Source organism: Klebsiella michiganensis (assembly GCA_000963575.1).
In the GTDB taxonomy this organism is placed as follows: domain Bacteria; phylum Pseudomonadota; class Gammaproteobacteria; order Enterobacterales; family Enterobacteriaceae; genus Cedecea; species Cedecea michiganensis_A.
Genome location: CP011077.1, coordinates 3,054,782 through 3,170,124, shown reverse-complemented (window position 1 = coordinate 3,170,124; position 115,343 = coordinate 3,054,782). Strand labels below are relative to the sequence as shown.

At 52.4% G+C, this 115,343-nt stretch carries 95 protein-coding genes, 3 tRNA genes and 3 pseudogenes (2 of these 101 running past the window's edge); 64 read left to right on the top strand and 37 right to left on the bottom strand.

Annotated elements, in window-relative coordinates:
- From wcaM to VW41_14595, 18 genes and pseudogenes are all read left to right on the top strand, one after another.
- Positions 1 to 860 carry the 3' portion of a colanic acid biosynthesis protein gene (gene wcaM, locus VW41_14680; protein ID AJZ90170.1) on the top strand. The gene continues 565 nt to the left of window position 1, outside the view, so only the last 860 of its 1,425 coding nucleotides appear in the window; its start codon lies off the left edge, out of view; it ends in the stop codon at positions 858 to 860.
- Positions 861 to 1,034: 174 nt separating this feature from the next.
- Positions 1,035 to 1,934: a UTP--glucose-1-phosphate uridylyltransferase gene (locus tag VW41_14675; GenBank protein AJZ90169.1), complete on the top strand. Its 900-nt coding sequence runs from the start codon at positions 1,035 to 1,037 to the stop codon at positions 1,932 to 1,934.
- 386 nt (positions 1,935 to 2,320) lie between these two features.
- Positions 2,321 to 3,409, top strand: a complete 1,089-nt coding sequence (locus VW41_14670) for a dTDP-glucose 4,6-dehydratase (protein AJZ90168.1) — start codon at positions 2,321 to 2,323, stop codon at positions 3,407 to 3,409.
- A gap of 13 nt (positions 3,410 to 3,422) precedes the next feature.
- Positions 3,423 to 4,292: a glucose-1-phosphate thymidylyltransferase gene (locus tag VW41_14665; protein AJZ90167.1), complete on the top strand. Its 870-nt coding sequence runs from the start codon at positions 3,423 to 3,425 to the stop codon at positions 4,290 to 4,292.
- A 9-nt stretch (positions 4,293 to 4,301) separates the two neighbouring features.
- A complete protein-coding gene (locus VW41_14660; protein AJZ90166.1) occupies positions 4,302 to 5,174 on the top strand; it encodes a dTDP-4-dehydrorhamnose reductase in 873 nt (290 codons plus the stop codon).
- Between the two features lie 3 nt (positions 5,175 to 5,177).
- Entirely contained in the window at positions 5,178 to 5,726 is a 549-nt protein-coding gene (locus tag VW41_14655; GenBank protein ID AJZ90165.1) for a dTDP-4-dehydrorhamnose 3,5-epimerase, read from the top strand.
- A 12-nt stretch (positions 5,727 to 5,738) separates the two neighbouring features.
- Entirely contained in the window at positions 5,739 to 6,539 is an 801-nt protein-coding gene (locus tag VW41_14650; GenBank protein AJZ90164.1) for a hypothetical protein, read from the top strand.
- Complete coding sequence (locus VW41_14645) at positions 6,529 to 7,746, top strand: teichoic acid ABC transporter ATP-binding protein (GenBank protein AJZ90163.1); 1,218 nt, start codon at positions 6,529 to 6,531, stop codon at positions 7,744 to 7,746. The genes VW41_14650 and VW41_14645 overlap by 11 nt, the downstream gene beginning before the upstream one ends.
- Before the next feature lie 1,471 nt (positions 7,747 to 9,217).
- The gene (locus tag VW41_14640; protein ID AJZ91991.1) at positions 9,218 to 10,837 is read left to right on the top strand and encodes a hypothetical protein; all 1,620 of its coding nucleotides are present in this window, start codon (positions 9,218 to 9,220) and stop codon (positions 10,835 to 10,837) included.
- Positions 10,838 to 11,004: 167 nt separating this feature from the next.
- Positions 11,005 to 11,997: pseudogene (locus tag VW41_14635) on the top strand (hypothetical protein).
- Between the two features lie 106 nt (positions 11,998 to 12,103).
- A pseudogene (locus VW41_14630) lies at positions 12,104 to 12,823 on the top strand (hypothetical protein).
- Positions 12,824 to 12,914: 91 nt separating this feature from the next.
- The gene (locus VW41_14625) at positions 12,915 to 13,661 is read left to right on the top strand and encodes a hypothetical protein (GenBank protein ID AJZ90162.1); all 747 of its coding nucleotides are present in this window, start codon (positions 12,915 to 12,917) and stop codon (positions 13,659 to 13,661) included.
- A gap of 3 nt (positions 13,662 to 13,664) precedes the next feature.
- Positions 13,665 to 15,566 (top strand): hypothetical protein, encoded by a 1,902-nt coding sequence (locus VW41_14620; protein ID AJZ90161.1) that lies wholly within the window; start codon positions 13,665 to 13,667, stop codon positions 15,564 to 15,566.
- The gene (locus tag VW41_14615) at positions 15,563 to 16,123 is read left to right on the top strand and encodes a hypothetical protein (protein AJZ90160.1); all 561 of its coding nucleotides are present in this window, start codon (positions 15,563 to 15,565) and stop codon (positions 16,121 to 16,123) included. The genes VW41_14620 and VW41_14615 overlap by 4 nt, the downstream gene beginning before the upstream one ends.
- A complete protein-coding gene (locus VW41_14610; protein AJZ90159.1) occupies positions 16,113 to 16,517 on the top strand; it encodes a hypothetical protein in 405 nt (134 codons plus the stop codon). The genes VW41_14615 and VW41_14610 overlap by 11 nt, the downstream gene beginning before the upstream one ends.
- Positions 16,517 to 18,346 (top strand): hypothetical protein, encoded by a 1,830-nt coding sequence (locus VW41_14605; GenBank protein ID AJZ90158.1) that lies wholly within the window; start codon positions 16,517 to 16,519, stop codon positions 18,344 to 18,346. Before VW41_14610 ends, VW41_14605 begins: the two co-directional genes overlap by 1 nt.
- An 11-nt stretch (positions 18,347 to 18,357) precedes the next feature.
- Positions 18,358 to 19,245 (top strand): hypothetical protein, encoded by an 888-nt coding sequence (locus VW41_14600; protein AJZ90157.1) that lies wholly within the window; start codon positions 18,358 to 18,360, stop codon positions 19,243 to 19,245.
- On the top strand, positions 19,235 to 20,386 hold the full coding sequence (locus VW41_14595) for a hypothetical protein (GenBank protein AJZ91990.1): 1,152 nt from the start codon (positions 19,235 to 19,237) through the stop codon (positions 20,384 to 20,386). Before VW41_14600 ends, VW41_14595 begins: the two co-directional genes overlap by 11 nt.
- A gap of 41 nt (positions 20,387 to 20,427) precedes the next feature.
- Here the strand turns inward: VW41_14595 and VW41_14590 are convergent, their stop codons facing one another.
- Positions 20,428 to 22,353, bottom strand: a complete 1,926-nt coding sequence (locus VW41_14590; GenBank protein ID AJZ90156.1) for a hypothetical protein — start codon at positions 22,351 to 22,353, stop codon at positions 20,428 to 20,430.
- Between the two features lie 235 nt (positions 22,354 to 22,588).
- Here VW41_14590 and VW41_14585 point away from each other — a divergent pair, with 235 nt between their 5' ends.
- Entirely contained in the window at positions 22,589 to 23,998 is a 1,410-nt protein-coding gene (locus VW41_14585) for a 6-phosphogluconate dehydrogenase (protein ID AJZ90155.1), read from the top strand.
- Between the two features lie 61 nt (positions 23,999 to 24,059).
- Here the strand turns inward: VW41_14585 and VW41_14580 are convergent, their stop codons facing one another.
- The 8 genes from VW41_14580 to hisG are packed head-to-tail and all read right to left on the bottom strand — an operon-like array spanning position 24,060 to position 31,108.
- Positions 24,060 to 24,671: a phosphoribosyl-ATP pyrophosphatase gene (locus tag VW41_14580; protein AJZ90154.1), complete on the bottom strand. Its 612-nt coding sequence runs from the start codon at positions 24,669 to 24,671 to the stop codon at positions 24,060 to 24,062.
- Entirely contained in the window at positions 24,665 to 25,441 is a 777-nt protein-coding gene (locus tag VW41_14575; GenBank protein AJZ90153.1) for an imidazole glycerol phosphate synthase, read from the bottom strand. The genes VW41_14580 and VW41_14575 overlap by 7 nt, the downstream gene beginning before the upstream one ends.
- Positions 25,423 to 26,160 (bottom strand): 1-(5-phosphoribosyl)-5-[(5-phosphoribosylamino)methylideneamino] imidazole-4-carboxamide isomerase, encoded by a 738-nt coding sequence (locus tag VW41_14570; GenBank protein AJZ90152.1) that lies wholly within the window; start codon positions 26,158 to 26,160, stop codon positions 25,423 to 25,425. The genes VW41_14575 and VW41_14570 overlap by 19 nt, the downstream gene beginning before the upstream one ends.
- A gap of 3 nt (positions 26,161 to 26,163) precedes the next feature.
- The gene (gene hisH, locus VW41_14565; protein ID AJZ90151.1) at positions 26,164 to 26,754 is read right to left on the bottom strand and encodes an imidazole glycerol phosphate synthase; all 591 of its coding nucleotides are present in this window, start codon (positions 26,752 to 26,754) and stop codon (positions 26,164 to 26,166) included.
- Complete coding sequence (locus VW41_14560) at positions 26,754 to 27,821, bottom strand: imidazoleglycerol-phosphate dehydratase (protein ID AJZ90150.1); 1,068 nt, start codon at positions 27,819 to 27,821, stop codon at positions 26,754 to 26,756. The genes hisH and VW41_14560 overlap by 1 nt, the downstream gene beginning before the upstream one ends.
- Positions 27,818 to 28,900: a histidinol-phosphate aminotransferase gene (locus VW41_14555; protein ID AJZ90149.1), complete on the bottom strand. Its 1,083-nt coding sequence runs from the start codon at positions 28,898 to 28,900 to the stop codon at positions 27,818 to 27,820. Before VW41_14555 ends, VW41_14560 begins: the two co-directional genes overlap by 4 nt.
- Entirely contained in the window at positions 28,897 to 30,204 is a 1,308-nt protein-coding gene (gene hisD / locus VW41_14550; protein ID AJZ90148.1) for a histidinol dehydrogenase, read from the bottom strand. Before hisD ends, VW41_14555 begins: the two co-directional genes overlap by 4 nt.
- 4 nt (positions 30,205 to 30,208) lie before the next feature.
- The gene (hisG, locus tag VW41_14545; GenBank protein AJZ90147.1) at positions 30,209 to 31,108 is read right to left on the bottom strand and encodes an ATP phosphoribosyltransferase; all 900 of its coding nucleotides are present in this window, start codon (positions 31,106 to 31,108) and stop codon (positions 30,209 to 30,211) included.
- Positions 31,109 to 31,494: 386 nt separating this feature from the next.
- On the opposite strand from hisG, the gene VW41_14540 reads away from it, so the two are divergent.
- The 3 genes from VW41_14540 to VW41_14530 all read left to right on the top strand — a co-directional run bounded on the left by VW41_14540 (position 31,495) and on the right by VW41_14530 (position 35,066).
- A complete protein-coding gene (locus VW41_14540) occupies positions 31,495 to 32,322 on the top strand; it encodes a hypothetical protein (protein ID AJZ90146.1) in 828 nt (275 codons plus the stop codon).
- A gap of 38 nt (positions 32,323 to 32,360) precedes the next feature.
- Entirely contained in the window at positions 32,361 to 33,275 is a 915-nt protein-coding gene (locus VW41_14535; GenBank protein ID AJZ90145.1) for a LysR family transcriptional regulator, read from the top strand.
- A 426-nt stretch (positions 33,276 to 33,701) separates the two neighbouring features.
- Complete coding sequence (locus VW41_14530; GenBank protein ID AJZ90144.1) at positions 33,702 to 35,066, top strand: putrescine/spermidine ABC transporter; 1,365 nt, start codon at positions 33,702 to 33,704, stop codon at positions 35,064 to 35,066.
- Between the two features lie 65 nt (positions 35,067 to 35,131).
- On the opposite strand, the gene sbcB is transcribed toward VW41_14530, so the two are convergent.
- Together sbcB and VW41_14520 are read right to left on the bottom strand one after the other, a co-directional pair.
- Positions 35,132 to 36,559, bottom strand: coding sequence for an exonuclease I (gene sbcB / locus VW41_14525; protein ID AJZ91989.1), 1,428 nt, complete (start codon positions 36,557 to 36,559; stop codon positions 35,132 to 35,134).
- A gap of 76 nt (positions 36,560 to 36,635) precedes the next feature.
- Entirely contained in the window at positions 36,636 to 37,787 is a 1,152-nt protein-coding gene (locus tag VW41_14520) for an acyltransferase (GenBank protein ID AJZ90143.1), read from the bottom strand.
- A gap of 253 nt (positions 37,788 to 38,040) precedes the next feature.
- Between VW41_14520 and VW41_14515 the strand changes: the two genes are divergently transcribed.
- The 5 genes from VW41_14515 to VW41_14495 all read left to right on the top strand — a co-directional run bounded on the left by VW41_14515 (position 38,041) and on the right by VW41_14495 (position 41,992).
- On the top strand, positions 38,041 to 39,207 hold the full coding sequence (locus VW41_14515) for a D-alanyl-D-alanine carboxypeptidase (protein ID AJZ91988.1): 1,167 nt from the start codon (positions 38,041 to 38,043) through the stop codon (positions 39,205 to 39,207).
- 151 nt (positions 39,208 to 39,358) lie between these two features.
- Positions 39,359 to 39,823, top strand: coding sequence for a DNA gyrase inhibitor (locus tag VW41_14510; GenBank protein AJZ90142.1), 465 nt, complete (start codon positions 39,359 to 39,361; stop codon positions 39,821 to 39,823).
- Between the two features lie 12 nt (positions 39,824 to 39,835).
- On the top strand, positions 39,836 to 40,270 hold the full coding sequence (locus VW41_14505; GenBank protein AJZ90141.1) for a glyoxalase: 435 nt from the start codon (positions 39,836 to 39,838) through the stop codon (positions 40,268 to 40,270).
- Positions 40,271 to 40,424: 154 nt separating this feature from the next.
- Positions 40,425 to 41,483 carry a membrane protein gene (locus tag VW41_14500; GenBank protein AJZ90140.1) on the top strand — a complete coding sequence of 353 codons (1,059 nt, stop codon included), beginning with the start codon at positions 40,425 to 40,427 and terminating at the stop codon, positions 41,481 to 41,483.
- A 173-nt stretch (positions 41,484 to 41,656) separates the two neighbouring features.
- A complete protein-coding gene (locus tag VW41_14495; GenBank protein AJZ90139.1) occupies positions 41,657 to 41,992 on the top strand; it encodes a hypothetical protein in 336 nt (111 codons plus the stop codon).
- A 38-nt stretch (positions 41,993 to 42,030) separates the two neighbouring features.
- Here the strand turns inward: VW41_14495 and VW41_14490 are convergent, their stop codons facing one another.
- Positions 42,031 to 42,339: an ArsR family transcriptional regulator gene (locus tag VW41_14490; GenBank protein ID AJZ90138.1), complete on the bottom strand. Its 309-nt coding sequence runs from the start codon at positions 42,337 to 42,339 to the stop codon at positions 42,031 to 42,033.
- A 190-nt stretch (positions 42,340 to 42,529) separates the two neighbouring features.
- Here VW41_14490 and fusA point away from each other — a divergent pair, with 190 nt between their 5' ends.
- Both fusA and VW41_14480 read left to right on the top strand, forming a co-directional pair.
- The gene (gene fusA / locus VW41_14485; protein AJZ90137.1) at positions 42,530 to 44,632 is read left to right on the top strand and encodes an elongation factor G; all 2,103 of its coding nucleotides are present in this window, start codon (positions 42,530 to 42,532) and stop codon (positions 44,630 to 44,632) included.
- A 462-nt stretch (positions 44,633 to 45,094) separates the two neighbouring features.
- Positions 45,095 to 45,397 carry a Cro/Cl family transcriptional regulator gene (locus VW41_14480; protein ID AJZ90136.1) on the top strand — a complete coding sequence of 101 codons (303 nt, stop codon included), beginning with the start codon at positions 45,095 to 45,097 and terminating at the stop codon, positions 45,395 to 45,397.
- Positions 45,398 to 45,430: 33 nt separating this feature from the next.
- Here the strand turns inward: VW41_14480 and VW41_14475 are convergent, their stop codons facing one another.
- Entirely contained in the window at positions 45,431 to 45,805 is a 375-nt protein-coding gene (locus VW41_14475) for a cytoplasmic protein (GenBank protein AJZ90135.1), read from the bottom strand.
- Between the two features lie 3 nt (positions 45,806 to 45,808).
- Positions 45,809 to 47,185, bottom strand: coding sequence for a DSBA oxidoreductase (locus VW41_14470; protein ID AJZ90134.1), 1,377 nt, complete (start codon positions 47,183 to 47,185; stop codon positions 45,809 to 45,811).
- Between the two features lie 110 nt (positions 47,186 to 47,295).
- On the opposite strand from VW41_14470, the gene VW41_14465 reads away from it, so the two are divergent.
- Positions 47,296 to 48,195, top strand: a complete 900-nt coding sequence (locus tag VW41_14465; protein AJZ90133.1) for a LysR family transcriptional regulator — start codon at positions 47,296 to 47,298, stop codon at positions 48,193 to 48,195.
- Between the two features lie 17 nt (positions 48,196 to 48,212).
- Here the strand turns inward: VW41_14465 and VW41_14460 are convergent, their stop codons facing one another.
- Together VW41_14460 and deoD are read right to left on the bottom strand one after the other, a co-directional pair.
- The gene (locus VW41_14460; GenBank protein ID AJZ91987.1) at positions 48,213 to 49,637 is read right to left on the bottom strand and encodes a permease; all 1,425 of its coding nucleotides are present in this window, start codon (positions 49,635 to 49,637) and stop codon (positions 48,213 to 48,215) included.
- 124 nt (positions 49,638 to 49,761) lie between these two features.
- Complete coding sequence (gene deoD, locus VW41_14455) at positions 49,762 to 50,472, bottom strand: purine nucleoside phosphorylase (GenBank protein ID AJZ90132.1); 711 nt, start codon at positions 50,470 to 50,472, stop codon at positions 49,762 to 49,764.
- Between the two features lie 295 nt (positions 50,473 to 50,767).
- Here deoD and VW41_14450 point away from each other — a divergent pair, with 295 nt between their 5' ends.
- From VW41_14450 to VW41_14440, 3 genes are all read left to right on the top strand, one after another.
- Positions 50,768 to 51,436, top strand: a complete 669-nt coding sequence (locus tag VW41_14450; protein ID AJZ90131.1) for a cyclic nucleotide-binding protein — start codon at positions 50,768 to 50,770, stop codon at positions 51,434 to 51,436.
- 83 nt (positions 51,437 to 51,519) lie between these two features.
- Positions 51,520 to 52,647 carry a DNA alkylation repair protein gene (locus tag VW41_14445; GenBank protein ID AJZ90130.1) on the top strand — a complete coding sequence of 376 codons (1,128 nt, stop codon included), beginning with the start codon at positions 51,520 to 51,522 and terminating at the stop codon, positions 52,645 to 52,647.
- Between the two features lie 223 nt (positions 52,648 to 52,870).
- A complete protein-coding gene (locus VW41_14440) occupies positions 52,871 to 53,296 on the top strand; it encodes a hypothetical protein (protein ID AJZ90129.1) in 426 nt (141 codons plus the stop codon).
- Between the two features lie 192 nt (positions 53,297 to 53,488).
- On the opposite strand, the gene VW41_14435 is transcribed toward VW41_14440, so the two are convergent.
- Positions 53,489 to 53,564 (bottom strand) — tRNA-Asn (locus VW41_14435).
- Between the two features lie 197 nt (positions 53,565 to 53,761).
- Here VW41_14435 and VW41_14430 point away from each other — a divergent pair.
- Positions 53,762 to 55,216: a multidrug transporter gene (locus VW41_14430; protein AJZ90128.1), complete on the top strand. Its 1,455-nt coding sequence runs from the start codon at positions 53,762 to 53,764 to the stop codon at positions 55,214 to 55,216.
- Here the strand turns inward: VW41_14430 and VW41_14425 are convergent.
- The gene (locus VW41_14425) at positions 55,213 to 56,454 is read right to left on the bottom strand and encodes a miniconductance mechanosensitive channel (protein AJZ90127.1); all 1,242 of its coding nucleotides are present in this window, start codon (positions 56,452 to 56,454) and stop codon (positions 55,213 to 55,215) included. The genes VW41_14430 and VW41_14425 overlap by 4 nt on opposite strands.
- Positions 56,455 to 56,613: 159 nt before the next feature.
- Here VW41_14425 and VW41_14420 point away from each other — a divergent pair, with 159 nt between their 5' ends.
- Positions 56,614 to 57,549: a L,D-transpeptidase gene (locus tag VW41_14420; protein ID AJZ90126.1), complete on the top strand. Its 936-nt coding sequence runs from the start codon at positions 56,614 to 56,616 to the stop codon at positions 57,547 to 57,549.
- A gap of 44 nt (positions 57,550 to 57,593) precedes the next feature.
- Here VW41_14420 and VW41_14415 read toward each other — a convergent pair whose 3' ends face one another.
- Positions 57,594 to 57,851 (bottom strand): multiple stress resistance protein BhsA, encoded by a 258-nt coding sequence (locus VW41_14415; GenBank protein ID AJZ91986.1) that lies wholly within the window; start codon positions 57,849 to 57,851, stop codon positions 57,594 to 57,596.
- Between the two features lie 357 nt (positions 57,852 to 58,208).
- Here VW41_14415 and VW41_14410 point away from each other — a divergent pair, with 357 nt between their 5' ends.
- Entirely contained in the window at positions 58,209 to 58,646 is a 438-nt protein-coding gene (locus tag VW41_14410) for a thioesterase (GenBank protein ID AJZ91985.1), read from the top strand.
- A gap of 93 nt (positions 58,647 to 58,739) precedes the next feature.
- Here VW41_14410 and VW41_14405 read toward each other — a convergent pair whose 3' ends face one another.
- From VW41_14405 to VW41_14390, 4 genes are all read right to left on the bottom strand, one after another.
- Positions 58,740 to 60,020, bottom strand: a complete 1,281-nt coding sequence (locus VW41_14405) for a gamma-glutamylputrescine oxidoreductase (GenBank protein ID AJZ90125.1) — start codon at positions 60,018 to 60,020, stop codon at positions 58,740 to 58,742.
- Positions 60,017 to 61,510, bottom strand: a complete 1,494-nt coding sequence (locus VW41_14400) for an aldehyde dehydrogenase (protein ID AJZ90124.1) — start codon at positions 61,508 to 61,510, stop codon at positions 60,017 to 60,019. The genes VW41_14405 and VW41_14400 overlap by 4 nt, the downstream gene beginning before the upstream one ends.
- Positions 61,511 to 61,791: 281 nt before the next feature.
- Entirely contained in the window at positions 61,792 to 62,349 is a 558-nt protein-coding gene (locus VW41_14395; GenBank protein AJZ90123.1) for a transcriptional regulator, read from the bottom strand.
- Positions 62,350 to 62,374: 25 nt separating this feature from the next.
- Positions 62,375 to 63,139: a gamma-glutamyl-gamma-aminobutyrate hydrolase gene (locus VW41_14390; GenBank protein AJZ90122.1), complete on the bottom strand. Its 765-nt coding sequence runs from the start codon at positions 63,137 to 63,139 to the stop codon at positions 62,375 to 62,377.
- Between the two features lie 212 nt (positions 63,140 to 63,351).
- Here VW41_14390 and VW41_14385 point away from each other — a divergent pair, with 212 nt between their 5' ends.
- Together VW41_14385 and VW41_14380 are read left to right on the top strand one after the other, a co-directional pair.
- Positions 63,352 to 64,770 (top strand): gamma-glutamylputrescine synthetase, encoded by a 1,419-nt coding sequence (locus tag VW41_14385; protein AJZ90121.1) that lies wholly within the window; start codon positions 63,352 to 63,354, stop codon positions 64,768 to 64,770.
- 378 nt (positions 64,771 to 65,148) lie between these two features.
- Entirely contained in the window at positions 65,149 to 66,537 is a 1,389-nt protein-coding gene (locus VW41_14380) for a Putrescine importer PuuP (protein AJZ90120.1), read from the top strand.
- Positions 66,538 to 66,661: 124 nt separating this feature from the next.
- Here VW41_14380 and VW41_14375 read toward each other — a convergent pair.
- The 3 genes from VW41_14375 to VW41_14365 all read right to left on the bottom strand — a co-directional run bounded on the left by VW41_14375 (position 66,662) and on the right by VW41_14365 (position 70,287).
- Positions 66,662 to 66,737, bottom strand: a tRNA-Asn gene (locus VW41_14375).
- Between the two features lie 292 nt (positions 66,738 to 67,029).
- Entirely contained in the window at positions 67,030 to 68,811 is a 1,782-nt protein-coding gene (locus VW41_14370) for an X-Pro aminopeptidase (GenBank protein ID AJZ90119.1), read from the bottom strand.
- A 21-nt stretch (positions 68,812 to 68,832) separates the two neighbouring features.
- Entirely contained in the window at positions 68,833 to 70,287 is a 1,455-nt protein-coding gene (locus VW41_14365) for an AMP nucleosidase (protein AJZ90118.1), read from the bottom strand.
- A gap of 200 nt (positions 70,288 to 70,487) precedes the next feature.
- Here VW41_14365 and VW41_14360 point away from each other — a divergent pair, with 200 nt between their 5' ends.
- Positions 70,488 to 72,125, top strand: a complete 1,638-nt coding sequence (locus tag VW41_14360; protein ID AJZ90117.1) for a chemotaxis protein — start codon at positions 70,488 to 70,490, stop codon at positions 72,123 to 72,125.
- Here VW41_14360 and VW41_14355 read toward each other — a convergent pair.
- Complete coding sequence (locus tag VW41_14355; GenBank protein ID AJZ90116.1) at positions 72,122 to 73,042, bottom strand: LysR family transcriptional regulator; 921 nt, start codon at positions 73,040 to 73,042, stop codon at positions 72,122 to 72,124. The two genes, VW41_14360 and VW41_14355, sit on opposite strands and share 4 nt — an antisense overlap.
- Before the next feature lie 111 nt (positions 73,043 to 73,153).
- Here VW41_14355 and VW41_14350 point away from each other — a divergent pair, with 111 nt between their 5' ends.
- From VW41_14350 to VW41_14335, 4 genes are all read left to right on the top strand, one after another.
- On the top strand, positions 73,154 to 74,161 hold the full coding sequence (locus VW41_14350) for an NADPH:quinone reductase (protein ID AJZ90115.1): 1,008 nt from the start codon (positions 73,154 to 73,156) through the stop codon (positions 74,159 to 74,161).
- Between the two features lies 1 nt (position 74,162).
- Positions 74,163 to 74,468: an antibiotic biosynthesis monooxygenase gene (locus VW41_14345; protein ID AJZ90114.1), complete on the top strand. Its 306-nt coding sequence runs from the start codon at positions 74,163 to 74,165 to the stop codon at positions 74,466 to 74,468.
- Between the two features lie 61 nt (positions 74,469 to 74,529).
- Positions 74,530 to 75,183: a dihydropteridine reductase gene (locus VW41_14340; GenBank protein AJZ90113.1), complete on the top strand. Its 654-nt coding sequence runs from the start codon at positions 74,530 to 74,532 to the stop codon at positions 75,181 to 75,183.
- Positions 75,184 to 75,333: 150 nt separating this feature from the next.
- The gene (locus VW41_14335) at positions 75,334 to 76,032 is read left to right on the top strand and encodes a transcriptional regulator (protein AJZ91984.1); all 699 of its coding nucleotides are present in this window, start codon (positions 75,334 to 75,336) and stop codon (positions 76,030 to 76,032) included.
- Positions 76,033 to 76,043: 11 nt separating this feature from the next.
- Here VW41_14335 and VW41_14330 read toward each other — a convergent pair whose 3' ends face one another.
- Together VW41_14330 and VW41_14325 are read right to left on the bottom strand one after the other, a co-directional pair.
- Positions 76,044 to 76,679, bottom strand: a complete 636-nt coding sequence (locus tag VW41_14330) for an N-acyl homoserine lactone synthase CroI (GenBank protein AJZ90112.1) — start codon at positions 76,677 to 76,679, stop codon at positions 76,044 to 76,046.
- A gap of 557 nt (positions 76,680 to 77,236) precedes the next feature.
- Positions 77,237 to 77,312, bottom strand: a tRNA-Asn gene (locus VW41_14325).
- A 191-nt stretch (positions 77,313 to 77,503) separates the two neighbouring features.
- Here VW41_14325 and VW41_14320 point away from each other — a divergent pair.
- From VW41_14320 to VW41_14285, 8 genes are all read left to right on the top strand, one after another.
- The gene (locus tag VW41_14320; protein AJZ90111.1) at positions 77,504 to 77,869 is read left to right on the top strand and encodes a copper resistance protein; all 366 of its coding nucleotides are present in this window, start codon (positions 77,504 to 77,506) and stop codon (positions 77,867 to 77,869) included.
- Positions 77,870 to 77,917: 48 nt separating this feature from the next.
- Positions 77,918 to 79,804, top strand: a complete 1,887-nt coding sequence (locus VW41_14315; GenBank protein AJZ90110.1) for a protein-disulfide reductase — start codon at positions 77,918 to 77,920, stop codon at positions 79,802 to 79,804.
- Positions 79,801 to 80,430, top strand: coding sequence for a DSBA oxidoreductase (locus tag VW41_14310; GenBank protein ID AJZ90109.1), 630 nt, complete (start codon positions 79,801 to 79,803; stop codon positions 80,428 to 80,430). Before VW41_14315 ends, VW41_14310 begins: the two co-directional genes overlap by 4 nt.
- Positions 80,420 to 80,923 carry an alkyl hydroperoxide reductase gene (locus VW41_14305; GenBank protein ID AJZ90108.1) on the top strand — a complete coding sequence of 168 codons (504 nt, stop codon included), beginning with the start codon at positions 80,420 to 80,422 and terminating at the stop codon, positions 80,921 to 80,923. Before VW41_14310 ends, VW41_14305 begins: the two co-directional genes overlap by 11 nt.
- Before the next feature lie 250 nt (positions 80,924 to 81,173).
- Entirely contained in the window at positions 81,174 to 82,091 is a 918-nt protein-coding gene (locus VW41_14300) for a nitrogen assimilation transcriptional regulator (GenBank protein ID AJZ91983.1), read from the top strand.
- Positions 82,092 to 82,197: 106 nt separating this feature from the next.
- Positions 82,198 to 83,142, top strand: a complete 945-nt coding sequence (cbl, locus tag VW41_14295) for a transcriptional regulator Cbl (GenBank protein ID AJZ90107.1) — start codon at positions 82,198 to 82,200, stop codon at positions 83,140 to 83,142.
- A gap of 385 nt (positions 83,143 to 83,527) precedes the next feature.
- Entirely contained in the window at positions 83,528 to 85,072 is a 1,545-nt protein-coding gene (locus tag VW41_14290; protein ID AJZ90106.1) for a chemotaxis protein, read from the top strand.
- Positions 85,073 to 85,214: 142 nt separating this feature from the next.
- On the top strand, positions 85,215 to 86,435 hold the full coding sequence (locus tag VW41_14285; GenBank protein ID AJZ90105.1) for a hypothetical protein: 1,221 nt from the start codon (positions 85,215 to 85,217) through the stop codon (positions 86,433 to 86,435).
- A 44-nt stretch (positions 86,436 to 86,479) separates the two neighbouring features.
- Here the strand turns inward: VW41_14285 and VW41_14280 are convergent, their stop codons facing one another.
- From VW41_14280 to VW41_14265, 4 genes are read right to left on the bottom strand one after another with little or no spacing between them, the layout of a single operon-like run.
- Positions 86,480 to 87,412 carry a thiamine biosynthesis protein gene (locus VW41_14280; GenBank protein AJZ90104.1) on the bottom strand — a complete coding sequence of 311 codons (933 nt, stop codon included), beginning with the start codon at positions 87,410 to 87,412 and terminating at the stop codon, positions 86,480 to 86,482.
- A 25-nt stretch (positions 87,413 to 87,437) separates the two neighbouring features.
- Positions 87,438 to 88,208, bottom strand: coding sequence for an ABC transporter permease (locus VW41_14275; protein AJZ90103.1), 771 nt, complete (start codon positions 88,206 to 88,208; stop codon positions 87,438 to 87,440).
- Positions 88,205 to 88,945, bottom strand: a complete 741-nt coding sequence (locus tag VW41_14270; protein AJZ90102.1) for an ABC transporter ATPase — start codon at positions 88,943 to 88,945, stop codon at positions 88,205 to 88,207. Before VW41_14270 ends, VW41_14275 begins: the two co-directional genes overlap by 4 nt.
- Positions 88,942 to 89,622: a thiaminase gene (locus VW41_14265; protein AJZ90101.1), complete on the bottom strand. Its 681-nt coding sequence runs from the start codon at positions 89,620 to 89,622 to the stop codon at positions 88,942 to 88,944. Before VW41_14265 ends, VW41_14270 begins: the two co-directional genes overlap by 4 nt.
- Positions 89,623 to 89,946: 324 nt before the next feature.
- Here VW41_14265 and VW41_14260 point away from each other — a divergent pair, with 324 nt between their 5' ends.
- The 4 genes from VW41_14260 to VW41_14245 all read left to right on the top strand — a co-directional run bounded on the left by VW41_14260 (position 89,947) and on the right by VW41_14245 (position 93,758).
- The gene (locus VW41_14260) at positions 89,947 to 90,969 is read left to right on the top strand and encodes an alkane 1-monooxygenase (GenBank protein AJZ90100.1); all 1,023 of its coding nucleotides are present in this window, start codon (positions 89,947 to 89,949) and stop codon (positions 90,967 to 90,969) included.
- A gap of 23 nt (positions 90,970 to 90,992) precedes the next feature.
- A complete protein-coding gene (locus tag VW41_14255) occupies positions 90,993 to 91,568 on the top strand; it encodes a hypothetical protein (GenBank protein AJZ90099.1) in 576 nt (191 codons plus the stop codon).
- Positions 91,569 to 91,747: 179 nt separating this feature from the next.
- A complete protein-coding gene (locus tag VW41_14250; GenBank protein ID AJZ90098.1) occupies positions 91,748 to 92,476 on the top strand; it encodes a MerR family transcriptional regulator in 729 nt (242 codons plus the stop codon).
- 322 nt (positions 92,477 to 92,798) lie between these two features.
- Positions 92,799 to 93,758: a membrane protein gene (locus tag VW41_14245; GenBank protein AJZ90097.1), complete on the top strand. Its 960-nt coding sequence runs from the start codon at positions 92,799 to 92,801 to the stop codon at positions 93,756 to 93,758.
- A 41-nt stretch (positions 93,759 to 93,799) separates the two neighbouring features.
- On the opposite strand, the gene VW41_14240 is transcribed toward VW41_14245, so the two are convergent.
- Positions 93,800 to 94,129 (bottom strand): hypothetical protein, encoded by a 330-nt coding sequence (locus VW41_14240; GenBank protein ID AJZ90096.1) that lies wholly within the window; start codon positions 94,127 to 94,129, stop codon positions 93,800 to 93,802.
- 204 nt (positions 94,130 to 94,333) lie between these two features.
- Between VW41_14240 and VW41_14235 the strand changes: the two are divergent.
- Positions 94,334 to 94,544: pseudogene (locus VW41_14235) on the top strand (transposase).
- Positions 94,545 to 94,753: 209 nt separating this feature from the next.
- Here VW41_14235 and VW41_14230 read toward each other — a convergent pair.
- The gene (locus VW41_14230; GenBank protein AJZ90095.1) at positions 94,754 to 96,157 is read right to left on the bottom strand and encodes a 4-hydroxybenzoate transporter; all 1,404 of its coding nucleotides are present in this window, start codon (positions 96,155 to 96,157) and stop codon (positions 94,754 to 94,756) included.
- Positions 96,158 to 96,396: 239 nt separating this feature from the next.
- Positions 96,397 to 97,623, bottom strand: a complete 1,227-nt coding sequence (locus VW41_14225) for a LysR family transcriptional regulator (GenBank protein ID AJZ91982.1) — start codon at positions 97,621 to 97,623, stop codon at positions 96,397 to 96,399.
- A gap of 129 nt (positions 97,624 to 97,752) precedes the next feature.
- Between VW41_14225 and VW41_14220 the strand changes: the two genes are divergently transcribed.
- From VW41_14220 to VW41_14195, 6 genes are all read left to right on the top strand, one after another.
- Positions 97,753 to 98,490 carry a GlcNAc-PI de-N-acetylase gene (locus tag VW41_14220; protein ID AJZ90094.1) on the top strand — a complete coding sequence of 246 codons (738 nt, stop codon included), beginning with the start codon at positions 97,753 to 97,755 and terminating at the stop codon, positions 98,488 to 98,490.
- On the top strand, positions 98,487 to 99,203 hold the full coding sequence (locus VW41_14215; protein ID AJZ90093.1) for a hypothetical protein: 717 nt from the start codon (positions 98,487 to 98,489) through the stop codon (positions 99,201 to 99,203). The genes VW41_14220 and VW41_14215 overlap by 4 nt, the downstream gene beginning before the upstream one ends.
- 2 nt (positions 99,204 to 99,205) lie before the next feature.
- Positions 99,206 to 100,288 (top strand): 4-oxalomesaconate tautomerase, encoded by a 1,083-nt coding sequence (locus VW41_14210; GenBank protein AJZ90092.1) that lies wholly within the window; start codon positions 99,206 to 99,208, stop codon positions 100,286 to 100,288.
- Positions 100,289 to 100,299: 11 nt separating this feature from the next.
- A complete protein-coding gene (locus VW41_14205) occupies positions 100,300 to 101,175 on the top strand; it encodes a 6-phosphogluconate dehydrogenase (protein AJZ90091.1) in 876 nt (291 codons plus the stop codon).
- A 1,045-nt stretch (positions 101,176 to 102,220) separates the two neighbouring features.
- Positions 102,221 to 103,189, top strand: a complete 969-nt coding sequence (locus tag VW41_14200) for a catechol 1,2-dioxygenase (protein ID AJZ90090.1) — start codon at positions 102,221 to 102,223, stop codon at positions 103,187 to 103,189.
- A gap of 60 nt (positions 103,190 to 103,249) precedes the next feature.
- Positions 103,250 to 103,579, top strand: a complete 330-nt coding sequence (locus VW41_14195; protein ID AJZ91981.1) for a transposase — start codon at positions 103,250 to 103,252, stop codon at positions 103,577 to 103,579.
- A 497-nt stretch (positions 103,580 to 104,076) separates the two neighbouring features.
- Here the strand turns inward: VW41_14195 and VW41_14190 are convergent, their stop codons facing one another.
- Entirely contained in the window at positions 104,077 to 104,751 is a 675-nt protein-coding gene (locus VW41_14190; protein ID AJZ91980.1) for a hypothetical protein, read from the bottom strand.
- A 637-nt stretch (positions 104,752 to 105,388) separates the two neighbouring features.
- On the opposite strand from VW41_14190, the gene VW41_14185 reads away from it, so the two are divergent.
- Both VW41_14185 and VW41_14180 read left to right on the top strand, forming a co-directional pair.
- A complete protein-coding gene (locus VW41_14185; GenBank protein AJZ90089.1) occupies positions 105,389 to 114,967 on the top strand; it encodes a hypothetical protein in 9,579 nt (3,192 codons plus the stop codon).
- Positions 114,964 to 115,343, top strand: the 5' end (the start) of a protein-coding gene (locus VW41_14180; GenBank protein ID AJZ90088.1) for a hypothetical protein. 5,038 nt of this gene lie beyond the right edge of the window; the window shows 380 of its 5,418 coding nt (coding positions 1-380); its start codon is at positions 114,964 to 114,966; the stop codon falls past the right edge of the window. Before VW41_14185 ends, VW41_14180 begins: the two co-directional genes overlap by 4 nt.

Genomic DNA, 115,343 nt, shown 5'->3' with positions numbered 1-115,343 from the left:
TGCGCATCACCAACGGCCACTTCAGCCATCTGCAGGGGGATGCCATTGAGTGGAACGTGGCGATCAATGACCACGATCTGCTGATTTCTGACCACGTTATTGACAATATTAACTGTACGAATGGAAAGATTAACTGGGGGATAGGCATCGGGCTGGCGGGGAGCACGTATGACAATAATTATCCCGAAGACCAGGCGGTAAAAAACTTCGTGGTGGCTAATATTACCGGCAGTAACTGCCGCCAGTTAGTTCATGTTGAGAATGGGAAGCATTTCCTTATTCGTAACGTAAAGGCGCGTAATATTAATCCAACTTTCAGCCGCACCGCCGGGATCGATAACGCAACCGTGGCGATATATGGCTGCGATAACTTTGTCATTGACGATGTGGATATGGTGAACAGCGCAGGGATGCTGATTGGCTATGGCGTGATTAAGGGGAATTATCTGTCTATTCCTCAAAATTTTAAGCTTAGCGATATTAAACTCGATAATAGCGAACTGAGTAGCCCTTTGCGTGGGATTCAGATCTCATCCGGCAATGCAACCTCCTTTGTGGCACTGAACAACGTCACGCTCAAGCGCGCCTCGCTTGAGTTTCACAACAAACCTCAGCATCTTTTCATGCGTGATATCAATGTGATGCAACTCTCCACGACAGGGCCAGCCCTGAAACTAAACTTCGATCTCCGCAAGGACGTGCGCGGCAAGTTCATGGCCAAAGACGGCACGCTGCTGTCGCTGGCGAATATTCGCGCGGTGAACGAAAAGGGCCAAAGCTCGGTCGATATAGACCGGATAGATCAGCTGCACGTCAACGGTGAAAACCTTAATTTTGCACTCTCAAGAGTAAGCAAATAATAATGCAAGCCCTTTTACGACAATTCTGAGTCAACAGGCGCGAAAATAGCGCTGCCGGCATATTTCGTTTGCACTTCTGTGGCGCTAGCATGAATCATTCGTTTAATAAATTCATGCTGGCATCAGAGCACGAAAAGACTATAATCTTCCAACCATTTAGAGGTGGGACTAAGAATGACTAATTTAAAAGCAGTTATCCCGGTAGCCGGTTTAGGCATGCATATGCTGCCTGCAACTAAGGCGATTCCTAAAGAGATGCTGCCTATCGTTGATAAACCGATGATCCAGTACATCGTCGACGAAATTGTTGCCGCTGGTATCAAAGAAATCGTACTGGTAACCCACTCTTCCAAGAATGCCGTTGAAAACCACTTCGATACCTCCTACGAGCTGGAAGCCCTGCTTGAGCAGCGCGTTAAGCGCCAGCTGCTGGCCGAAGTCCAGTCTATTTGTCCTCCTGGCGTTACCATCATGAACGTTCGTCAGGCCCAACCACTTGGGCTGGGGCACTCTATACTTTGCGCGCAGCCAATCGTTGGTAACAATCCATTTGTTGTGGTTCTGCCTGATGTGGTGCTTGATGGCGCCAGCGCCGATCCGCTGCGTTACAACCTGGCGGCTATGGTGGCTCGCTTCAATGAAACCGGCCGTACCCAAGTTCTGGCTAAACATATGCCAAATGAAGACCTGGCGGCGTACTCAGTGATCACCACCAAAGAACCGCTGCAGAATGAAGGGCAGGTAAGCCAGGTTGTTGAGTTTGTTGAAAAACCAGACCAGCCGCAAACGCTGGACTCCGATCTTGCCGCAGTTGGGCGTTATGTATTGTCTGCGGATATCTGGCCGTTGTTGGAAAAAACCGAGCCTGGCGCGTGGGGCCGCATTCAGCTAACCGATGCTATCGCGGTGCTGAACCAAACTCAGCCTGTAGAAGTTATGCAGATGACCGGCGAGAGCTACGATTGCGGTAAGAAAATGGGCTATATGCAGGCGTTCGTCCAGTACGGGCTGCGTAACCATAAGGAAGGCCAGAAGTTTCGCGAGAGCATCCAGAAGCTTCTAGCCAAAGCCTAAGCTTTGTTGTAAGTCGCTGTCATGGAGGAGAGCGCGGTAAACGGTGGCATAACGTTCAGTGTGTGATAGACGTTGAACGATAAGCCGCCGTTTTGCTTTATTAATCGACAGTGAAGCTCAAGATTTTCATAGGGTTATCATTTTTTGGCTACTGTGTATAGACCAAAATTTTCCCTTGAGAATCGTCGTATGAAATATGAAAATTGTGGTGATTTCTTACATGCCGTACCGGAAGGTACGCTATCGCCTATGTTGTACAGTGCACTGGTAGCTGTTGAGCCAGGGGCGGTAGCATGGCTGTAGCTAAGGGCAGTAAATAGGAAGCACCTCCTGGCTTTTCGTTGTTAAGACACAGTTCAAGCAAAATATATCGCGGGAAAACTATTGTGAAAATTCTTGTCACTGGCGGAGCAGGCTTTATCGGTTCTGCTGTTGTTCGTCACATCATTAATAATACTAAAGACTCTGTAATCAATGTTGATAAGTTAACCTATGCAGGTAACCTGGAGTCCCTGGTTGACGTCGAAAACAGCGAACGTTATGTGTTTGAGCGAGCGGATATCTGTGACAGCGAAGCAATTGCTCGTGTTTTCGCAACCCATCAGCCAGATGCGGTGATGCACCTCGCCGCAGAAAGTCATGTTGATCGCTCCATTACCGGGCCTGCTGCTTTCATTGAGACCAACATCATTGGTACTTATGTCTTGCTGGAAGAGGCCAGAAAATATTGGATGTCTCTGAATGAAGCGGGCAAGGCAGCATTCCGCTTCCACCATATCTCAACGGATGAAGTGTACGGCGATTTGCCGCATCCGGATGAAGTGTCTGCGGGGGCTGAGCTTCCTCTGTTCACTGAAGAAACGCCTTACGCCCCAAGTAGTCCATATTCGTCTTCTAAAGCATCGAGCGATCATTTAGTCCGTGCCTGGCGTCGGACTTATAATTTCCCGACAATCGTAACCAACTGCTCTAACAATTATGGTCCTTATCATTTCCCTGAGAAACTGATTCCTCTGATCATATTGAATGCGCTGGCGGGTAAACCGCTGCCGGTATATGGCAACGGGGAGCAAATTCGCGATTGGTTGTATGTAGAGGACCATGCTCGTGCGCTCTATAAAGTCGTAACGGAAGGAGCTGTTGGGGAAACCTATAATATTGGTGGCCACAATGAGCGTAAAAACATAGAAGTCGTCAAGACAATATGTTCCATCCTGGATGAAGTTGTTGCAGCTAAGCCTGGGAATATTGAACACTTTGAAGAGCTTATCACCTACGTTACCGACCGCCCGGGGCACGACCTGCGCTATGCGATTGATGCGAGTAAAATCAAACAAGATTTAGGTTGGGTACCGGTTGAAACATTTGAATCAGGAATAAGAAAAACCGTGAACTGGTATTTAACTAATCAAGAATGGTGGCAGCGCGTAATGGATGGCTCTTATGCGGGTGAACGTTTAGGTTTGGCGGATTAATTAGGAAATAATGATGAAAGGAATTGTGCTCGCTGGAGGGTCTGGAACACGGCTTTATCCAATTACTCTTGGTGTTTCTAAACAGCTGCTGCCTATTTACGATAAACCAATGATTTACTACCCGTTATCGGCTTTGATGCTTGCTGGGATTCGGGATATTTTGGTGATTACCACGCCAGAAGATAACCCTTCCTTTTTAAGGATGTTGGGTGATGGCAGTCATTTAGGTATTAACATTGAGTATGCGATTCAGCCTAGTCCAGATGGTCTGGCCCAAGCATTTATTATTGGTGAAGACTTTATCGGAAACGATTCGTGTTGCCTTGTGCTTGGCGACAACATTTTTTATGGCCAGTCCTTTAGTAATACACTAAAAAAGGTAGTTGCACGTCCGGAAGGGGCTACAGTGTTTGGTTATCAAGTTAAGGATCCTGAACGCTTCGGGGTCGTTGAATTTGATAACAATAATAAAGTCGTTTCTATCGAAGAAAAGCCTACTCAACCTAAATCTAACTATGCGGTGACTGGACTTTATTTTTATGACCATCGCGTCGTCGAATTTGCTAAGCAAGTTAAACCCTCTCATCGTGGCGAGTTGGAAATAACGTCGATAAACCAAATGTATCTTGAGAGTGGGCTATTAAGTGTGGAACTGCTGGGGCGTGGCTTCGCCTGGCTGGATACTGGTACCCATGCCAGTCTGCATCAGGCATCTTCTTTTGTTCAGACCATTGAAGATGTACAAGGGCTGAAAGTAGCTTGCCTTGAGGAAATTGCATGGCGAAATGGTTGGCTCACAAGTGAAGATGTCATCAGGTTGGCTAAGCCAATGATGAAAAATGATTATGGTCAGTATCTGATGTCACTTGTTGGCGAGAAATAAGAGGCAAAAATGCGTGTAATGATTACTGGTTGTAATGGGCAGGTAGGGCACTGTCTGGTTGAACAGCTAAAAGATAAAGCAGAACTCTTAGCTGTTGACCGTCATCAACTGGATATTAGTGATGCTAATCAAGTTAATGAGCAAGTCAGCGCGTTCAAGCCAGATTTTATCCTTAACGCTGCGGCACATACGGCTGTAGATAAAGCTGAAGATGATATTGACGCATCTTATCAAATCAACTCAGACGGCCCAAAATATCTTGCTATCGCAGCGGAGCAAAATGGTGCCGTACTGGTGCATATTTCTACTGATTACGTCTTTGATGGTGAAGGTGAAAGCGAATATGTAGAAGATATGAAAACTGCTCCGCAAAGTGTCTATGGTAAAAGCAAACTTGCTGGTGAGGAAGCGGTTGCCGCAAATGCAAGTAAATACATCATTATGCGCACAGCATGGGTATTCGGAGAACATGGTAATAATTTTGTTAAAACCATGCTTCGTCTTGGAAAGACACGAAATGAGCTAAATGTTGTTGCAGACCAATGGGGTGGCCCTACGTATGCAGGCGATATTGCAAGTGCAATTATTTCGATAATTAATCATATCGCTAGCGGTAAGGTACCTCAGTGGGGAATCTATCATTTCTCTGGCCTTCCGCATACCAACTGGGCTGATTTCGCGAGGGCTATTTTCACCAGCGCTCTACAACATAATTGTTTAGAAGTAGCACCATTGGTGAACAGTATTCCAGGCTCCTCATATCCAACTCGGGCAAAACGACCATCAAACTCGAGGCTGAATTGCCAAAAAATTGACAGCCAGTTCGGTATTAAACCTTCAGACTGGCGCGCAGCACTCAATAATATTGAAGAGTATAAATAAGTTATGAAAGTGATTGATACGGCTATTCCAGACGTCAAAATAATTGAGCCCGCAGTGTTTGGTGATGAGCGGGGGTTCTTTATGGAAACCTGGAATCAGCAAAAGTTTGAAGAATTGGTTGCTCAGCGAAAATGTAATTTTGTGCAAGATAACCACTCAAAATCGAAAAAAGGCATACTGCGCGGATTACATTATCAAACAGAGAATACACAAGGCAAACTAGTCCGTGTTGTCAGCGGAGAGGTATTCGATGTCGCTGTCGATATTCGTGAAAAATCTGCTTCTTTTGGTATGTGGGTTGGGGTACTGCTCTCAGCTGAAAACAAACGCCAATTGTGGGTGCCTGAAGGTTTTGCACATGGCTTCTACGTGACAAGTGAAGAAGCAGAGTTTGTGTATAAGTGTACAGATTACTACAACCCACAGGCTGAGCATTCAATTCTCTGGAATGATCCTGACATTAATATTGCATGGCCAATTAAAGATAATTTGACCATCTTGTCAGCAAAAGACCAGATCGGTAAAAAACTCAAAGATAGCATCTTACTGTAAGTCATAAACTGCATGAAAAAATATCTATTCGAGCTATTCTATAATAGAACATTAATTTATCAGATGACGAAACGTGACATACTGAGCCGCTACAAAGGCTCAGTAATGGGCATGGGATGGTCTTTTTTTACCCCGCTCTTGATGTTAGCTATCTATACGTTTGTGTTTTCTGTCGTTTTTAAAGCTAAATGGGGCGTTAGCGAAGATGGGAATAAGGCTTCTTTTGCCGTGATTCTTTTTTCAGGGATGGTTGTCTTTAATATCTTCGCTGAGTGTTTTAACCGTTCCGTGACCTTAATTACCAGTAATGCAAACTATGTCAATAAGATAGTTTTTCCTCTTTCGATATTACCAGTAACCGTCTTACTGAGTAGTTTGTTTCATGCTTTTGTTAGTTTGATTATCCTGATTGTTGCCAGTATCGTATTAATGAATCAGGTGCATTTGACGTTACTATTGCTACCTGTAGTATGGCTCCCGTATTTTATTGCATTAGTAGGGATGATGTTAATTTTATCCTCTATAGGCGTTTATTTGCGTGACCTTGCGCAGATTACGGGAGTTTTAACAACAATACTGATGTTCACTTCCCCATTGTTTTTCCCTCGCACAGCGTTACCAGAATCTTTACAGCCTATACTGATGCTTAACCCGTTAGCCTATTTTATCGAAGCAACCAGGGATGTCATTATTTGGGGCAAAACACCAGGAATATTAGCGGTGGCTGTATCCTATGGTGGCTCATTAATAGCCCTTGCTGTGGGACATTATTGTTTCGAGAAGCTAAAAAAAGGGTTTGCTGATGTCATCTAATGTAACAGTTGAAGTTAACGGCGTTAGTAAGTGCTATTTTATCTATGATAATCCAAAGTACAGACTCATTGGTCCGATAGTCAATAGATTGAGGAAGATGTGCGGTCTGCAGGTAAAAAAATACCACAAAGAGCACTGGGCACTGAAAGATCTCAATTTCAAAATAGAGCGTGGGGATTCTGTAGGTGTTGTGGGGAAAAATGGTGCCGGAAAATCAACGCTTTTACAGATGCTTACAGGCACGCTTTCACCTACATCCGGAAGTATTCAGGTTAATGGTCGCGTAGCTGCCCTGCTGGAACTTGGTGCAGGATTTAACCCTGAGTTTACTGGACGTGAAAATATTTTCATGAATGCCAGTATTCTTGGGTTAACGAAAGACGAAATCAATGCGACCTATGATGATATCGTCAGTTTTGCCGATATCGGCGACTTTATTAACCAACCAGTCAAAACTTACTCCTCAGGTATGTATGTGCGACTGGCTTTCGCCGTTGCTGCCAATATCCAGCCAGATATCCTTATTATTGATGAGGCTCTGGCAGTAGGGGATATAAGATTTCAATTGAAATGCCTAAAGCATATGAATGCTTTGAAGGATAAAGGAACAACAATACTATTTGTTTCTCATTCACCAGAACAAGTAAAAAGGTTTTGCAATAAGGCTATCTGGATTGATGGCGGCGCGATACGGGCCTCCGGATCAGCAAATGATGTATGCGATCGGTACAATGATTTTATGTATCAGATCCAGCATGCTGACACTGGAAGCAATGACACCCGACAGCAAAAACCTGGAGCACCTGCCAGAATAATTTCTACCAAGATCGATACAAACTATCTGAAGACAGGGGAGCATTTGTCATTAACGATTGAGTATCAGGTCAATGATCAGGTCGTTGATGGTTTAATGGTAGGCGCTGCATTATATTCCTCAGAAAGAAAATATTTGTATGGGGTTAATACGGGGCTCGATAATTACCAAATAGAAAATAAAAAAGGGATTTATACAGTAGAGTATAAAATTCCTGCATTGCCATTGCTGCCAGGATCATACAGCTTTGATGTCGGGCTCATGGGTGATAGAAGTTTGATTGGTTTTGATTATATTACCGACGCAGAGAAATTCACGGTTTACAATGACTATGAAGGTGAAGGTATATTTCGTATCGAGCATGAATGGTTACAATCCCCAATAGATAAATGAGATTGAAATGACTGATAATCATAAATATAGCCGAGAGCAACTAGGAAACAGTGAAGATTCATTATTTGTCGTGTCCTCATTTATCGACAATAATTCAGAAGTTTTGGATGTCGGATGCTATGAAGGTGCATTAGGGAAATTCCTGATTTCTGAAAAAGGCTGTACTGTTGATGGGATTGAATACGAAGACGATGCAGCAGTTATTGCACGAGAGCACTATCGTGATGTCAAAGTAGCAGACCTCAATAACTATAATGTATTTTCTAACATTACGAATAAATACGATTTTATCATCTTTGCTGATGTACTTGAACATTTATACGATCCAGCAACAGTATTAAAAAATTCGCTTGAGTGCTTGAAAGATGAAGGGAAGGTAATAATATCGGTACCGAACGTCGGCTATCAAGGTGTGATTGCAGAGCTTTCGAATGGAGAGTTTAACTATCGACAGACTGGCATTTTAGACAAAACACATCTTCGTTTTTTTACGCGTAAAAGTCTTAAGCACCTGATCACCGAAGCCGGTCTTTCTGCTAATATAATTCGAGATATTAATCTCATCAACAACGATTCAGAATTTTCTAGTAATGTAACAGTCGACAATGCTAAACGACTCAATAAGCTGATCGGTCATTTTCCTGATGTTAATGCGTATCAATTTGTCGCACAATGCTCTTTTTCTAAGGCTAAAAACAAAACAGTTGAAAATAAAAGTGCAGTACAAACCAGCAATCAATTTAAATTTAAAGCTAAGCTTTATTGGCGCGATGAGCTAAGTACATATACTCCAGATGACTGTGTTGTAAAGCTAATTCCATACAATGATCAAAAAATAACAATTAGTTTGGATCTACCTAAAAACAAGCAATTTGATGAGATAAGAATTGATTTGTGTGAAGAGCCAATGTTCTGCTATCTCTACAATGTTACAATTAAATCTCAGAGTGATGAAATTCTTCATATTGTACCGCTAGCAGAACTACATACACTGGATGAAAATAATAAAATATTTTTACTCAATGAAAACAAAGCTGCGGTCTATTGCACCCATAATGATCCAGCATTTATATTTAAATTGGATAGCAAGAAGTTTGAAGCTGTCAGTGGTAAAGTTGATATCAGCATTGATGTTCTTAGCCGATCGTCTGATATATCAAATGTTGTTTATGACCTTATTCAGTCACAACAACAATTACTTTCCTCTACTTCATGGACAGTGACGAAGCCTTTGCGTTTTGGCGTCCGTCAAGTCAGGAAAGTAAAGAATTTAGCAATCAATATACTCGGTCGGCTAAAAGGTAATAACCTCCGTAAAATACCAACTCAACTTTTGCGCTCTATAAAAAATGAAGGTTTCGTAGTTACGTTACGCAAAATTCAGGTCAGGTTGAAGGGGGTTGGAAATAGTAAAAATGAGTTGTCATATGAAGACTTTATTAAAGTAGAGAATAAAAAGAATGAAGTCGAAATAAATAGGATAGCTAAAGCATTGAATAAGGATAATAGTCCGCTTATTTCAATTTTGCTTCCTGTTTATAAAAGTGACTTGAAGTTTCTTCAAGAATGTATTGATTCCGTTTATGCTCAGAGCTACTCGAATTGGGAGTTGTGCATTTGTGACGATGCGTCTAATTCATCAGCATTGACCGAGCTACTGAATAAATATTCGGTTGATAGCAGGGTTAAGGTAGTTTGTAATTCGATAAATAGCCATATTTCCCATACCACGAATGAGGCACTAGCCCTTGCGACGGGAAGCTATATTGTTTTACTCGATCATGATGATTTGTTGCACGTAAATGCTTTACACTATTTGGCCAATGCAATTAATGAAGGGAATCATCCAGACATTATTTACACAGATGAGGATCACGTTACAGTAAATGGTGAGCGCAAGGCACCATTCCTGAAACCTGACTGGTCGCCTGCATTGTTGTATAGTCAAAACTATATCGGACATATAACCTGCATCTCTCGAGAGCTAATGAATCACATTGGTGGTTTCACGCTTGGTCTGGAAGGTGCTCAGGACTATGATCTGGTCTTACGAGCAAGCCTGGTCGCTAAAAATATTGTACACATACCACGTGTTCTCTATCACTGGCGTGAACATCCGCAATCAACTGCCGCCAACGCTGCCGCGAAGCCTTATGCCCACGATGCTGGGAAAATTGCATTAACAAATTATCTTAAATCAGCCTACCCAGATAATTTTGTTGAAGTTCTGGATGGCGAAAATTTATTTACATATGAACCAAAGTTTCATATAAGCCCTGAAACAAAAATATCATTAATTATACCAATTAGAGATAAAATCAGTCTGCTTGCCGATCTCATGGAGAGTATTGATTCTAAATCTAATTGGGAAAACTACGAAATTATTATCATTGATAATGGTTCTGTAGAAGAGCCTACATTACAGTTCCTCGATGGGGTTGCATCTCGACAGAATTGCAAAGTCATACGTGACGATGTGCCTTTCAACTGGTCGAAATTAAATAATCATGGTGCGGCTCATGCTACTGGTGATGTTTTTATTTTCCTGAATAATGATACGCTCGTCATTACCCCTGAATGGATGGAAAACATGGCATCATGGGCGTTGTTACCTGATGTCGCTGTCGTTGGGCCACAATTGTTGTATGAAGATGGTACTATCCAACATGCGGGCGTTGTGGTTGGGCTGTTTGGCTGGGCGGAACACGTGTTTAAAGGTCAAAGCAATGCACATCATGTAGGGCCATTTGTCTCACCAGCTATAAATAGAAATGTGTTAGCGTTAACTGGTGCCTGTCATGCTATTTCGCGTGAAAAATTCAAAAGACTTGGCGAATATGATGAAGAGTTTGAAATTTGCGGTAGTGATATTGAAATCTGCATTAGGGCTCACAAACTAGGCTACCAAAATATTTACCTGGCTGAGACGAAATTGTTCCATTTAGAGTCTAAAAGTCGTAGTAGTTTTGTACCAGAATGTGACTTTGAAAGATCTAAAATAAAATATGAGCCTTACAGAACTGAGTGTACAGATCCATTTTATAATACCAACCTGGATAGATTTAATAATAAGCCAACGTTTAAATTATGATTAATTTTATTTTAAAAAAAATGCTATCTAATCGAGTTATTTATAGCATGGCAAAAAATGCGTATGAATCATGTAAAACTTCGGGAAACAATTCGGTAAATTATGATATTCCAGAAATAACACCGTTTGAATTTGTCAAAAGCAATATTCCTAATAGTCGTATCAATCTGCTCATACCTGCACTGTCGGAAAAGCATGTTTTTGGCGGTATTGCGACTGCACTACGCTTTTTCGATACGATAAGAAAAGATTTCCCACAGTCTCGTATTATTGTGACTGATGAAGTTAACGTGGAACTTAAATCGGGGCAATTTTATTCCGACTGGAAATTATCTGATCTCGCAAGTGATGATTGCGCTGGAAACTGCATTGTCGTAGCTGGTAACAGGGCAGGAGCAACACTGAAGGTTTCTGAGGGCGATTACTTTGTCTCGACTGCATGGTGGACTGCATATAACACTTTCAAAGCGCTTGAGTGGCAACATTCAACATTTGGTGTGATGGACAGAAAATCAATCTACTTTATTCAGGACTATGAACCAGGGTTTTATGCGTGGTCATCACGCTTTGCACTTGCAGACTCTACATATGCACATCCGGACAAAACTATTCCTGTATTTAACACTGAACTGCTAAAGGACTTTTTCGTTAATAACAATTATGACTTTAGTGAATATTATTTCTTTGAGCCACGAATAAACCCAGTATTATCAGCAGCAAGAGAAAATGCAAAAGCGCTCGTAAAAGAAAGAAAAATTCTCGTGTATGGCCGACCGGGTGTTGAACGCAATTTATTTAATATTGTGGTATTGGCTCTACAGGAATGGGCAAAAGGTTACGATAGGGCAGGTCAGTGGAGTGTCGTTTCCGCGGGCGAGAGTCATGCAGATATTCAGCTCACCGAGGGAGTGAAAATGACATCTCTGGGCAAACTAACTCTTGACCAATATATTCATCAGCTCTCTACATCTTCCGTGGGGTTATCGCTGATGTTGTCTCCGCATCCAAGTTATCCTCCATTAGAAATGGCAAGTTTTGGCGTTAAGGTTGTAAGCAACACATATGCCAACAAACGTCTTTCAGACAGAAGTAAGAATATAGTTGAACCAGAAAATTTCACACCAGAATCTATAGCGCAACAGCTGATTTTGCTATGTGAGCAGTATGAAAATGATCTTCCAGTGGTTTTTGAAGATAATTTATTCTCAAACAATACTGAGTTTGCTTTCGCTGACACTATCGTCAAACAAGTACTGGGACACTAGAATGAATCTCAACAATAAAATAATTCTTTTTATCCCCTGCTATAATTGTCAGGAGCAAATTGGAAGGGTCCTGAAGAGTTTAAAAGAAAACAATAATTATGAAAAATTTCATGAAATCTTGGTAATTGATAATAGAAGTACAGATCATACTGTGGCTAAAGCGATCGAAAGCGTTCAGTCCCTGGAATTACACAATGTTTCTGTTTTCACAAACAGTCGTAATGTAGGGCTCGGAGGCACACACAAGATAGCTTTCCGACATGCGCAACATGTGAAAGCAACGCATATTGCAGTTTTACATGGTGATGATCAGGGAAATATTGATGATTTGATTGCCATAATTAATGGTCAATACATAAATGACTATGACTGCTGTTTGGGAAGTCGGTTCAGTCATGATTCACGTCTTAAGGGTTATGCAAAGTTTAGAATCTTTGGGAATTATATTTTTAACTTGATCTATACCCTCTGCTCATTCCATATGGTCAAAGATCTTGGTGCGGGATTGAATATTTAAAAGGTCTCAGCAATATCAGATAAAACAATAGAACAGTTTTCTAATGATCTAACTTTCAACTGTTTTATGTTATTGTATTCTATAAGTAAAAAACAAAAAATTAAATATTTCTCTGTTGAATGGCGAGAAGACGATCAAATATCAAATGTGAAATTATTCTCCCAAGCCACTCGAACTCTAAAAATTGCTCTGAATTATCTTTTTAAAGGTATTAGTGGCCTTGTGGCAATTGGCAATAACAATATCAATTTTGATAATGTTTATTTGGAAGAAAAATTCAAATGGAACAACAAAAATGATTAATTTAGTAATTCCAATGGCTGGGAGAGGGAGTCGTTTTTCCAGGCAAGGGTATACGTTACCTAAACCTTTAGTGGAATTGAATGGCAAACCATTTTTCTGGTGGGCTATAGAGTCAGTAAAAAGAGCGACTGAAGTCAGCGAAATAATCTGTGTTGTCTTAAAAGAACATGTCGTAGAACATAATATTGTTACGCAAATAAGCCATTTTTTCCCCGAAGCAAAGTTTGTGATTTTAGATGATGTAACAGATGGTGCACTCGATACTGCAATGTGTGGTTTACAGCTCATTGATAATGACCTGCCTGTTATCTTTAATGATTGTGACCAAGCTTTTGAAATTAAAAACTTAGGGCATTACATAAAGGATATGGTGCCTAATTCCGATGTGATGGCATATTTATGTAATTTTGAGTCCGATTCGCCGGCGTATTCATATGCTCTTTATAAAAATGAGATATTAATTAAAACTGCCGAAAAAAAGGTTATCAGTAATTTTGCGATCTCTGGAGCATATATTTTTGCAAATAAAAATGTGCTCATTGAGAATTATCAGCTGTACAAAAGATCATGTAATTATAATGAACTTTTTATTAGTGGGATTTATAATATTCTTTGCGACAAAGGGTGCATTGTTAAAGGCATTTTGTTAGATGCTCATCTATCCTTTGGAACGCCTGAAGAATTAAAAGAAGCCGAAAATAAAAAAATATTTGATACGTGGCTCTACAAAAAGGACTAAATAATGATGGCTGTTTCTTATTTCCTTGGTGCCGTATTTTTTCTGATCTTAGGGCATTCTATTCGTGTTAAGCGTTGGAATAATCTATTGCCTGGTCGGGATGACTCTACACGTAGTATACAATTTACATCACTTTCGTTGGGATATGTAGTTAACTTTTTTGTACCATTCCGTCTTGGTGAGGTTGTTAGAGCTGGCGTTTTTTCATACTTGGGTAAACAAAGCTTTGCTCTTTCATTTGCATCTGTAATATTCGAGCGCGTTTTTGACCTCTTGGTTTGGGGCGCAATATTGATTTGGTTTATTTCGAGTGAGAATCCGGAATATAACATTTCCGAATCACTATTTATAATCGTCGGTGTTGTTTTATTTTTTGTACTATGTTCTCTAATCGGTACCAATAAAAGTATAAAAAAGGTGCTTAATAGTATTACAGGTATCTTTAATGATGAAATATCATATTCTTTACGTCATTTTTTCTGGTGCCTCAATGAAGTTTACATTTGTTTTAGGAAGAATTTAAACTGTTATATTATAAACAGTGCTCTGATGTGGGTTTCTTATTTGATTAGTTATAACTTGATAGCTAAATCTACAGGAGCTTCACCGGAAATACTTATTTATTCCTTGTTTGATTCTCCACTTAACTCTACATTTAAATTATTACAAAACACCTTTTCCTCTGAGATGTTTGCAAGCATGACACTGTTTTTCCTTAGCCCAGTGTTATTCATTTTTGCTTACTATTTGATTAAGAACAAATACAGCTTTGAGCCTGTGAAAGTTCTTCGTTGGTTTGAGTTTAATAACGATACTTTACCAAATAAACGAGATTTATTCTCTACTGAAGAACAATATAAGCTTTTCTTAGCCCGTAATTTTAGAAATGATGTTGATCTTATCTCTGAATTTTACAAGAGAGGGATGGGTAACGATGTCATATTGTATCGTATTTTCCATGGTGGTTCTGATGCCTTGACTGCGCTGATCTCTTCGGATAACAGCATGTATGTTCGGAAATTTGCCTCAGATTTAGGTACTAAAAAATTACAAGAACAAAAAAAATGGCTATGTAAATATTCAAGTGAATTAGTATTAGCTAGTGTTGTCAGAGATCATGAGTTGAATGGCAATTATATTTATGACATGCCATACAGTCATACCTCTATCGACTTTTATGAGTTTATACATTCTGCATCCCTGGATGCGTCATGGGCGCATCTTGTCGATGTGCTCAATTCAGTTAAAAACTTCCATGCGCGAATGAGTACAGGTGTTGCAGAGGATTCGATGATTGAGAGTTATCTTTCTACAAAGATGGTTGATAACTTTAATAAGATTAAAACATTGTCTCCTATTTTCTCTGATACAGCTCAAGTTGTTATTAATGGTAAAAAAATAGATCTGGATGAGATTTCTAACTGGATAAATGATCCCTCTAGAACTCAGGATTTTAAATTTAAAGAAGTATCTATAATACATGGTGACCTTACAATTGAGAATATCATTATTGATAAAAACCATGAGAATGGCTGGTTTATTATCGATCCTAATGTAGGTAATTTCTTTGAATCTCCGCTACTTGATTACGCAAAACTTATGCAGTCACTGCATTTGGGGTATGAATCACTAAATCGCTCGATCAATTGCCATTTTGAAAATGGCGAAATAAAAGTCAGTATTTTTAGATCATCGCAGTACGCGGCCATTTATGAGAAATACAAACAATGGATTATTAATGAATTTGGACAGGATTTCCTAAAAGAAGTATTACTGCACGAAATTATCCATTACACACGACTGGTTCCTTACAAATTCAGAAAAGACAAAGCGACGGGAAATGCATTTACTGCCTGCATGTTGCTCATCATTAATGAGTATCTTGAACTAGAGAATAAGCAATGATCGAAGCGATCTTAAGTGACATGGATGGGACATTGATTGACACCGAAGTTGCTAATGCTTCTGCATATTGTGAAGCAATCAGTCAATATGGTGTAAAGATAGCCATTGATGATTTTTATAAGCTTTATAACGGAATGTCCTGGAAAGTTTTTTTGCCTATAATATTGCCGAACGCTAGTCACGGAGAGCATAAAGCGATAGCAGAACTCAAAAAAAATCTGTACTCGACATTTTTCTCTAAAACAAAAATTTATCCGGGCGTATTGGATTTTCTTACTCACTCGAAACAATTTACGCCTGTAGGGTTAGTTACAACTGCATCCAGGCAAGCCGTTCAAGAGCTACTTCATTATCATAATCTTGATAAATTTTTTGATGTTGTGATCAGTGGGGATGATGTTAAAAATGCCAAACCACATGCTGAACCTTATCTCATTGCTGCCAATGCATTAGGCGTTAATATTAGAAACTGCATTGTTCTGGAAGATTCACAAGTGGGCATTGATTCTGCTACATCCGCAAAGGCTAATGTTTTTATCGTAAAGCATGAAAAGTAAATCCTTCAATTTTATTATTATTTCTGGCTGTGGGTGGTTAATTGACCTGGGTACTATAACCCTTCTTGTTAATTTCAACATAGAACCACTTATTGCTAATCTGTGCAGTGCTTCCCTGGCTGTCACTTTTGTTTATTGGATTTCGAGGGTGGTTGTATTCGATAAGCGAATTGATCGAAAAGCAGTACACGGTTATGCAGCATACTATGGCTATAGTTTAATAGTTATTGCTTTATTTTCCATGCTCATACAGTGCTTAACTCATCTGTTGTATACAAACGCAAGTGATCTAATCACCTTCACTGCATCGGCATTTATCGTCAAGATAATTGTTACCCCATTTAATCTTTATGTGAATTTTGTAGTTTCAAAATATATTGTTGGAAAAACATAATGTCTACAGCAATAAGAATACTCAGAACATATCAAAAACCTTTATTACTTCTGATATCATTGGTTGTGTTGTTTATTCTCTTTTCATTAAGGAATCTCGATCCTATTCTTTATCCAACGGTTTATGCAGAAGATGGGCCGTGGACAGCAAAAGTGATTGACTCCGGTTTATGGAACGCAGCATTCCACACTCGAGTGTTTCCAATCCTCGGGTTTGTTCTTTTTTATAAAAGTGCATTGATATTATTGGATGTTTTTTTCCATGGTAACCTTTTTTATCTCCCGCTAGTCTATTTCTTTTTGTCCAACCTTTTTTTCTCTATTTGTGTGATAAGTACTTATTTCGCATTTAGAAATGCAGTATCTACTAACTCTCTTATTTGCTTATTGCTGATTATCATTTTGATGCCCGTTGGGGGAGATGGGAATGAAATTTACGGTCGTATTCTTAATCTAGGTTTCATTTTTCCTGTATTACAAGCTGTGCTTTTAAGCGCAGTGCTACTCAACAAACAGTCTGTCCCATTGGCATTTATTGCACTATTGTTATCCTTGGTATCTTGTCTGACACTACCTGTTGGCGTAGGTTTTCAGCTGATTTTCGTAGTCATAACCACTTATTTGGGTTATAAAAACAAGTCAAAATATTTTTATTCTCTTGCAGCAATCAGTTTTTTAATTATTCTCTTTAGTTTATTAATGATCTCTGGCAGTGCAATGCATGACAGTGGTGGTGCCGATTTCCCAGTTAAGGGATCTGCATTCATTGAGTTTTCTCTCGCTCGCGTATTGCTCTATCCTCTGCTGTTTAGCATCTACACATCCTTAAATGACATAACGGTTGTTTGTGTTTTTGTGTGTGTAGTTGCAGTTATTATTTTTGGAATAAAAAGATTTTATCAAAATGGTAAAATTATAATTAACCAAAAGCTTTTTGCTGTTGTTTTCATTTACGCCTCGTTTGGTATCTATTATCTTTCATTAATCGTCATGCGTCGGGGCTTAAGTGCTTTGTTTGGAGAGTACACAACAACTTTCCCTGACCGGTACTTCCTTGGTGTAAACATACTTTTTGCAATTGCACTAATATTTCTGCTTGATAGAACAATCTTCTCCAGACTTATTAATTTTCTTCTGGTAGTTCCTATGTTGTTCTCTGTCAGTTCTATCTTTGAATTAGGTCATCCAGCGACAAAAGTTTCGAATTCGTCTTTATGGACGGAAGAATATTGTAATAACATACTGTCTAATTCAGAGCACACTGGTGGCTTGTTCATCAATATTCCACCCGAGAATTGGCATGTTTATTCTGCAAAATATCATGTCAACGAACAGCAGCGGCAGAACATTCAGCAGAGATGTGAAAAGTCCAGTTTGTATGACTTCGCTCTTTTGCAACGGTTCCAACAACCAATTCTTGTTCAACGTAATGCTACTCAGAATATGGCAACACTACCTTCCATGAGTATAGCGGAAGCCCACAGCGTGGACATTAATCCAGTTCAGGGGGGTTTTGGCATAAAAGTCACAGGCGATGACCCGTATATTGTACTTATTTCATCCGAAGAACTTCGCAGATCTTCACATTTCATGTTTCATTTTTCTATTCAAACAGCAACTCCTGCGGTACTACAAGCTTACTATCTATTGAAAGGAACAGACGGTTATTCAGAGGAAAATAGCATACACTTCCGTATTGAGGCAGGGCAAAACTTGCTCTATCTAACTCCAAATATGGATGTCTCAAAGGACAGGATTAGAATAGACCTACCTGATGGAAGCCGAGACGAATTTATCTTCTCGGGTTTGCTACGCGATTTAGTTAACTAAGTTTACCAGCTATGATTTCTGCCATTATTGTTACATATTATCCTAGCCAGGAGAGTTTATCAGCCCTGCTTATGGCACTGTCCAGCCAGGTTGATAATGTCTTTGTCATTGATAACACACCAGTTGAATCTGTTATTTCATCACCGGTATTGCTTACGAATGTGATTTTCCATCCCCTTGGTCGAAATGTTGGCATTGCACAGGCACAAAACATTGGAATCAGCATGGCGAAAAGTCATGGTGCCAAAGATGTTATCCTTTTTGATCAGGACTCAATTCCATCGCATCAATTAGTTGAGGCCCTGTATGCAGCTCGGGATTGCGCTGTCAAAGACGGAGTCAATGTGGCGGCAGTGGGACCTGTTCATTTCGATCTTGATTCAGGATTACCATCGCGTTTTGTTTCAGCTCAGAGATTCACGGTGAAGCTAGTTAGTCCAGATTTTAAATCTTCCTATTTTATGACGGATTTTATTATTGCTTCGGGCTCTTTGATAGACCTGAATGTGTTGGATAAAGTCGGGACTATGGAGGACAAACTTTTTATCGATTGTGTAGATATTGAATGGGGGTATCGCGCGCAGGCAAAAGGACTGGTTTGCATTGTGGCCCAAAATGCTAAAATGGATCATAAGATCGGTGATAAGCCACTGATTTTATTCGGCCGACAAATTACCACTCATTCGCCCATAAGACACTATTATTTTTTCCGCAACGTGATGTTGTTACTTAGAAGAAGTTATATGCCTAGCGGTTGGAAAATAAATGTTACGTTAAAATCAGTTGTTCAAGCAGTTATCTTTACGTTGTTCCTTGCACCAAGGCACTTGCATTTTAAATACATTAGCAAAGGATTTATCGATGGAATCCTGGGACGTACAGGCCCCTATGAAAGATAAAGTGTTATTATATGTTGTTAATGCGGATTGGTACTTCAAATTGCACTGGCTCAATCGCGCCACTGCTAATATTGCTAATGGTTATAAAGTCGTCCTTATTTCCTGCTTCGATACTCCAGGCGTGAGTGATGAATTAGAAAGTCATGGCATTGAATGTCACAACATAAAAATCTCACGCAGTGGAATCAATCCTTTTTTTGAGTTAGTTACTCTTTATTCTCTCTTAAAACTTGCCCGTAAAATTAATCCAGATATTATTCATTCAATTACGGTGAAGCCTAATATTTATTCTGGCATTATTGGTCGCATCATCCGCCGTCCCGTGGTGAAAAGTGTTACAGGGCTAGGTGTTATTTTTTCAAACCAATCCTTTTTCTTTAAAAGCATTCGTCCTGTAGTAACCAGTTTATATAAAGCAGCTGGTTCATCTCGGCATGGGGCATTTGTTTTCGAAAACAACCATGACTTAATGTTTTTTAAAGAAAACAACATCACTGATTCCCAAAGTCTTTATTTTGTAGAAGGCGCTGGTGTCGATCCTAAGCGTTTTTTTAGACAATATAAAGCTTTTAAAAATGATAAGAAAAATATTCTATTTGCTGCAAGGTTATTAAAGGATAAAGGATTAGATACCCTGCTCAATGCATTAGATGAGCTATATATAGAACGTAATGATTTCGTTCTGAATATTGCAGGGATCTATGATACTGGTGCACGTAATGCGTACACACCTGATGAAATAGAAGAAATTAAAAAAAGAGAGTATGTTCGTTGGTTAGGTCACCGAACTGATATGGAAAATGTATTAGGAGATTCGGACCTGGTTGTATTACCTACCCGCTATGGCGAGGGAATACCGCGGATTTTGATTGAAGCTGCTTTCTGCGGTGTACCCGTGGTGACCACTAATATCCAGGGCTGTAATGAGTTTGTGGAAAACAACGTTAATGGTTATCTCATAAAACCGGGTGACTACGCTGAGTTAAAAAGTACGATTGCTCATGTTTTTGATAACTGCGATGAAGCATTACTTTTTGCAGAAAGGCTTTATGACAAAGTTCACCTCGATTACTCTGATCAGGCAATTATAAATAAGTTTTCAAATATCTATGATAAGCTACATCATGAAATAGATTTTTAATAAAAAGGCGAACTAATACTAAATATTAGTTCGCCTACCTCTTAATTAAAGGCTTGTGGGTTATTTATCACGAGTTCCTTACCAATATATCTTGAGCCATTAATATTTAAATGGTGCATGTCACGATACATTAATTTCCCATCTTTTATCATGCTACATCCTACCCCGTCACACAGATATTTCCTTTCTGACAGTAACGTAACATTTTCATTTTTTTCTGCTACCCTCTCAAGTGCGGATATGTAGCTATTTTTTTCCTTATCTGACTCTGATTGTGAGATGGTACAAGTACGCTCACCAATAGATAACCAACGTCGCCCCTTACATTTATCAGGCGTAAATGGGAAATCGGGGACATCATCGGTCAAGATAACTTTTTTTCCAGCGGATGTGAAAATTCTTGCTGTTTTTGCTATTTGCTCCTCTAGCGAAGAACCTTGAGGAACTTCACCGACGCGCCCATGCCAGTACATTGTGAGTACCACCGTTTTTATGTGCTTGTTTTTTAATATGGCTTCATAGAGACGTGTGAATTTATTATTTCCTGGGAAAGGTGAGCCATCTTCAATATAAAAAGCAATATTCTTGTTCGGAAGGCTTTCCGCCATCCCAATAAATAGATGCTCTGCATGGCTATCGCCCAGTAAAACGATATCGATATCATTACCTTCTTTTGATTGCATACAGCGTATGTAGTTACCCCACCTTAAGGCTGTAGCTGCGATATCAGACGGTGTGCATATTACGTATTTTGTCGCAATGAATTTGTGGAACTGGTCGTGGCCAATATCGCCAGGATAACCTTGTAGCTCCGCATTCTGGCGTTGTGGAAACCCATTGTTGAGATAGACAATTGCCCCTGATGATCCGGTCACCAAAAGAACGGATGCAAGGCCTACAACGCTGCGCCACGAATATGTTTTATTTCTGAAAGGTTTTTCAATGAAATAATACGTTAGTAACGAAAGAATAAAAGTAGCAGCAATTAAAATGAATTTTAAACTGATGGATGGTTCGCTCCCGCTTAGAATCCATGCATATGAAAGTAATGGCCAGTGCCAGAGGTACAGAGGATAGCTAATTAATCCTATAAAAACCATCATCCGTGAAGAGAGAAGCTTTTTAGATATTCTATTCTCTGGATGAGCAAAAATTAGCATGCATGTAGCGGCAGTCGGTATTAGTGCGTAAAATCCAGGAAAGTTTTTCTCTTGATCTATAAAAAATAGCCCTAAAGCCAGGAGAGTCAGGCTTGCTAATACTATGATCTCATCAAAAATATTTTTTTGTCTTATATATCCGACTTGGTTGTGTAGCCATGCAAGCATTGCACCTGCTAATAGCTCCCATGCTCGAGAATCTGGAGAATAGTAGGCAGCAGAAGGGTGCCCGCTTTTCAAGTACCAAAGATCAATTAAAAAAGAGACACTTCCAGCAAGTAAAAGCGTTACGCCGAGGCTCTTGTTATATTTTATGCATAAATAGATGATAAGCGGCCAGATTAAATAGAACTGCTCCTCAATCCCTAGACTCCATAGATGAAGCAGGGGTTTTGCAATACTAGCATTGTCAAAATAATTTGCTTCAGAAAGCAATGTTAAGTTTTGAACGAATATAGTGCTAGCAGCTACGTGTTTTCCTAGCTGCCTGTATTCGTCTGATAATAATGCGAACCATCCAAAAGCCAGGCATGAAATTAGAGTAATTGACAATGCAGGGAAAATTCTTTTTATTCTACGAGCGTAAAAATCAAGTATGCTTAATGATTGTTTTTTATTTTTGTATAATATAATCGATGTGATCAGATAGCCTGATATGACAAAAAATACATCGACGCCGATGAATCCACCGGGAATAATTTGCGGGAAGAAATGATAAAGTAGAACTGAACTAACTGCGATAGCGCGTATACCGTCAATATCAGAACGGTAACGTATTGTGTCATCTGATGAGTTGTGCAAAGACATGTATTTAGCTTTAAAGTTATAATGTAGTCAAGATGCTACTATAGCAAAAAAACATTCTCAATTTTTTGAAGTCCCGTTTATCACTACATTTTGTAAGCATCTTTCTTTGCTAACTCTTTGTGCTTTCTCTACATCACACTCTCGTTCATTCTGTTTTTTTAGGCTAACATACTGTTCACTTACAACCCGCTGGGGCCTTTGCCAGCTGGGTAACCACACCTGACAGGAGTATGTAATGTCCAAACAGCAGATCGGCGTTGTTGGTATGGCCGTGATGGGGCGCAACCTGGCGCTGAACATCGAAAGCCGTGGCTATACCGTTTCCGTATTCAACCGCTCCCGTGAGAAGACTGAAGAAGTCGTCGCAGAGAACCCAGGCAAGAAGCTGGTTCCATACTACACCGTAAAAGAGTTTGTTGAGTCTCTCGAAACACCACGTCGTATCCTGTTAATGGTGCAAGCGGGCGCGGGCACTGATGCTGCTATCGACTCCCTGAAGCCTTATCTCGATAAAGGCGACATCATCATCGATGGCGGTAACACCTTCTTCCAGGACACCATTCGTCGTAATCGCGACCTGTCGGCTGAAGGCTTCAATTTCATCGGGACCGGTGTTTCCGGCGGTGAAGAGGGCGCATTGAAAGGCCCATCCATCATGCCTGGCGGTCAGAAAGACGCTTACGAGCTGGTTGCTCCAATCCTGACCAAAATTGCCGCAGTTGCTGAAGACGGTGAACCTTGCGTGACGTACATTGGGCCAGACGGTGCCGGTCACTACGTGAAAATGGTGCACAACGGGATCGAATACGGCGATATGCAGCTGATTGCGGAAGCTTATTCCCTGCTGAAGCACGGTCTGAATCTGTCTAACGAAGAGCTGGCTGAAACCTTCACCGAGTGGAACAAAGGCGAGCTGAGCAGCTACCTGATCGACATCACCAAAGATATCTTCACCAAAAAAGATGAAGAGGGCAAATACCTGGTTGACGTCATTCTGGACGAAGCCGCCAACAAAGGTACCGGCAAATGGACCAGCCAGAGCTCCCTGGATCTCGGTGAGCCGCTGTCCCTGATCACTGAATCCGTATTCGCACGCTATATCTCTTCTCTGAAAGAGCAGCGTGTAGCGGCGTCTAAAGTGTTAAGTGGCCCGCAGGCTAAACCGTTCTCCGGTGACAAAGCCGAGTTCAGCGAGAAAGTTCGTCGCGCGCTGTACCTGGGTAAAATCGTTTCTTATGCTCAGGGCTTCTCCCAGCTGCGTGCCGCATCTGAAGAGAACAACTGGGATCTGAACTACGGCGAAATCGCGAAAATTTTCCGTGCGGGTTGCATCATTCGTGCCCAGTTCCTGCAGAAAATCACTGATGCCTATGCTGAGACCCCGGCTATCGCAAACCTGCTGCTGGCGCCTTACTTCAAGAAAATTGCCGACGGTTACCAGCAGGCTCTGCGCGATGTGATTTCTTACGCGGTGCAGAACGGTATCCCAACCCCAACCTTCTCTGCGGCGATTGCCTACTACGACAGCTACCGTGCAGCCGTGCTGCCGGCTAACCTGATCCAGGCTCAGCGTGACTACTTCGGGGCGCATACCTATAAGCGTACCGATAAAGAAGGTGTGTTCCACACCGAGTGGCTTGACTGATAGCCAGCCCACAGTAAACAAAAGGCCGCATTAGCGGCCTTTTTTGCATCAGTTCCCGGGCTTATTTATGCCGGGCCCGTAAATTCTCAATCACCGTGCTTAAGTCCAGATCCTGATCCTGCAGCAGTACCAGCAGGTGATACATCAGGTCAGAGGCTTCGTTGGTCAGCTCGTGACGATCGTTCACGGTTGCCGCCAGCGCGGTTTCCACGCCTTCTTCACCCACTTTCTGCGCAATACGCTTGGTGCCGCTGGCGTACAGTTTGGCGGTGTAGGAGCTTGCCGGATCGGCGGTTTTACGTGAGGCCAGCAGTTGCTCAAGCTCAAACAGGAAATGCCAGTCGTGGTGCGCTTCGCCGAAGCAGCTCGAGGTGCCGAGGTGGCAGGTCGGGCCGATGGGGTTTACCAGCACCAGTAGCGTGTCGTTATCGCAGTCTGGGGCAATACGCACTACGTTCAGGAAATGGCCTGACGTTTCCCCTTTAGTCCACAGGCGCTGTTTGGTGCGCGAGAAGAAGGTCACTTTGCCGCTTTCCAGCGTTTTAGCCAACGCGTCCTGGTTCATATAGCCGAGCATCAGGACTTCGCCAGACACCGCGTGCTGAACGATGACCGGCATCAGGCCATCGGTTTTTTCCCAGTCCAGCTGGGCTAGCTGTTGTTCTGTTAACACACTCGAATCTCCACGCCTTGCTGAACCAGAAATGCTTTCAGTTCACCAATATTGATAATTTGCTTATGGAACACGGAAGCCGCCAGGGCGCCGTCCACGTCCGCATCGCGAAAGGCCTCGTGGAAGTGTTCCATGGTGCCCGCACCGCCGGAGGCGATAAGCGGCACGCGGCAGACTTCACGCACTTTCTTCAGCTGGGCCAGGTCGTAGCCGTTACGAACGCCATCCTGGTTCATCATATTCAGGACAATTTCCCCGGCGCCGCGCTTCTGCACTTCCTGCACCCAGTCCAGGGTTTCCCACTTTGTGACGCGGGTGCGGCTTTCATCGCCGGTGTACTGATTTACGTGGTATTTGCCGGTTTCAGCATCAAACCAGGTGTCAATGCCGACCACGATGCACTGCACGCCAAAGCGATCCGCCAGACGCGTGATAAGCTCAGGCTCGGCCAGGGCAGGGGAGTTAATGGAAATTTTATCCGCCCCGAACGACAGGATCTGCGCGGCATCCTCAACGGATTTAATCCCGCCCGCCACGCAGAAAGGAATATCGATCACTTCCGCAACGCGGGTCACCCAGCTTTTATCCACCACGCGGCCATCGCTCGAGGCGGTGATATCGTAAAACACCAGTTCGTCAGCGCCTTCCTGGGCGTAGCGTTGGGCCAGCGGCACGATGTCGCCGATGATTTCGTGATTGCGGAACTGCACGCCTTTCACCACCTGGCCGTCACGCACGTCCAGGCAAGGGATTATCCGTTTTGCCAGCATGAAATCGCCTCCTTCACGTTAAATTTACCTTCCAGAAGCGCACGTCCAACAATCACGCCCTTCACGCCGCTGCCGCGCAGGGCGGCAATATCATCCAGCCCGCCAATGCCGCCGGAAGCCTGAAATGCTACCTGCGGGAAGCGCGCACACACTTCCTGATACAGTTCCACGTTTGAACCTGCCAGCGTGCCGTCGCGGGAAATGTCGGTGCACAGTACATGTTTCAGGCCAAACGGCAGGAACTGCTCCACAAGCTGTTCCAGAGTGGTGCCGGAGGTTTCCTGCCAGCCGCTGACGGCCACCTGCTTGTTTCCCTCGGCATCAATGCGCACGTCCAGCGCCAGCACCAAAGCATCGGCACCAAAACGTTTAAACCAGCCCTTTACCAGCTCAGGGGATTTCACCGCGGTAGAGCCGACAACAACGCGAGCTGCACCCGCGTCCAGCAGGGCTTCAACATCTTGCTCTGTACGCACGCCGCCGCCAACCTGAACCGGCACGCTCACGCCTGCCAGCAGCTTTTGCAGCAGAGGAATTTGCCGGGCAGCCGGATCTTTGGCCCCGGTCAGGTCCACGAGGTGCAGCACTTCTGCGCCCTGAGCCTGGTAATCCTGTAAACGCGGGAGCGGATCGCTGCCATAGTCACGCTGCTGGCCATAATCTCCCTGATGGAGACGTACCACTTTGCCGTCAATTAAATCAAGAGCCGGAATGATCATCGCCTACATCTCCAGAAAGTTTTTCAGCAGCTGAGCGCCAGCCGCACCGGAACGTTCGGGGTGGAACTGAACGCCCCAGAAATTATCTTTTTGCACCGCCGCGGTGAAGGCTTCCCCGTAGTTTGCCTGGGCGATAGTGTTTTCGCAGACCGGCATCGCGTAGCTGTGAACGAAATAGAAATACGCCCCGTCTTCAATGCCGCGGAACAGGCGATCGCCCGCCTTCGGGTAGACGCGGTTCCAGCCCATGTGCGGCAGCGGCAGGCCGAAATCTTTCATCTGCAACACCGGCTGGTCGATAATGCCCAGCATCTCAACGCCGTGGCTCTCGTCGCTGCGGCTGCCGAGAAGCTGCATGCCCAGACAAATACCCAGCACGGGTTGAGTACAGGCTTTAATCAGCTCCACCAGATCGCGCTCGATGATTTGGTCCATAGCCGCCTGAGCAGTGCCCACGCCCGGCAGAAAAAGCTTATCGGCGCGCAGCACCACGTCAGGGTCACGGCTCACCAGCGGCTGATAGCCGTGGCGCTGAATGGCCGATTTCACCGAATGCAGGTTGGCGCAGCCCGTATCGAGGATCACCACGTTCATTACAGCACTCCTTTCGAAGAGGGGAGCGTGTCGCCCTCTACGCGAATCGCCTGGCGCAGGGTGCGGCCAAAGACTTTAAACAGGCTCTCCACGCGGTGGTGGTCGTTTTTGCCTTTGGTCTTCAGGTGCAGCGTCACGCCCATGGTGTAAGAGAGCGAGCGGAAGAAGTGCTCCACCATTTCAGTGCTGAGATCGCCCACGCGCTGGTAGTTGAACTCGGCTTTGTATTCGAGGTGCGGGCGGCCGGAGATATCCAGCGCACAGCGGGCGAGGCATTCGTCCATCGGCAGCACAAAGCCAAAGCGGGTTATGCCACGCTTGTCGCCCAGCGCTAGCTTCAGCGCTTCGCCCAGCGCCAGGCCGGTATCTTCCACGGTGTGGTGATCGTCGATGTATAAATCGCCTTTTACCGCGATCTCCATGCGGAAGCCGCCGTGGGTGCAGATCTGGTCCAGCATATGGTCAAAGAAACCCACGCCGGTGGCGATCTTGCTACCGCCTTCACGATCGAGCCACACCTTGACGTCAATCTGCGTTTCTTTGGTGTTGCGCTCCACGTGAGCATAGCGGTCACGTTGAGTGAGATTCTCGGCGATTTGCTTCCAGCCCAGGTCAGCGCTGTTATAGCGCAGTCCCTGAATACCCATATTTTCCGCCAGCTCAATGTCCGTGGCGCGGTCACCAATCACGTAGCTGTTGGCTTTGTCCAGCCCGCCGTCCTGCAGGTAGCCGGAGACCAGCGCCAGCTTCGGCTTGCGGCAGTCGCAGTTGTCCGCCGGCAGGTGTGGGCAAATCAGCACTTCATCAAAAATAATGTCCTGCGAGGTCAGCACCTGCATCATCAGGTTATGCGGGCCGTCGAAATCGGCCTGTGGGAAGCTGGCCGTGCCCAGACCATCCTGATTAGTGATCATTACCAGGCGGTATCCTGCCTTTTGCAGCTGCAGCAGGGCCGGGATCACCGCAGGCTCAAAGGCGAGTTTATCCATGCGGTCGACCTGATAATCGCTCGGTGGCTCGGAAATCAGGGTCCCGTCGCGGTCAATAAAAAGTACTTTCTGGCTCATTTGCTCTCCGTGGCCTGCAGGCCGGGTTGCTGACGCAGCGCCTCAATGGCGCGCTGGCACTCTTCGCGCGTGCCGATGCTGATGCGCAGGCAGCCGCTTAACGTCGGTTGTTTATTCTGGTCACGTAAGATAATGCCCTGATCCCACAGCGATTTAAAGACTGCGCTGGAGGCGGTAATTCTGGCGATGATGTAGTTGGTTTCGCTGTCGAACACCTGCTCGACGCAAGGCACGTTTTTCAGTTCGTTAATCAGGTACTGGCGATTAAGCAGCACTTCGGCAACGCGCTCGCGCATCGCATTAATGCCCTGTGGGCTAAGCGCCTGAGCAGCGATGTCGGCCACCGGCGTGGAAAGCGGATACGGGGCGATGACCTTTAGCAGCAGGTTGATGACTTCTTCATTGGCAAGCGTAAAGCCGCAGCGCAGGCCGGCCAGCGCAAACGCCTTAGAAAGCGTCCGCAGCACCACCAGGTTTGGGTATTCTTCAAGCCAGCCTGCCAGTGTCGCCTGGGGGCAAAACTCAATATACGCTTCATCGGCTACCACCAGCGCTTTACCGCGAGTCATTTCCAGCAGGACGCGCAAATCTTGCGGGTTGATCAACTGGCCGGTCGGGTTGTTTGGGCTGCAAACATAGACGACTTTTACGCCGGTAAGGTTTTCTGCAATCGCCGGAAGATCCAGTTGCCAGTTGTCCAGCGTGGCCACGGTGCGGCACTCCACGCCAAAAGTCTCGGCGCTGACGGTGTACATACCGTACGTCGGCGGGCAATAGAGAATGGCGTCTTTGCCGGGTTCGCAAAACGCGCGAATCAGCAACTCGATACCTTCATCCGCACCGCGGCTCACCAAAACCTGCTCAGGCTTCACGCCCGCATAGCTGGCGTAATTGGCGATCACCTGCTTTGGCTGGCATTCCGGGTAGCGGTTCAGCGTCTGCGCGGTTAACTGAAACTCCACCGGCGTCGGATATTCGTTGGCATTCAGCCAGACGTCACCGTTCCCGCCCAGGCGACGGGCGGACTGATAAGGGGTCAGGGCGCGAACGTTGGCGCGGGCTAACTCTTCGATGCTCATGCTTGCTCCTTCAGGGCGGCGACGCGTAGGGTAACGGCGTTTTTGTGGGCGGTAAGCTGCTCGGCGGCGGCCAGGGTTTCAATGGTTTTTGCCAGAGAGGCAAAACCTTGCGGAGAAAGCTCCTGCACGGTCATGCGCTTCTGGAAGTCCGCCAGCCCGAGGCTTGAGCAGGTGGAGGTGTACCCGTAGGTCGGCAGCACGTGATTCGTCCCGGAGGCATAATCCCCGGCGGATTCAGGCGACCAGTCGCCAAGAAATACCGAACCTGCGCTGGTAATATCATCCACCAGCTCACGGGCGTTGCGGGTCTGAATGATCAGATGCTCAGGGCCATACTGATTCGAGATCTCAATGCACTGCGCCAGATCCCGGGCAATAATTAAGCGGCTGCTTTCCAGCGCTTTGCGGGCGGTTTCTGCGCGCGGCAGGGCAGCCAGCTGGCGCTCAACGGCATCGGCTACGGCCTGAGCCATGGCGCTGTCCGGGGTCAACAGGATCACTTGCGAATCCGGGCCGTGTTCTGCCTGAGAAAGCAGGTCGGATGCGACAAAGTCTGGCGTGGCGCCGCTATCGGCGATCACCAGCACTTCTGACGGGCCGGCAGGCATATCAATGGCCGCGCCGTCGAGACGCTGGCTGACCTGGCGCTTTGCTTCGGTGACGAAGGCGTTGCCCGGCCCAAAAATTTTGTCCACTTTCGGGATGCTTTCTGTGCCTAATGCCAGCGCAGCAATAGCCTGGGCTCCGCCGACCTGAAACACTTCCTGCACGCCGCAAAGCTGGGCCGCGTAAAGGATCTCGTCGGCAATCGGCGGCGGTGAGCAAAGCACCACTTTTTTACAGCCAGCGATGCGGGCAGGGGTGGCCAGCATCAGCACGGTCGAGAACAGCGGGGCAGTGCCGCCTGGAATATACAGGCCCACGGAGGCTACTGGGCGAGTCACCTGCTGGCAGCGTACGCCGGGCATGGTTTCCACATCCACCGGAGCAAGCTGCTGCGCGAGGTGGAACTTCTCGATGTTAGCCACGGCCACGGCCATCGCCTCTTTAATCTCGCGGCCGAGTCTCGCCCCGGCTTCATCGATTTGCTGCTGAGTGACTTGCAACTGCTTCACTTCAGTTTTATCGAACTTCGCGCTGTATTCTCGCAGGGCGGCGTCCCCGTTGCTTTTAACGCTGTTCAGAATGTCTGCCACGGTACGGGTGATGCTGTCCGAAGCCGAAATGGCCGGGCGCATCAGCAGCGCACGGCGGGCGCCCTCATCACAGTCGTTCCAGTTAATCAGCGTGTTGAAGTTGCTCATCCCATCACTCCATCATCTTCTCAATTGGCAGTACCAGAATGGAGCTGGCACCCAGCGCCTTCAGTTTTTCCATGGTTTCCCAGAACAGCGTCTCGCTGCTCACCATGTGCATCGCCACGCGCTGCTGATCGCCGGCCAGCGGCAGAATGGTTGGGCGCTCGGCACCCGGCAGCAGGGCAATGACTTCATCCAGACGCTCGGTTGGGGCGTGCATCATGATGTACTTGGACTCGCGGGCCTGAATCACGCCCTGGATACGGGTCAGCAGTTTGTCGATCAGCTGCTGTTTGGCTGCCGGCATTTCGCCATCGCGCTGGATCAGGCAGGCTTTGGAGCGGTAGATAACTTCGACTTCACGCAGGCCGTTAGCTTCAAGCGTTGCACCAGTAGACACCAGATCACAGATGGCATCGGCCAGGCCGGCGCGCGGCGCCACTTCCACCGAACCGTTCAACAGGCAGGATTTAAACTGCACGCCTTTTTGGTCGAGATAGCGCTTTAACAGGTGCGGGTAAGAGGTTGCGATGCGTTTGTTGTTGAGGCTGGCCGGGCCATCCCAGGGTTCGTCCACGGCAGTCGCCAGCGACAGGCGGCAACCGCCAAAATCCAGGCGACGCAGCGTGTAATAGCGCGGATCTTCGCCCTGGGCGCGGCGCGTCAGGAGCTCTTCTTCGAGGACGTTTTCACCGATGATACCGAGGTCCACTACGCCGTCCATTACCAGCCCTGGAATGTCGTCATCGCGAACGCGAAGAATGTCGATGGGCATGTTTTCGGCCAGCGCAATCAGGCGTTGGGTGTGCAGGTTGATTTTTATGCCGCAGCGGGCGAGTAATTCGCGTGAATCATCGCTAAGACGGCCAGATTTCTGCATAGCTATGCGTAAACGGTTGTTGTCGGTCATCGGTAGTTACCCCTTATCAATTCCTGTCTGACGCCCAATAAAAAAGCCCCCGGAAGATATCTTCCGGGGGCTTTTTCTCGCGTTCACGCACCACTGGAAGATCTTTTCGTCTCCCAGCACCAATCGCCTGAAAGACTAGTCAGGGTGATGGTGATGATGGTGGTTTTTAAACTGAACGCGTGTCATAAAATTCTCGTATGAATGACTATTCATTATGTGCCAATTAACGTAAACCAGATGACGCATTGAGCGCAAGGGGTTTTTTCCCCGTTGATTAATATTCTGTAAGGCAGAGGGAATTGTCAGTTCTGTCCGGGTGGCGTAGCCTTAAGTGAGAGCTAAATTCACTCGTCAGAAGATAATGCTGCGAGGTCAGGAGACAAGGCATGAAAAGGGTCGCAATAGTCGGGTTAGGGTGGTTGGGAATGCCGCTGGCGCTCTCATTGTCAGCGCGTGGTTATCAGGTCACCGGCAGCAAAACGACGCTGGATGGCGTAGAGGCTGCCCGCATGTGCGGGATTGAAAGTTACCAGTTACATCTGCAGCCGGAACTGGTTTGCGACAGTGACGATCTGGAAGCGCTGCTGAATGTTGATGCGTTAGTGGTGACGCTTCCCGCCCGACGCAGCGGTGAAGGCGATGATTTTTATCTGCAGGCGGTGCAGGAAATTGTCGACAGCGCGCTCGCGCATTCCGTGCCGCGTATTATATTTACCAGCTCGACCTCCGTGTATGGTGACGGCGAGGGTAACGTCAAAGAGACGGCCCCGCTTAACCCAGTCACCGCCAGTGGCAAAGTGCTTAAAGAGCTGGAAGACTGGCTGCACAAGCTGCCGGGGACGTCCGTGGATATCCTCCGCCTCGCGGGGCTGGTGGGGCCAGAACGTCATCCCGGGCGTTTTCTGGCGGGGAAAACGGATGTGGCAAACGGGCAGCACGGCGTGAACCTGGTCCATCTGGAAGATGTGATTTCGGCCATTACGTTGCTGCTTCAGGCACCAAAAGGTGGGCGAGTCTATAATCTTTGTGCCCCGACTCACCCAACGCGGGAAGAGTTCTATTCGCTTATGGCCAGGCAAATTGGCCTTGAGGCACCGTCGTTCCGTCAGGACGCGGCGAGCGGCCATGGCAAGCTGATTGACGGCAGCCGGATCTGTAATGAGCTAGGCTTCGAATATCAATATCCTAATCCGCTGGTTATGCCGATGCAGTAAGTTCAGCGCCGGCGGGCTAAGCGCACCCGGGGGTGAGTATGAAACCTTTGTTGGACGTACTGGTCATCCTTGATGCGCTGGATAAAGAAGGAAGCTTTGCTGCTGCGGCGGCAAAGCTTTTTAAAACCCCTTCGGCGCTGAGCTACAGCGTTCAAAAGCTGGAAAGCGACCTTAACATTCAAATCCTCGACCGCAGCGGCCATCGGGCACGTTTTACGCGTACTGGCCAACTCTTGCTGGAAAAAGGACGTGAAATTCTGCATTCGGTTCGTGAGCTGGAAAAGCAGGCGATTAAACTCCAGCAGGGCTGGGAGCACGAACTCACCATCGGCGTGGACAACGCCTTTCCTTTTTCTTTGCTGACGCCGTTAATCGAAGCGTTTTATCAAAGTTACAGCGTGACGCGACTAAAGTTCATCAATGATGTACTGGGCGGCTCATGGGAGGCGCTAACGGAAGGGCGGGCGGACATTATTGTTGGGGCGATGAGTGAACCACCTTCGCTGAGCGGTTTTGGCTTTACGCTTCTGGGCAGACTGGAGATAGTTTTTGTCGTGGCGCCACATCATTCGCTGGCGAAAGCGCAGGAGCCGCTGCCACGCCGCCTGGTCAAGCAGTCCCGGGCGGTGGTGGTGGGTGATACCTCCAGAATCGAGTCTGCCAGAGCTTTGCATTTGCTCGAAGAGCAGGAGGCCATCACCGTGTTTGATTTCAAAACCAAGCTTGAGCTGCAAATCAGCGGCATTGGCTGCGGGTATATGCCGCGCTATATGGCACAGCGCTATATTGAGAGCGGCGCGCTGGTGGAAAAGCAGGTCGCCGGGCAGGTGCCTTATGTGCCGGTATGGATAGGCTGGAATGAGCAAACGGCCGGGCTGGCCAGCGAATGGTGGCGCGAAAAAATCGTCGCCGACCTCCACATCGCCCAGGTCTATATGCCAGTAGAAAAATAGTGCCTTTTTGACTGGCGGGATGGGGCGAACCTGGCTATGTTCAATGTCTGCCCGGCAGTAGGTTAGGGCAGTGATACGCGGGAACAGGCCTATCTTCTTCTGCGGTAGCAAATGTGGGAGGTTTTACTTCCGCCAGCGCCGAAAAAGAAATTAACAAAGATGGCTTTAACATCTTGTCATTGTGCCTTCAAATGGTGCAAAATATGCGGCCTGCAAAATAGAAAACTAACCGACGTTTAAGAGACGTCGGTTATTTTTTTGCAATCAATTAAGTCAGACAAACGGCATTTGCCAAAAAAACCAAGAGGCCGGGCTTCGTACCGGATAGATACTAGCTTTTAAAAAACGACAGTCGTGTCGCCGAGGAAATTAAGATGGGGCAGATTTTTGCTTTTGCGCAGGCTTTCTCCACCGAGGGAAACAACCATGTCGCTTAACGTCACCGCAGGTGCAAACACCCGCCCAGGTCTGCGTAAGACCCTGACGCTGGTTCCGGTAGTCATGATGGGCCTTGCCTACATGCAGCCGATGACCTTGTTTGATACTTTCGGTATTGTTTCCGGGATGACCGATGGCCATGTGCCGACGGCTTATGCCTTTGCTCTGGTGGCGATCCTGTTCACCGCGCTGAGCTACGGCAAGCTGGTGCGTCGTTTCCCGTCTGCGGGCTCCGCCTATACCTACGCACAGAAATCCATTAACCCTACCGTTGGGTTTATGGTTGGCTGGTCGTCGCTGCTGGACTATCTGTTCATGCCGATGATCAACATTCTGCTGGCAAAAATTTACTTTGAAGCGCTGGTGCCGAGTGTGCCGTCGTGGATATTTGTTGTTGCGCTGGTGGCCTTTATGACCATCTCTAACCTGCGCAGCATCAAAACCGTGGCTAATTTCAACACCCTGATCGTGGTGCTGCAGATGGGGATTGTCTCCGTCATTGTAGGCTTGATCATTTATGGGGTTTATCACGGTGAAGGCTCAGCGACGCTGGCAAGTACTCGTCCGTTCTGGTCCGGTGATGCCCATGTGGTACCGATGATCACCGGGGCAACCATCCTGTGCTTCTCGTTCCTGGGCTTTGACGGGATATCTTCACTGTCTGAAGAGACGAAAGATGCTGAGCGTGTAATTCCAAAGGCGATCTTCCTGACTGCGCTGATTGGCGGGATGGTATTTATCGTTGCGTCTTACTTCCTGCAACTTTACTTCCCGGACATTTCTCGCTTTAAAGATCCAGACGCATCTCAGCCGGAAATTATGCTGTATGTGGCCGGTAAAACCTTCCAGTGGGGCGTGCTGATTTTCTCCAGCGTGACTGTACTGGCCTCCGGTATGGCTGCTCATGCGGGCGTTTCTCGTCTGATGTATGTGATGGGGCGTGATGGCGTGTTCCCGACTCGCTTCTTCGGTTACATTCATCCGAAATGGCGTACCCCGGCATGGAACGTACTGCTGGTTGGGGCCATTGCTCTGTTAGCGATTCGTTTCGACCTGGTGACTGCCACGGCGCTGATTAACTTTGGGGCGCTGGTCGCGTTCACCTTCGTTAACCTGTCGGTTATCTCGCAGTTCTGGATCCGCGAAAAGCGTAACAAAACGCTGAAAGACCACTTTAACTATCTGGTACTGCCGGTATGTGGTGCTCTGACGGTTGGCGCGCTGTGGATCAACCTGGAAGAAAGCTCGATGATTCTGGGCCTGATTTGGGGCGGTATTGGCCTGGTTTACCTGGCCTGCGTGACCCGCAGCTTCCGTAACCCGGTGCCACAGTACAACGAAGACGCCGCATAATCGGTTTCTGATATAAAAAAAGCTCCCGTCCTCGGGAGCTTTTTTTTTGGGGCATGCAGGAAAGATTAACCGACCAGGTACTGGGCATATTCAAACAGCGCTTTTAGCAGCGCCATTTTCTCTTTATCCCCTTCATACTGGTTGTACAGCGCTTCCAGCTCAAGGGCATAGGCCTGCAGGGCCTCCTGGGAAAGCACGTCGCGGCGATACTGCAGCCAGCTGTTTTGCTCCTCTTCGCTTAACGTGCCCGGCCAGTTGCGCGCGCGATAGTTGAACAGCAGTTTCTCAATGCGCTTATCGGCAAAGGTAATATCCAGCGCCGGCAGATTCTGCGGGTCTGTTTGCAGCACGATACGCATTGCGGCCCGGTCGGCATCGCTAAAGAAGCCGTTGTAAAGCTGGGCATCAACGTTATCGGAAGGCACAAACGGCTCGGCTTCGGCAAACAGCGCCACCACTTTTTCACGAACTTCCGGGTGTTCGCGCAGCACTTTCAGGTTATCAAGACATTGCTGGCGGTTAATGCCGAGGCGTTCAGCATCCTCCGGGCGCAGCGTGTTGGCGACGGCCAGCACCGGGCACTTATTCAGGTGCACCAGCTTAATTGGCACCGCCGCGCTATTCCCCAGTTCGGCTTTGGGCGTGTACAGGCGCTCACGCAGGGTGCTGGCATCCAGCTCCAGCAGGGGAGAGATATCCCCGGCCAGGTCTACCATAATGACCGCATTGCGGTTGTCCGGGTGCCAGGCCAGCGGCGCTATCCAACTGGTATTGCCGCGCTGGGCACCGAACATGCCGGATACGTGGACTAGCGGTTTCATCTGCGGGATATCAATCAGCGTCTGTAACTTCTGCTTTGAGCGGTGGCTGTAGAGATAGTCAAACAGGCGCGGCTGGCGGGTTTTCACCAGCTGAGCCATCGCGATGGTGGCGTAAACATCTGACATGGCATCGTGCGCGTTGGCGTGTTCAATGCCGTTGGCTTTGGTGAGATGTTCAAGGCGGAAGCTTGGCAGCCCGTCCTCGTTTTCCGGCCAGACGATGCCTTCGGGGCGCAGGGCGTAGCAGGCCCGCATCACGTCGAGCAAATCCCAGCGAGAATTGTCGTTTTGCCAGCTCCAGGCATAGGGATCGTAGAAGTTACGGTAAAAGATATTCCGCGTCACTTCGTCGTCAAAACGTACGTTGTTGTAGCCTACCACGCAGGTCTTTGGCACCGTGAAGATGTCGTGAATGCGTTTAGCGAAGGCCGCTTCGTTCTCGCCGCGTGCCAGCGCCTGCTGGGGCGTTATACCGGTGATCATCACGGCTTCAGGCTGAGGCAGGTAGTCATCCGCAGGCTTGCAGTAAAACACTTCCGGATCGCCAATAACGTTAAATTCACCGTCGGTGCGAATCGCGGCAAACTGAGCCGGTCTGTCCAGCGAAGGGCTTTTGCCGAAGGTTTCGTAATCGTGAAACAGAAAGGTAGCAAGTGAGGCAGAATCGGACACAGAGGTTACCATTGAGCTAGTTATCATCAGACTCAATGGTAAACCATCTGTCCGCGCATCAGAAGGAAAAGCGCGTTTAAGATACTGACCTCCCGGACTTCATTTCTGCTCTGCCAGACAACTGTTTGCCCAGCGCGATGCCTCGTTTTTCTACCTTATGGTAAAGCGCGACGGCAATCAGCCAGACAACGGGCAGCACGAGGCACGTCACCATCAAAAAACGAATCAGGGAGGGTTGATGAGCAAAATTGGTATAGCGGACAAGCAGGCCGATCGTGGGGATGACAATCATCAGGTGCAGCAGGTACACCGAGTATGAGACATCGCCCAAAAACAGGCTAAACCGGCAGGTGAGTAACCTGCGGGGGGCCGCAGTGATTCGGCGCAGGCGAGAGTCCTTTTCAGGCTGCCAGAGCAGCAGCGTCATCCCCGCCAGCATAATGCACTCTGCCATCAGCCGCAGGTGGGTTTCTGCGATATGCATCTGCCAGGCAATGACCGGGGCGAGCAGTGCCAGCGCGCAATAGCGCAGGTTTCTTTGCATTACCGCGTGGGATATCAGCATTCCGGCGATAAACAGCGGCAGCTTTATCAGGATCATGGCCGGCATCGGGAAGGCGTCGAAGTAGTCCGGGAAAAGCCAGCGGGCCGCCAGGCAAACAACCATCAGCAGCGGGGCGCTAACCGCAAAGCCGTAGCGCATCACCAGCAGCATAATGAACGGGAATAGCAGGTAAAACTGCATCTCCAGTCCGATGCTCCAGTCCGGCAATACGGTACGGAAAGAGTAAGCCGGTAACAGGCCGAAAATAAACGTCAGATGGCTGAAAATATTCAGTGCGGAGTGGTCGGCATAGCGACTGCTGGCGGTGGCGGTTGTCGGCCAGGCGCTGGCAATAATATCGCGCATTTCACCAAACCAACTGCCAAAAATCAACGCCACGATCAGCAGCAGATAATAGAGCGGGGCGATGCGAAAGAAGCGGCGTAGCCAGAATTTACGAAAAGTATCAGGGCTATTCCACGGCTCTTTTTCCCTGCGCTCCTGATAATTTTTTGCCATCAAATATCCTGACAGCAAAATAAATAAATCGACCCCCATGCCCGGGTCGTAAAGAATGGGAATGCGACACTGCACCAGCAGACAAATGTGGCCGAGCAGAACCCAAAGCGAGGCCAGGCCTCGCAGCCCTTCCAGCTCAGGGGACCAACGTTTACCTTCCACCATACGATGACCTTTATTTGTGTATTCTTCGGTCAGAGTAAAAATGAATCAACGCTGCCACAATCAGAATGTCGCACAAACATGGAATATCGGAATAAACGCATCACAACCTGTGACTGGAATATATTTCGTACAAATATCATTCATATTTATTGCTAAATATGAAATGTCATATTTTCTTGCAATTTAAAGAAGCAAATTAACAAGAACTCCCGTAAAACGAGCCGCTGTAAATTAAGTCTTTGAGGAAATGCCGTTGAAAACCCGCCTGCTTGTTGCCCTGAGCTTTTTGTCTCTTTCCGTCAATGCCGCCTTTGCTGATGATACTTTCCCCCATCAGCCGCAGCCGCCTCAGGTAGAGGCCGGCGCGTGGGTACTGATGGATTACACCACCGGGCAGGTGCTGACTGCGGGTAATGAGCACGTTCAACGTAATCCGGCCAGCCTGACGAAGCTGATGACCGGCTATGTGGTTGACCGCGCGATCGACAGCAAACGTATTACCCCGGACGACGTGGTGACGGTGGGGAAAGACGCCTGGGCAAAAGGTAACCCGGTCTTTGATGGCTCATCGCTGATGTTTATTAAACCCGGTGACCGGGTGACCGTGCGCGATCTCAGCCGCGGGTTGATCATCGACTCCGGGAACGATGCCTGCGTTGCGCTGGCAGATTATGTCGCCGGGGGGCAAAAGCAGTTCGTCGCCATGATGAACCACTATGTGGAACAGCTCGGCCTGCACGACACCCATTTTGAAACCGTTCACGGCCTGGACGCGCCGGGGCAGCACAGCTCCGCCTATGACTTGGCCGTTCTGTCCCGCGCTATCATCCACGGTGAGCCTCAGTTCTATCACATGTACAGCGAGCGCAGCCTCACCTGGAACGGGATTACCCAGCAAAACCGCAACGGCCTGCTGTGGGATAAATCCCTGAACGTGGATGGCCTGAAAACGGGGCATACCGAGACGGCGGGGTTCAATATCATTGCCTCCAGCGTGTCGGGCCAGCGCCGCCTGATTGCGGTGATTATGGGTGGCCTTAGCTCAAAAGGACGTGAAGAGCAGGCCCGCAAGCTGCTGCACTGGGGGCAGGATAACTTCGACACCGTGCAGGTCTTGCAAAAAGGCAAATCTATCGGCAGCGAGCACATCTGGTACGGCGATAAATCCGACATCAATGTTGGCCCGGACCAGGACGTTTTCCTCGCGCTGCCTAAATCAGAAGTCCCGAACATCAAGGCAAAGTATGTGCTGAGCAAGCAGGATATGGAGGCGCCGCTGGCCGCCAATACGCAGGTGGGCGAAATTCAGCTGTTTGATGGCGACAAACTTATCTCCCACTGGCCGCTGGTGAACCTTACGCCGGTGGAGAAAGGCGGGCTATTTTCGCGTCTCGGGGACTTTATCAGCCGCAAGCTTTAACCCTTTGTATTGTGAACGACCGCGCGACTAGCGCGGTTTTTTTACTTCTATTTCCTGCGAAGCAGCTCCCAAATCTGGCAGCTTGTGCCCCGCCTCTAAAAAATGCAGTGTATAAATGTACAGTGTATTTATTCATCAGCGTGGAGGCGGTATGACGTTTAAAGTTCAGCATGTTCCGGCGCGTAAAGTGGCCGGCTTTCATCTGGTTGGGCCGTGGGAAACCACGGTTCCGCAAGGGTTTGGCCAACTGGCAATGTGGGCGAAAACCCACGGCCTGAACGGAGACTGGCTGGCCGTTTACTATGATGATCCCGATGTTGTTCCGGCCGCAAAGCTCCGGGTGGATACGGTGCTGGGCGTGCCGGAAGAGTTCAAACTGCCGGAGAACAGTGAAGGCGTTATCGTCACCGCCATCGAGGCCGATACTTACGCCATCGGGCATGCAATAGTCAAAAACGAAGCATTCCAGGAGGCATGGGAAACCTTCTTTGACCAGGTAGAGGCTGACGGTGGCTATCGGTTAACCGGTAAACCCTGCTACGAAATCTATCTCAACGACGGCTCGGCATCCGGGGTATGGGAAATTGATATGTATATCCCGGTGGCTAAAGTCTGACAGGAGCGCACCATGATGGAAGCTATCGCAGGATTGAAGGTTTTATTTATCGCCGGGTATGGTCCTGTTACGCGCGACGTGGCGGCAAGTGCCGGGTTTTATCAGCAGCTTCTTGGCCTGCCGCTGAAAGCGATGGAGGGCAACGAGGACTATCTGGCCACGGAAAACGGCGAGCTGGAGGGCGTGAAGCATTTCGCGCTCTGGCCGCTCGCTCAGGCGGCGCAATCCTGCTTCGGCGTGGATAGCTGGCCCGAGCACATTGTCGCGCCCCAAAGCTGGGTTGAATTTGAAGTAGAAGATGTCGGGCAGGCGACAGCGGTGCTAAAACAGGCCGGTTACCGGATGCTGGTGGATAACCGTATAGAACCCTGGGGGCAAACGGTGTCACGTTTGCTTAGCCCTGAAGGGCTGCTGGTTGGGGTGACTTTTACGCCCTGGCTGCGCTAGCGTCTTTGAATCCGGGCGGCAGTCTGCCGCCCATTTCTGATATTCAGCAAAGAAATGTGAAATATTCCGCGCAAAAGTCCCTCCGCACCCGGCGATATGATTTCTTTGCGAGAAAAACGAGTACAATTTCTTTTTTAATTCCGGAGAGCCGGGTGTGCGTCCCGACAAATCACTGACCCCGTTTGAGATCCGTATTTACCGCAACTATCGCGTTGCCCACGGTATACGCATCGCCCTTGCTTTTGTGCTGACCTTTGTTCTGGTTCGCCTGCTTAACATCCCCGAAGGCACCTGGCCGCTGATCACGCTGGTGGTAGTGATGGGGCCTATCTCTTTCTGGGGAAATGTGGTTCCGCGCGCCTTCCAGCGTATCGGTGGCACAATTTTTGGTGCGGCCATTGGGCTGATAGCCCTCAAGCTGGAGCTTTTTTCGCTGCCGTTGATGATTATCTGGTGCGGGCTGGCAATGTTCCTGTGCGGCTATCTGGCGCTGGGTAAGCGCCCCTATCAGGCGTTGCTTATCGGCATCACGCTCTCCGTGGTTGTCGGGGCGCCGCCGGGAGACATGGAGATTGCGCTGTGGCGCAGCGGCGACGTTATATTTGGATCTCTTCTGGCTATGTTGTTCACCAGCGTCTACCCGCAGCGGGCGTTTATCCACTGGCGTATCCAGATGGCGACCTTCGTGCAGGCGTTCAGCAAAATTTATACCGCGGGGTTCTCGCCAAACCTTGTGGAGCGCCCACGGCTTGAGAAGCCTCTGCAGAAAATCCTTAATGACGTGGTTAAGATGCGCGCCCTGATTGGCCCCGCCGGCAAAGAAACCCGCATTCAGAAATCAGTCTTTGAGGCGATTCAGACCATTAACCGTAATATGGTCTGTACCCTTGAGCTGCAAATCAACGCGTACTGGGCCACCCGGGAAAGCCATTTCGTGATGATCAACGCCCGTACGCTGCGCGACACGCAGCAAATGACGCAGCGAACGCTGTCGGCCATTGCGAAGGCGCTGTACGAAGGAAATCCTTCGCCTATCTCAGCCAACACCGAGAAGCTGAACGAAATCGTTTTTGAACTGCGCCAGCTGATGGAGGCGGGCAAGGGCAGCCAACTCCAGGAGACGCCTATTCACGGCTATGTCTGGCTCAGTCTCGAACTGGCTCGCCAGCTTGAGCTACTATCGCATCTCATTTGCCGCGCGCTGCGCAAATAGCGCGCGTAAAGCACAGAAATGACAATGCTTGTTTCGATTCAGCAGAAATTGAGGTTAAGATAGGGCAAGCCCGTTAGTGAGACTGACAAAAAATTGTAATCGTCAACCGCTACTACTAAGGTTATGGCGGTTGTCTTAACGAATCCGAGTACCAATTTAGCAGGGGTGTAAAAATGGAAAATATCAAACCTACCTTCCAGGACGTTCTGGAGTTTGTTCGTCTGTTCCGTCGTAAAAACAAACTGCAGCGTGAAATTCAGGACGTAGAGAAAAAGATCCGTGACAACCAAAAGCGTGTGCTGTTGCTGGATAACCTGAGCGACTACATCAAGCCGGGTATGAGCATCGAAGCGGTGCAGGGCATCATTGCCAGCATGAAAACCGACTACGAAGACCGCGTGGATGACTACATCATCAAAAACGCCGAGCTGTCTAAAGAGCGTCGTGAGATCTCTAAGAAGCTGAAAGTGATGGGCGAGCAGAAAGTTGCTGACACCAAGCCTGAATAACTTCAGCGAACAAAAAAACCGCCTTTAGGGCGGTTTTTTTATGCCTGAGTGACCATTACCCGCAGTAAGGTTTCCAGCAGTCCGGGGAATCGCGCATCCAGATCTTCACGTCTTAACGAAATCAAATTCTCACGCCCCTGAGGGCGCTGCCAGATTACGCCGCTATCGCGCAGAACGCGCCAGTGGTGGGTCATGGTCGACTTCGCCACATCCTGACGCAAAGCCCCGCAGGTCAATTCAACGCCTCCGGCAAGCTGCCTGACAATCTCCAGCCGCAAAGGATTGCCCAGGGCAAAAAGCACATTTTCAAGGCGGATTTGTTCTCGTTCCGGGTGGTTGGCGATCATACTCTTCCTGTAGGCGGTAGCGGCACGGCGGCCGGCTACTATAACAAAGTTGACGAGCTTCAGGTGTATCGAGATTAACGATAGCTCAAATTGTTCGAATATACTCGTACAGTTGTACTATGATGTTGGCGAACAAATCTGGCGGCCAGCCTGGCCGTCGCTTAACAGTCAAAAAGACTAAGGACACATCATGCCCCGACCCATCCCTCTCGAACGCTATCGCAACATTGGTATTTCTGCCCATATTGATGCCGGTAAAACAACCACGACTGAACGTATTTTGTTTTACACCGGCATGAGTCACAAACTGGGTGAAGTTCACGATGGCGCAGCAACGACAGACTGGATGGCTCAGGAGCAAGAGCGCGGTATTACCATTACATCCGCCGCGGTGAGCTGCTTCTGGCCGGGTATGGATCGCGGTTTCGAACCGCACCGTATCAACATCATCGACACGCCGGGACACGTAGACTTCACTATCGAGGTGGAGCGATCCATGCGCGTGCTGGATGGTGCCGTCATGGTTTACGACTCTGTGGGCGGGGTACAGCCGCAGTCTGAAACGGTCTGGCGACAGGCGAATAAATACCGCGTGCCACGGCTGGCCTTTGTTAACAAAATGGACCGTCCGGGCGCTGATTTCTTCCGCGTGGTGCAGATGATGATTGACCGCCTGAAAGCTAACCCGGTTCCCATCGCGATCCCCGTTGGCGCTGAAGAGAGCTTCACCGGCGTGGTGGACCTGATCAAAATGCGCGCCATTATCTGGGACGATGCTACCCAGGGCATGACGTTCAGCTATGCTCCGGTGCCAGAAGACATGTTGAAAACGGCACAACAGTGGCGTGAAAAAATGGTGTCAGCGGCGGCGGAAGCTAACGATGAGCTCATGGACAGATATCTGGAAACCGGCGATCTGAGCGAAGCGGATATTATTGCTGGTCTGCGCAAGCGCACCATTGCCGGGGAAATCCAGCCCATGCTGTGCGGTAGCGCGTTTAAAAACAAAGGCGTGCAGCGCATGCTGGATGCGGTGGTAGAGCTGATGCCGTCTCCCCTCGACATTCCTGCCATTGACGGCGTGGACGAAAAAGGGCAACACGCGGAACGTCATCCCAGTGATGATGAACCCTTCTCGGCGCTGGCCTTCAAGCTGATGACCGACCCGTACGTTGGGCAACTGACCTTTATCCGTGTCTATTCCGGCGTACTGCGTAAAGGCGATTCGGTTTACAACCCGGTGAAAGGCAAGAAGGAGCGGATTGGGCGCATTGTGCAGATGCATGCCAACGATCGCCATGAGGTTGACGAGCTGCGCGCCGGGGATATTGCCGCCTGCGTAGGGCTGAAAGATGTCACCACGGGGGATACGTTAACCGACCCGAATGCGGCGATCACGCTTGAGCGGATGGAGTTCCCTGAGCCAGTGATTTCCCTCGCTATCGAGCCGAAAACCAAGGCCGACCAGGAGAGGATGGGCATCGCGCTGCAGCGTTTAGCGGCGGAAGATCCCTCTTTCCGCCTGCATACCGACGAGGAGTCCGGGCAGACGATTATTTCCGGCATGGGCGAGCTTCATCTGGAGATTATCGTGGACCGCATGAAGCGTGAGTTTGGCGTGGAAGCGAACATTGGCCGGCCGCAGGTAACCTACCGCGAAACGATCCGCCAGACGGTGAAAGACGTTGAGGGGAAATTTGTGCGGCAGTCAGGCGGTAAAGGGCAGTATGGTCATGTGGTGCTGACGCTCGAACCGCTTGCGCCTGGCACTGGCTTTGTGTTTGAAGATGCGACCAAAGGGGGCGTGGTCCCACGCGAGTTCATTCCTTCAGTAGAGAAAGGGCTGCGTGAAGCGATGAATACCGGTGTGCTGGCCGGCTACCCGGTGGTGGACATCAAGGCCACGCTGACTTTCGGTTCTTACCATGACGTCGATTCTTCGGAAATGGCGTTCAGAATGGCGGCGATCTTCGGTTTCAAGGACGCAGCGCGCAAGGCGGCTCCGGTAATTCTGGAGCCGATCATGCACGTCGAAGTGGAAACACCGGAAGAGTACGCCGGTAACATCATGGGCGATCTCTCGTCCCGTCGTGGCATGGTTCAGGGCATGGAAGAACGTTTTGGTAGCCAGGTCATTCGGGCCGATGTCCCGCTGGCGGAAATGTTTGGTTATTCCACCACGCTGCGCTCAATGTCTCAGGGCAGGGCGACCTACAGCATGGAGTTCCATCATTATGCCGAAGCGCCGCGCAACGTGGCCGACGACATCATTGCCCGCCGCGTAAAAGCTTAAGCTGTACTCAAAATGGGCGAGATCATCTCGCCCATTTTTACATCTGCGAGTCATTTTCCATTCGCTTTGCAACGCCCCGCACACGTCAAAAAATACTTGAAGCCTGCTCGGACATGTTGAATCAGTGCCCTGATTCGCTGCATTTTTGCACAGATAATCCACGATATAGGCTTGTGCCTATATAGCATTTAACCTATCTTGAAAAGAATGTCGCATGTGGTTGATAAAAATGACGGATACGTTTGATGCCTGGTTTACGGCATCGGATGATGCAACCAAAGCCTGTGTTATAGCATCAATGGTGTTGCTAAAGCGCAGGGGCCCTTTGCTAAGCAGGCCTTACGTTAACACCGTGAGAGGGTCGCAATACGCGAACATGAAAGAGCCGCGTGTCATGATTCCTCGGGCTGATAAGGAATTTGCAGCTCATCTGAAACAGTTAACGGAAAAGGAACAAACAGAATGGGTCGAACACCAGAACAGCTGCTGGCCGAAGAAAAACCCGAAGTGGTGGCCGCGGCACAGGCCATGGCCAACGAAATGCTGCTGAATATCCATCTGGCTGAACTCCGCGATAAAGTTAGAAAAACGCAGAACGAGATGGCGCAGAAGCTGGGCGTGAAGCAACCCACCGTCGCCGAAATGGAAAAAAAGGGCCGTGATATAAAACTCTCTTCCCTCAAGCGTTACGTCGAGGCGGCGGGCGGGAAGGTTAAGCTGGATATCGAGCTACCGGACGGCACACACTTCAATATCGCGCTGTAATGGGATGGGGCGGCGTTCACCGCCCGGCCGGTTTTAAACTTGCCCGGTTTCCTGCAAATGGCGCCACAATACTTCGCCACCTTCCATCCGGAAAATAACCGTAGACCAGCGCACGGTGGTGGAGCCGTTCAGGGTTTGTGTTTCGCGGTAAAGTACGGTGGCGCCATGCGGCCATTCGTCCAGCAACGTGAGGTTATCCACCTCTATTCTCAGCCCTTCACGGCTGCCCCCGCTGGCGCTAAAAAAGCCACAAAGCGCGGGGTGATCCAGCTTTGCTCCACTGAGCGCGACCATGGAATAATCTTTCGTAAAGCGGGCCAGCAGCGTTTCCAGTTCTCCCTGGCCCGCGCCAAGCCACTGCTCAATGGCCACGTGAGCCTCAATCACTTCTTTGAACCAGATATTCATCGCTCAGTATTCCTTTTGGGTAAGTTGATTTTTAATGTGCTGGTTATTCAGCCGTAAAGAGTAAATCAGCGGGGCCAGCGTCCCGGCGGCGGCAAGACTAAACGTAAAAAGATAAGCTTGAGGTGCGGGCATCATCGCCTGTAATACGGTCAGCAGCAGGCTCAGCAGCGCTACGCCAAAGCAAAAGCTAAGCTGGCGATTAATGTTCCACAGCGCGCTGGCTTCGGGCATGGCCTGCGCAGGAATAGAGATAAAAGCGCTGCTCTGCGCCGTGCTGCTGGAAAGGCTTCCCCCCAGGCCCATTAACGCGTAAGCGGCGACCAGCCACGAGGTTTGCTCTCCGGAATTGATTTGCGTGAGCAGTAAAATTCCCGTGGCCTGAAGCAATCCTCCGGCGGTTATCAGCGGGCGAGGGCCGAGGCGGTTAAACATCTTGCCGGTAAATGAAATCGCAACAAAAGAGGCTATTGCCCAGGGCAACATCAGCATTCCGGTATGGCTAGCCGAAATGCCTAGCTGCGTTTGCAGGTAAACAATACTGACCAGACTGGTGCCCATAAAAATACCCGGAATGCATTGGTAAACGAGCATCGCGTAGCGCAGCAGCGGATCTCCCAGCAACGCCAGACTGAAGAGTGGATAAGGTTGCCTGCCGTTGCGGCGTATGAACAGCCACAGAATAAGCATTCCGGTGACCAGCCACAGCAGGGCCGACACATGCGTTGCCTCGTTGCTGGCCTGCGTGACGCCCAGCAAAATAGCGAACAGCCCCGTCGATCCCAGTATCAGCCCTTTGACGTCCAGCGGCGTCCGGGCTGCCTGCCGCTCTGTGGATGTTAGCCAAAGTCCCGCGAGGGCTAACGTGAGCAGTGCCAGCGGCAGGCTCGAAAGAAATATCCAGCGCCAGCCGAAGGACTCCACAAGCAATCCGCCAACAGTGGGCGAAAGCGCCGGAGCCAGCAGTGCGACCAGCATGATTGCCGATGAAAGCTTTGCCCGCTCATGCACCGCGAAAAGCTGCCAGGTCAGCGCCTGGCCCACGGGGATGAGCAGCCCGCCGCCCACGCCCTGTAAAATACGCGCCGCGACTAGCGCGTTCAGGCCAGGAGCGAGGCCAGAAGCCAGCGTACCCAACGTAAAGAGCGCAAGTGAAAGCATAAACAGGCGTTTGGCGCCCAGCCGCTGCGTTAGCCATGCGCTGCAGGGGATAACCAGCGTCAGACCGCAAAGATAACCGTGGCTTATCCACGCCAGTTCGGCAACGGATGCATTTAGCGCTCTCCCCATTTCTGGCCAGGCGACGCTGGAGATAAACATATTGATTAAGTCGAGAAAAAAGCCCAGCAGATAAACGGTGGCAACCCTGTAGCGGTAAGGCATGGCGGTTCTCGTGAAGAAGAAAAGGCGATTTCAACAGGTTCGGCCCGGCGGATAAATCCCGCTCCGGCTGATACACTGTCAAAAATAATTTGATAATCAGGTGAATTAGCATGCTTAACTTGCAGCGTGTGGCGCAGTTTGTTGCGGTAGTGGATGCCGGGGGCTTTACCGCGGCGGCACAGTCCATGCAGCAAACAAAAGCGGTGATAAGCTTCAACGTTCGCCAGCTTGAGGCGGAGCTTGGTGTGTCGTTGCTTGTGCGTTCCACGCGGCGCGTGGCGTTAACCCAGGCGGGGGAAGTGTTTTACCAGCGTGCTCTGCAGCTGTTAAGGGAGAGTGAAGCGTTGGTTGAAGAGGTCCAGGGGCATCACGGCGGGTTTACTGGCGAGCTGAGTATTTCGACAACGCCGGAATACGGCCAGGCCAGGGTTATCCCGGCGCTGAGCGCTTTTGGCCGGCTGCACCCGGGGCTGACTATCCGGCACGAGTCCTCATCTGCCCCGGTTAATCTTATTTCCGGGCAGTTTGACGTTGCCATTCGCCTCGGTAAGCTGCTGGACTCGTCTTATCGCGCGGCGCTGATAGAGCGCTTTGAGATTGTGGCGGTGGCCGCGCCGCAGTGGCTTGAGCGTAACCCGATCGGCAGCCTCGAGGCGCTGGCTGAAGCGGAATGGGTCATTCATCGTCGGCTACCCACGCCGAGAGAATGGCAGGTAATTGGGCGAGACCAGGAAACGCGGGAGCTAACAATAACCGGACCCGCCCGCTTTATGACCGACACGGCGGCGGCGCTCATGGCTTTTGTGGTTCAGGGATGCGGCGTAGGTTTACTGCCCGAATGGCTGGTGCGGAGTGCGATAGTGCGCGGCAGTCTTCAGCATGTGCTGCCGGAATACCGTTTTCCCTCGCAGGGGATTTATGCGGTTTACCCGAACACGCGGCACGTTCCGGCGAAGGTGCGTGCGCTAATAGATTTTTTACAGGACTGGGAAAGCAACAGACCCGCTTAGCGGGTCCGTTTTTAGGCTTACAAAGCTTTTTGAGTCTTGCCCTGCACGGTTGTAGCCGCTGGCGCAGACGAAATCCCCGGCAGCTCAATCTTCAGGCCGAAGGTCAGCAGAGAATACATTACGCCCCCGGTCAGCATCGAGACGATTACGCCCAGGTTCGCCGTCGCGAAGACGCTGTGGCGGGTCTCTTCCGTCAGCAGGAAGCCAACCACATGCGCGATGTACGGGTCGCCGGAAGTAATTGTGCCGAGCCCCACAAACGTCGCAATCCCCAGCGACAGCAGCGCCGTCCAGCGGCCGTCGCGGCCACCAAAACCGGCTTTATTCGCCATCGCCACATCCCAGCCCAGGCGCTTCTGGCGCAGGAAGTCGATCAGCTGAATCGCCCCGGCGGAGCCAATCACCACCGAAATAGAGGCCAGGAACGACTGGAAGGTTGCCAGGAATGAATCGGAAATAAACATCAGGTAGAACGCCCCGAAGCCGATAATGGCCGCGTTCAGCGTGGTGGTCGTGGCGCGGCTGGCCGGAATACCCAACGCCAGCAATGCGAGGCCGGAGCTGTAAACGCCGGTGATTGCAGCCGCCAGCAGCGAAACGATAATCACGATGGAGAACGGCACGTAGAACCAGAACGGCAGCAGGTTAGTCAGCGAGGCGATAGGCGACTGTGCCGCGGCGGCGCTCAGGTCCGGGTTGCTGTCGGCGAGGAATGCGCCCAGCACCAGCAGAATGCTCACCGGCAGTGAAATCCCCGTGGTTGTCCAGAAAATAACTTTTGAGGCCTGGGTTTTCTTCGGCAGATAACGCGCGAAGTCACCGCCGTAGTTCAGGAAGCCCAGGCCTACCATGGTCATCGCCATCACCACGCCGCCGATGTAGGTCAGCAGGTCGCCGTGGGCCGCGCTTTGGCCCAGCTTTTCCCAGTGAATATGCGGCAGCATCAGGAAGATAAAGATGATGCTCATAAACCCGGTCAGCCAGGCGATGTATTTCTCCACCTTCATAATCAGCTGGTGGCCATAAATGGCGACCGACATGGTCAGCACCAGGCTGACGATGAACCAGCCGAGAATGCAAACCAGCGTAGGTTTGCCGTCCGCCAGCGCAAACGCCGCGGGCCAAAGTTTGGCAAACAGCGCCGCGCCGGTGGACGAGGCGAGGGTAATAATGGTGATTTTCCAGCCCATATTGGAAATATAGGCAAACAGCGTCGGGAATTTATTGCCGTGATAGCCGAAGCAGAAACGGGTCTGGGTCAGCGTCGGCAGGCCGGTTCTTGGCCCGCCCACCGCCAGCACGCCAACCAGGCAGCAGGAAAGTAGATAGCCGATTATCCCGGCGGTGATCGACTGCCAGACGCTCAGGCCGAGCGAGTAAACGTAAATGCCGTAGGTCATCCCCAGAATAGAAACGTTCCAGGAAAACCAAATCGGGAACAGCCCGGCGGGTTTGCCGTAGCGCTCTGCTTCCGGGACGGCATTCACGCCGTTTGCTTCAACTTTTATGCCGCCAGAGGCCGGCTGGTGTGTAGAGTTTGTCATCGGAGAACCCTTATGGGAGAAATCAATCGCAGAGAAGTGCGGTTTCTAAAGCGAGCTCAATCATTTTGTCTAACGTATTTTGTAGTTCTTCTGCCGTGGGCTCTTCCCCCGTGACGCTGCTTACGCAGGCAGTCAGCAGGCTCAGGGCTTTGGCGCGGTACTGCGCGGCGATGGTGAACAGCGCCGAGGTTTCCATTTCCACCGCAAGGATGTTCATCTTTTTGAGGGCAGGGAGCATGCCTTCGGGTTTGTCGTACAGCAGGTCGTTGGTAAAAGTGTTGCCGAACTGGGTCGGAATATTGTGTTGCTCAGCCGCTGTCCAGCAGCGGCGCAGCAGATCAAAGTCCGGTACGGCCGCGTAGTCGTAACCGCCAAAGCGATCGCGGTTTACCGAAGATGAAGTGCCCGCGCCGGTGGCGACAATCACATGGCGCATATCCACGCTTTCATCCACCGCCCCGCAGGTGCCGATGCGAATAAGCTGCTTCACGCCAAACGCGTTGATCAATTCATGGGCGTAAATAGACACGGACGGAATGCCCATCCCGTGCGCCATCACGGAAAGGCGCTTGCCTTTGTAGTAGCCGGTAAAGCCGAACATATTGCGGGTATCGCACACGCGCTTTGCGTCGGTTAAATAAGTCTGCGCGATGTACTGCGCGCGCAGCGGGTCGCCGGGCATGATCACGGTTTCGGCAAAGTCGCCGGGGTGGGCGTTAATATGTGGCGTCATCAGACGATCTCCTGGCTGGTTGCATGCCATTACGATAGAAACCCCGTGGCTTGCAGAAAAAGGCAAATGTCCGACCGGGCTGACGGCGATCACAAATTTGATTTTTGCCCTGGTAAGAAAAGTGGAACGCCAGGGCTGGCAAGGGATGAGTAAAACGAGGAGTATTGACAATACCGAGGGGGGATAGTTAATCTCAGCCGCCTTTTTCGCCGCAGATTCTGGCGAAACAGGCAATACTTGACGGGTTAGTGACCTTATTAAGCTGCGTGGCAGCTTGCCGGAGAGCGACAACACCATGAATATTATTCAGCAATTCGCTCAGCGCGGGCACCAGATCCTGCGCGATGCCGTGTACGCCACGCCGCTTAAAAGTAAAGAAATCGGCCCCGACGAATTTATTCTGCGCCAGGGCGAGGAGATCAAAGCACTCTACTGGATAGTCCTCGGCGAATACACCATGCACTACAACGCCGAAAACGGGAAAGCATTCAGCCTGGGGCAGCGCTTTGTCAGCGACACCATCATCGGCGAAATAGAATATCTCACCCACACCCCGAGCCAGTTCTCGGTCGTCGCCCACGACACCATGACGGTAAAAGTCATCCCGCTGGCGATGATGGATACTATCCTGACCAGTCACGCGGAAGTCGGCGTCTGGCTTAGCCAACTGCTTTCCTCCAGCTACCAGCGCGGGATGGCAAGAACCATGGAACGCTTCCTGCAGCCGCTGGTGTTTAACATCGTGGCCGACCTGTACGAACGCTATCAGCAGAACAAGCCGCTGGTGGACTTTTCGCAGGTGTCCCGCGAGGCCGAACGGTTTGGCTGCTCAGAGAGAACCTATCGCCGAGTCATCAACCAGCTGATAGAAGAGCAGTACATTCAGAAAGTGGCCCATGAATACGTGATTTGCGATGTAGAAAAATTCCGCCAGGTGCTGACGAATCCCGGGCGCATTAGCTAGCAAGCTTTGTAGCAAACGGCTAAAAAACAAAGAAAAAACAGTGATAGACTCCGGCAATACGTTATCCGCAATGGAGTAGGGCCGTGAGTGAGTCCGTCGAAAATCAGAACGCGTTTAAACATGCTTTTAATCATGCGCTTTTGCAGGACATAGCGAGTTTGATCGCGGTGCATTATCCCGCCTTCAACGCCGAAGCATTTTTAAACAAAGCAGAACACCTCGATAAGCTGGAAATGAAGGCCAGAGTCCAGACTATTCGCGACGCGCTGGCGGCGGAACTGCCGCAGGACTATCCGACAGCATTGGGCGTAGTGGTTTCGGTACTAAAAGAAAACAAGCTGCAGGGCTTTGCCGTCTGGCCTTTTGCGGAATTTATTCAGGTCTATGGCCTCAATCAGCCGGAACTTTCCCTCGAAGCCCTGAAAGTGGTCACCGTTTGTTTTACTGCCGAATGGGCGGTACGGCCCTTCATCAAACAGAATCCGGAAGAAACAATGCGCTTCCTGCTGCACTGCGCGCAGGATCCGAGCGTGGATATCCGCCGCTGGGCATCGGAAGGCACACGCCCGCGCGTGCCGTGGGGCGAAAAGCTGCATCTGTTCATTAAAGACCCGGCGGGAACACGCGCGATTCTGGATGCCCTGAAGTTCGACCCGGAGCTTTACGTCAGAAAAAGCGTCGCCAACCACCTCAACGACATCACCAAAGATCATCCGGACTACGTGATTCAGCTCCTGCAAAGCTGGCAGCAGCAGGCGAAGCAGTCCGGCAGTGACGACGTAAAAAAAGTCGCGTGGATAACCCGCCACTCGCTGCGCACCTTAATTAAGAATGGCCACCCGGATGCGCTGGCGCTTATCGGCGTGCAGCATGGCGCGGCAGTCGCGCTGGATGCCTTCACCCTTAAACAAAAAGCCATTGCCCTCGGCGAGAGTCTGGAATTTAAAATCAGCCTCCGGTCTACCAGCCGCGCCCCGCAAAACATCGTGGTGGATTACGTGATCCACTTTATGAAAGCCAACGGCAGCCTCGCCCCGAAGGTCTTCAAACTGCGTACGTTCGAACTCCCGGCCAGAGGCTCGGTCATCATAGAGAAAAAGCACGCGGTGAAGACAATCACCACCCGCCAGTATTATCCCGGCGTGCAGCAGATTGAGATCCAGGTGAACGGCAAGGTGCTGGGGGGAGATGAGTGGGAGCTGAATTTGTAGCGTTATAGATTTGAATATAATGTCGCCTCAGCGCTTTGGGGCTACATTTTCTTCCCCAGATAATGTCAAAACCCGGTTACCTGCCGCTTTAACCCGCGCCTTTGATCCTTCTCGCTGTAAATATAATGCTCAGGCAACGCACAGAGTGCTAAGTCCGGTGTGGCATAACGCATAATTTTAACTGTATATTAAACCAGTATTCTACTTTTGCAGGAGTGCTGTGATGATTGACCATATCTATGTTTCCGTTACCGACCTGAAGAAATCTCTGGCTTTTTATACTGCCACATTAAAGCCACTCGGCTGGAAGCCGTTTGGTCATTATGATTCCCGCAATGGCCCGGAAGGCGTCCCCGACCTGTATGGAATAGCAGATGCGGTTTATACGTCAGGCTCGGGCATCGGCACCAGTATCTGGCTGCGCCAGCGTCAGCCAGGGGAAACCGGGCTATACGTCGGGATTGTTTGTGACAGCAACCAGCAGGTGGATGAAGTCTATGCCGCCGCGATTAAAGCTGGCGGTCACGATGAAGGCAAACCGGCAGATCGCACTTACTTCACTACCGGGTATTATGCTGCAAATATCGCTGATTTTGACGGCAACCGTATCGAGTTTGTTCACAAGGCGTGGAACCCTGCGAGGGGGTAAGAGTGACGAGGGCGATGTTACGAGGTGATAACTTTCAAATGTGGTTTAGGCTGAATAACAAAGTCTGTAGCTATGGTTTTACATCGATAATAACGGTTAATCATCGAGTCTGGCGGCAGGGAGTAACCCTTTTGCCTGAACCAGCAAAAGCAAAAAGCCCGCTTAAGTTTCCTTAAGCGGGCTTCTCAAATATGGCTCCTCTGACTGGACTCGAACCAGTGACATACGGATTAACAGTCCGCCGTTCTACCGACTGAACTACAGAGGAATCGTGTGAACGGGGCGAATATTAGCGGCGGCTCAGGGCCTTGTCAAAGGCAAAATCTAACGGTTTAGTGCGTTTGCGGAAACAATCAACATCTTGTTGCCTTTTCAGGCAATCTGAGACAAAAAAATCCTTTGCAGGATAACGATTTGTCGCCCATTATTTGAAATGCCGTTTTATCTTTCCTTGCAGGTCCTCGCTTGAACTTACATGCAGTCCTTCGCCAGACCGTGGCGAAAACGCCGTGGTACGCCAAACGTAAGAGTTATCGGGTGCTGTTCTGGCGTGAGATAACGCCGCTGGCGGTGCCAATCTTCCTCGAAAACACCTGCGTGTTATTGATGGGCGTGCTGAGTACCTTCCTCGTGAGTTGGTTAGGGAAAGAGGCGATGGCGGGCGTAGGGCTCGCCGACAGCTTTAACATGGTTATTATGGCGTTCTTCGCCGCTATCGATCTTGGCACCACGGTAGTGGTGGCATTCAGCTTCGGCAGGCTGGATCCGGAGCGGGCGAGGGCGGCGGCCAGACAGTCGCTTATTCTGATGACCATCGTGTCGTTTGTTATGGCCGCAGGCATTCACCTGGCGGGCACGCACATCATCGATGTTATCGCCGGGAACGCCACGCCGGAGGTAAAACGTCTGGCGCTTTCCTACCTGCAAACTACCGTCTGGAGCTACCCGGCGGCGGCGATTGCGCTTATCGGCAGCGGCGCGCTGCGCGGGGCGGGTAACACCAAAATCCCGCTGCTGATTAACGGCGGCATGAACATCCTTAACATCATCATCAGCAGCATTCTTATCTACGGCATCTTTGGCTGGGGCGGGCTGGGCTTCATTGGCGCGGGCCTGGGGTTGACCATTTCCCGCTACATTGGCGCGGCGGGCATTATCTTCGTGCTGATGATTGGCTTTAACCCGGCGCTGCGCATTTCGCTGAAAAGCTATTTCACGCCGCTCAACTGGGCGATTTTGTGGGAAGTGCTCGGGATTGGTATCCCGGCCAGCGTCGAGTCGGTGCTGTTCAACGGCGGTAAGCTGCTGACGCAGATGTTTGTCGCCGGGATGGGCACCAACGTCATTGCCGGTAACTTTATTGCCTTCTCGGTGGCCTCGCTGATCAACCTGCCGGGTAACGCCCTGGGGTCTGCCTCAACGATTATCGTCGGCAGGCGGCTCGGGAAAGGGCAAATAGGTCAGGCTGAGCGTCAGCTGCGCCACACGTTCTGGCTCGCCACGGTTGGGCTAACGATCATTGCGTGGGGAACCGCGCCTTTTGCCGGGTTGTTTGCCTCGTTCTATACCAGCGAAGACGATGTCAAAGAAGTCGTCAAAGTTCTGCTGTGGATGAACGCCGCCTTTATGCCTATCTGGGCAGCTTCCTGGGTGCTGCCTGCCGGGCTGAAGGGGGCGCGTGATGCCCGCTATGCAATGTGGGTGTCGATGGCGGGGATGTGGGGCTGCCGCGTTATCGCCGGCTACACGCTGGGGATTGTGCTCGGTATGGGCGTGGTGGGCGTGTGGCTGGGAATGTTCGGTGACTGGGCGGTGCGCGGCGCGTGCTTCTATTGGCGAATGGTCAGCGGCCGCTGGCTTAAAAAATACCCGCGACCGCCGAAAGAACCGCTTCAGGCTCCGGAAGAAAGCGCCGTTTAGCGCTCAAAAGCCCCGGCAATGGCCCGCATGTCATTGCCGGTTGGCGTCTGGTGAATACGCAGCCCAAACTCCTCCACCACGGCAAAAATGTGGTCGAAGATGTCCGCCTGAATGCTTTCATACTCCGCCCACACCACGGTGTTGGTGAAGGCGTAAATCTCCACCGGCAGACCTGCGCTTTCAGGAGCAAGCTGGCGCACCATTAGCGTCATATCTTTGCGAATACGCGGGTGGCTGCGCAGGTACTCATTCAGATAAGCCCGGAAGGTACCGACGTTAGTCATTTTGCGCTGGTTCAGCACCGAGTCGTCGGCGTGGTGCTGGTTGTACTCGCTAATCTCTTTCCCGCGCTCCGCCATATAGGGCTGCAGCAGCTTCGCTTTGAGCAATTTCTCATGCTCGTCCTGTGACAGAAAACGAATACTGGTGGTATCGATGTTCACGCTGCGTTTGATGCGACGCCCGCCGGAGGCCGACATGCCGCTCCAGTTTATAAACGCATCAGACACCAGAGCGTAGGTTGGGATGGTGGTAATGGTGTTGTCCCAGTTGCGAACTTTCACCGTGGTCAGGCCGATATCGATCACCGCCCCGTCCGCGCCGTATTTCGGCATTTCCAGCCAGTCGCCCATTTTCAGCATGCTGTTGGCAGAAAGCTGGATCCCGGCGACCAGGCCTAGAATCGGATCTTTAAACACTAACATCAGCACGGCGGCCATTGCGCCAAGGCCGCTTATCAGGATCGCCGGGGATTTCCCTATTAGCAGCGAAACCATCATGATGCCGACAACAATCGCAGCGAGTAGCTTCACGCCCTGGAAAATGCCTTTGAGCGGCAGCTGGGAGGCAAAAGCAAATTTACCCGACAGGCCGAAGATCACGTCCAGCAGCGAGAAGAAGGACATCAGCGCGTAAAGCATGACCCACAGCTGGGCACAGGTGGTCAGAATGGTCGCCGCGTCGCTGCCTTTTTGCAGCCACAGCACCGCCTGAACGTTGACGATGATGCCCTGCAGCAGAAACGCCAGCCGCTGGAACAGCTTGTTCTGGGTAATTATCTGCAAAGAGAGGCTGGCGCTGGACTGCGCGCGCTTCTCAAAAGCACGCAGAACAATGCCGTGCAGAATAAAATGCACGACGAGTGCGGTCAGAAAAATGATGCCGAAAATGACGATCAGGGAAGTGGTTTGGCTGGGTTGAATGCCGTATTGCTCGAGGGCGGATATCAATTCCTGCATAAAGTCTCCTTTAAAAACGAGAGGACATCATGCCCTCTGAAGCCACCGGTCGCAACCCGGCTGTATATTTAATAGACATGTTGACACGCAATCCTTACAGAATTGTCTCAGGGCGGTTATGCTTAACGTATTCACATCATGTTAACTAACAGGGAAATTATGATTCGTTTCTCCACGCTGGCATTTGCTCTGGCTGCGGTCACGCAGAGTGCAATGGCCGTGACTTATGCTTTACCGCCGGAAGGCAGCCGCCTGGTTGGTACGCCCCTGACGATCGCCGTGCCGGAGGGTAACAAGGAACCGCTGGAACACTTTGCCGCTCAGTACGGGCAGGGCTTCAGCAACATGCTGGAAGCGAATCCGGGCGTCGATCCGTTCTTGCCCAAAGCGGGCACGCAGCTGGTTATTCCGCAGCAGGTCATTTTGCCGGATACCGTGCGGGAAGGGATTGTGGTGAATGTGGCGGAAATGCGCCTCTACTACTATCCAAAGGACACGAACACCGTAGAGATCTTGCCGATAGGTATCGGCCAGGCCGGGCGTGAAACGCCCCGCAACTGGGTGACCCGCGTCGAGCGTAAGCAGGACGCCCCGGCCTGGACGCCAACCCCGAACACCCGCCGCGAATACGCCAAAGAAGGCAAAACGCTGCCTGCCTTTGTGCCGCCGGGGCCGGATAACCCGATGGGCCTATACGCCATTTACATCGGCAAGCTGTACGCCATCCACGGCACCAATGCCAATTTTGGCATTGGCCTGCGCGTCAGCCAGGGCTGCATCCGCCTGCGCAATGACGACATCAAATTCCTGTTCGATAATGTGCCTGTCGGGACTCGCGTTCAGCTCATCGATCAGCCGGTGAAGGTCACCGCCGAGCCGGACGGTAAGCGCTGGTTAGAGGTTCACGAGCCGCTGTCGCGCAACCGCGCCGAGTTTGAGTCCGACAAGAAAGTTCCCCTGCCGATGACCACGGTATTGCGCAGCGAAACTCAGGCTTCTGGGGTGAATACGGCGGTGGTGAGTGAAGCGCTTAATAGGCGCTCGGGGATGCCGGTACAAATAAATTCAGCCGCCACGGAAACCGGACGACTGTAATTTTCAGTAAGAAAAATAAAAGCTCGCTCTTTGCGAGCTTTTATTTATTTGAATAATTCTGCGGTAGCATAAAGTTTATTTTGCCCGCCAGCGGAGGTCACTTTGAAGGACGTTGCGCCGGCTTTATCTGCTTTATCAGAAAGTTGATTTATAGCCTGATCCAGGGTGGTTGCCCCGCTGGTTGACACCGAGCCAATGCTTTGTCCGGTGCCGGTTTGCTGGACTTCGGTCGCGGCTAAAGTCGTACCGGTAAGGGCGGTAAATACGGTGAGGGCAAGGGCGGAGTTAATCAGTTTACGCATCATAATGAATCTCTCAATGTGGGTAATAAGGCGAGTCGTCGGTTAATGTGTTGCATGCTACGTTGCCGCTTAAGCAATGAATAGCGGGGGTTATTGATGAAGACTTTCAAAAATTCTGGCTGGTAATATCTGGGTGTTATTGACTGTAAATTACTTTAAGCCATCTTATTTTTTCCTTAATTAATCTACCGCTGTGTGAAGTTTTCGCGCGCAACGGGCGGCACATTCTGTGCGGTCTTCCCCGTGTGCCGTACGTTTTATGCCAGGATTATTCCACCCCTCAAAGAAGGGGCTGACCCGCACAGGAGAAGTACGTTGGCAAACAATCCACTTTCGGTGCTGGAGTATCTGAGAAAGATGCTCAATAACAGCCTTTCGGTCGATGACGTCACCCACATGAATTACCCGACGGCGATATCGCAGTTGCTTAAGTTCGAACTGCTGGACGTGGCCGAAGGCTGTGCCACGCTTGGCCTGAATGCGGACGCGGCGATTCACGGTAACCAGCAGGGCACGGTTCACGGCGGCATGCTGTGCGAGCTGGCGGATGCGGCAATCGGCACCGCTCATTCCACGCTAATGGCGCCGGGTGAAAGCTTCACCAGCATTGACCTGAAAGCCACCTTCTTAAGGCCGGTCTGGCAGGGCAAATTGACGGCGAAGGCGTTCCCGGTACACAAGGGCAGCACCATCAGCCATTACTGCTGCGAGATTCAAAAAGAGGACGGCAAAATGGCGGCGGTGATCCACAGCACGGTGATGACGCTGCGAGGTGACAAAGCGGCAGGTCGCTAATAAAAAAACGCACGGAGGGGATAGCTCCGTGCGTCGGGTTATTGCTCGTCAGTCTCAGCGTGGCTGAGGCTTCAGCGCAATAGCGAAGGCAAATTAAACCCCAAGGCGATCGCGAAGACTGTAGTAAGCCGCCCCCATGGCGGTAAACGGAATACGGAACGTTCGGCCACCCGGGAACGGGTAGTGCGGCAGGTTAGCAAAGGCATTGAAGCGCTCCGCATCACCGCGCAGCAGCTCTGCAATCAGGCGGCCAGCCAGATGGGTCCAGGTGACGCCGTGCCCGCTGCAGCCCTGGCTGTAGTAAATATTTTTATCCAGACGGCCCACCTGTGGCAGGCGGGACAGCGTCAGCAGGAAGTTTCCAGTCCAGCTGTAGTCAATTTTCACGCCCTTCAGCTGCGGGAAGGTTTTCAGCAGGTTTGGCATCACCAGGCGCTCAATATCCGCCGGGTCACGCGCGCCGTACACCACGCCGCCGCCGTACAACAGGCGGTTATCGGCGGTCAGCCGATAATAATCCAGCAGGTAGTTACAATCTTCCACGCAGTAATTTTTCGGGATCAGCGAGCGGGCAAGATCTTCTCCGAGCGGCTCGGTGGTTAGCACCTGCGTGCCGCACGGCATGCTACGTTTCGCCAGCTCGGGTTCGAGTTTGTCGCCGAGATAGGCGTTACCAGCGACAATCACGTACTTCGCCGTCACCTTGCCTTTCGCCGTGCTGACCACTGCCGGGCTGGCGTGCTCAATATGGGTCACCGGAGACTGTTCGAAAATACGCCCACCGTTCAGGCGAATCGCATTGGCCTCACCAATGGCCAGGTTCAGCGGGTGAACATGGCCGCCGCTGTGGTCGAGCAGGGCACCTACATAGCGGTCGCTGTTTACTTCGCGTTTCAGCTCGCTGGCATCCAGCAGTTCAAGCTGGGTGTTGCCGTAGCGCTCCCAGTTGGTCTTTTGCTCTTCCAGGGTTTCCAGTTGTTTGTGGTTCATCGCCACAAACAGGCCGCCCGGGCGATAATCGCAGTCAATCTGGTAGCGTTTGATGCGCTCGCGAATAATTTCCCCGCCTTCAAACATCATACTGCCGAGCATTTTGGCCGCTTCCGGGCCATAACGGCGCTCAATTACGTCGATATCGCGGCTGTAGGAGTTCACCAGTTGCCCGCCGTTGCGCCCGCTGGCACCGAAGCCGATGCGAGCGGACTCCAGCAGCACCACGTCAAAGCCCATTTCGGACAGATGCAGCGCGGACGACAGGCCGGTATAGCCGCCGCCGACCACGCACACGTCGCAGGTGACGGACTCGGTTAACTGCGGGAAGGGCTCATAGTGGTTGGCGCTGGCCGCGTAATAGCTGGTGGTATGTTCAGTCATGATGAAGGCTCCAGGGCAATCCAGATGGTTTTCAGTTCGCTAAATTTCTCAAGGGCGTGCAAGGATTTGTCGCGGCCGTTGCCGCTCTGCTTGTAGCCGCCGAACGGGACGGTCATATCGCCGTCGTTGTAGTTATTGACGAAAACGGAACCGGCTTTAAGGCCGCGGCTCATACGGTGGGCGCGGGAGAGATCCCGGGTCCAGACGGCGGCACCGAGGCCGTAGTCGCTGTCGTTGGCAAGGGCGAGCGCCTGAGCTTCGGAGGTGAAGCGGGTGACGACGAGTACCGGACCGAAGATCTCTTCCTTGCCGACGCGGGCATCCGCCGCGGTGTCGGTGAAAATTGTCGGGCCGATAGCCGCCGGGTGGGCGCTATTCCGCCCGTCGAGTGTGAGCTTGCCCTGGCTTTCGCCGTCGCGAATAAAGCCGTGTACGTTGTCGGCGTGGGCGCTGTCGATCAGCGTCCCCATAGTGGTGTCAGGATCGAGCGGATTACCGGGCTGCCAGTTTTTAGCCTGTTCTTTCAGCAGGGCAATAAACGTATCGGCGATGCTCTCCTCCAGCAGCAGACGCGTACCGGCGATGCAGACCTGGCCCTGGTTGTAGAAAATACCGGCGGCGGTGGTGGCAGCGGCTTTTTGCAGATCGGGGCAGTCGGCAAAAACGATATTGGCGCTTTTGCCGCCGGCTTCGAGCCAGACCCGTTTCATATTGCTGTCGCCGGCATCTTTCAGCAGCTGTTTACCGGTGCGGGTGGAGCCGGTGAAGGTAATCACGTCCACGTCCGGATGCTGGGCCAGCGCCTGGCCCGCCTCGTGACCAAAGCCGGTCACAACGTTAAACACGCCGTCCGGCAGGCCCGCTTCTTTGGCCAGCGCCGCAAGACGAATGGCAGACAGCGGTGATTTTTCAGAAGGTTTTAGGATCACGCTGTTGCCGGCCGCCAGCGCCGGGCCAAGCTTCCAGCAGGCCAGCAGCAGCGGGAAGTTCCAGGGCACAACAGCGGCAATCACGCCCACCGGTTCACGCACAATCAGCGCCAGTTCGTTAATGCCGGTGGTGGCGACCTCGCCGTACACTTTGTCGATGGCTTCGGCGTACCAGCGAATAGCGCGGGCGCTGCCCGGAATATCATCACGCAGGCTATGGCGGATAGGTTTGCCGGTGTCGAGGGTCTCCAGCAGCGCCAGCTCCTCGTGATGCTGTTCCATTAAATCCGCCAGCTTGCCCAGCACGGCTTTGCGTTTTGCCGGAGAAGCCTGCGACCAGTCGCCGCGATCGAACACGGCTCGGGCGGCCTGGACAGCAATATCGACGTCCGCTTTTTTGCCGCGAGCGACTTCGGCAAGGTTACGCTGCGCAAAAGGGTCGACGGTACTAAACGTTTCGCCGTCTTTGGCAGAGCAATATTCGCCATTAATAAACAGACGCGTTTCCGGCGAGGTATTTTTGGCTTTCTCCTGCCAGTAATTAAGATGCTGAAAGTCCATGATGACTCCTTTTATTCAATCGGATAAATGGCCTTACTGGGTTCTTCAGGCAAATTTGGGCTGCAAAAAGCCCCAGGAAATAAGTCCTGTTAAAAACGTTTTTAAATAAGGCCTGAATAACTCAGGCCTCTGGCTACAAACAGACCGTAGGTGAGAGAAGAAACACCTGGGCTGCTAATTAATGCGCCCGGAAAATCAATTTATTGATTTTCTGCTGTTAGCCACAAAGAGGGAACGATCATGCTTTTCCCTCTTTGTTAGCCTTATCAGGCCAGAAAAAATTAGAACGTGGTGGGGGTGTGGGCGCTGATAATGCGGCAAATACCTGCCGAGGTGTTGCTGAAGCTGTGCGGCATGCTGGTGTTAATAGCATAGCTTTGCCCCGCAACCAGGTGCCAGGTCTGGCCGTTTACGGTCAGAACCACTTCACCTTCCAGTATCGTGCCCGTCTCCTCACCCTGGTGTTTGATCCTCTCGCCGGTGGTTGTGCCCGGCTGATAGGTCTCAATGATCATCGCCAGCGTACGGTTAGGATTCCCATTGTGTATTAATTTCATTGAAACACCCTGACTGCCTATTTCAATCAGGTCGTCGTAATTAATAACCACCTGCGGCTCATCAGGTTTTTCCGGTTCCGCGAAGAACTCGGAGAGCGACAGCCCGTAGACTTTCAGCAGCTTTTGCAGCGTACTGATGGCAGGACTGACTTTGTCCTGTTCTATGGTGCTGATGGCGCTATGCGTTAATCCAGACAGTTCGGCGGCACGACGTTGAGAAAGACCCAATTGCTGGCGGATCTCTGACAAACGTTTACCCGGCGCCAGGCCGTCATCGCTCATATTGGCATTTCCTTAACAGTAGTGGTCAGAGTCGCTGTTTTTCAGACAGGTGCTTCTGACAGGCGTTGATAAAACCTTCAAGCAACAAACGCGACAGGGCGTATTCGCTACTGTTCCATTCTGGGTGCCACTGTACGCCGAGGGCAAAAGGATGATCGTGAACGCTTGCCGCTTCCACCAGTCCATCCTGCGATCTTGCCTCTACGCGCAGTAGCGGGCCCACCGTTTTCGCTCCCTGGCCATGTAATGAGTTAACCCAAAACGTGTTGCAACCCGGTATTAAATGCGAAAGCAATCCTCCCTCCTGTACCTGAACTTCATGTGAAGGTGCGTACTGCTGCTCCACGGGAAGCTCAGGATCTTCACGGTGTTCCAGAAGCTGAGGCTGATCGCACAGGCGACGATACAGAGTCCCGCCTGTGGCGACAACCAGTTCCTGCAAACCCCGGCAAATGGCGAAAATGGGAATGCGCCTTTTGAGCCCGGCGGCGATAAGCGCCATGCTCAGTTCATCACGCCCAGGATCGGCGTCAGGCTCATCGCCGTTTTCACCATAAAGGTGCGGCTGCACGTTGCTGGGGCTGCCCGGCAGGAAGATCCCGTCCAGTTTAGGCAGTAGCGCATTCAGCAGTTCTGGCTCTGCAAGTGCATGGGGGAGGGCAATCGGTAATCCGCCGGCGTTCAATACGGCATTCAGGTATTTTTCTTGCAACGTCTGGGTCTGATGACCCTTAAGCCTGTTCCTGCACATCACGACACCAATCACTGGCTTGTCAAATATATCGACCATGATCAACCTCACATTATGGACTAAATTATTTCCAAACGATTCCATGTTGCCCGTATCCGTTCAATATTTTTTCAATCTAGCAGCGGTGTAACGTCCTTGCAAACTTAAATTAACATTTGACAAACATTTTAATTCGCACCATTGTCGAAGAGTGGACATTATATTTAACGGTCGACATCAGCGACCGGCATCCAACGCAACGGCGGTGAATCATGGAAACCAATATCGTAGAAGTTGAGAATTTTGTTCAGCATTCCGAAGAGAGACGAAGTAGCGCGTTTGCACGCGAAGTGAATACCTTTCTTGAACGTTATCCCAATACCCAATATGTCGATGTCCTGCTCACTGACCTGAACGGCTGCTTCCGTGGAAAACGTATTCCGGTGGCCGGACTGCGTAAGGTAGAAAAGGGCTGCTACTTCCCGGCGTCAGTGTTTGCCATGGATATCCTCGGCAATGTAGTAGAAGAGGCCGGGCTGGGGCAGGAGCTGGGTGAGCCGGATCGCCGCTGCGTACCGGTGCCGGGAACGCTGACTCCCTCGGCGGCCGACCCCGAGTTTATCGGGCAGATGATGCTGACCATGCTGGATGAAGATGGCGCTCCCTTTGACGTTGAGCCGCGGAACGTGCTGAACCGACTCTGGCAGCAGCTGCGCCAGCGTGGCTTGTTCCCCGTGGTAGCGGTAGAGCTGGAGTTCTATTTAATTGACCGCCAGCGCGACGCCGAAGGCTATTTACAGCCGCCCTGTGCGCCGGGCACCGACGACCGCAATACCCAAAGCCAGGTTTACTCCGTCGATAATTTAAACCACTTTGCCGATGTGCTGACTGACATCGACGACCTGGCTCGCCTGCAGCTGATCCCGGCCGACGGGGCGGTGGCGGAGGCCTCCCCCGGGCAGTTTGAAATCAACCTGCACCACACCGATAACGTGCTGGATGCCTGCGATGATGCGCTGGCGTTAAAACGCCTGGTGCGAACTGTCGCAGAGAAGCATAAGATGCACGCCACTTTTATGGCGAAGCCGTATGAAGAGCATGCGGGCAGCGGGATGCACATCCACATCAGCGTGCTGAATAACAAAGGTGAAAACGTGCTGGCGGACGCCGATGGTGAAGACTCAGCGCTGCTGAAACGCGCGCTGGCGGGCATGATCCACCTGATGCCGTCTTCTATGGCTCTGCTGGCGCCGAACGTGAACTCATGGCGTCGCTTCCAGCCGGGGATGTATGTCCCGACCCAGGCTTCCTGGGGGCATAACAACCGCACCGTGGCGCTGCGTATTCCTTGCGGCGACCGGGACAACCACCGCGTGGAGTATCGCGTGGCGGGGGCAGATGCCAACCCGTACCTGGTGATGGCGACGATTCTGGCCGGCATTTTACACGGGCTGGATAACGACCTGCCGCTGCAGGAAGAAGTTGAAGGCAACGGGCTGGAGCAGGAAGGGCTGCCGTTCCCAATCCGCCAGAGCGATGCGCTATGGGAATTTACCCAGAACGACCATCTGCGCAGCCTGTTGGGCGAGCGTTTCGCCCACGTTTTCCATGCGTGCAAGCACGATGAGCTGGTGCAGTTTGAGCGTTTAATCACAGAAACTGAAATTGAGTGGATGTTGAAAAACGCCTGATTGTGCCGCCTGCCCGCCAGAGCAAGCCTGGCCGGGCAAGTGGATACATAAGTAGCATCATACGGACTGAGCGGAGCCAGGCCGGACGTTTTGCAGGGCAACCTGCCATTTCCCGGAGTCGCGTAATGGAGCGCGGGCGGCAACGGGTCTTCAGTTAACGACAATGTGTACGACGAGGAAATGAAATGATGCAGACGCAAATGTTTAAATATCCGCACGGCGAGGGCGAACGCTGCTGCCGCATTGATAACGACGGGCCAGCGGCCTGCGTGAACCTTATTCCCGTTCCCCGACAGTTACGATTAACCCCCAGGCTAAGCAGGTTTGCCCGAACGAAGAACGTTTCGCAAACCTGTATCCGCGTGGGGGAACATCGTCATGGCGACTAATTCCTCCGTAGACATGGCTTCGCAGGCGGGGAAACCGCAGCTGCGCAAATCTCTGAAACTCTGGCAGGTGGTAGTGATGGGGCTGGCCTATCTCACGCCGATGTCGGTGTTTGATACCTTTGGTATCGTGTCCGGCATCAGCGACGGTCACGTCCCGGCGTCCTACCTGCTTGCGCTGGCGGGGGTGCTGTTTACCGCCATCAGCTACGGCAAACTGGTGCGCCAGTTCCCGCAGGCCGGTTCAGCCTATACCTATGCTCAAAAGGCCATTAGCCCGCACGTTGGTTTTATGGTGGGCTGGTCGTCGCTGCTGGACTATTTGTTCCTGCCGATGATTAACGTTCTGCTGGCAAAAATTTACCTCTCGGCGCTATTCCCTGAAGTCCCGCCGTGGATTTGGGTGGTAGGTTTTGTCTGCATCCTGACGGCGGCCAACCTGAAGAGCGTCAACCTGGTGGCGAACTTCAACACCCTGTTTGTGCTGGTCCAGATAGCCATCATGGTGGTGTTTATTATTCTGGTGGTGCAGGGGCTGCATAAAGGCGAGGGCGTGGGCACCGTCTGGTCGCTGCAGCCGTTTATCAGTGAAAATGCGCACCTGATCCCGGTCATCACCGGCGCGACGATAGTCTGTTTCTCGTTCCTCGGTTTCGATGCGGTCACTACGCTGTCGGAAGAGACACCGGACGCGGCGCGCACCATCCCGAAAGCTATTTTCCTGACTGCGGCCTACGGCGGCATTATCTTTATTGTGGCATCGTTCTTTATGCAGCTGTTCTTCCCGGACATCAGCCGCTTTAAAAATCCGGACGCGGCGCTGCCGGAGATTGCGCTGTACGTCGGCGGCAAGCTGTTCCAGTCTATTTTCCTCTGCACGACCTTTGTGAATACCCTGGCTTCCGGGCTTGCCTCCCACGCCAGCGTTTCTCGCCTGCTTTATGTGATGGGGCGTGACAACGTATTCCCGGAAAAATACTTCGGCTACGTGCACCCCAAATGGCGCACCCCGGCGCTGAACGTGATCATGGTGGGTATTGTGGCACTGTCCGCGCTGTTCTTTGACCTGGTGACGGCCACGGCGCTGATTAACTTCGGTGCGCTGGTGGCCTTCACCTTCGTCAATCTGTCGGTGTTCAACCACTTCTGGCGTCGCGAAGGCCGCAACAAAACCTGGCGCGAGAAGCTGCACTACCTCATTCTGCCGCTCATTGGCGCGGCAACAGTGGCGGTGCTGTGGGTGAACCTCGAAGTGACGTCCCTGACGCTGGGCTTGGTGTGGGCCGCGGTGGGTATTCTGTATCTGGCCTTCCTCACCCGCCGCTTCCGCAGGCCACCGCCGGTGTTTGACGCCAGCAAAGCCGAACGCGCCTGGGAATAACACGGCCCGCGTTAGAGAATAAAAGCCCGCTTAAGCTGAATTAAGCGGGCTTTTTTTGTGGCGGGTTTTGCCGGCGCAGAAAAGCAAAAAGCCTGCTTAGTTTCCTAAGCAGGCTTCTTAAATATGGCTCCTCTGACTGGACTCGAACCAGTGACATACGGATTAACAGTCCGCCGTTCTACCGACTGAACTACAGAGGAATCGTGTGAACGGGGCGAATACTAACGGGGTGAGTCTGGGTTGTCAAAGGCTGTTTTGGTGAAATGCGTTCAACTGCCGATTAATCCAGCAACTCAATGAAAAAGGCCGCAAAAGCGGCCTTAACAGACAGCTGGCAAAGCCCTGGCGAGGGAAGAAGTACCCGACGGCTCATTTAAACAAACAGGAAAATCAATTCATTGATTTTCGGCTGATAACCACCCAGAGGGAAAAACCACGCTTTTTCCCTCTGGGTCAGCACCTATAAAAGGCCGCAAAAGCGGCCTTAAACGGTTACTGCTTGCGCTGTTGACTGACGGGCAATGTGGCGGCTTCCAGCCACTCCCGAACTTCTTCGTTCACCCGTGGGGAGAGGGTGTCCCGCACCTGCCGGTGGTAATCGTCAAGCCAGGCGATGTCCTGCGGGCTGAGCAAATCAACGTCGACGGCGGACAAATCGATAGGGATCAGCGTCAGCGACGCGAATTTGCAGAAGCCTGGCCGGGAGGCAATCACCTCGACCTGGTTTTCGATACGGATCCCGTGGGTGTCCGCCAGGTAATAACCCGGCTCGATGGTGATGATGTTGCCCGGCAGCATCGGCCACGGGCTCACCTTCTTCGCCATACGGTGCGGGTTTTCGTGGATCATCAGCCGGTGGCCGACGCCGTGCCCGGTACCGTGGTCGTAATCCAGCCCTAGTTCCCACAGCGGGCGGCGGGCAAAGGCATCGAGCTGGTGGCCCTGAGCCCCCTGCGGGAACTGCAGTGAAATCAGCGCCAGGAAGCCTTTCAGCACGGCGGTGTAGTGCAGGCGGCGGGTCGCATCCAGCTCACCAAAGCTGAGCGTGCGGGTGGCATCCGTTGTGCCGTTGATATACTGCCCGCCGGAATCATTGAGGTAGAACTGCGCGGCGGTGAGGGCGAAATTCGTTTCCGGCGAAGAGTGGTAGTGGCACATCGCGGCGTTGCTGCCCGCTGCGGAAATGGTACTAAAGCTTTGCTCGGTAAAGGTGGAGCCCTGCTGGCGGAAGCTGAGCTGTTTTTCCTGGGCCTCCAGCTCGGTGACTGGATTGCCTGCGGCTTCGCGGCGCGGCACTTCTCGGGTCAGCCAGGCAAGGAAATTCACCCAGGCCACGCCGTCTTCGATGTGGCTGTCGCGGTAGCCCGCCAGCTCGGTCTCGTTCTTATTGGCTTTGATAAGCGTCACAGGATCCGGCGCCCACAGCACGCTGCCCCCGCCTTGCTCCACGGCAAAGCGTACGGCGACCGGCGCAGAGTCCGCGTCGATGAGAATGTGTTTCCCGGTCGCTACCTGCTGGCAGCGGGCAAGGAATTCAGCCATCGGGCGGATGGTGATGCCGCTGAGCCAGGCTTTATCCAGCTTCCGCAGTTTGCCTTCCGCCACAAACCATTCAATGTCGCCCCTGGCGCTCGCCAGCGCGAAGGAGTGCGGCACCGGGCTCATCGGAATGTCCGAGCCACGCACGTTCAGCAGCCAGGCGATATTGTCCGGCTGCGTCAGCGCCAGATAATCGGCTCCTGCCTGGCTCAGCGTCTGGGCGATCCGTGCCCCCTTTGACGCAGAGCTTTCGCCGCTGATGTCGTCCGGCATGGCGATAATTTCACCGCAGGGTGCCGCCGGGCGATCTGGCCAGATAGCATCGAGCGGATCGTCATCCAGCGCCACCAGATCGCAGCCGCTGGTGCGCAGGTTTTCGTACTGGCTGTTGACCATCAGCAGCGATTCGAAGGCAATGCGTTTGCCCGCCGGAAGGTTATCTCGTAGCCAAAGGTGAAGCGGCTCGTCGTGCAGATGATGAATCTCAAACTCCTGCAGATTCACCTGATGGCGAGCCTGCACCTGATAGCGCCCGTCCACAAACAGCAGGGCGCGGTCGGCAAGCACTAGCGCCAGCCCGGCGGAACCGGTAAAGCCGCTGATAAACTCAAGTTTATTGTCATGAGGCGCACAGTATTCGCTCTGATGGGCATCGGCGCGCGGCACGATGATCCCATCCAGCTCGCGCTCCCGGAGCAACGCCCGCAGCGCGCCGAGTGATGAAGTGTGTTGCATCCAGCTTCCTTATTATTTTTGTTAACGGAACGGCGGTTCGTTGAAGGTACGCAGCTTGCGCGAGTGCAGCTTTTCCCCTTCGGCACGCAGCAAATCAATGGCGCGAATGCCAATTTGCAGGTGCTCCGAAATCGCCCCTTCATAGAAACGGTTGGCCTGGCCCGGCAGCTTAATTTCGCCATGCAGCGGTTTGTCCGAAACGCACAGCAGCGTGCCGTAAGGCACCCGGAAGCGATAACCCTGGGCGGCAATCGTTGCGCTTTCCATGTCGATAGCCACCGCGCGGCTGAGGTTGAAGCGCAGCGCAGAAGCTGAATAACGAAGTTCCCAGTTACGGTCATCGGTGGTGACCACCGTGCCGGTGCGCAGCCGCTGTTTAACTTCTTCGCCCGGCATCCCGCTCACCTGTTTGGTGGCGTCGTAAAGGGCGCGCTGGACCTCGGCGATGCTTGGAATAGGAATGTCCGGCGGCAACACGGCATCCAGAACGTGATCGTCACGCAGGTAGGCGTGGGCCAGCACGTAGTCGCCAATCTGCTGGCTTTCACGCAGGCCACCGCAGTGGCCAATCATCAGCCAGGCATCCGGACGCAGCACCGCGAGGTGGTCACAGATGGTTTTGGCGTTTGACGGGCCAACGCCAATGTTAATCAGCGTAATGCCGCTGCCGTTTTTGTCGATCAGGTGCCAGGCCGGCATCTGGTGTTTTTTCCACGCCAGGTCGGAAATCGCTTCTTCCGGGGCTTCCGTTTCGGCGGTAAGCCAGGTACCTCCGGCGCAGGACAGCGCGATATACGGGCTGTCCGGATCGAGGATTTGTTGGCAGCCCCAGCGAACAAATTCGTCCACGTAACGGGTGTAGTTGGTGAACAACACGAAGGGCTGGAAGTGCTCCACCGGCGTGCCGGTGTAATGGCGCAGGCGAGCCAGCGAGAAATCTACCCGGCGAGCGTCGAAGTGCGAAAGCGGCCAGGCTTCCGTCGGGTGGAACAGGCCGTCGGCGGTTTCATCGCCAATTTGTGACAGCTCGGTGGTCGGGAAATGGCGCGTCAGCCCGGCGCTCATGGTGCGGTCGAGATTCAGGCCGTCAATCACATAAGGATAAGGGATCTCGTGCTGAGAAGGGCCAACTTCAATGTGGACGCCATAGTCTTCACACAGCAGGCTCAGTTGCTCGTTCAGGTAGCTTTTAAACAGCGCGGGACGCGTCACCGTGGTGGTGTAGCTGCCGGAGTGGGTAAAGCGGGCATAGGAGCGGGTATTTTTCGGGCCGCGGGGAACGCCGTCCCAGCTGACCCGCAGTTCCGGGTAGACAAACAGCCCGTCGGAACGCGCGTCTACGTCCGGCAGCGTGCCTTGTTGGGTGTAGAGGGCAATCGCGTCGCGAAGGGCGGTTACCGAGTTTTCATACAGTGCTTCCAGCTTGTCCAGGGCTTCAGCAGGCGTCAGCCCCTGGCATACAACGTTATTATTCATTGATTCTCCTTTACCGGTTCTGGCCGGGTTAGTGTCTCAGTATGTCACGCCGGGAGCAGAACGGAAGCGGAAGACGGGGAGAGTTGCGAGCCTCATAAAAAATTCATCACAAATAAATGAATACCCGCGTAAAGATTGCCGATAACCCCTGTGATACCCGAGCTTGATGGGATAACGACAATAACGATGAGGGGAATGACATGGGGATGTTAAAGAATTTTACCGTGCGCCGGGTGCTGCTCACCGTACTGGGGCTGTTTTGCCTGCTGTGGTCAGCCGTGGGCGTGTTTACCGTTTATTCACTGGCGAAGCTGGGGGACGGCAACGCCGTTGACCATCAGCTGGTGTCGCAGATGACTATTCTGAGTAAAGGTAATGACCAGTATTTTCGCTTTATTACTCGCCTTTCGCGGGTAATGGAGGCGAAGGCTGCCGGGGAAAGTACCGACTTTAAGCCCGTTCAGGAAGCGCTGGACAACATGAAAAGCGAGCTTGAGCGTCTGAAGAGCGTTTCTCCTGGGCCAATGGATCCGGTCGTTTCTGCCGACGTCATAGAGAAATGGCAGCAGCTTTTGGATAGCGGCGTGGCGGTGCAGATGCAGCTTGCTCAGCAGGGGAGCGCGGGGGATTATCGCCAGCAGGCCACTCAGGTGACGCCTCCGCTCAGCCGCGCCTTTGGCGCCAGCAGCAGCAAGTTTACCGCCGTGGCCGAAGAGCGGCTTGATCGGACGAGGGTTGCCGTGGACTCGCTGACTCGCCTGATGAAAGTCACCGTAGTGGTCGCCATTGTTATTGGGCTGCTGATCCTGCTGTTTACCGACCGCTATCTGGTGAACCTGCTCGTGAAGCCGCTGGATCGTATTCGGGATCATTTCTCGGTGATTGCTAAAGGCGACCTCAGCCATCCGGTTGAGGACTTTGGGCGAAACTGCGTCGGCAAGTTATTCCCGCTGCTGGCCGGGATGCAGGGCAGTCTGCGTGAGGCGGTGAGCGCGATTCGCAGCGGCACCGAGAACATTTATCGTGGCTCGGCGGAGATCTCCTCCGGCAATAACGATCTCTCTTCGCGAACCGAAGAGCAGGCCGCCGCGCTGGAACAAACCGCCGCCAGCATGGAGCAGCTAACGGCCACGGTTAAATTCAACGCCGAGAATGCCCGCCAGGCCAGCAGCATTGCGGAGAAAGCATCACAAACCGCCAGCCGCAGCGGCAAGCTGGTGGGCGATGTGGTTGTCACGATGGAAGGGATCTCCGACAGTTCCCGCAAAATCAGTGAGATCACCAGCGTCATCAATAGCATTGCATTCCAGACCAACATTCTGGCGCTTAACGCCGCCGTCGAGGCCGCACGCGCAGGTGAGCAGGGCAGAGGTTTTGCCGTAGTGGCGGGGGAAGTACGTAATCTGGCCAGCCGCAGCGCGGGCGCGGCGAAAGAGATTGAAACGCTGATTGCCGACTCGGTAAGCCGGGTGAATAGCGGATCGGCGCTGGTGAACGAGGCGGGCAACACCATGAAAGAGGTACTGCAGGCCGTGTCTGACACGACGCAAATCATGAAGCAAATTGCCTCGGCGACGGACGAACAGAGCAAAGGCATTTCTCAGGTGAGCGTGGCGGTGAGTGAAATGGACAGCGTGACTCAGCAAAACGCCGCCCTGGTGGAGCAGATCTCGGCGGCTGCGGCGGCGCTCGAAGGCCAGACTGAAATGCTGCAAAAAGCGGTGTCGCGTTTCCGCCTGTCCGGACGTGAGGAACAGGCCAGGGAAGAAACGAAGGTAAAACCTCAGGCAAAAGCCGCCGCCGTTACCACTGCGGGGGATGACTGGGTTACGTTTTAAGCTTCTATAACGGGCAGGGTGCGCATCGCGTTTTCGCAGCGTGCCTTGACCGCCGCATGCAACAGCCTCACCGTAGTAGACAACTGCTTACGGTGCGGGCAGATCAGATTCAGCGGAATGCTGTCCCCTTCATACTGCGGCAACAGCAGCTTTAAGCGGCCTTCCTGGACATCTTCGCTGACGTCCAGCCAGGATTTGTAGGTAATGCCTTCACCTTTCACCGCCAGCCTGTGGATCACTTCTGCATCATCGCTCATCATCGAGCCTTTCACCGCCACCTGCAGCATTTTGCCGTGCCGGCTGAACGACCAGCTATTGTGCACCCGCCCCCGAAGAACAAACGTCAGCGCATTGTGCTGAGCCAGATCGGCAAGAGTTTGAGGTTCACCGTAGCGAGCAAGATAGGCCGGGGAAGCGACCAGCACGCGGCGGTTTTCTGGCGCGACCGGCAGGGCGATATACGACGCATCATCGTTATTGCCATAGCGAAAGGCCACATCCACCGGGTCTTTAAACACATCGGTTATTCGATCGGAAAACAGAAGCTTCAGGCTTAGCGCCGGGTAAGTGCTGCGAAATTGCTGAAAGACGTCGAGCAGGAGATTGCGCCCCAGGTCTGAAGGCACGGCGATTTGTAGCGTGCCACGCACTTCGTCGCTGGGCGGCTGGATCTGTTCGTACCCGGCATCCAGCGTCTGCAGCACCTGCTGGGCATAAGGCAACCAGGCTTCACCTTCAGGCGTCAGGCGCAGGCTTCGCGTTGAGCGGGCAAAAAGGCGAATATTGAGGTTTTGCTCCAGGCGCTTAATGGCGGTGCTGACCTGGGCCGGCTGCAGCCCGGCTTCTCTGGCGGTATCGCTAAAACTGTTTAACGCCGCCGCCCTGACAAACAGCGCAAGGTCTTCCAGCCTGAGCATTTTCACTCTCCGAGTATAAGTGTTGTTTCCTGACGCCGGTTTTTCACCTTCAGCGCTCCTTGTACCATGATTTTACTAAATTGATGAACCCATTACCTTATTGGAGCTGCTATGAAAGCTATTGCTATTACTCGCGCCGCAAAAGACGGCAGCAACATTGATGCACTGCAGGACATTACGCTGCCGAAGCCCGTTGCTCAGGGCCATGACATTCTGGTGGCGGTGAACGCCATTTCCGTTAACCCCGTTGATACCAAAGTCCGCAGTGGCTTTAGCGGCGACGCACCCCGCGTGCTGGGCTGGGATGCAGTAGGTACCGTTGTGGAAGTCGGTGAGGCGGTAACGCTTTTCAAACCGGGCGATGCCGTGTGGTATGCCGGGTCGCTGACCCGCCCGGGCAGCAACAGTGAATTTCAGCTGGTGGACGAGCGCATTGCGGCACTCAAACCTCAGTCCGTGGAAAATGCTGCTGCAGCCGCATTACCGCTGACGGCTATCACCGCCTGGGAAATGCTTTTCGACCGCCTTGGTATTCCGGAAAACGGCGGTGAAGATGATGTGTTGCTGATTGTGGGCGCGGCCGGTGGCGTAGGATCCATTCTGACCCAGCTAGCCCGCAGGCTGACAAAAGCCACGGTGATTGGCACGGCTTCTCGCCCGGAAAGCCAGAAGTGGGTGACCGAACTCGGCGCACACCACGTCATCAACCACAGCCAGCCTTTGACCGAAGAGTTGCAGCGTATTGGCATTAAGCACGTTACGCACGTTGCCAGCCTGACCAATACCGAACAGCATTATGCCCAGTTGATTGAAGCGCTGATCCCACAGGGGAAATTTGCGCTGATTGATGACCCGGTGGCGCTGGACGTCCGCGCGCTCAAGGCTAAAAGCATTTCGCTACACTGGGAATTCATGTTTACCCGCTCGATGTTTGTCACCAGCGATATTATTGAGCAGCATAATCTGCTGACGAGAGTCGCCGCGCTTCTTGACCAGGGCGTGTTAAAAACTACGCTCGGTGAACACTATGGCACAATTAACGCGGGCAACCTGCGCCGCGCCCACGCGCTGCTGGAAACCGGGCGCGCGGTGGGCAAAATCGTGCTGGAGGGCTTCTGATATGGCGATGACCGAAACCCTGACCATTATTGCGATGCTGAAAGCAAAGGCGGGCCAGCAGGAGAATCTCAAAGCCGCGTTGAAAGCGCTGGTTGCGCCTAGCCGCCTTGAGCCGGGCTGCCTCGACTACACGCTTTTTCAGCTTAAACAAGAGCCTGATAGGTTTTATGTTCGCGAGTCGTGGCGGGGTCAGCAGGCGCTCGACCTGCACAATTCGCTGCCTCACTTCCAGGCGTTTGTGACACAGATGGACGCGCTGCTGGCGGAGCCGCTGAAGCTGGTGCCGCTGGACGAAGTGGCCCTTTAAGTTATATCCGCGGCGGCCAGGCTGGCTGCTGCAAAATACAGAAACTGATTTGGAAATAGTGATGAATATTATTGATGCTGCCTCCCGCCGTTATGCCACGAAAGCTTTTGATGCGTCTAAAAAAATTGCCGCTGAAGATGTGGATAAAATTAAAAATCTGTTGCGCCTGAGCCCATCCAGCACCAACTCACAGCCGTGGCATTTCATGCTGGCCAGCAGTGATGAAGGCAAGGCGCGCATTGCCAAAGCGACCACCGGGCCTTACGCGGCAAACGAGCCTAAAGTGCTCAATGCATCGCATGTCGTGGTGTTCTGCGCCAAAACGGTTTATGACGATGCGCACCTGCAAACGCTGCTGCAAAAAGAGCAGGAAGATGGCCGTTTTGCCACGGAGCAGGCAAAAGAAGGGCAGCACAAAGGCCGCTCTTTCTATGCCAATAAACACCGTTTTGACATGAAAGATGCGCAGCACTGGATGGAGAAGCAGGTTTACCTCAACCTGGGCACGCTGCTGCTGGGCGTTTCCACCCTGAACATTGATGCCGTGCCGATTGAAGGCTTTGATGCCGCCGCGCTGGACGCAGAGTTTGGCCTGCGTGAAAAAGGGCTGACCAGCGTGGTGATGGTGGCGCTGGGCTACCGCAGCGTGGAAGATTTTAATGCCGGGTTGCCGAAGTCACGCCTCGACTTTAGTCAGATTCTGACTGAAATCTAAGCGTATGATGATTATGTGATTTAACTTTTATTTTTACGCAGGAATGGATATTAGGCCATTCCTGCGTTTATTCATCAAATCGGTGGCATTGAGGTGTGGCAAGAGAAGGGAAATGATCTATACTTTGCTCTCTTAATTCTACGGATGGCCATGGTTGTGAAGGACACTTATTATAACGACAGCAAAGTAAACTCATTAATTCAGCGCGAACTTGATGAATTTATTCTGAATTACAAACATACGACCTACGCGTATGCTGTGATGAATAAGAAAGACCCTTCCCAAATGCGTATTATTAATAACAATCCGCAATGGTTTAACATTTATCTCGAAAACAAATATCAATTTATTGACCCAGTGATTGTCCGGTCTCTCAGTAGCCTGGAGGATTTTTCATGGGACAGCGGGATGATGGTCTCATCCGGGTATACGCTGAAGCGTATTTTTGACGAAGGTTCGCAGCACAACATTGTGCAGGGGCATACATACCCGCTCCATGATTATGTGAATAACCTTGTCGTGCTTTCACTGATCAGCCATCAGCCTTCGGAAGTCAATCTCACTGAAAACCGTGAGGCAGTGATTGCCTTCTTTATCAAACTGCACCAAAAGATGCTGAATTTATACAGCGATATTCGACAGAAAAAGAATGTTTTCCTGTCGCCCCGTGAACAGCAAATTCTGCAGTGGGTGTACGCCGGAAAAACCTATGCGGAAATCGCCGTCATACTGTCAATTACCGAACGCACGGTTAAATTTCATATGGGCAATGCCATGAAAAAACTCGGCGTTAATAATGCTCGTCACGCGGTTAAACTCAGTATCGAACTCAGACTGCTGGATGCCTGAGTCGAGAGTGGTTACAGGTGCTGGAGCTGGGTAAGCGTGTCGCGCAGCCATGCGCTGTTTTTATCTTTGTTAATAATATCTTCGATAATCTGCTGATTGGCGGGCATAAAAATATAATAAACAGCCTCGCCCTTTTCTGAGAGCCCCTTCTGCAGAACTTCAACTTTCCAGTCTGCCTGGCGGAAAATAGCGTACATCCCCCGACTGGTCACCGCGTGCATGCCGGGATAGCCATTTTTGAGGCAATACATAATCATTGCCAGAAATAAAGCTTTACTGGCGGGTAGGGTACGTAAATTCCCTTCGTCACGACGATTTTTATCTAAAAATAATCGGGTGATTTCGCAGCACGGAATATCTTTTGGCAAACTAATGTTATTAAAATATTGATGAAATATTTCATCAGTCATGGTCGGATGTTTGGCGTCAATAAAGCGTGCGCCACAAAATAATTGGCCTTCCGACATGCCCATTAAATAAGTTGTATTTGCGTTATCGAACTGATCTCTTTCCTGATTATCTTCACATTCCACCTTCCATTCGAGCCGTTCATGAAATGTTTTTTTGCGTAACGCATACAGTTCCCGGGCGAGGCCTGGGTGTAAATCATTATGATTACTTATAAAAAACTCAATTGCAGAACACATAGCGTATCCCTGTATGTGGAAGTCCCCCTGTACTTAAAGACAGCTTTTTTTTGCCTAAGGCCTTCTCTAAACTAAAAAAATCCTGACCGGCCGCGCCAACACGCAAGCGGGTCAGGCGGTCAAAGACCTGAGCAACACCAAGGAAAATGTTCACAGATTATTATCTAGTACACCGATTTCCCGATGCACAAGATTGTAAGCACTTGTAATTTTACATTACAAAAAATAAAAATAAAGAAACTTAAGCCCCTGCGTTTGCGGGGGCTTTTCTTTTATATCTATCACGATCCCTACACGTTCTCTACAGTTCCCTGCAATATGCCGCAATTCTTCGTCAAAATTTACTAACATAACGACCAGGATACTGAAAAATATTTTATAAAACAGCGGGGTTTCATTGCATGAAAAGCGTACACCATAGCTCAATAGTAGCCGACTAATTTAAAATGTGAACCGCTGGCGCGAAGGAATAATGAATTTTGTGAAGAGGTAAGTATCATGCGGAAAATCAAAAGCAAAAAGCCCGCTTAAGTTTCCTTAAGCGGGCTTCTTAAATATGGCTCCTCTGACTGGACTCGAACCAGTGACATACGGATTAACAGTCCGCCGTTCTACCGACTGAACTACAGAGGAATCGTGTGAACGGGGCGCATATTAGCGAGGCAGCACTGGCTTGTCAAAGCCTCCAAAGCGCCTTTTGTACCGTTTGCCGATAAAACAAGCAAACATCGCCAGGAAAGATGCTCAGACATAACTTTACAGCACAAAGATTGCCAATCTTTTGCCAGCCGCTAAGATAAGCCGGGTTAAACAGTGAGGACCTGATGGTAAAACAGCGGCGTATAGGGATTTGGTTTCTTTACCTGGCATGTGTTGTGGTACTGGTTTGTACCGCACAGCGCATGGCGGGCCTGCACGCATTGCAGATGGAAACCGTGACCAGCGCTGTTGCCACACAGTCCGACAATCCGCAGGCGGACGGTGACTCGCCGGTCACGCCGTGCGAACTTAGTGCCAAATCGCTGTTGAGCGTGCCGCCCGTTTTGTTCGATGGCGCATTGTTCGCGATTTGCCTGTTGCTTTCACTGTTGGCGCCCGTGCGTGCCACGCGGATGCCGTTTTCTCCTCCAAGAGCCACTTCACCACCCACCCTCAGGGTGCATCTTCGTTTCTGCGTCTTCCGTGAATGACAGACCGGCTGTGACCCACAGTTAGTTAATCATTTATGGAGAAAAAACATGTTTATTCGCTTCAGGCAGGCGCTGCTGTGCCTGCTCATGCTATGGCTGCCCGTGTCCTGGGCCGCAGAGTCTGGCTGGCTGCAATCGCCGGATAACGATCACGCCAGCGTCAGGCTGCGCGCTGATACCTCGGGTGACAACGAAACTCGTCTTTTACTGGACGTGAAGCTCGAAAAAGGGTGGAAAACCTACTGGCGATCGCCTGGGGAAGGTGGCGTGGCGCCGGCTATTGCCTGGCAGGGCGAAATGCCAAAAGTTGAGTGGTTCTGGCCCACGCCCTCGCGCTTTGACGTCGCCGGGATCACAACCCAGGGCTACCACGACCGGGTCACCATTCCGATGGTGTTTCACGGCCAGGTGCCGGCCACTATCCGCGGGGTGCTGACGCTCTCCACCTGCAGCAACGTCTGCCTGCTGACCGATTATGCCTTTAGCGTCACGCCTTCCGCGGCAGATGCTCAGTTCGCCCATGACTTCGCGCAGGCAATGGGGCAAGTGCCGGTTGAAAGCGGGTTGACCGACTCGCTTAAAGCGGGCTATCGCCAGGGAAGCCTGGTTATCGATGCTGTGCGTACCGGGGGCTGGACGGAGCCGGGGCTTTATCTCGACCCGCCGGAAGAGGCCGATCTTGGCAAGCCAACGTTCCGCATTGACGGTGACTCGCTGCAGGCCACGGTGCCGGTCAGCGACAGCTGGGGTGAAGGCGCCCCGGATCTGCGCGGGAAATCGATTACCCTGGTTCTGGCCGACAACGGCATTGCTCAGCAAAACACGCTCACGATTGGGTCAGCGTCGGCAGCGGCAGGGGGGAATGATGCCTTCCCGCTTTGGCAGGTGGTGCTGATGGCGCTGGTGGGAGGCCTGATCCTTAACCTGATGCCGTGCGTACTGCCGGTGCTGGGGATGAAGCTCGGGTCTATTCTGCTGGTGCAGCAGAAAGACCGGGGCCTGGTGCGGCGCCAGTTTTTAGCCTCGGTCGCGGGGATAATCGCTTCCTTTATGGTGCTGGCGCTGCTGATGACCATTCTGCGGCTGACCAACCAGGCGCTGGGCTGGGGCATTCAGTTCCAGAACCCGTGGTTTATCGGCTTTATGGCGCTGGTGATGCTGGCGTTCAGCGCTAACCTGTTTGGCCTGTTTGAGTTCCGGCTCTCTTCCAATATGAACACTCGCCTGGCAACCCAGGGGGGCACCGGCATGGCCGGGCATTTCTGGCAGGGCGCTTTTGCTACGCTGCTGGCGACACCGTGCAGCGCACCTTTCCTTGGCACGGCGGTAGCCGTGGCGCTCACGGCTTCGTACCCGGTGCTGTGGGGGCTCTTCCTGGCGTTAGGGCTGGGGATGAGCCTGCCGTGGCTGCTGATTGCGCTGCGTCCCGGTCTTGCTATGCGCTTGCCGCGCCCGGGGAAATGGATGACCTGGCTGCGCCGGGTGCTTGGCCTGCTGATGCTCGGCTCTGCGATTTGGCTGGCAAGCCTGCTGCTGGTGCATTTCGGGGTTTCAGGCGGCAAGCCGGCACAGGAAAACATCGCCTGGCAGCCACTCAGCGAGCAGGCGATTCAGGACGCGCTGGCCCAGCATAAGCGCGTGTTTATCGACGTCACCGCCGACTGGTGCATTACCTGCAAAGCCAACAAATACAACGTGCTCAACAAAGAGGATGTGCAGGCTGCGCTGCAGGCGCCGGATGTGGTTGCCCTGCGCGGCGACTGGACGCTGCCGTCTCAGCAAATCACGGACTTCTTGAGAAGCCGCGGCCAGGTTGCCGTGCCGTTCAACCAAATTTATGGCCCAGGCCTGCCGGACGGCAGGGTGCTGCCGACGCTGCTGTCACGCGACTCGGTACTCTCGACCCTGGATGAAGCCAAAGGAACAACACCATGAAATACGCTTTTATTTTAATCCTATCTCTGTTCTCCAGCCTGGCGCTGGCGGCAAAAGAAGCCCCCGCGCCGTTTTCCGCCGAGCAGCAAAAGCAGCTTGAAGTGCTGATTGAGCAGGCGCTGTTTAACGATCCGGCCAGCCCACGCTTCGGCGCCAAGAAACCGGTGTTAACCCTGGTAAACTTCACCGACTACAACTGCCCTTATTGCAAACAGCTCGACCCGATGCTGGAAAAGATTGTGCAGAAATACCCGGATGTGGCGGTGATTGTGAAGCCGTTGCCGTTTAAGGGCGAAAGCTCCGTGCTTTCGGCGCGTACGGTGCTGACCACCTGGCGCCAGCACCCGGACCAGTTCCTGGCGCTGCATGAAAAGCTGATGCAGAAGAAGGGCTATCATGATGCGGCGAGCATTGCGGCGGCGGTTGAAAAAAGTGGGGCAACGCCGGTGACCCCGGACGAAAAAAGCATGGAAACATTAAGTACTAACCTTCAGTTAGCGCGCATCGTGGGCGTGCAGGGTACTCCCGCCACCATTATTGGTGATGAAATGATCCCCGGTGCGGTGCCGTGGGAAACGCTGGAAGAGGTGGTTAAAGAAAAGCTGGCGGCTGCCCATGGCAAGTAAACTACGGCGCTGGCTGCGGGAAGGATTAATCCTGCTGGTTTTACTGGCAGGTGTGATGCTGGTGATGGACTGGTGGCGCGCGCCTCAGTCGCCGGTGGCTTTTGATGCCACGCCGCTGCACACGCTGGACGGGCAGGATGTTACCCTCGGTGCGCTGAGTGCGGATCGTCCGCTGCTGGTTTATTTCTGGGCCAGCTGGTGCGCCGTGTGCCGTTTCACCACGCCGGATGTGGCGAAGCTACAGGCCGAAGGTCAGAACGTGATGACTATCGCGCTTCGCTCCGGCAATGAAAGTGAGGTTTCCCGCTGGCTGGCGCGCAAAGGCGTTCATTTCCCGGTGGTCAACGATGCCGACGGGGCTATCTCCCGCAGCTGGCAGATAGGCGTCACGCCCACGTTTGTCATCATCGATAAAGGCCAGGTGGTGTCCACCACCAGCGGCTGGACAAGCTATTGGGGAATGAAAATGCGCCTGTGGTGGGCCGGGGTGTGAGTCATCGTGTCGGCTTATCACCGGCACGCTTTTTATCCCTTTAAATGCACCTTCATGGTGCATTTGTACCTCTTATGGGGCATAAGCAAAACCCTCGTTTCGTTAATCCCCGCCGGGGCTTTATCAGTTTCTCTTATTATCCAGCCTGTTATCTCGTTTGTGCAGAGATTTCAAAATGTGGCAAGCATATTGCAAAACCTTTAACGACATCACTGCCATGACTGGCTGGCACACCGTAATAGGGGGCAAAATGAATTTAAGACGACTGAAGTACTTCGTAAAAATCGTTGATATTGGCAGCCTGACTCAGGCGGCAGAAGTACTGCACATCGCACAGCCGGCGCTTAGCCAGCAGGTTGCCACTCTGGAAGGGGAGTTGGATCAGCAACTGTTGATCCGCACCAAACGCGGCGTCACGCCGACGGAAGCGGGGAAAATTCTTTATGCCCACGCGCGAACCATTTTGCGCCAGTGTGAGCAGGCCCAGTTGGCGGTAAATAACGTTGGCCAGACCATGCACGGCCTTGTTTCTATTGGCCTTGCGCCGGGGATGGCGGCTTCCTCTATCACCATGCCGCTGCTACAGGCCGTGCGCGCTGAACTGCCGGATGTGCAGGTGTATCTGCATGAAAATAGCGGCTCGCAGTTGAATGACAAATTGCTTAGCGGGCAGCTTGATATGGCGGTGTTGTATGACCGCACGCCAACGGCGGGGCTGACCAGTCAGCCGCTACTGAAAGAAGATTTGTTCCTCGTGGGCACCCGCGACTGTCCGGGTAACAGCGTTGATTTATCGGACGTTGCCGCGATGAATCTTTTCCTGCCCCGCGACTACAGCGCGGTACGCAAGCGCGTGGATGAGGCTTTCTCCCTGCGCCGCCTGACGGCAAAAATTATCGGTGAGATCGAGTCCATTTCTACCTTAACCGCGGCCATTGCCAGCGGCATGGGCGTGACCGTTCTGCCGGAATCCGCCGCCCGTTCGCTTGCTGATTCTGCCGGCGGCTGGATGGCTCGCATCACCAGCCCGTCGTTAAATTTACCTCTGTCGCTGAACCTGTCCGCGCGTTTGCCGCTGTCTCCTCAGGCCCAGGCGGTAAAAGAAATTCTTATGTCTCTGGTCACTCGCCCGGCGCTGGAAAATCGCGAATTGATGCTGGTGGGTTAAGTCCGCTTATTACTAAATGGAATAGGTTGCTGGTTTTTATTATTTGTCCCGCCGGGGCTGTGACTTTAACAATGGTGTAAAGAACAGTCATGATCCCGGGGGCGATGTGAATTTCCAGCAACTTAAAATAATCCGCGAGGCGGCGCGACGGGACTACAATCTCACCGAAGTCGCCAATATGCTTTTCACCTCTCAGTCTGGCGTCAGCCGCCATATTCGCGAGCTGGAAGAAGAGCTGGGGATTGAAATATTCATTCGCCGCGGCAAACGGTTATTAGGTATGACCGAACCGGGTAAAGCCCTGTTGGTGATTGCCGAACGTATTCTCAATGAAGCCAGCAACGTGCGTCGCCTGGCTGACCTCTTTACCAACGACACCAGCGGGGTGCTAACGATAGCGACCACCCACACTCAGGCTCGCTATAGCCTGCCGGTGGTGATCAAAGCCTTCCGCGCCTTATTCCCTGAAGTCCGGCTGGAGCTGATTCAGGGCACGCCGCAGGAAATCGAATCGCTGTTACACAGCGGGGCAGCGGATATCGGCATCGCCAGCGAACGTCTGAGCACCGACCCTCTGGTTGTCGCCTACCCATGGTTCCGCTGGTACCACAGCCTGCTGGTTCCGCAGGGGCATCCGTTAATTCATACCAGCCCGCTAACGCTGGACGACATTAGTCGCTGGCCGCTGATCACCTACCGTCAGGGCATTACCGGCCGCTCCCGTATAGATGAAGCGTTTGCCCGGCGTGGTTTAACCGCGGACGTGGTGCTCAGCGCACAGGATTCTGACGTGGTAAAAACCTACGTTGAGCTTGGTCTGGGTATTGGGCTGGTGGCAGACCAGGCCAGCGGCGAAGAGGGGAGTCTGGTGCGGCTGGACACGCGCCACTTATTTGACGCGAATACCGTCTGGCTCGGGATCCGCCGCGGGCAGCTGCAGCGTAACTATGTCTGGCGTTTTATTGAGCTGTGCAACCCAGAGCTGTCGGTCGAAGAGATTAAGCGCCTGGCGCTGGAGCCGGAAGAACCCGCCATCGATTATCAAATTTGATATTTCCTTGCCCTGACCAGGGTAATTCAGGGTTGTTAATAAAATATTAAATAATTAAATAAACCGGCGCGTGGTGGATTTATATTTGCCGCGCGCTTGCTGTATTAATAAAAATAGTGTTAGCAAAAGTATTGCTCTTGGAAAAATAGAATAAAAAAACGTTCCTTATCGCAAATCATCGATCAATCGCAATTCAATTAATAGCTTTCGGCTATCTATCTGGCCTGACCATAAGAAAAAACCGATCAAATTCATAAAGTTAATCTGAATATATCCGATAAGCCTGTACGAGGTGCTTCCATCCCTTTGTGCTATTTATTTTCTGCTGTTTCGGCCGCAGAGGATTTTGCGCATTCATAAAAATATGCTTCCCAAGGGAGAAAAAATGTCACTACATGATGTAAAAATTCGCAGCAAATTAACGCTGACGATCGCTATTTTTATTGTGCTGATGGTCTTCAGCTCAGGGCTTTCTTTGCTCAGCCTGAGTCGGGCAAATACCGGCATTCAGACGATTGTTAACAATGATTATCCGACAACCGTTAAAGCGAATGACCTGATTGATAGTTTCCAGGAGTTTGTGAATACGCAGCAGCTGATGCTGCTGGATGAAGCCGGCGTATTTCGTCAGAAGTCAGAAAAACATCTTGCGGAGATTAGTGCGCATATTACTGCGCTACTGGCGGACTTGAACAAGTCCAGCACCGATGCGGCGTCACAAAAAGCGCTGCGGGAGCTGGCCGACATTCGTAAAGAGTATCTGGACTCGCGGTTTCGTATTTTACAGGCGGTGCAGCAGAACGACCGCGCCGCCGCGCTGCAGGAAATGATGTCCACCACCATTCAGATTCAGGAAAAATACAAAGATAAGGTGCAGGAGCTTATCGTTATCCAGAATCAAAAGATGGCCGCCGCGGGGCAGCAGGTAGACAAAGATTACCATTCTAACCGCCTGGTCACCGTTCTGCTGACGCTGTTGAGTATCGCGCTGGGCAGCGTCATTGGTATGTTTGTGGTTCGCTCCATTACGCGCCCGCTGGTTCGTGCGGTTGAGTTTGCCGGTGCGATTGCCGATGGCGACCTTACGGGGAGCATTACCGTCACCCATAAAGATGAAACAGGCGAACTGCTGCAGGCGCTGATGAGTATGAAAGTCCGCCTGCAAGAGATTGTCCACCAGGTCCAGCAGGGGTCAGAAACCATCTCCTCTGCCGCCGCACAAATCGTAGCCGGGAACCAGGATTTGGCAGCGCGTACCGAAGAGCAGGCCAGCTCTGTAGAAGAAACGGCGGCTTCGATGGAGCAAATCACCTCTACGGTGAAAAACACCTTTGACCACACAAACGAGGCAACAAAACTCTCTTCCGAAGCCGCCTCGGTGGTGAAAAATAACGGCCAGATGATGTCTCAGGTCACCAGCAAAATGCGCGTGATTAATGAAACCTCTAACCGTATGTCGGACATCATCAACCTTATCGACTCCATTGCGTTCCAGACCAACATCCTGGCATTAAACGCGGCGGTGGAAGCGGCTCGCGCCGGAGAACACGGGCGTGGTTTTGCCGTGGTAGCCGGGGAAGTTCGCCAGCTGGCGCAAAAAAGTGCCTCATCAGCGAGCGAAATCAGAAGCCTGATTGAGAATTCGACCACCCAGACACGCGAAGGCATGGGGCTGGTGGAGAAAGCAAACGCGCAGATTGCCGGTATGATCGAAAACGTGCAGGAAATGAATACGATCCTCGGGGAGATCAAGCAAGCCAGCCAGGAACAAACCGACGGTATTTCCCAGATCAACAGCGCCATTGGCATGATTGATTCCACCACTCAGCAAAACTCCGCGCTGGTAGAGGAGTCGGTCGCTGCGGCCGCATCTCTTAATGACCAGGCGAAGCAGTTGCGTGATTTGGTGCGGGTGTTCCGCCTGCAGTAACTTTGTCTTCTCTTCAAAGCCAGCGTCCGCTGGCTTTTTTCATTTCTACCCTCTGGTTTTTTTGCTCGGACATGACAATGCAGGCCTTTATTGTTATGTTATAACATATCAATAATAACTGTGTAGTCAGTAAGGAGTTGCAATGTCATCGATAACGCAGGCTAACAATCGGCCAAAGAAACTGCCCGTCACCGTGCTATCCGGTTTTTTGGGTGCCGGAAAAACCACGCTGCTCAACCATATTTTAAATAACCGGGAAGGGCGGCGAGTGGCGGTGATCGTCAACGATATGTCCGAGGTGAATATTGACGCCGCGCTGGTGCGTGAGGGGGGATCAAGCCTCACGCGCACCGATGAAAAGCTGGTTGAGATGAGCAACGGCTGCATTTGCTGCACGCTGCGTGAAGATCTGCTGGTGGAAATCAGCCAGCTTGCCCGGGAAGGACGTTTTGATAACCTGGTCATCGAATCTACCGGCATTTCCGAACCGCTGCCCGTGGCGGAGACTTTCACCTTTGTTGATGACAAGGGAGAAAGCCTGTCCGATATCGCCCAACTCGACACCATGGTGACGGTTGTGGACGGCTTTAACTTCCTTCGGGATTATGAATCTCACGAGAGCATTCAGTCTCGCGGCGAGTCCATGGGCGAAGAAGATGAACGCACCGTGGTGGACCTGTTGATTGACCAGATCGAATTTTGTGACGTTCTTGTGCTCAACAAAACGGATCTGATCGGTGAGGCAGAGAAACGCCGCCTGATGTCCGTGCTGCATTCCCTTAACCCACGGGCAAAAATCATCACTTCAGCGTTTAGCCAGGTGAGCCTTGACCAGGTTCTGGATACCGGGCTGTTTGACTTCGATGCCGCGGCACAGGCGCCGGGCTGGCTAAAAGAGCTACGCGGGGAGCACACGCCCGAAACCGAAGAATACGGCATTCGGAATTTTGTTTTTCGCGCCCGGCGTCCCTTCCACCCGGCGCGTTTCCAGATGGTGACCGACGGCGGGCTAAAAGGCGTGATTCGCTCAAAAGGTTTTTTCTGGCTGGCGAGTCGCCCTCATCATGCCGGATCGTGGTCCCACGCGGGCGGCGTGATGCGTCAGGGGCTGGCAGGGATGTGGTGGGCCAGCATTCCCCGTGAACAGTGGCCGCAGGACGCCGAAAGCCTCCGGCATATTTTAAAGCACTGGGAAGACGGTATCGGCGATGCGCGCCAGGAAATAGTCTTTATCGGGATTGATATGGATGAGAGGGATTTGCGCGAGAAACTCGAGTACGCCTTACTCACCGATGCCGAAATGGCCGAAGGCCCTAAAGCCTGGGCGCGGTATTACGACCCGATTGATGCCTGGTTTGACTGACCGAATGCCCGGCTGCCCGTTTGCAGGCAGCCGGGCGATCTGGCCTAGTGGAGCTCTACGGCGTAGTCATCCACCGGGGTGATTTTCTTGATTAGCTTGTTATCAAACAGGAACTGCTCATAGGCCTGGTAGCGGGCCCGGTCGAGTTTGGCCGGGTCGGTAGCAAACAGCGGCAGGCTTGCCTGCCAGGCCTGTTTATTCAGCTCGGTATTCAGCTCCGCATGGGTTTTGGCAAAGGCCTGCCAGGTTTCCTGCGGATGCGCCTGCAGGTACTCGTTGCCTTTTTTCAGCGCGGCGAGGAATTTTTTGATCTTAGGCTCACTGGCCGCTTTGCGGTTTGCCACAAAAATCAGCTCATCGTAGGCCGGGACGCCGAAGTCCTCGACGTTAAACACCACCGGTGGTTTACCCTGAAGTTTCAGCTCGAGCGCTTCGATATTGCGGTAGCCGCCGATCACCGCATCCACCTGGCCCGCCAGCAGGGCGCTGGTGAGCTGGAAGTTGACGTTGATGAGCTTCATATCTTCCGGTTTGACGTGCTCATGCTCGAGCATAGTGGCAAGCGTCGCTTGTTCGATCCCGCTGACGGAATAGCCGATTTTTTTGCCCTTGAGATCCGCTGGCGATTTGATGCCTGGATCCAGCGTCATCAGGGTGTTCAGCGGGGAGTTTATCAGCGTCCCGACGCGCACCAGCGGCAGGTTCTGATCGGCAAAGAAGTGCAGCTGCGGCTGGTAGGTAATGGCAAGATCGGCCTGCCCGGCGGCAACCAGGCGCGGCGGTAGCGCTGGGTCAGACGGTGGAATAATCTTCACGTCCAGGCCTTCGGCCTTAAAAGCCCCAATCTGTTCCGCTACCATAATGGGAGCGTGATCGGGATTAATATACCAGTCGAGCACCAAGGTCAGCTTTTCGGCGGCGGAAGCCTGAGCGGCGAAGGCGGCGGTGAGCAGCAGACCACACAGCGTTTTTTTCATTTTCTTAATTCCTTCATTAAGACGGTTATTCATTGTGTTCAGGCGACCAGACAATCAGCCGCCGCAGCAGGGCATCAACCGCCAGCCAAAGCAGAACGGTCATCAGGACTAAAATAAACAGCGCGGCAAAGCAGACGTCGGTTTGCATGCGGGCGTTGGCGTTCAGCATGACGTATCCCAGTCCCTCCGCGGAACCTACCCATTCGCCAATGATCGCCCCAATAGGGGCGACGGCAGCGGCCATGCGCAACCCCGAGCCAAAAGCAGGCAGGGCTGCCATCAGCCGAACGTGTTTTAGCTGCGCCCAGCGTGAGGCCCCCATCGTGCGGGCCAAATCCAGATAGTCGTTATTCACCCTCCGCAGCCCGTCAAAGAACGACGACACCACCGGGAAGAAGATCACCAGCACGGCCATCGCCACTTTGGCGCTCATGCCAAAGCCGAACCAGAGCACCAGCAGAGGCGCCAGGGCAAAGACCGGAATGGCCTGACTGGTGAGCACCAGCGGCATCAGCCAGCGCTGCAGGCGGGGGGAGAACATCATGCCCAGCGCCAGGCCTGCGCCGAGCAGTACGCCCAGAATCAGCCCGCTGATAATCTCTGAGGCGGTGACCAGCGCGTGCCAGGCGAGATAATCGCGGCCATCCCACAAGGCCCGTGCAACTGAAGCGGGAGAGGGCAAAAGAAAGGCGGGAATATTCCCGAGGGTGAACAGATACCAAAGCAGCAACAGCCCGGCAAAAACGGTCAGCCCACGGCGAAGGCGTGTAGCATGAGTGTCTGCAGTCGGCTTCATTCGGCGGCCCTCATCAACTGTTGCAGCAGCCCGGCCTGGCTTTGAAGTAGATCAACATCGTCCGGCGCACGGGGCGGCTGCCCGGCAATAATATGCGAATCATCGATGCCCGCGGGCCCGCGGGACAGCACCAGCAGGCGGTGGCTGAGCCGACAGGCTTCCATCGGATCGTGGGTGATCAGCAGCACGGTATTTTTTGCCAGCAGCTCTGCCGCCAGGTCCTGAATTACCGTGCGGGTGATGGCATCCAGCGCGGAAAACGGCTCGTCCATCAGCACGATCGGGCGCTTTTCGTAAAGCGTTCTGGCGATGGCGGCGCGCTGCCTCATGCCACCCGATAGCGAAGCTGGCAAGGCTTTGGCATAGCCTGCCAGCCCGACCTGCTCAAGCAAATGTTCCGTCCACTGGCTGTCGACCGCTTCACCACGCAGGCGAGAACCGAGGGCCACGTTCTGCTCGATGCTGAGCCACGGGTAGAGCAAATCTTTCTGCCCCATCCAGGCGATACGCCCGGCAACGGGCCGGCCATCGCTGCAGGTCACGCTCCCGGCGCTGGCCTGCGCCAGCCCGGCGATAATTTTCAGCAGACTTGTTTTACCGACACCGCTCGCGCCCAGCAGGGCAACGAAGCTGCCGCCGGGAATATCAAAATTCAGCCGCTCAAAAATGATCTGGTTGCCAAACCGCAGGCTGAGATCGCGAACCTGAATGCCCGGTGAGGTAGCGCTGTCGGTCATGAGGCATTCAGCCCCATTTGCCAGAACGCGGATTCAAGCTGCGTCGCGGTGGTAAAAATCTGCGATAGTTCCGGGAAACGGCTTTCAGCGCCACGCTGGTGGCCTACATTTTCGAGCAGTTGCACAGCGGCCTGCACCCCGGTGAGATAGCCCTCATCGCCATAATTACGAATCCAGTTAGCATAGGGATTGCCTTCCATCAGCGTGTCGGGGCTACGCAGCAGACCAAGACCGATTTCTGCATATCCGGCCACGCAGGGCAGCAGGGCAGCCAGCAGATCAAGCGCGTCACCCGAATGGCCAATATCCAGCACATAGCGGGTGTAATTCATGGTTTCCGGTGCTTCCGCCTCGGCCGCCAGTTGCGTCTCGTCCAGCCCCCAGCTTTTGCAGTAAGCCACATGGAGCGGCAGTTCGGAGACGATGGCATTCAGGGAAGCGGTCGCGGCGCGCATTTCCGGCAGCGTATGGAGTTTGCTGACCAGCAGCGCGTAGGCGCGGGCAAAATGAATCAGAAAAAGGTAATCCTGGGTCAAATAGCGCTGGAATGCGGCTTTAGGCAACGTTCCGGCGGCAAGCTGCTGCAGAAAAGGATGAGCGACATAATCCTGCCAATGATGGCCGGCCTGCTGGCGCAGTCGTCCGTAAAGACCATTTTCGAAAAGTGGGGTGTACATAGGACCTCCTGGGTAAGTGGAGATCCGGGCGCGCAGAGGTATGAACAGACAATAACAGAGCTGTCATTGCCGACCGTCCCTTCGCTGGCATGACCCAGATCAGGTTCAAAGGGTTCGGCTTGCGCCATCTCAGCCCATACAGGACACCCCTCGGAGGTGCCTGTTATACGACATTTACTTTTTGATTACAATCGGCAGGCGTTGTGTCGGGCCCTGCTGAAACCGATGATTCGTTTAGTGCGGTATCGCAATATTTTGCTGGCTATCGGGACGGGATTTTTGTCACTGTAGGCCGGTTACCCCCGAGTCTAAGGACGATATCCGATGAAAAAGATTGGCTTTCTTTCGTTTGGCCACTGGTCGCCTGCCGCCCAGTCAGGCACGCGCTCTGCGGCGGATACGCTGCTGCAGTCCATCGACCTTGCCGTGGCCGCAGAAGAGCTCGGCGCCGACGGCGCTTACTTCCGCGTGCATCACTTTGCTCGCCAGCTAAGCTCACCTTTCCCACTGCTGGCGGCCATTGGGGCAAAAACCAAACGCATTGAAATTGGCACCGGCGTGATTGATATGCGCTATGAGAACCCGCTTTACATGGTGGAGGACGCGGGAGCGGCGGACTTGATTGCCGGCGGGCGTCTGCAGCTTGGGATCAGCCGCGGCTCGCCGGAACAGGTGATCGACGGCTGGCGCTATTTTGGCTACGTGCCCGGCGAGGGGGAAACTGAAGCTGATATGGCACGTCGTCATACCGAGGTATTCCTCGAGGCATTGAAAGGGGAAGGTTTTGCCGAACCGAACCCACAGCCGATGTTTCCTAATCCACCGGGTCTGCTGCGTCTTGAGCCGTATTCTGAAGGCCTGCGCGAGCGTATCTGGTGGGGAGCAAGCTCCAATGCGACCTCGGAATGGGCCGCGCAGTTAGGTATGAATCTGCAAAGCTCCACGCTGAAAACCGATGAAACCGGCGAGCCGTTCCATATCCAGCAGGCGAAGCAAATCCGCGCCTATCGTGCCGCCTGGAAAGAGGCCGGCCATACGCGTGAACCTCGCGTTTCCGTCAGCCGCAGCATATTCGCGTTAATGGATCAGCGCGACCGCAACTACTTTGGCGGCAGCGGCAAAGAAGGCGACCAGGTCGGCTATATCGATGCACAAACCCGGGCCATTTTTGGCCGCAGCTATGCCGCTGAACCGGAACTGCTCATCAAGCAACTGGCGCAGGATGAAGCAATTGCTGAAGCCGACACGCTGCTGTTAACCGTGCCAAACCAGCTGGGCGTGGACTACAACGCACACGTCATCGAATCTATTCTGAAGCACGTTGCGCCTGAGCTGGGCTGGCGATAAATCCAACAGGGAAAGGTCATGTCATGAACACGGATTTTTACTGGATTAATGCGCCAAAAGTCTGGCGCGAAGGCGACGGTGTACTCTCGGTCGTTACCGACGAACAAACCGACTTCTGGCGCAAAACATGGTACGGATTCGAGCGTTTTTCCGGCCATTTTTATGGCTGCGATGTGAGCGGGGATTTTACCTTCCAGGTGAAGGTAAAAGCTGATTTTAGCGCGCTCTACGACCAGGCCGGTATCATGCTGCTGAGGGATGAATCCCACTGGTTAAAAGCGGGCATCGAGTTTAACGACGGCGCTCCTGCTATTGGCAGCGTGCTGACGCTGGGCCATTCCGACTGGGCAACCGGCGTGTTTCCCGGTAATGCGAATCTGTTCTGGATGCGCCTGACCCGAAAAGGTGACAGCCTGCGGCTGCAGTATTCCGCTGACGGCAAAACCTGGCCGCTACTGAGGCTGGCGCATTTTCCAGGATTCGACAAATGCCGGGTGGGCGTGATGTGCTGCACCCCGCAGCGTGGCGGGCTGGCTGTGAACTTCGAAGACATTGTGCTGAGTAACGCGCTGGATAAAGAGTTGCACGATTTAAGCTAATCCCCCTTTTACTGGTTGGCACCCGGCCAGACGTTTCTCTGGCGGGGGTATCAAAGCCGGTAGCAGGGGAAGCGTTTTCCCTTTGCACATTGAAAATAAAGTGCGAACGTTTTGCGCTTCATTTAGCCCGGTATAATCCGTAGTATGTTGTAAGTATTCATGGTTATCAGGTGCTCCTTATGTCTTACTCTATCGGCGAATTTGCCCGGCTGTGCGGAATTAACGCCACCACGCTCCGTGCCTGGCAGCGTCGTTACGGCCTGCTTAAGCCGCTGCGTTCCGAAGGCGGCCACCGGCAGTACAGCGATGACGACATCCAGCAGGCGCTGAACATTCTCGACTGGGTAAAAAAAGGGGTGCCTGTCAGCCAGGTGAAGCCGCTGCTGGCCAGGCCTGAAGCCCGCAGGGCGAACAATTGGTCTGGCCTGCAGGAAAGCATGCTGCAGCGGCTGAATGAGGGAAAAATCGAATCTCTTCGCCAGCTTCTCTACGATGCAGGCCGGGAATATCCTCGTGCGGAACTGGTGACGGAAGTTTTGCGCCCGCTGCGCAGTAAGGTATCGGCTAACGTACCGGCCATCATGACCCTGCGCGAAATCCTTGACGGCATCATTATCGCCTACACCTCGTTTTGCCTCGAAGGGGATAAAAGAGCGCCCGGTGACAACTGCCTGATTGCCGGCTGGCATCTGAGCGATCCCTGTGAAATCTGGCTTGAAGCGCTCAGGCTTACCGGCCAGGGGCACCGTATTGACGTGCTTCCCGTTCCGCCCGCCGTCCTGGCTCCGGATATTTTCCCTGAACGAAAATGGCTGCTGGTCACATCCGGCAAGCTAACGGCGGCCCGCCAAAAGCAAATTGAACTCTGGCAGCAGCAGGGCGCTACTCTCGAGATCATTCCCCTCTAGCCCCCTCGCTACCTCCACAACATGCTCGTCAAACGACCTGCTGAAAACGCGGTGGATCGAGCTTTTTTGTCAAAAATTTGAAATCTTTCGCATCACCTCGTTGTTTCTAGTGCATTGAAATAGTTGTTCTTTTAAAAATATCACATTCTAAACTTGGACAAATTTAAGTATTTGTGCAAGTTTTAACTATACGCTAACGTCATGTATCTCCAGGACGACAAACATAACTTCAGTAAAACCGAGATGAAAAAATCCGGGGTTACCCCAGGCATAGTCACGCTTTTCTTCACCCGTGAAGCGTAGTGAGAGAGAGGATCACGCCATGAGCACGAAACCTGTGATTGGGATCAGCGGCTGTTTAACCGGTTCCACCGTGCGTTTTGACGGCGGGCACAAGCGTATGGCCTTTGTGATGGACGGGCTGGCACAGAGTGTGACTTTCAAACCGGTCTGCCCGGAAATGGCGATTGGGCTTCCTGTCCCACGGCCTGCTCTGCGGCTGGTTAAACTGGGTGAGGGAGACATCAGAATGCGTTTCAGCCAGGCCCCGCACGATGACGTCACGGAAAAAATGACCGATTTCGCCACGAACTACGTCTCGGGTCTGGATGGGTTGGCTGGGTTTATCGTTTGTGCTAAATCGCCGAGCTGCGGTATGGAGCGGGTAAGGCTCTACGATGTGAAAGGTAATCCTGGCCGCAAGGAGGGCGTGGGTACGTTCACCCAAGCGCTGCTGGAGCAATACCCCTGGCTACCGGTCGAGGAAGATGGCCGCCTGCATGATCCGATGCTGCGGGAGAACTTTGTGGAGCGCGTTTTCGCGCTGCATGAGCTGAACACGCTGCGGGCTAATGGCCTTAGCCGCCGCGGGTTACTGGACTTCCATAGCCGGTACAAACTTCAGCTGCTGGCGCACCACCAGGCGGGTTACCGCGACATTGGGCCTTTTGTCGCCTCGTTGCATCAGTGGGACGATTTGGACAGCTTCTTTGTGGCCTACCGTGAGAAACTGATGGCCATCCTGAAAACGCCCGCCTCGCGGAAAAATCACACCAATGTGTTGATGCATATTCAGGGGTATTTTCGTTCACAGCTGAATACCCGCCAGCGCGGTGAGCTGCGGGATGTGATCCTGCACTATCGGGACGGTTTGCTGCCGATACTCGCTCCCCTGACGCTGCTGAAACATTACCTGGCGGAGTATCCGGATCGCTATCTGCTGACGCAGAATTACTTTAACCCTTATCCGGACTATTTAGCGCTGCGGCTGGCCGTGAACTAACCGACTCATAGGAGGAGGCCGAGTTTGCTTTCGGTCTCCCGTTAACTCTGCGGCTGCAGCTGATAAATCCACGCGGTGACGGGGCGGCCATCATGCGTGATGACCTCGACCTCTACCCGATCGTACCCATCTTCAAATTCGTCCAGCATTGGCCAGTGGTCGCTGAGGTTTGGAGATAAAAACAGATAGCCGTGAACCTCGGGGCCATTTTTATCCAGCACGATGCCCGGAAAATCAGCGGCGGCTCCCCAGCCGCGTTCGTAAAAAGTGCCGTGCACATAGCCCGGCAGCCACTCTCCGCCAATCTTTTCCATGATGTGTGCATTAACGTGGCCAGGGCGAAGCGTGCCGTAGACAAACAATGATTCCATTTTTCCTCAACGCGTAAAGCAACTAAGTCAGAAGTAGAGAAGGGGATTCAACATACGGCGTAATCGGGCGGCTGGCAACGGGAAGACAGCCGGGGATTCATGAAAGCAAAAAGCCCGCTTAAGTTTCTGGCCCTGACCCAGGATCCCGCTCCATTCAGAAACAGAATTCCGGCATGACGACTCCCCTGAGCGGAGGTTGTGCCGATGAAAAAGTCACGATTCACCGAAGTCTGCCGTAAGCCGGGCATCTCCAATGCCACGTTTATACCGTGCGAAAAAAAACGGCGGGATTTCCCCTTCTGAGCTGAAGCACATGCGGCAGCTTGAGGAAGAGAATCTCAGGCTGAAGAAGCTGGTTGCCGATCTCAGCCTCGACAAGGCCATGCTGCAGGATGTGCTGGCAAAAAAGAACTGACGCTGGCGCGTCGGCGCGAATGGGGCCGGGACCTGCAGGCACGCTATGGAGCCAGCGAGCGGCAGGTCTGCTTTGCGCTACGGATCAGCCGCAGTTCTTTCCGCTAAGGATGGCCGCGATCAACAACCTGTTTTACCGCTTCAATTTTAAACTCTTCGGGATGACGCACACCGCTCATGGACACCTCTCTTCAAGCCATTTTAAATGACTCAGAGGTGTCTGTTAAACCTGTGGCGATTCATATTCATTGTCTGAGATAGCGCCGGAATATCGCCAAGCTCCGCACCTTTAATTTTCATATCGAGGCTGATGTTACGGTGTAAGATAATTGACCCCGCAGCGAGAAGCGCGGGTAGAGCAAGTATGAAAAATATGGCTGACTGATCCGGGAATGCTCCCATGAGTAACCCACCCATTGATGAACTCAGAATGGCACCAATGCGACCAATACCATGCATCCAACTCACACCGGTAGCGCGGATTTCAGTTGGGTAGTATGCGGGGGAATAAACCTGCAGTCCGTTTTGTGCCCCATTAATGCACATGCCTGTGATAAATATAATTACCCCAAGTCCCACACCAGTCAGACCTAAAAGACCCTGTAGAATCAGGCAGGCGCAACCGACGAAATACACTACGCCAATCACCCATTTTGCTTTCATCCTATCCATCAGTGCACCGACAACCACTCCACCTACCGGGCCACCGAGTTGGAATAAACCTGCGATAATGGCTGCCTGCTCGAGTGAAATACCGCCTGACCGCATGATGGTAGGTAGCCATCCATTCAGAAGATAGATAACGAATAACCCCATAAAGTAGGTCAGCCACAAAATAATTGTTCCCCGGGCGAAGCCGTGACGGAAAAGCTCCGCAATGGTACTGATACGCTTCACGTTGGGTGAGTTGAGTACAAAAGAGGTATCGCCCCCGAAATTTCCACCCATACGATTAAGTAATGCAGCAATTTGAAGGCGAGGCGCTTTGCGTACCACCAGGCTGAGGGGGGATTCCGGTAATAACCAGGCCATGAGCGGCAAAAGGATGAGGGGAAGTGCGCCACCAAAAATTAAGACTACGGGCCAGTGATAATGTGACAGCAATCCGGCTGCGATAAATCCGCCCATTCCGGATCCTATATTGAACCCGCTGAACATGAGGGTGATCATAATGCCTTTACGCCGCTCCGGCATATACTCAGACAGCAACGTCACGCAGTTCGGCATTACAGCACCTAGTCCTAGCCCAGTAATAAAGCGCAATATGGCCATTTGGCTGGGTGATGTGGCAAAAGCGCAGGCGAGACTGAATGCGGAAAACATCAGCACCGACAATATAATCACCCGCTTACGTCCATAACGGTCGGACATTGGCCCAGCGATAAGTGCGCCAAGTGCGACGCCAAACATAGCCGCACCGAGAATCGGGCCCATCGCAGAACGGCTGATTCCCCATTGTTCTATCAGTGCTGGGGCAATAAAACCCATTACGGCGGCGTCATAGCCGTCAAACATGATGATAATCAGGCATAGCACTAACACTCGCCACTGGAAGGATGAAATAGGTCGGGCATCAATCCACGCTTTCACATTAATCAGATTATTGGCTGTCATCGGGTACGCTCTCTTATTTGCTACCTACGGCAGCTATCTGTGTGATGAGAGAAAAGTATTAATCGAGAGATACGTTAAGCGGGGTAAGCAGGGGTGTCTGTCAAAAAAGTCTTTTAGGGGTATGAGTTAAATTTATATTGTGATGAGTTTAACACTGTGGTTTTAAAGTAAAACATGCGCCAGCCTCCATATATAGAGGCTTCCGACGCTATTCAGCTAATTATCCATATGAATTTCTTTTAGGTATGCCAATGCTTCAGATCGCTGATGCAATGCAATAGCGCCGTGGCTGCAGGCGAATGCAGCGCCCCCCGGCGAAATGTAAAACCAATCTCTCGCCGTGTATCTGGTAGCTCTAATGTCAGCGATGCGAGAATACCTGCACGTAATTCATATTCAAGTTGATGCGAAGAGACGGCGGCGACCATATCCGAATTCAGCAGCAGACAACGCACAATCGCAAGATCACCACTCTCAACCACCGGCTGAGGTGACGGCATGTTTAACGTCTCAAATGCGCGGTCCAGCAAATGGCGTGCAGGCGTATTATCTCTGGGAAGTATCCACTGAGTCATTGCTAAATCACCTGGGGTCAGAGTGCGCCCGGCAAGCGGATGTTGCGGGCGCGCAAGTAAAATAAGCTCCTCATTGAACAGAACCTGGTGATGTATATCCGAGGCTCCATCGTTTTGACGTAATGCACCGAGAATGAAATCAATATCGCCAGACCGCAACTCAGTCACCAATGCGCTGTAGGAGCTCTCATTCGTCACGACTTTAATACCAGGAAACTGCTTGACCATATGCGTAATCGCAACAGGCAGGATGCTACTTCGACAGAGCGGCAACGCGCCAACATGTACAGTGCCAGTTAATACACCTCGATGGGCCGCCAGATCCTCAGGGATATGACGAACCTCATTCAGTGCGCGACTGATAAATGGTGCGATTTCGCCTCCAGCAGTCGTCGGCATCATTCCTTTAGGCGTGCGCTGAAATAGGTTTAGTCCCGCTCCTTTTTCCAGAACTTTTAAGGCTGCGCTGACTGCCGGCTGGCTGATCCCCAGTGATGTCGCCACGCTTTGCGTATGATGCAGCCGATACAGCATCAAAAAAATTTGCAGGCGACGCAGGTTAAATAACCATATTGGTTCTGCCTCTTCGCGCACATTGTCACGTTGTCTAAGTCTGCTGAGTATCGAAGGGATCTGATGAAGTTCATGTATGGCGCGCTTAGCGCGAGGAAGAACACATTTGCCCATTTCCGTAAGCAACATGCCAGTAGCATGTCGCTCAAACAACGGCGTACGTAAAGTGTGTTCAAGATCACGGATTGAACGAGTGATCGCCGACTGTGTGCGAAATAATTTAGTTGCGGCTTCCGACACGGTTCCTTGCTCTGAAATCATGCAGAAAGCACGTATTTGCATGATTTTTAATTGAAATTCATCTGAATTTATTTTCATGTTTTCAATACCAAAGTTGACGGTCATTCACAACATAAATAAAACTCATAACTGACGCAATGAAAGGCATTATCCGCTTCCTGAAACCCATGGCAGGATGAATTAAACAGCCAAAAGCAGGATGAGATAATGGAAAACAGTATTAAAAAGAGTACCTTAGTCGTCAGCGCCCACTCAGCGGACTTTGTATGGCGTGCAGGCGGCGCGATCGCTCTGCATGCTTCTCAAGGCTATGACGTGCATGTGGTATGCCTTTCATATGGTGAACGCGGTGAATCAGCTAAGTTGTGGCGTAAGGGCAACATGACGGAAGCACTCGTGAAGCAAAGTCGTCAGGAAGAAGCCGAGGCAGCCGCAAAAATACTCGGGGCCAGTATTGAGTTTTTTGACTTGGGTGATTATCCGCTGCGGGCAGATAAAGAGACGCTACTCCGCCTCGCCGATGTGTTCCGCAGCGTTCAACCACATTTTGTTCTCACACACTCGGTGAACGACCCTTATAACTACGATCACCCTCTGGCAGCAAACCTGACTCAGGAAGCGCGTATTATTGCTCAGGCCGAAGGTTATCGCCCCGGTGAACCCATTATCGGTGCCCCGCCAGTTTATTGCTTCGAACCACACCAGCCAGAACAATGCAACTGGAAGCCTGATGTGCTATTGGATATTACGCCTGTCTGGGATAAGAAATATGCGGCGATCCAGTGTATGGCAGGACAAGAACATCTTTGGGAATACTATACGCGCGTAGCTCTACAGCGCGGTGTACAGGCAAAACGTAACGTAGGCATCACCTCTTCAAAGTCGATCAGCCACGGAGAAGGATATCAAAGTCTGTTCCCACGCGTAACCGAGGACCTCTCATGAACGTAGTGAATAAGAAAGGTGTGGTGGTGACCAACATTGAACGCACTGGCGCCGATTTGGTGAAACGTTTTGCTCGTTACGGCGTGGCGACAACGCATGAAGCACAGGAACGAAGCGGCCTGCTGGATGTTCGCGTGCGGCCGATTCAACAAAACCGTGCTGTTGCAGGCAGCGCTGTGACCGTTCTTGTCTCGCCGGGTGATAACTGGATGTTCCATGTCGCCGTGGAACAGTGCCTTCCGGGCGATATCTTACTGGTAGCACCCACCTCAGATTGCCATGACGGATTTTTTGGCGATTTGCTGGCAACGTCTCTTCACGCTCGAGGCGTTGTGGCTCTGGTCGGCGACATTGGTATCCGTGATAGTCAAACACTGCGCGAAATGGGTTTTCCCGTCTGGTCGCGTGTCGTTTACGCCCAGGGCACAGTGAAAGAGACGCTTGGATCAGTCAATGTGCCCGTGATATGTGCCGGGCAACTCGTCTATCCCGGGGACATAGTTGTCGCCGATGATGATGGCGTTGTCATTGTGCCACGTCAAAGGGCGCCTGCAGTGGCTGCCGCGGCGCAGAAACGTGAAGATGCCGAAGAGAGCAAACGCAAGCGTTTGGCTGCAGGTGAACTGGGACTCGACATCTATCAGATGCGTCCGAAGTTAGCTGAAAAAGGGCTGCGCTATCTCGACTCCCTTGATGAACTGAAGAACATCTGAAGATGAACCAGACATTTATCCCATGTGTACTGATGCGCGGTGGTACGTCAAAAGCGGCATGCTTCCTTGGCGCGGATCTGCCGGATGATAAGACGATTCGCAATCGTGTGCTGCTAGCCGTTATGGGCTCTCCCAATACACGTCAGATTGACGGCATCGGGGGAGCCGATCCGCTCACCAGTAAAGTCGCGATTATTACTTCTTCAGAGCGCCCTGATGCCGATGTCGATTACCTCTTTGCCCAAGTCAATGTTGATAAAGCCGTGGTTGATTACGGGCAGAACTGCGGAAACATTTTGGCTGCAGTTGGACCATTCGCGATTGAAAAAGGGCTGATTGCGGTGCAGGGAGCAGTGACCCGCGTGCGTATCTTTATGGTCAACACTGGGCAAATCGCTGAATCAAGTATCGCCACGCCTAATGGCGTGGTGGAGTACGAAGGCGATACACAAATTGATGGTGTGCCCGGTAGCGGCGCTGAGCAAATATTGAATTTCAAGGACATCGCCGGCTCCAGTTGTGGATCGCTGCTACCGACGGGTAACGCGCGTGACTCTATTGACGGGATTGACGTGACCTGCATCGATAATGGCATGCCGGTTGTTCTGATCCGCGCAGCTGATCTGCAACGTACTGGCCTGGAAACACGTGAGCAGTTGGATAACGATGAGGAACTGAAAGCGCGGCTGGAATCTATCCGCTTGCAGGCTGGTCCGCTGATGAACCTTGGAGATGTAGCACAGCGCACCGTACCGAAAATGTCATTGATCGCACGTCCGATGCAAAACGGCACGTTGAGCACGCGCACCTTTATCCCTCACCGCTGCCATGCTTCCATCGGTGTACTGGGTGCTGTCAGTGTAGCAACGGCTTGTCTTATCCCAGGCTCCGTTACAGAAGGGCTGGCGAAAGTGAGTGATGCCTCAGAGCAGCGGTTGTCGATTGAACATCCTACTGGGGAGTTCGGCGTCATGTTAGCGTGTGATAGTGCGGGAGATGTTGTTAACAGCGGGTTGATTCGAACAGCTCGACTTCTGTTTGAAGGGCGCGTAGCCATACCGGGATCGCTGTGGGCAGGCAAATAAGGAGAACCTTTATGACACGTATCGCGATTATTGGCTTTGGTGAAGCCGGGCTCATTTTTGCTCAGGATTTAGCGGGCGCCGCGCAAATATCTGTCTGGGATAAAAAGTTCGTTAATCAGGAGACTGCACACCTCCGTGGGCGGGCTAAGCAGATAGGTGTTCGGCCTGCTGATTCCCTGACTGACGTGCTGATAGATGCTGATTTAATTTTATCGTTTGTCACTGCGTCGAATGCACTGGATGTGGCTGAACAGGCCGCACCGCTGATGTGCGCCGGGCAAGTTTTCCTCGACTTTAATTCCGTCTCGCCGGTGACTAAACGTGCTGCCGGCCACGCGATTGCCAAAGGGGCCGGAGAATATCTTGATGTTGCCGTAATGGCACCAGTTCCTCCCAAACGGCTTGATACACCGCTATTAATGGGCGGCAGGGTCGCTCCACGTGTGGCATCGCTATTAACTTCTCTGGGATGTAGTAATGTTCATGCAGCCAGCGAAAATATTGGTGACGTTTCGGCAATTAAAATGTGTCGCAGTGTGATGATCAAAGGGTTAGAAGCGTTAACGACTGAATGCCTTAGCGCTGCACGTCAGTATGGAGTGGAACAAGTTGTTCTTGCCTCACTTCATGCCAGTTTTCCGTCACTAGGTTGGAACGATCAATTACCGCATTATCTTATCAGTCGTGTTGCTGAACATGGCCTCAGGCGTTCGGAGGAAATGAGGGAAGTCGTTAAAACATTGGAAGATGCCGGCGTGACTGCCAGCATGAGTAATGCAACGCAAAAGGTTCAGGCTGATTTACCGTTAAAAATGGCGAGTAAAGGAATAAATTACAATGATTTTATGCCATTTGTCTGGCAAGACGCGGTAGACAAGCTGAAGTAGCTATATGCACCAGTGAAAAGTTTACTATGCGAATTTTTTCGCGCCCGCCGGGGTTATTTAAAGCAGTGAGTTTGAATTAAATTCTGCAGATTTAGAGAGAAAGTGAAGCATTTTACGTCCCATGCCGAACGGAAATACATCCCTATTATGTAGAACAAATGGTATTTTCGACATCAGAAACGTAGTTTTCTGATGTCGATGGTTTTTTAAATTTACTGTTCAATCCTCTCCATCGAAGACAATGTCCTCCGCTATATTTCTTAACTCAATGATGACATCTATGCCTGTACGCAGGCTAAATCGAGAAAAGGATAAGAGTTAATATTTGATAATCAAAAGCGAGAGGGTGTTTTAGTGACTTTGGTTACATAAAAATAATGTTATTACTAATTGTCTGCAGAAGTTAATTTAAATATGACTCTCGTCCTGGGGTTTTTCCTTAGGCATTACAGGGAGGGTTGGCTTGTGGGTTAACACCAGCGTTCTCTGAAATGTTTCCAACGCATGTTCGTACTAGTGGTGCCGGGTTTTGCGCAAGTTTTGGCTGCGGTTTTAGTTCGTTAATGCCTGCCCTGGTCGGAATTGTATCGAGTCAAATCCACCTCGGATATGCAATGGGAAGCCTGGCAATAGCTTCTTATATTGTCGGTATTCTTGCTGCCTTGTGCCTGCCAAATTCTACTGGCATCAATCCAAGGACGTTCATTAACTTTTCCGCGGTAAATCAGAGGTTTTTTGGTGGTGTTTTTAGGTTAGTGATGATCCGTCGTTGGGGAGGTATTATCTCCATGCATCATTAAAAAATAATAATTTACATACGTTAAAACCCGGCAGGTTAATGTTCTAAATATTGATTTTTTATTGAGAGGTCAGTGATTAATTCAACCCGATAGAGTAGTGGTGCAATACATGTTAGCACCGTCACATTATAAATAAAAATCATAGCAGATTACGGTTAAATCCACTGCCACGCCAGTGGATGAAAGGTTAATCTTCTTTTTGATTCTACAAATTCTGTAAACCTACAATTAATAGGAAGCATATAATGACAAATCTATTTCCAGAGCCCTGTTTTGACATCGCGCACTTAGGGCATGTCGAGATGTATACCGACAAGTTTGAAGAGAGCCTCAATTTCTTCGTCAATGTCTATGGTTTGACGGTTTCAAAACAAGATGAAAATCACGCGTGGTTACGCGCCTGGGATGATTATGAATTTCATTCTTTAAAACTTACTCGCCATCATACAACCGGCGTGGGGCATATCGCTTACAGAGCGAGTTCAGAAGCTGCACTCAGGCGCCGTGTTGCCGTTATTGAAGCCAGTCAATATGAAGTGATTGGCTGGGTGGATAGTGAGGAAGGGCATGGCCGCGCTTTCCGCTTCGCTGACCCTTTTGGCCATGTGTTCGAAATTTACTACGATACCGTACGTTATCAGCCGGAAGAAGATGAGAGACCATCTCTCAAAAATCTGGCCCAACGTTACCACGGGCGAGGAGCCTCTCCTCGTCGACTCGATCATTTAAATCTACTGGCATCTGATGTTCGTGAATTTAAGGCTTTTATGGAGACTTGCCTTGGTGCGCTCGTCACGGAGATGATCCAGTTAGATAATGGCCGACTTGGTGGATGTTGGTTCACTATTAATAATAAAACTTACGATCTGGCTTGTACTGAAGAACGTGGTGGCGGAAACGGTCGTCTGCACCATGTCACCTACGCTACTGACACGCGTGAAGATATTCTTCGTGCGGCAGATATCTTTCTTGAAAACGGCGTACATATTGAGACTGGACCGCACAAACATGCTATTCAGGGAACTTTTTTCCTTTACGTATGGGAACCCGCTGGCAACCGTGTAGAACTTGCTAACTCAGGCGCTCGTTTGATCCTGGCCCCTGACTGGCAGGCAGTCATATGGACGGAAAGTGAACGTAAAAAAGGCCAGGCTTGGGGGTTGAAAACAATTGAAACATTCCACACCCACGGCACACCACCTGTGCCAAAATGAATGGCCACGGGTTTAACAGACACCTCTGAGTCATTTAAAATGGCTGACAGAGAGGTGCCCATGAGCGGTACGCGTTATCCCGAAGAGTTTAAAATTGATGCGGTAAAACAGGTTGTTGATCGCGGTCATCCAGTTTCCGGCGTGGCAACACGTCTCGGTATCACCACCCACAGTCTTTATGCCTGGATAAAGACGTATGGCCCGGATTCTTCAACTAATAAAGTCCAGTCAGACGCTCAGGCTGAGATCCGACGCCTCCAGAAGGAACTGACGCGGGTTACGGACGAACGGGACATATTAGGCGTACTTCGCAAAGCTGTCCGAATGAGGTACGCCTTTATCCGTGAAACAACAATTGCTGGGCTGGATGACCCCGTCCGAATTTGCTGAAAAGTCTGCCGGTTGCCAGAACATGCACCCAACATGAAGCCGGTTATTCCTGATTATGACTGGAGCAAATTCGGGGTCAGGGCCATTTCCCTCTGCGGGCTGTTTAAATATGGCCCCTCTGACTGGGCGCAGAGCCTAAAAAGTTATCGTGTTTTGCCCTGGCGGCAAATGGCGGGCAGGAGTCGCCCATACTCACCCGCTGTCTTCCAATGTAAAAATATGTCCGCTATCTAACCGCGATGGAGAACCCGGTCACGGCCTTGAGAGGAACTGCCCATGGCGGTACACCTGAGCCGACTGGCCGCGGGGAGAACGAACAGTAACGCTGGCAATAAGAAACTCAAAAGCTGAGGATTACGCATAAATTAATGTAATTATAGTGGCTATCCATTTTTAGATAGCTTCTGCCATCGTCATCTGTCTATTGGTTAAATAAGCATTTTATTATTAACATCCGGCATCAGTATTAAATCGGGTCAGGCTATAATAATGACATTTTAGTAAATAACGGTAACGACTTTGTCTTTATCAAGTTGATAATAACCAGTGCGCTGGAATCCAGCTGGAAGGGTGGGAGTCAGGGCCTGTGTCAGCAGTATGCTGAAGCTTTGATTGTGCGTGTTTATATCGGTAATTATGGCGCTTTCAAAACCGAAAATTTTTCTTACCTGGGGATATAGTGCCTTGTAGAAACTTTCTTTTGCCGAAAAGGCGATGTGTAGTGCAGTGTTATAACCTATTTCACTTTTCGCCAGGCGCTTTCGCTCACTTTCTTGAGTGATTGTTCCGGCTATTTCCTCCAGCGCTTCGGGGTTAAAATTCTCAATATCCACACCGAGAATGCCGCGGTTATTCTGCGGAGCTATAACCGCTATCGCACAGTGCTCTGTATGAGAAATAGAACCAAGCCATCCATCCGGCCATATTGGCACCCCTTCTGTTGATTGAGTTACCTGTGTATAAATTTGCTTTTCGGTTAATAGCGTTTGAGCTGAGATACGCCCACATAGATATTCTGAGCGACGCTTTGCTACCGCCGCGAAGAGCTTCTCTGGAAACGGAATTGAATGCTCTGTGAATAGTGCATCGCGATAGTTGTTCGTGTGAAACTCTATCTCACAAACACATATTGAGGGTTCCTGAATAAGATGGCCGACTTTATGTGAATGAATAAATTTGCCATCAGGTAATTTTTTTGTAAAAACAAACATAATTAAAATGACACCATGGCTGAAGCTGCCGATATATTCTATTTATGCTATACGGCTCGGTTTGTTTTAGCAATTTTATTGTGGCTTCAAATGTCAGGCACCGGGCACGGAGAATCAGCATATTTGCAACACAGAGCATTTATCGGGGAATGGGGGAGTTATCCATGTCATTGAAATGGATATCCGGCGTTTGCATCGCTGCGATAGGCCGCTATCACATTGACGGATAAAATAAAAATTCGTATCAGCCCTGACCGGAACGGTTTTGATTTTCACCACCGGTAATTGATGGGGCAGGCAGGGGAGTCGCACTTTTGTCTGCCCGCAATATAGGCTGGGCCAAAGGTTCACGGCGAGTATCCCGATAATTCGACCACGGCATCAGTGTCTTACGACCTTTCATTATTACAATAACTGCTGCCTTTCTGAACTAAGGGCATAGATTCGATGCTGTTATTTGGCCATTCGCATAGTCAAATGTCTTAAGGCATAACTTATAACGCATGACGGCAGACCGCGATTAAAACCAACATATCTCCTCATCGGCAAGGAAATAGCCAAAACCTGTTTTCGGCTATTTACAGGAGATATCACCACCATGAGTTCGCCAGAAGCGCTGTTAAAAAGTCTGTTAACCCGGCTGTTAGATGTGCCCTCAGAACAGTTGCATGACGAAAGTGACTTGATCTGCCTCGGCCTTGATTCGATGCGCACCATGCGTGCGGCCAGTGAACTGCGCCGCGCAGGTATCTCCGTCAGATTTACTGAACTGATTGGAAAAAGAACGCTGGCGGAATGGGTGGCTATTGTGCGGGCAGCCAATAGCATTACCGTGCCTCCAGCTATACAGGTCAACGCCGACGAAGCCCCTTTTGAACTGGCGGCGATGCAGCATGCCTTCTGGATCGGTCGCCAGGAGCAACAGCAACTTGGTGGTGTCTCTGCCCATTTTTATGCTGAGCTTGACGGGCCGGAGCTGGAACCTGAGCGTCTTAATCTGGCATTTAAGCAGCTTATCGCCCGCCATCCGATGCTACGGATGCGCATCAACAGCGAAGGGTTACAGTACACCGTCGCTGTTTCAGATTGTCAGTTACAGGTGAATGACTTAATCGATCTCTGCGCCACGGAAGTGGCGCCACTGCTGGAAGAATATCGTCAACGCTACACCCACCAGCGGCTGGATATCGAACAGGGCCAGACGATGATGCTGGCACTGACGCGGCTGCCCGGACAGCGCAGCCGGCTGCATCTGGATCTGGATATGATCGCGGGTGACGCCGCCAGTCTGCGCATCCTGCTGCGTGAACTGGCCTCGCTCTATGCCCGGCCCGACGCGGCCCTTCCTGCGCTAAATTTCAGCTACCAGAGCTATCTCCGGCAAAAACGTGATAATCAGCAATCGCAGTGGCAGGAAGATCGCCGCTGGTGGCAACAGCAATTAGCCAATTTGGCCGGTCCGCCTGCCTTACCGCTGCGCGCGTCGAGCGCAGCTCCCCGGACTGAACGCAAATACTTCTGCCTTAGTGACGCTCAAAGTCAGGCGCTGTCACAGCTCAGTCAACAGGCGGGGCTGACCGTCCCGGTGGTGTTGGCAACGTTGTTTTCCGAGACAATTGGTCTGTGGAACGGGGCTTCTCCCTTCGTGCTTAACCTGCCCGTATTTGCCCGCCACTCCGACCATCCTCAGGTCGATTTCCTGGTCGGTGATTTCTCCAGTTCGGTGTTGGTGACGGTTGAACCTGCCAGTCAGCCTGACTTTATCGCCCAGGCGAGGGGATTCCAGGGACAGCTGCATCAGGCTATGGCGCATTCGGCCTACGGCGGTGTTGAGGTGCTGCGCGATCTGGCCCGGCAGCAAAGTGGGGAACAGGTCCTGGCCCCGGTGGTTTTCACCAGCGCGCTGGCGCTGGGTGAATTGTATGAACCCCAGGTAAAACAGACCCTGGGCGACCCGGTTTGGTCAATCTCGCAGGGGCCTCAGGTGTGGCTGGATGCCCAGGCCACAGAGTATCAGGGGGGGATCCTGCTGAACTGGGATTTCCGTGCCGACCTGTTCTTGCCCCACGTTATTGATGCGATGTTTGACTGGTTCCGGGAGCGTACGCTTCAGTTGCTGGAAGAGCCCGTAAGTTGGCGGAAACCTCTTGCCACGCCGGCTCCGTGGGTGCCATTCCCTCAGCCCGAAGCGTCTGTCGCATCGGGTGTTCCGCTCCATCAGCGCTTTTTCCAGCTGGCACAACAGCGGCCCGGGGCGATTGCTCTAATGTGGGGGGATAAGCGCCAACTTACCTATGGCGAGCTGGCGCATCAGGCGTTATGCGTTGCTGGCTATCTGCAGCAGCAGGGCGTGAAGGCTGGCGACTATGTTGCTGTCAGTATGGGGAAGGGCATCGGGCAGGTCATCGCCGCGCTGGGTATTTTGGCCGCCGGCGCAGCCTATGTCCCCTGCGGGATAGACGTGCCGTTGCAACGCCGGCAGCAGGTATATCAGACGGCTGATGTGCGGTGGATCTTGAGCGACGATCGGCCCGATTGCCAGCCTTCATGGCCAGAGGGATGGGGCGTGGTCCCGCTCAGCGCGGCGTTAGCCAGCCCGCCATTGCCATCTTGCCTGCCGGTTTCGCCTCAGCAGGCCATGTACGCGATCTTCACATCCGGATCGACGGGGACGCCAAAAGGCGTGGCCGTTTCACATGGCGCGGTGGCCAATACTATTGATGCCGTCGACGGCTTGTTCCGGTTCACGCCGGCGGATCGCACCATCTCGCTTTCTGAGCTGGATTTTGACCTGTCGGCTTACGATATCTTCGCCAGCCTAAGCCGTGGGGCGGGGCTGGTGGTGGTCGATGAATTCGAGCGCCGGGATGCCCACGCGTGGGTGGCGCTGTTACGGCGCTGGCAAGTTACGGTTATCAGCTGCGTTCCGGCGCTATTGGATATGATCCTCACCGCCGCGGCCGACAAACCCCTGCCATCGCTGCGTCTGGTGATGATGGGGGGCGATCGCATCCCGGCGGAAATGGCCTCGCGCTGGTGGTCGCTGACCGGGCAGGCTGCATTTGTCGGCCTGGGCGGGATGACTGAAGCGGCTATCCACTCGACGGTTTTTGTCCTGCAACCGGATGATGTGCGATGGTCAGCGGTGCCTTTCGGGCAGCCGCTGGAAAATATGCATTGCCGTATCGTCGATGAGCGAGGTCGCGATTGCCCGGCCTGGGTCGGTGGCGAGCTGTGGGTTAGCGGGCCGGGCCTGGCTTTGGGTTATCTGAAAGACCCTGTCCGTACCGCGGAAAAGTTTGTTGAGGATGCAGGTCGGCGATGGTATCGGAGCGGCGACCGGGTACGCTACTGGCCTGAAGGTATTATTGAGTACATTGGGCGCACCGATCAGCAGGTCAAAATACGCGGCCACCGTATTGAGTTGGGTGAGATTGAAACCGCGTTACTTAGCCATCCCCAGGTACTTCAGGCAAGCGTAGGCATCGTATCGCCGGCTGCCAGACAGCTGTGTGCCAGTCTGGTGACGTTGCAACCCCTGAGTCATGCAACGCTGCGCGGCTGGCTACAGGCGCAACTGCCGGCCTACGCCGTGCCGGAACACTATCAGTTCCTCGCAGAAATGCCGCTGACGGCGAACGGTAAACTGGACCGTCGCGCGCTGCAGCAGCAGGCAGAGCGGCAGCTGGCGAACGCTGAACGGCAATATCTGCCTCCCGAAGGGGAGATTGAGCAACAGGTCGCCGCCCTATGGCGGCAGTTGCTACAGGCCGAGCAGGTTGGGCGCGAGGACAATTTCTTCGTGCTGGGGGGCGACAGTCTGATCGCCACCCGCTTAATCGCCAGGATGCGTGAACAGAGCCTTACCGCCCCCCTGGCCGAACTCTTCACCACGCCAACGCTGGCGGCATTTTGTGCCCATGTGAGACGCCAGCATCAGGTACCCGACCAGCCGCTTAGCGCCGATGAAACCAATCGTTATCAACCGTTCCCGCTCAGCGATATTCAGCGTGCTTTCTGGATAGGTCGCTCCGGGGAAATGACGCTGGGGGCGGTAGGGTCGCACTTCTACATTGAATTCGACGGCCAGGGGCTGGATGTCGTGCGGCTGGAACAGGCCTGGCGTCAGCTAATACTGCGTCATGACATGTTGCGCGTTCGCGTCACGGAGGAGGGGCAACAGCAGGTCGCGGAGCAGCTTCCCGCGTGGGAGATTGAGCAGCACTGGTTGAATGAAGATGCACAGGCTCAGCTGGCAAGCCTGCGTGAAACGTTATCCCATCAGGTTTACGATCCGTGTCAGTGGCCGTTATTCGCCATTCATGTCGCCCACTATGCGCAGCGCCAGCGTTTATTTGTCAGTCTGGACAGTATGATGCTGGATGGTCGTAGCATCATGGTGCTGTTTACTGAATGGGATCGGCTGTATCGCGACCCCCGGTCCAGCCTGCCGGAACTGTCTATCCGCTATCGCGACTATGTCCTGCAAAACCGGCCCGATGCGGAGCGCGAGCAGCAGGCGCAGGCATGGTGGCAGCAGCATCTCTTAACCTTACCGGAACGTCCCGCGCTGCCGCTGGCCGTCGCGGCTGAAACCCTGCAACAGCCGCGTTTCCGTCGCTGGAGTCACGAGTTATCTCCCGGCCGCTGGCAACAGCTAAAGACGGTCGCGAAAAGTTACGGTATTACGCCCAGCGTGGCGCTGGCAGCGGCCTATGGTGAAGTGCTGGCCCGCTGGAGTAACCAGCACGCGCTGGCCATCAACCTGACGATGTTCGATCGTCAGCCGCGCCATCCACAGATTAACCATGTGGTTGGTGATTTCGCCTCAATTCTGCTGCTGGGTTACCAGCGCAGTGCCGGAGGTGATTTCCTTGCTGCGGCCCGTCACCTGCAGCAGCAGGAAGGGGCGGCCCTGGAGCAACGCGGAGTGTCCGGGATCTGGGTATTGCGCGAACTGGCCCGCCAGAAAGGCCAGACTATGGCCTCAATGCCGGTGGTGTTCACCAGCGTTCTCGGCCTGGATAAAGACGCGTCGCTCGATCTTTCGGACGAATTCCCCCGGCAAGTCTATGCCATCACGCAAACCCCGCAGGTGTGGCTGGACGCAAAAATCAGCGAGTCGCGCGGGCGCCTGCTGCTGGATTGGGATGCGTTGGAGGCGTTATTCCCGGCCGGCATGATCGACGCGATGTTCAGCAGCTACTGTCAGTTGGTGGAGCAGTTAACGCAATCCGACTGGCGCCAGCCGGTGACGCTGCCATTGCCAGAGAGCCAGCAGCAGATACGTCGGCTCACCAATCAGACCGCGTTATCTTTCCCGGATTCCCGCCCGCTGTACCTGCGCTTCTTTGCCGAGGCCCATCAACACCCGGACGCCACCGCATTGCTCTGGGGCCTGGAAGGACGGATGGATTACGGCACCCTGGCGCGCCAGGCGTTGGCGGTTGCGGGTTATCTGCAGCAACGGGGGATACAACCCGGCGACAGAGTCGCTATCACTCATGCAAAAGGCCCCGGGCAAATTGTCGCGGTGCTGGGCGTGTTAGCCGCGGGGGGCTGCTATGTCCCTTCCGGCATCGGTCTACCGGAGGCTCGCCGCGCGGTGGTCTATCGCGATGCCGGGGTGAAGCGGGTGCTGTGCGATGAAGACAGTTTGCATCAGCTCAGCTGGCCGCAGGGCATAGCGGTAACCAGCCTTAGTGAGGCGCTACAGGCGACGCCCCTGGCTGCGCCCTGTGTGCAGCCTGCAGAGGCAGCGAAGTACATTATCTTTACCTCTGGCTCAACCGGCACCCCAAAAGGGGTGGTGGTGAGTCATAGCGCGGTGGCGAACACCGTTGATGCTGTCGCGGCGCTGTTCGACATCAGCGATAGCGATCGCTCCATCACCCTGTCGGCTCTCGATTTTGATCTCTCAGCCTACGATATTTTCACCTTCCTTGGGCGTGGAGCCTCGCTGGTGGTGGTGGATGAGGCGGAGCGCCGTGATGCCGCTGCCTGGGTGGGGTTAATTAACCACTGGCAGGTCAGCGTCATCAGCGCCGTACCCGCATTGATCGAGATGATTACCGTTGCTGCTCAAGCGAATGGACTCACTCCGGCGCTGCGTCTGGTGATGGTCGGGGGCGATCGCGTGGTGCGCCAGCTGCCTCAGGATTTATGGCACCTGTCGCCGCAGACGCGTTTTGTCTCCCTCGGTGGGATGACCGAGGCAGCGATTCACTCGACGTATTATGAGATCCAACCCGAAGATCCCTGGTGGGCATCGGCGCCGTACGGCGTCCCGCTGGCGAATATGCAGTGCCGGGTGGTGGACCAGCAGGGAGGTGATTGCCCGGACTGGGTCAAGGGTGAACTGTGGGTCAGCGGGGCCGGCGTGGCGACGGGCTACCACGGTGATGAAAAGCGCAGCGCAGAGAAGTTTGTTGCGTGGCAGCAACGTCGCTGGTATCGCACCGGCGATGTCGCCAGCTATCGCCCCAATGGCGTGCTGGAGTTCTTTGGCCGGGCCGATAATCAGGTCAAGATCCGTGGCCACCGCATTGAATTGGGCGAGGTGGAAGGCGCGCTCAGTCGTCTGCCGCAGGTGGACAGTGCCGTTGCGGTGGTGTTAACCGGTACAACGCGGCAGCTCGCGGCGGCGCTGGTCGCCTCCCGGCCGATAGACCTGGCCGCGGTAAAACACGCCGCGCAGGTCAGCCTGCCGGATTACGAGGTGCCTGAGCACCTGATCCAAATCAGCCAGATTCCGCTCACCGCCAATGGCAAAGTCGATCGTGAAGCTATCGCCCGCAAGATTGCGGCGCGGCTGGAACAGGCAGCGCATGCCGGTGAGCAACAGCCCATCAGCGGCGAGGCGGAAACACTGTTGGCGCAGTTGTGGCGTGAGCTGCTGGCGGTGCCGCACGTTGCCGCGAGCGATAACTTCTTCAGCCTTGGCGGCGACAGTCTGGTGGCAACCCGCCTGATGAGCCGACTACAACAGGCGGGTTTCCGGGGGGCACTCTCATCCCTGTTTAGCACCCCTGAACTACGCCCGTTTGCTGCCAGCCTGAAACGTGACGCAACGGCGCAGCAGCCTGTGCTAGCGCATGATGCGACCTGCCGCTACCAACCCTTCCCGCTGACCGATGTGCAGCAGGCCTACTGGCTGGGCCGGCAGGAGGGATTCACGCTCGGTGGTATCGCGGCGCAGTGCTATAACGAATATGAACTGCCGGGTATGGATGTCGCACGCATGGAGCAGGCATGGCATCAGCTGGTGTTACGCCATGACATGCTACGTTGTCGCATCACCGTAGACGGCCAGCAGCAGATCATGCCGGAGGTGCCTTTTTACCACTTCCGCCAGCATCACCTGGATGCTGCTTCTTTAGATGAAGTGCGCCAACAGATGGCGCGACAGAAACTCTCCCCGGACAGCGGGCGCCTCTACGACGTCCAGGTCATCCATTACGGCGATCGCCAGGTGCGGCTGGCCGTGCTGCTCGACAACCTGATTGTCGATGGCCTCAGCATGCTGACGCTGTTCACCGAACTGTTCCATTACTACCAGCATCCTGAGACGTCTTTGCCGCCGCTCGGCGTGGGGTTCCGCGATTACCAATGCCTGCGCCAGCAGCAGGGGGCGTCTTCAGAATCCCTCCAATACTGGCGGCAGCGGCTGGCTTCGTTGCCTGCCGCACCTGCATTGCCGACGCAGGTTGAACCGGAGACGCTGACTCAGCCTGTATTCCGCCGCCTGCAGGCCAGGCTGGCAACGCCGCAGTGGCAAAAGATCCTGCAACGGGCGCGCCAGGCGCAAATCACCCCCTCCGTGCTGTTGCTGACCTGCTTCTCCGAGGTGTTGAGTCGCTGGAGCGGGCAGCGCTCGCTGGTGGTTAATATGACGCTGTTTGACCGCAAGCCGCTCCATCCTGATATCAACCGGGTCATCGGCGACTTTACCTCGCTGATACTGGCGGAATACCACGCCCGGGCGGATGAGAGCTGGCTCAGTCATGCCCAGCGGATGCAGGCGCAAATCTGGCGCGATTTGGATCATCAGGATGTCTCTGCTGTCAGCGTGATGCGGCAGCTGGCGCAGCATCATGGCGGTGAAACGCGAGCGGTGCCGGTGGTGTTCACCAGCATGCTCGGCGTGGCTGATGCGGTGGCGAAAGCCGCGCCTTGGCCCGACTTTACGCTGTCTCAGACGCCGCAGGTGTGGCTGGATCATCAGGTGATTGACCTCGAAGATGGCCTGCTGCTGAGCTGGGATTATCTGGAGGATCTGTTCCCGCCGCAGATGGTGGAGCAGATGTTTGCCAGCTATTGCGCGGCCCTACAGTGGCTGGCCGACGACGAGTGGCAGTCGCCGCCGCCGCGGCAGTTGCCTCTCGCTCAGCAGAGCGTTCGCGAGCGGATCAATGCCACCAAAGTATTGCCGCAGGACGAGGCGCTGCTGCATCAGGGCTTCTTTGAGCAGGCGCGTCGTCACCCGCAGCGGATAGCGCTGTGGGACGGCCAGAGCGGCGGCGTCAGCTATGGCGAGCTGCGGGAAAGAGCGCTTGCGGTGGCGGCGGGTCTTCAGATGCAGGGGGTTAACGAAGGCGACTGCGTGGCGATAAGTCTGCCGCGCGGGGTCAATCAGATAGCGGCGGTGCTGGGCGTACTGGCGGCGGGCGCCGCGTATCTTCCCGTCAATGGCAATCATCCGCCCGCCAGGCAGGCATTGTTATGCCGTAAAGCACAGGCGAAGCGGGCGATTGGCTGCGTGGACGGCACCATATCTCTTCCCGTGGAACAGCTACTCAACTGCGCGCCGCTGCCTGAGCCGGTGCTGCCCGATGCGGCCAGCCTGGCTTACATCATCTTTACCTCCGGATCGACCGGTGAACCCAAAGGCGTGGAAGTTGAACACCGCAGCGCCAGTAATACCGTGGACGACATTTGCCAGCGTTATGCCATCCACGGTCAGGATGTGTTTTTGGGTGTCGCTGCGCTCGATTTTGACCTGTCGGTTTTCGATATCTTCGGCGCATTGAGCCAGGGCGCGCAACTGGTGCTCAGCGTGGAAGAGGAGCATCGCGATGCCGAGGGATGGCTGGCGCTGATGCAGGAGCACCGGGTCAGCGTCTGGAACAGCGTCCCCGCGTTGATGGAGATGACTATCGAAATCGCGTCACTGCGCGGCGATGAATTACCGGCGCTGCGCCTGGCATTGCTGTCAGGCGATTGGGTCAGCCCGGACATTGCCGCCCGGCTGGAACGTATTGCGCCGCAGTGTCAGGTTATTGCGCTGGGCGGTGCGACGGAAGCCGCCATCTGGTCCAACGCCTGGCCGGTTCCGGCCCGACCGCCGCGCGACTGGACATCGGTCCCTTACGGTTTACCGCTGCGCAATCAGCAGTTCAGGGTTGTGGATGAACTGGGCTGCGATCTGCCGGACTGGGTGACCGGGGAGCTGTGGATTGGCGGGATGGGGGTGGCGCGCGGGTATTGTGGCGATGAGAATCTGACCCAGGCCAGTTTTAGCGGCGACTACCCGCAGCGCTGGTATCGCACGGGCGACATGGGGCGTTACCGCCCCGACGGCATCCTCGAATTTCTCGGGCGGCGCGATGGCCAGGTGAAGTTACGCGGGCACCGTATTGAACTGGGCGAAATTGAACAGCAGCTCCAGCGTTGCCCGGGGGTACGCCGCGCGGTGGTACTACTCAAGGGGAGCGGCGTCAGCGCCAGCCTGCACGCCTTTTATGAGGGCAGGACAACGGTCGATGAGGTACAGCGCGGGCTGCGTAGCGTGTTGCCTGGCTGGGCGATCCCTACGGCGATCGCTTCTCTCAGCAATTGGCCGCTCACCGCCAATGGCAAAATCGACCGCAAGGCGCTGGCGCAGCTCACCGCCCAGGCTGCGGAAACCGCGTTTTCCCTGGACGCCCCCCACCAACAGGCGCTGGCGGACATCTGGTCCCAGGTGCTGGGCGCGCACCCGGCTCATGCCAGCGAAAGCTTCTTCAGCGCTGGCGGTAATTCGCTCCTGGGCACCCGCCTGGTCGCGCAAATCTGCAAACACTTCGGTATTCGTCTGACACTACGAGACTTTTTTGCTGACGCTACCCTCTCGGGCCTTTGCGCATCCGTCGAAAGGCATTTGGCTGACAAAAACAGTATGGAAGAAGGTTTATTGTGAAAATTTCTGACGTTATCGTACGACTGGAAACTCAGGGCATTGAACTGTGGCAGGAGGAGGACAATCTGCGCTTTCGTGCGCCTGCGGGAGTGATGACCGAAGCCATTATGCAGGAATTGCGCGACCATAAACCGGCCATCCTCGACTGGCTCAGGGAGCATGAGAGCGGGGCAGTCCTGCAAGCCGATCCCGATGCGCGTTTTACACCTTTCCCCTTAACGGAGGCACAGCAGGCCTATTTTGTCGGGCGTCATAGCGCGTTCGCGTTCGGCGGCGTCGCCTGTCGGGGATATCTGGAAATTTGTTTTGATAGGCCCGTCACGGCTACGCAGCTCAACCGGGCGCTTAATCAGCTAATTGCGCGTCATGACATGTT

What these genes read in the sequence shown, in the direction of transcription:
- VW41_14675 (AJZ90169.1), top strand. Translation starts at nt 1,035, where the DNA reads ATGACTAATTTAAAAGCAGTTATCCCGGTAGCCGGTTTAGGCATGCAT.
- VW41_14665 (AJZ90167.1), top strand. Translation starts at nt 3,423, where the DNA reads ATGAAAGGAATTGTGCTCGCTGGAGGGTCTGGAACACGGCTTTATCCA.
- VW41_14660 (AJZ90166.1), top strand. Translation starts at nt 4,302, where the DNA reads ATGCGTGTAATGATTACTGGTTGTAATGGGCAGGTAGGGCACTGTCTG.
- VW41_14655 (AJZ90165.1), top strand. Translation starts at nt 5,178, where the DNA reads ATGAAAGTGATTGATACGGCTATTCCAGACGTCAAAATAATTGAGCCC.
- VW41_14650 (AJZ90164.1), top strand. Translation starts at nt 5,739, where the DNA reads ATGAAAAAATATCTATTCGAGCTATTCTATAATAGAACATTAATTTAT.
- VW41_14645 (AJZ90163.1), top strand. Translation starts at nt 6,529, where the DNA reads ATGTCATCTAATGTAACAGTTGAAGTTAACGGCGTTAGTAAGTGCTAT.
- VW41_14625 (AJZ90162.1), top strand. Translation starts at nt 12,915, where the DNA reads ATGATTAATTTAGTAATTCCAATGGCTGGGAGAGGGAGTCGTTTTTCC.
- VW41_14620 (AJZ90161.1), top strand. Translation starts at nt 13,665, where the DNA reads ATGATGGCTGTTTCTTATTTCCTTGGTGCCGTATTTTTTCTGATCTTA.
- VW41_14615 (AJZ90160.1), top strand. Translation starts at nt 15,563, where the DNA reads ATGATCGAAGCGATCTTAAGTGACATGGATGGGACATTGATTGACACC.
- VW41_14610 (AJZ90159.1), top strand. Translation starts at nt 16,113, where the DNA reads ATGAAAAGTAAATCCTTCAATTTTATTATTATTTCTGGCTGTGGGTGG.
- VW41_14605 (AJZ90158.1), top strand. Translation starts at nt 16,517, where the DNA reads ATGTCTACAGCAATAAGAATACTCAGAACATATCAAAAACCTTTATTA.
- VW41_14600 (AJZ90157.1), top strand. Translation starts at nt 18,358, where the DNA reads ATGATTTCTGCCATTATTGTTACATATTATCCTAGCCAGGAGAGTTTA.
- VW41_14595 (AJZ91990.1), top strand. Translation starts at nt 19,235, where the DNA reads ATGAAAGATAAAGTGTTATTATATGTTGTTAATGCGGATTGGTACTTC.
- VW41_14590 (AJZ90156.1), bottom strand. Translation starts at nt 22,353, where the DNA reads ATGTCTTTGCACAACTCATCAGATGACACAATACGTTACCGTTCTGAT.
- VW41_14585 (AJZ90155.1), top strand. Translation starts at nt 22,589, where the DNA reads ATGTCCAAACAGCAGATCGGCGTTGTTGGTATGGCCGTGATGGGGCGC.
- VW41_14575 (AJZ90153.1), bottom strand. Translation starts at nt 25,441, where the DNA reads ATGCTGGCAAAACGGATAATCCCTTGCCTGGACGTGCGTGACGGCCAG.
- VW41_14570 (AJZ90152.1), bottom strand. Translation starts at nt 26,160, where the DNA reads ATGATCATTCCGGCTCTTGATTTAATTGACGGCAAAGTGGTACGTCTC.
- hisH (AJZ90151.1), bottom strand. Translation starts at nt 26,754, where the DNA reads ATGAACGTGGTGATCCTCGATACGGGCTGCGCCAACCTGCATTCGGTG.
- VW41_14560 (AJZ90150.1), bottom strand. Translation starts at nt 27,821, where the DNA reads ATGAGCCAGAAAGTACTTTTTATTGACCGCGACGGGACCCTGATTTCC.
- VW41_14555 (AJZ90149.1), bottom strand. Translation starts at nt 28,900, where the DNA reads ATGAGCATCGAAGAGTTAGCCCGCGCCAACGTTCGCGCCCTGACCCCT.
- hisD (AJZ90148.1), bottom strand. Translation starts at nt 30,204, where the DNA reads ATGAGCAACTTCAACACGCTGATTAACTGGAACGACTGTGATGAGGGC.
- hisG (AJZ90147.1), bottom strand. Translation starts at nt 31,108, where the DNA reads ATGACCGACAACAACCGTTTACGCATAGCTATGCAGAAATCTGGCCGT.
- VW41_14540 (AJZ90146.1), top strand. Translation starts at nt 31,495, where the DNA reads ATGAAAAGGGTCGCAATAGTCGGGTTAGGGTGGTTGGGAATGCCGCTG.
- VW41_14535 (AJZ90145.1), top strand. Translation starts at nt 32,361, where the DNA reads ATGAAACCTTTGTTGGACGTACTGGTCATCCTTGATGCGCTGGATAAA.
- VW41_14530 (AJZ90144.1), top strand. Translation starts at nt 33,702, where the DNA reads ATGTCGCTTAACGTCACCGCAGGTGCAAACACCCGCCCAGGTCTGCGT.
- VW41_14520 (AJZ90143.1), bottom strand. Translation starts at nt 37,787, where the DNA reads ATGGTGGAAGGTAAACGTTGGTCCCCTGAGCTGGAAGGGCTGCGAGGC.
- VW41_14510 (AJZ90142.1), top strand. Translation starts at nt 39,359, where the DNA reads ATGACGTTTAAAGTTCAGCATGTTCCGGCGCGTAAAGTGGCCGGCTTT.
- VW41_14505 (AJZ90141.1), top strand. Translation starts at nt 39,836, where the DNA reads ATGATGGAAGCTATCGCAGGATTGAAGGTTTTATTTATCGCCGGGTAT.
- VW41_14495 (AJZ90139.1), top strand. Translation starts at nt 41,657, where the DNA reads ATGGAAAATATCAAACCTACCTTCCAGGACGTTCTGGAGTTTGTTCGT.
- VW41_14490 (AJZ90138.1), bottom strand. Translation starts at nt 42,339, where the DNA reads ATGATCGCCAACCACCCGGAACGAGAACAAATCCGCCTTGAAAATGTG.
- fusA (AJZ90137.1), top strand. Translation starts at nt 42,530, where the DNA reads ATGCCCCGACCCATCCCTCTCGAACGCTATCGCAACATTGGTATTTCT.
- VW41_14480 (AJZ90136.1), top strand. Translation starts at nt 45,095, where the DNA reads ATGGGTCGAACACCAGAACAGCTGCTGGCCGAAGAAAAACCCGAAGTG.
- VW41_14475 (AJZ90135.1), bottom strand. Translation starts at nt 45,805, where the DNA reads ATGAATATCTGGTTCAAAGAAGTGATTGAGGCTCACGTGGCCATTGAG.
- VW41_14470 (AJZ90134.1), bottom strand. Translation starts at nt 47,185, where the DNA reads ATGCCTTACCGCTACAGGGTTGCCACCGTTTATCTGCTGGGCTTTTTT.
- VW41_14465 (AJZ90133.1), top strand. Translation starts at nt 47,296, where the DNA reads ATGCTTAACTTGCAGCGTGTGGCGCAGTTTGTTGCGGTAGTGGATGCC.
- deoD (AJZ90132.1), bottom strand. Translation starts at nt 50,472, where the DNA reads ATGACGCCACATATTAACGCCCACCCCGGCGACTTTGCCGAAACCGTG.
- VW41_14450 (AJZ90131.1), top strand. Translation starts at nt 50,768, where the DNA reads ATGAATATTATTCAGCAATTCGCTCAGCGCGGGCACCAGATCCTGCGC.
- VW41_14440 (AJZ90129.1), top strand. Translation starts at nt 52,871, where the DNA reads ATGATTGACCATATCTATGTTTCCGTTACCGACCTGAAGAAATCTCTG.
- VW41_14425 (AJZ90127.1), bottom strand. Translation starts at nt 56,454, where the DNA reads ATGCAGGAATTGATATCCGCCCTCGAGCAATACGGCATTCAACCCAGC.
- VW41_14420 (AJZ90126.1), top strand. Translation starts at nt 56,614, where the DNA reads ATGATTCGTTTCTCCACGCTGGCATTTGCTCTGGCTGCGGTCACGCAG.
- VW41_14415 (AJZ91986.1), bottom strand. Translation starts at nt 57,851, where the DNA reads ATGCGTAAACTGATTAACTCCGCCCTTGCCCTCACCGTATTTACCGCC.
- VW41_14410 (AJZ91985.1), top strand. Translation starts at nt 58,209, where the DNA reads ATGCTCAATAACAGCCTTTCGGTCGATGACGTCACCCACATGAATTAC.
- VW41_14405 (AJZ90125.1), bottom strand. Translation starts at nt 60,020, where the DNA reads ATGACTGAACATACCACCAGCTATTACGCGGCCAGCGCCAACCACTAT.
- VW41_14400 (AJZ90124.1), bottom strand. Translation starts at nt 61,510, where the DNA reads ATGGACTTTCAGCATCTTAATTACTGGCAGGAGAAAGCCAAAAATACC.
- VW41_14395 (AJZ90123.1), bottom strand. Translation starts at nt 62,349, where the DNA reads ATGAGCGATGACGGCCTGGCGCCGGGTAAACGTTTGTCAGAGATCCGC.
- VW41_14390 (AJZ90122.1), bottom strand. Translation starts at nt 63,139, where the DNA reads ATGGTCGATATATTTGACAAGCCAGTGATTGGTGTCGTGATGTGCAGG.
- VW41_14385 (AJZ90121.1), top strand. Translation starts at nt 63,352, where the DNA reads ATGGAAACCAATATCGTAGAAGTTGAGAATTTTGTTCAGCATTCCGAA.
- VW41_14380 (AJZ90120.1), top strand. Translation starts at nt 65,149, where the DNA reads ATGGCGACTAATTCCTCCGTAGACATGGCTTCGCAGGCGGGGAAACCG.
- VW41_14370 (AJZ90119.1), bottom strand. Translation starts at nt 68,811, where the DNA reads ATGCAACACACTTCATCACTCGGCGCGCTGCGGGCGTTGCTCCGGGAG.
- VW41_14365 (AJZ90118.1), bottom strand. Translation starts at nt 70,287, where the DNA reads ATGAATAATAACGTTGTATGCCAGGGGCTGACGCCTGCTGAAGCCCTG.
- VW41_14360 (AJZ90117.1), top strand. Translation starts at nt 70,488, where the DNA reads ATGGGGATGTTAAAGAATTTTACCGTGCGCCGGGTGCTGCTCACCGTA.
- VW41_14355 (AJZ90116.1), bottom strand. Translation starts at nt 73,042, where the DNA reads ATGCTCAGGCTGGAAGACCTTGCGCTGTTTGTCAGGGCGGCGGCGTTA.
- VW41_14350 (AJZ90115.1), top strand. Translation starts at nt 73,154, where the DNA reads ATGAAAGCTATTGCTATTACTCGCGCCGCAAAAGACGGCAGCAACATT.
- VW41_14345 (AJZ90114.1), top strand. Translation starts at nt 74,163, where the DNA reads ATGGCGATGACCGAAACCCTGACCATTATTGCGATGCTGAAAGCAAAG.
- VW41_14340 (AJZ90113.1), top strand. Translation starts at nt 74,530, where the DNA reads ATGAATATTATTGATGCTGCCTCCCGCCGTTATGCCACGAAAGCTTTT.
- VW41_14335 (AJZ91984.1), top strand. Translation starts at nt 75,334, where the DNA reads ATGGTTGTGAAGGACACTTATTATAACGACAGCAAAGTAAACTCATTA.
- VW41_14330 (AJZ90112.1), bottom strand. Translation starts at nt 76,679, where the DNA reads ATGTGTTCTGCAATTGAGTTTTTTATAAGTAATCATAATGATTTACAC.
- VW41_14320 (AJZ90111.1), top strand. Translation starts at nt 77,504, where the DNA reads ATGGTAAAACAGCGGCGTATAGGGATTTGGTTTCTTTACCTGGCATGT.
- VW41_14315 (AJZ90110.1), top strand. Translation starts at nt 77,918, where the DNA reads ATGTTTATTCGCTTCAGGCAGGCGCTGCTGTGCCTGCTCATGCTATGG.
- VW41_14310 (AJZ90109.1), top strand. Translation starts at nt 79,801, where the DNA reads ATGAAATACGCTTTTATTTTAATCCTATCTCTGTTCTCCAGCCTGGCG.
- VW41_14305 (AJZ90108.1), top strand. Translation starts at nt 80,420, where the DNA reads ATGGCAAGTAAACTACGGCGCTGGCTGCGGGAAGGATTAATCCTGCTG.
- VW41_14300 (AJZ91983.1), top strand. Translation starts at nt 81,174, where the DNA reads ATGAATTTAAGACGACTGAAGTACTTCGTAAAAATCGTTGATATTGGC.
- VW41_14290 (AJZ90106.1), top strand. Translation starts at nt 83,528, where the DNA reads ATGTCACTACATGATGTAAAAATTCGCAGCAAATTAACGCTGACGATC.
- VW41_14285 (AJZ90105.1), top strand. Translation starts at nt 85,215, where the DNA reads ATGTCATCGATAACGCAGGCTAACAATCGGCCAAAGAAACTGCCCGTC.
- VW41_14280 (AJZ90104.1), bottom strand. Translation starts at nt 87,412, where the DNA reads ATGAAAAAAACGCTGTGTGGTCTGCTGCTCACCGCCGCCTTCGCCGCT.
- VW41_14275 (AJZ90103.1), bottom strand. Translation starts at nt 88,208, where the DNA reads ATGAAGCCGACTGCAGACACTCATGCTACACGCCTTCGCCGTGGGCTG.
- VW41_14270 (AJZ90102.1), bottom strand. Translation starts at nt 88,945, where the DNA reads ATGACCGACAGCGCTACCTCACCGGGCATTCAGGTTCGCGATCTCAGC.
- VW41_14265 (AJZ90101.1), bottom strand. Translation starts at nt 89,622, where the DNA reads ATGTACACCCCACTTTTCGAAAATGGTCTTTACGGACGACTGCGCCAG.
- VW41_14260 (AJZ90100.1), top strand. Translation starts at nt 89,947, where the DNA reads ATGAAAAAGATTGGCTTTCTTTCGTTTGGCCACTGGTCGCCTGCCGCC.
- VW41_14255 (AJZ90099.1), top strand. Translation starts at nt 90,993, where the DNA reads ATGAACACGGATTTTTACTGGATTAATGCGCCAAAAGTCTGGCGCGAA.
- VW41_14250 (AJZ90098.1), top strand. Translation starts at nt 91,748, where the DNA reads ATGTCTTACTCTATCGGCGAATTTGCCCGGCTGTGCGGAATTAACGCC.
- VW41_14245 (AJZ90097.1), top strand. Translation starts at nt 92,799, where the DNA reads ATGAGCACGAAACCTGTGATTGGGATCAGCGGCTGTTTAACCGGTTCC.
- VW41_14240 (AJZ90096.1), bottom strand. Translation starts at nt 94,129, where the DNA reads ATGGAATCATTGTTTGTCTACGGCACGCTTCGCCCTGGCCACGTTAAT.
- VW41_14230 (AJZ90095.1), bottom strand. Translation starts at nt 96,157, where the DNA reads ATGACAGCCAATAATCTGATTAATGTGAAAGCGTGGATTGATGCCCGA.
- VW41_14225 (AJZ91982.1), bottom strand. Translation starts at nt 97,623, where the DNA reads ATGAAAATAAATTCAGATGAATTTCAATTAAAAATCATGCAAATACGT.
- VW41_14220 (AJZ90094.1), top strand. Translation starts at nt 97,753, where the DNA reads ATGGAAAACAGTATTAAAAAGAGTACCTTAGTCGTCAGCGCCCACTCA.
- VW41_14215 (AJZ90093.1), top strand. Translation starts at nt 98,487, where the DNA reads ATGAACGTAGTGAATAAGAAAGGTGTGGTGGTGACCAACATTGAACGC.
- VW41_14210 (AJZ90092.1), top strand. Translation starts at nt 99,206, where the DNA reads ATGAACCAGACATTTATCCCATGTGTACTGATGCGCGGTGGTACGTCA.
- VW41_14205 (AJZ90091.1), top strand. Translation starts at nt 100,300, where the DNA reads ATGACACGTATCGCGATTATTGGCTTTGGTGAAGCCGGGCTCATTTTT.
- VW41_14200 (AJZ90090.1), top strand. Translation starts at nt 102,221, where the DNA reads ATGACAAATCTATTTCCAGAGCCCTGTTTTGACATCGCGCACTTAGGG.
- VW41_14195 (AJZ91981.1), top strand. Translation starts at nt 103,250, where the DNA reads ATGAGCGGTACGCGTTATCCCGAAGAGTTTAAAATTGATGCGGTAAAA.
- VW41_14185 (AJZ90089.1), top strand. Translation starts at nt 105,389, where the DNA reads ATGAGTTCGCCAGAAGCGCTGTTAAAAAGTCTGTTAACCCGGCTGTTA.